Source organism: Stappia sp. TSB10P1A (assembly GCF_900185725.1).
In the GTDB taxonomy this organism is placed as follows: domain Bacteria; phylum Pseudomonadota; class Alphaproteobacteria; order Rhizobiales; family Stappiaceae; genus Stappia.
Window position 1 is genome coordinate 1 of the sequence record NZ_FYAU01000008.1, and the last position, 113,459, is coordinate 113,459.

Below are 113,459 nucleotides of genomic sequence, written 5' to 3' on the forward strand. Positions count from 1 at the left end.
ACTACACGGATCCGGGCGAGACCCAGGTGACCTTCACCAATGGCGCCAGCGCCGGTGATGCCGACAGCTTCTCGATCACCACCCAGGCCAATCCGGCGTCGAACTCGACCACCCGCCAGAAGCTGGTGTCGCAGTTCAACGGCATCCTCAGCGAGATCGACAAGCTCGCGCAGGACACCTCGTTCAACGGCATCAACCTGATCAACTCCTCGTCTTCGAAGCTCACCGTCGCCTTCAACGAGAAGCGCGATGCCGCCAGCAAGTCGGAGCTGATCATCCAGGGTGAGAACCTCACCTCCTCGGGCCTCAACATCACCAAGACCGTCAGCCTCAACGACACTGAGGCGAACCAGGCTCTCGACGAGCTCTCCAAGGCGCTGATCACCCTGCGCGAGGCCGGATCCAAGTTCGGCTCCAGCCTGTCCACGGTGCAGATCCGCAAGGACTTCACCAAGGCCTCGATCAACACCCTGCAGACGGGTGCCGACAACCTGGTGCTGGCCGACACCAACGAGGAAGGTGCCAACCTCCTCGCCCTGCAGACCCGCCAGCAGTTGTCTACCACGGCGCTGTCGCTGTCCTCGCAGGCCGACCAGGCCGTGCTACGTCTCTTCTAAGGTAAATACTAGGCAAACATTTCCTGGCGGCGGGATTCCCGCCGCCTTTTTTGCTTCAGGACACCTTAAAATCTTGCCTGAATCACTTCGTTGTGCGAGTATTCGAACATGGCACTGAAGATCGAACTGCGGCCAAGGGAAAGGTTTATCGTCGGGTCCACCGTGATCACGAACGGGGATCACCGGACGCATATCTTCATCGAGGGCAGCGAACCGATCCTTCGCGAGAAAGACATCTATACGGCGGAAACGGCAAACACCCCCGCCAAACGGATCTATCTTGCTGTGCAGCTCATGTATCTCAACCAGGATATCGAGCGACACAGGAAGGTCTATTTCGACCTGGTGAACGACTTCATTCAGGCGGCACCGAGCACCATCGGCCTGATCGACGCCGTCAACAATGAGATCTTAACCGGTTCTCTCTACGCTGCCTTGCGACGGGCGAAGGAACTGGTCGAGTACGAACGGGAACTGATCGCACATGCACAATCTGGCCACCGCAGCATATCAGCAGACGACGCAATCGACCGTGAGCCCGCGCGAACTGGAAGCCACACTGCTTCTCAAGGCGGCAGCCAGGCTTCAGGCGGTCAAGGATGACTGGGGCACCGAGGGCGGCCCCGTCTCTCTGGACGAGGCGCTGTCCTACAACCGCCGTCTCTGGACGATCCTGGCGACCTCGGTGACGAGCAACGACAACCCGATGCCGCTGGAGATCAAACAGAATCTCGGTTCGCTCGGCGCCTTCATCCTCAAGCACACGCTTGATGTGATGACAAATCCGAGCCCGGAGCGGCTGACGACGCTGATCCAGATCAACCGGAACATCGCCCAAGGCCTGCGCGGCACCTGACCGGCGCCGCCTTTGCAAGATCCCTTCGAGAACGCCGGCCTTGGGCCGGCGTTTTTCGTACTGGGCAGGCGGGTGGCCGTATGGCCCGCATCGGACCAAAGCGCCGAGATGCTGACCCGTCGCGCCTTGAAATTGCTCAGGCGCCGCACGGGCTTGGCTAGAGCCAAGCACACCGACAGTTGGTATCAGACGTCAGGCCACGAGCAGAAACCCCGGCGAACCGTGTTCGCCGGGGTTTCTGCAGGTAGGTTGAAGCGACGACCCAGAAAAGCGCCGCCGACCCGATCAGCCGGCGGTCCCGTTACAGGTACTTCGACAGCGACAGTTGCAGCATGATGCTGGTTGCCTGGTAGCTCACTTCCAGATTGGTCCGCAAGGTCAGGAGCTTGGCTGCCACCTCCTCCCGATTGACCCCTTCGATCCCGTCGACGATCAACTGGAGCGCGCCCTCTTCGACCCGGTGCCGCTCCTTGGCATCCGCCACCGTCCGCTGGACCGCCGCGAATTCCATATGGTTCTTGCGGATGCCCGACGCATCCGCGCCATTCGGCGTCAGCACCGCGTTGGAGCGATCAGCCATCGCCTGATAGAAGCGCTGGTTCTCGGGCTGGGACGGCGAGAAGTCGGAGGCGACAAAGGCCGCGAGAGCTTGCACCACCTGGCGATAGCCGTCTTCGTTGGCGCGGGCGCCGTACCCGACCGTCAGATTCTCGTCGATCGTCGCCTTCATGTCCGCCCGCGGACTGCCGGGGGAATTGTCGCCGACATACCAGGCGACCGTATCGGGCGTGCCGTCGCGCAGGGACGTTGCCGTCGCGAAGTCGCCCGCATTCGGAACCACCCGCGCCTGCGGCAGGTAGCCGGGCGGCACCGGAGACTTCGGCGCGGTGTCGAAGAACGCATCGGAGGCACGCATGGTCGAAGCCGCCTTGAGTTCCGTGCCGGCCAGCGTCTGCAACGCAGTGTCCAGCGCGGCCTTGAAGTTCTCCGCCGTGTCGGCGGGGGTCGCCCCGCGCTGGAAGGTGAACTCCGGGTCCTGGGATGCTCCCTGGACGCCGATCGTGATTTCCGTCTGTGTCCCATCGGGCAGATTGACGAAAACCCGGATACCCTCGCCGGGTTCCGGCTGTCCGGTGAAGTCGACCTCCAGCGACGCCGGCGGTCCCGCCGTCTGTGTGACGGAGGCATTGCTGAGGCCGGACGAGACGTTGTCGATCTTGAAACCGAACGGGTGGTCACCGTCCTCGGCAAAGGTCACCTGGCTGCCGACCACCGCAGTCGTGGTCCGCCCGTTGCCGAGCGCACCGAGATCCGCCTGATTGTACTCGCTGATCACCGTCTGCAAGCCGGCATAGTTGCCGTTGCCCGCGAGAATGAAGTCGAGACTCTGTACCGGCAGCGTGTCGGCCGTCTTGCCGGAGAACAGGTAGCGGCCGCCCACATCGGTGTTGAGATGCGCCATGAACTCGCGCAACGCGATCTCCGCCGACGTCTGGCTGGAGGTGCGGCCGTTGGAGAACAGCTCGAAATTGTTGCGATCTGTCGTGGCCTTGGCTTCGATGCGGATCGCCTCCAGGCGCCCGCTGGTCTTGTCGAGAGCATCCAGCCGCAAGCCGGCGATCTGGATGGTCTGCCGATAGACCCCGACGGACGAGAGCTGCTGGCGGATCGACAGGTTGAGCACCCGCTCGGATCCCAGCCCGCCATAGGTTTCCGCCTTGAGGCCGGTGCCGAGCTGGCGCTGCAGGTCATCCATCTGCGAGCGCAGGGCCGTCAGGTAACTGACCTGCCGAGGCAGCGTAAAGCTGTTGCTGTACGGATTGATCGCCATGGCTCTCGCTAGCTCCGCATCAGGATATCGAAGAGTTCTCTCACCACCTGCATCACCCGCGCATTGGCCGCATAGGCATTCTGCAGGGTGACGAGATGCGCCAGTTCCTGGTCGACATCGACCTTGGAACTGTCGTCAAGACGTGTCTTCAGGTTCTGGGTTACCACCTGCTGGCCGGCCAGAGCCGCTTTCGCCTGGGCGGAACGCCCGCTTTGATGCGAGACGCTGGCGGTGACGAAGTCGGCGATGGAGCCCTTGAAGACGGAGCTGCTGCCGCCGATCCGGGTGCCCGGCGAGAAGGCCGTCGACGTCCCCTTCAGCTTGTCGAGGATCGCCTGCGGCCGTGTCGCATCGCCGGTGGCGACCCCGGGCGCATACTCGACGAGCAGCGCCGGGTCGTTCAGGATCTCCTGCGACACACGGATGCGCGAGGCGAAGCCGGTGGTGTTGGGTCGCCCGTCCGCAATCCCCGTGAACGCGCTGCCATTGTCGTCGACGAAGAGCGAGAACGCATCGCCAAAGGCCGAGGAACTCCCGGCGGTTTCCAGGGCGCTGAGCCGCTCGATACGAACGCTTCCCGGTGCCGTGCTCTCCAGCCGAAGGGTCGAGCCGCCCGGAGCGGAGGCTGCGAAGGTGCCCGCACCGATCCGCGGATCGGCGTCGAGAGCCGCCTGGATATTGGCGGCGATGGTGGTGTAGTCGCCGCTGGAGAAATCGACAGCCAGGAAGATGTCGTTGGAATCGTTGGTTGCCGTCAGGGCCGGCGGGGTCGGACCATCGCTGCGATAGATGGTGACCGACTTGGTTCGCCCGGTGGCGAGATCCTTGTACTCGAAGCTGAGACTGTCGCCCGGCTGCAGGTTGGCAAGATCGACCTCGTAGCCGGTCTGAACGCCGGCATCGATATGAGGCGTTCCCTGCTGCTCGTGCGTGGAGAAGGCGCGGGCGACGGCTGCGGCGATCTCGTCGAGCTGGGTCTGGGCATGCACCAGCGCCTCGTCGCGCATGTTGATGAGGCCGGCAATCGACCCGCTGCGCAACGTCCGTGTCGAAAGCAGGTCGATCTGACTGCCCTCGGAATTCTCCAGGACCAGCGTTCCAACGCCCCGCAGGTCGCCATCCATCGAATAGAGCGCGTTGGAATTGACGCTGCCGCGGGCATCGAACTTCAGCTTCATCACGTCGACATCGTAGAGCAGCGTGCCGCCACCCATGTGGATGCGGACGCCGCCTTGCTCCGTCGGCTTGACCGTGATGTCGATATATCCCGCAAGTTCCTCCAGCATCGTGTCGCGCTTGTCCATCAAGCCGACGGGGGCAGACCCGTCCTGCGAGGAAGCGACGATCTGGCGGTCGAGCTGCTGAATGTCCGCTAGAAGCGCATTGACCCGGTCGACCTGGTCGGCGATCTGGTACTCGACCTCCTGCCGCATCGACTGGATGTCGTTGGACATCGAGTTCAGCTTGCCCGCCAGTTGCTCCGCCATGCGCAGGACTTCGAGCCGGTTGGAATAGTCCTCCGGCCCCGAGACAAGGTTCGACATCGATGCCAGGAAGGCATTGTAGGAGTTCGACAGCGAGCCGGCATCGCCGATCGTCCCGAACAGGGTGTCGATCCGCGCCAGATATTGCTGCGAGACCGAGGCGTAGTTGTATTCCGCCAGCGAGGTGCGGTACTGGCTCTGGACCGCCACATCCAGGTATCGGCGCATGCTGTCGACATTGAGGCCGGTGATCCGGCCGTTGCCGTCATAGGCCGCCGAGGCGCTGATCGACTTGCGCGTGTAGCCGACAGTGTCGGCATTGGCGATGTTGCTCGCTGTCACATCGAGCTGGCGCTGGTTGTAGCCAAGCCCGATCAAAGCGGTATTGAGAGCGCTGCTCAGTCCCATGGCCTCACCCGGCGTTGGCCTCTCGGCGTCGCAAGGACCGGCTGGCGCAAAGACGCCAGCCGGCCGAATTCAGGCCCGCGTCAGCGGATCATGTTGATCGCTTCCTTCAGCATCTGGTCGCTGGAGCTGACGATGCGGGTATTGGCCGAATAGGCCTGCTGCGTGATGATCAGCTTGGAGAACTCGTCGGCGATGTCGGTATTGGACGCCTCCAGCCGCTTGCCGATGATCTTGCCGTTCGCCCCGGCGATCGGCTCGCCCGATTCCGGCGTCACCTCGAAGGCGCCGCCGCTGACGCGCTCCAGCCAGGCCTCGCCCGAGAACGTGACCAGCGAGATCTCGTAGAGTTCGCGGGTCCGGCCGTTGGAGTAGGAGGCGACCAGGCGGCCGGCTTCGGAAACCGTGACGCCGGTCAGGTCGCCGGCGGGATAGCCGTTCTGGATCAGCTTGGAGATCTTCGCGCTGCCGTTGCTGTCGGCGAACTGGGTCAGCGCATTGGTGCCGAAGCTGAGCGTGACATTGCCGACCGGCTGCCCGTCGACATTGAGGCCGGTCATCGTCATCGTATCGTTGGCCGGCAGCGTCATGCGGCCGTTGGCGCCGAACTGGGCATCGGAGACCTTGACCCACTTGTCATCGGTGCCGGTCGCCTGGGAATCCGCGAGATAGTAGAGCGACCAGGTGTCCGGCTGGGTGCCATCGTCCTCGAACGTCTTGGCCCAGCGCATCTGCACGTTCACCGGCGTGCCGTTGGCGTTGTAGACGGTGATGGCCTCGCCGGCGATCGAACTGTTGAGGAACGTGACCTCGTCATCGGCGGAAATGGAGTTGGCGCCGACCACATGGGTGGCGGGCGCGCCGTCCGGCGCCACGCCGGTGGAGGCCTTGGTCAGGGAGCTGTCGAGCGTATCCGATCCGCCGGCCAGCTTGGTGCTGGTCTGCGGCGTGGTCGGCAGGTTGCCCTCGTAGTTGATGCGGTCGGTCACCACCGCCGGGATCACCGAGGTATCGATGGTGATGATCGAGGGAACCGAACCGGAGACGTTCTTGGTCACCGGATCGATCGGCTGCCCCATCAGGTAGTAGCCGGCGCCGTTGACCAGGCGCCCCTCCTTGTCGACCTCGAAGTCGCCGCGGCGGGTGTAAAGGTCGTTGCCGGTGAAAATGGAGCGGCCGTCGACTTCGCCGGCCCGGCTCTGCACGACGAAATAGCCGCTGCCGTTGATGCCCATATAGGTGTCGACCTGGCTCTGCTGCAGGTCGCCCTGAATGCCGTTGGTCGCCCGCGACGTCGCCGAGACCGTGCCGGCCAACTGGTTGGGCTGCGCGCCCTTGCCGCCGCCGACCAGATCGGAGAACGACGTATCGAGCCGCTTGTAGCCGACGGTCGCCGAGTTGGCGATGTTACCCGAGATGTTCTCCAGCGCACGAGCCTGCGCGGAAAGGCCGGACACGGCCGCGTTCAATGCACCAAAAACACCCATGTGAACCTCCAGAACGGATCGGATGGCGTGGCGAGGCCCGTCGAACGGACCACGCTCTTGCCTCCCGAGTTCGCAAGTGTCGTGCCAGTTCCGGAAAACTCCGCAACTCATTGAAAGAAAAGGAAACAGGCATTTGAAGAGGACAGGCGCCGGGGTCTGGCCGGCAGCTTTGTCCTCCCTGCCCGGCAAGTCCTGCCGGGCAGGGTCGGCAACCGGGCAGCTCTTGCGCAGCACCGTCCCGCCCCATACTGTGCCGCGCATTGGGATCGTTCTGACGGGAAGACACATGCGTTTTGAAGGCACGTCCGGCTATGTCGCCACCGAGGATCTGCGGATTGCCGTCAATGCGGCGATCGCACTGCAGAGGCCGCTGCTGGTGAAAGGCGAGCCGGGCACCGGAAAAACCGTGCTGGCACAGGAGATCGCCGCAGCGCTCGGGGCGAACCTCATCGAATGGCACATCAAGTCGACGACCAAGGCCCAGCAGGGTCTTTACGAGTACGATGCCGTCTCGCGCCTGCGCGACAGCCAGCTCGGCGATGACCGGGTCCACGACATCGCCAACTACATCCGCAAGGGACGGCTGTGGGAGGCCTTCACCGCCGACACCCGTCCGGTGCTGCTGATCGACGAGATCGACAAGGCGGATATCGAGTTCCCCAACGACCTTCTGCGCGAACTCGACCGCATGGAGTTCCACGTCTACGAGACCGGCGAGACCATCAGCGCCCGCCAGCGTCCGGTGGTCATCATCACCTCGAACAACGAGAAGGAACTGCCCGACGCGTTCCTGCGGCGCTGCTTCTTCCACTACATCACCTTCCCCGACGCCCAGACCATGTCGGACATCGTCGATGTGCACTTCCCCGGCCTGAAGCAGGAGCTGCTGCGCGAGGCGCTGAAAGTGTTCTATGACCTGCGCGAAACGCCGGGCCTGAAGAAGAAGCCCTCCACCTCGGAACTGCTCGACTGGATCAAGCTGCTGCTGAGCGAGGACATCGACGCGGCAACGCTGCGCGAGCGCGACGGGCGCAAGCTGATCCCGCCGCTGCACGGCGCCCTGCTGAAGAACGAACAGGACGTGCAACTGTTCGAGAAGCTCGCCTTTCTCAGCCGGCGCGACGGACGCTGACCCGATGGCGCGCCGGCAGGTCCCGCTTGCCGCTTCGCTCTTCGCCCTGCTGCTCCTGACGGCGGCCTGGTCGGCCCCGGCCATGGCCCAGGACAAGGGCACGGATGCGGGCTGGACCAACGTGATCAACGGCATGCGGCACTTCACCGGCCTCGTCTGTCCGGACAAGCTGGCATCGCTCAACCGCACCCGCGTGCTCTCCGGTTCGGCCGACCGGCATGCCGGCTGCGTCTATCAGAATGCCGAAGGCATCTCGGCGGTGCTGCGGACCCATCCCTCCGGCGCCGGCGAGCAGGCGGCGCGCGCATTCCGCGACCGCTTCCACGCCGCCGGTTTCAAAACGGCGGAGATGACCGGCGCGGCCGCCAGCGGCATCTCCTTCCTGACCGGCGCGCGCGGCGGCAAGGAGCGATGCGAGACGCTGTGGCGCTTGCGGAACGGCAGCGCCGATTTCACCCTGTGGATCGCCTACTCGCTCCCGGACGAAACCGGCGAAATCGGCGCGCTGGTGGCAGCCTTCGCCCGGCTGCTCGCCTCGCGCTAGAGCCCTTTCGGCCACGCTGAACGGCACAGAGACAGCGGCGACATGGATTTTCCGGACGCGCGGCGGCCGGCTTGCGGTTAGACTTGCCTGCATCGTTCACTGACGGGAGCCACTGCCGCCATGCTGCGCCTGCTGTTGCTGAGACATGCGAAATCGGACTGGGGCCAGCCGGGCCTGTCCGACTTCCAGCGCCCGCTCAACGAGCGGGGACGGCAGGCCGCCCCGGAGGTCGGGGCCCATATGGCCCGGCACGGGCTGCAGCCGGCGCGCATCCTGTGTTCCAGCGCGCAGCGCACCCGCGAGACGCTGGCCGCCCTGCTGCCCGCCTTCACCGGCGAGGCGGACATCCACGTCACCAGGGCTCTCTATGACCAGTCCGAGTTCGGCTATCTCGGGCTCATCCGCAGCCTCGGCGGCGCCGCCCGCAGCCTGCTCGTCGTCGGCCACAATCCGGCGACCCAGGACACCGCCCTGTCGCTGATCGGCGCCGGCAATCCGGCCCTGCGCGAGGCGATCGGCGCGAAATATCCAACGGCGGCGCTCGCCGTGATCGACTTCGACGCGTCCGCCTGGTCCGCCGTCGAACCCGGCTCCGGCCGGGTCGTCGCCTATTGCCTGCCGCGACACCTGTCCGGGACCAGCTCCCTGTCCGCGCTGCCGGAGGCAGCCAATGACGGTGTGCCGGCCACAGACCGCTGAACCGGCCTTGCGCTTGCAACGCAAGGGCCGCTTCCCCACATGGGCTGGCGGAGACACACCGTGACGCGACGCAGCTTCCTCACCCGCGTGACCGACGAGGTCCGCTATTCCATCGAGAACATCGCCGAGACCGCGTCGACGCTGGGAACGCCGACGCTGCGGCTCGGGGTGACCGGCCTGTCGCGCGCCGGCAAGACGGTGTTCATCACCGCGCTGGTGCACAACCTGATCCATGGCGGCCGGCTGCCGCTGTTCGAGGCCGCCGCCGGCGGGCGGATCGCCCGCGCCTATCTGGAGCCGCAGCCGGACGACAACGTGCCGCGCTTCGATGTCGAGGCGCATGTCGACACGCTGTTGAAGGAACGGATCTGGCCGCAATCGACGCGGCAGGTCTCGGAACTGCGGCTGACCATCGAATTCGACTCCGCGCATTTCCTGTCGCGGGCGCTCGGCCGCGGCAAGCTGCATCTCGACATCGTCGACTATCCGGGCGAATGGCTGCTCGACCTGCCGCTGCTGGAAAAGGACTTCCGCACGTTTTCCGCTGAGGCCCTGGCCCGTGCCAGGGAGCCGGGGCGCGAGGCGGTCGCAGCCCCCTATCTCGAAATCCTTGCCGAGACCGATCCGGCCGCGGAGGCCGACGAGCCGCAGGCCCGGCGCCTTGCCGCCGCCTATACCGACTATCTGCGCGCCTGCCGCGAGGACGAGCGGGCGCTCTCCATGCTGCCGCCCGGCCGCTTCCTGATGCCGGGCGACCTGGAGGGCTCGCCCGCCCTCACCTTCGCCCCGCTCGACCTTGCCGGCCATGACGGCCCGCTCAAGCCCGGCTCGCTGGGCGCGATGATGGAACGCCGCTATGAGGCCTACAAGAAGCATGTGGTGCGGCCGTTCTTCCGCGACCACTTCGCCCGCCTCGACCGCCAGATCGTGCTGGTCGACGCGCTCAACGCGCTGAATGCCGGGCCCGCCGCGCTGGCCGACCTGGAGGCCGCGCTGGCCGAGATCCTCTCGGCCTTCCGGCCCGGCAAGGTGGCGCGGATCTTCTCGATCTTCGCCCGGCGCATCGACCGGATCCTGTTCGCCGCGACCAAGGCCGACCATCTCAACCGCGCCGATCACGACCGGCTGGAAGCGATCCTGCGCCGCCTCGTCGGGCGGGCGATCGAGCGCGCCGAATATGGCGGGGCCGAAGTGGACGTGCTGGCGCTCGCCGCAATCCGCGCAACGCGCGAGGCGAGCCTCACCCATCACGGCGAGACGATGCCGGCGATCCTCGGCACGCCGCTCACCGGCGAGCGCGTCAACGGCGAGACCTATGACGGACGCACGGAAATCGCGCTGTTTCCCGGCGACCTGCCCGACGATCCGGACGTGCTGTTCGCCGCCGACGCGCCGGCCTCCTCGGTGCGCTTCGTGCGGTTCCGCCCGCCCGAGCTCCAGGTGACCGCCGAGGGCGTCAAGCTGTCGCTGCCGCATATCCGTCTCGACCGCGCCCTGCAGTTCCTCATCGGAGACCGGCTGGCATGACCTCGAGAGACGACGGCCTGCGGCGGGACCGCAAACCGGCCGCCTTCCGCCTGGACGACGCCCGCGTGCGCATGAGCGCGGAGGACGACGTGCAGCCGACCCTGTCCGGCGAGGCGCGGATCGTGCCGACCCGCGAGGGCGAGATCGCCGGGCTGCCGGCGCCCGAGCGCAAGGCCGGCATCCGCTGGGGCCGCTGGTTCGCCATCGGCCTCGGCGGCCTGGTGTCGCTGGCGGTGGGGCTGTCGGTCGACGCGCTGATCCGCGACCTGTTCTCGCGCACCGACTGGCTCGGCTGGCTCGGCATCGGCCTTGCCGCGCTGGCGGCGCTCGGCGCCCTCGGCCTGATCCTGCGCGAAATCGTCGGGCTCCTGCGCCTGCGCCGCATCGACGCCCTGCGCCGGACCTTCGCAGAGTCGGCGGAAACCGACGACCAGGACAAGGCCCGCGCGGGCCTGCGCGAGCTCGTCGCGCTCTATGGCGAGCGCCCGGAAACCGCCCGCGGGCGCAATGCCTTGAGCGGCCATATGCGCGAGATCATCGACGGCCGCGACCTCGTCGTCCTGGCCGAGCGGGACCTGCTGAAGGAGCTGGACGCGCGCGCCGTGCGCATCGTCAAGGACAGCGTCAAGCGGGTGTCCGTCGTCACCGCGATCTCGCCGCGCGCCGCCCTCGACCTTGCCATCGTGCTGATCGAGAACCTGCGGATCATGCGCCGCCTCGCCGCGCTCTATGGCGGCCGTCCCGGCCTTCTCGGCTTCCTGCGGCTCGCCCGCCATGTCGGTGCGCATCTGGCGATGACCGGCGGCATGGCGGCCGGGGACAGTCTCGTGTCGCAACTGCTCGGCCACGGCCTTGCCGCGCGGCTCTCCGCCCGCCTCGGCGAGGGCGTCGTCAACGGGCTGCTGACCGCCCGCGTCGGCATCGCCGCCATCGAGGTCTGCCGCCCCGTCCCCTTCATCGGCAAGCCGGGGCCGGGCGTCTCCGACGTGATGGGCGAGCTGTTCCGCGCCGACCCGGAAGCCAAGGCCTTGCTGGAAAAGGCGGACGCGCAGGCGAAGGACGCCCGCCCCTGATCCGGCCGCCAGCCAAACGCCGGCTCGACAAGCGCCCGCGTTCTCCCTAACCTTCGCCCATGTTCCTGACCTTCCTGACCAATCTGCGCGCCGCCGGCCTGCCCGTCTCCTTGCGGGAATATCTGACGCTGCTGGAAGCGCTGAAGGCCGACCTCGCCGACAAGAGCGTGGAGGATTTCTATTACCTCTCGCGCACCTGCCTGGTGAAGGACGAGGCCAATCTCGACCGCTTCGACCGGGTGTTCGGCCAGACCTTCAACGGCCTGGAGCTCGGCGGCGGCGGCGACGGCACGCAGGCGCGCGAGCTGCCGGAGGAGTGGCTGCGCAAGCTCGCCGAAAAGCACCTGACGGAGGAGGAAAAGGCGCAGATCGAGGCGCTCGGCGGCTTCGACAAGCTGATGGAGACGCTGCGCGAGCGCCTCAAGGAGCAGCAGGGGCGGCATCAGGGCGGCAGCAAGTGGATCGGCACGGCCGGCACCTCGCCCTTCGGCGCCTATGGCTACAACCCGGAAGGGGTGCGCATCGGCCAGGCGGAAAGCCGCCATCGGCGGGCGGGGAAAGTGTGGGACAAGCGCGCCTTCCGCGACCTCGACGGCACGGTGGAACTGGGCACCCGCAACATCAAGGTCGCCCTCAAGCGGCTGCGCCGCTTCGCCCGCCAGGGCGCCCATGACGAGCTCGATCTCGACGACACGATCCGCGCCACCGCCCATCGCGGCCTGCTCGACATCCGGATGCGGCCCGAGCGGCGCAACGCCGTGAAAGTGCTGCTGTTTTTCGACATCGGCGGGTCGATGGACGACCATATCCGGGTCTGCGAGGAACTGTTCTCGGCCGCGCGCTCCGAGTTCAAGGTGATGGAGTATTTCTACTTCCACAATTGCCCGTATGAATTCGTCTGGAAAAACAACGCGCGCCGCCATTCCGAGCGCATCCCGACCTTCGATGTGCTGCACAAGTACGGCCCCGACTACAAGCTGATCTTCGTCGGCGATGCCTCGATGAGCCCCTACGAGATCGCCTATGCCGGCGGCTCGGTGGAGCACTGGAACGAGGAGGCCGGCTCGGTCTGGGTCGAGAGGCTCGCCGGCCACTACGCGCGCAGCGTCTGGCTCAACCCGGTCGCCGAACGGCACTGGGGCTACACCCATTCGATCCAGATGATCCGGGAACTGATGGGCGGGCGCCACTATCCGCTGACGCTGAACGGGCTCGAAGCGGCGATGAAGGAACTGTCGCGCTAGCGAAGCGGGGATAGGCGCCGAACTCTCCCCGGCTGAGCCGCGCAAGGCGGCCGGCTTGTCCCCGTTTTCGCGTTGAAACCGCCCTGAACGGGTAATCCCCGGCCCGAAGCGCTCTCCCCGCACCGTCCCCGCCGGGATCCGTCAGGCGCCGCCGGTCTCCGCGATCCTCTCCCCCGCCTGTCCCCGCGCGAGAGAGAGCGCGAAATTGCGCGAGATTGCGAAAATCGTCGCAAATTTCGAGACTCGGACATCAAATCCGTCTCAATTCGCCGCAAACCGGCGCAAATTTCGAGAAATCGGCGATTTTCGCCAAGGCACGCCGGGGATAGGCTTCGCCGCCGCTGAAACCAGCACCGGCGGGACGCGGAAGCGGCTCGCCGGGCGCACTGTCAGTCGCCGAAGTAACGGCCGGGCGTGACGCCGAAGGACTTCTTGAACGAGGCGACGAAGGCGCTCGGCCCCTCATAGCCGAGCCGGTCGGCGACCTCGCCGACGGAGAGGCCCTGCGACAGCCACTCGACCGCCTTCATCAGCTTGGCCTGCCGCCGCCAGGCGCGGAAGGAGAGCCCCGTCTCAGCCGGAAAATGCCGCTCGAAGGAGCGCAGCGACAGGTTGGCCCGCGCCGCAAGGTCGCTGGCCGAAAGCTCGGCGGCCGGATCGTCGATCAGCGGGCGGATCGCCTCGCGCAGGCGCGGCTCCTCCGGGATCGGCAGATGCAGCGGCGCGACGCGCGAGGCGGCGATCTGGTCGACCAGCACGGCCGTCAGCCGCCCGGTCGGGCTGTCCGGGTCATAATCCGGCGGAGAAGACATGAAGGCGAGGATCAGCTCCTTGAGCAAGGGCGTCACCTGCACCACGAAGGGCGTTTCCGGCATCGCCGGCAGGCCGTCGGGCCGCATGTAGAGAAAGCGGACGTCGGTCTCGGTGTGATAGGTGGAATGGTGGACGATGCCGGGCGGGATGAAGATCGCCCGCTCCGGCGGCACGACGAAGCTGCCGCCCTGCGTCACCACGGTCACCGACCCGCGCAGGATATGGAAGAGCTGGGCCCGCTCGTGCATGTGCGGCCTGGTCACGGCGCCGGGCCGTTCGGTGCCGATGAAGGAGATGATCGGGTCCGGATGGTCCTCCGGAAACTTGTTGAGGCGCAGCGGATGGATCACGGGATCACCGATATCGGAAGGCCAGGCCCCAGCATACAGAGCGCGCACCGCCCGCGCCACGCCTGAGAGGGCGAACGGCACCGGCGTTTTCGGTCCCGGCCAGTGGAAATGCAAAAATAAAAACCCGAATGATCTGCAAAAATATTTCAGATAATAAAATAGAAACCCGGAAAAACGTGCTACACTACGATCATCGTCATGATTGGAACTCAATTCGGCATCATGATGAATTCCGCAATTCAAGAGTCGCCCGAATTCAAGAGATATCCGAATTCAAGTTGCCCGAATTCAAGTTGCCCGGCAGAAATCGATAGCCACCGGGCTCGCCGCAGCGGCACCACCAGACAACAGCACGACGACCGTTCCCGGATCGCCTGGCCCCGGATCGCCTGGCCCCGGATCGCCTGGCCCGACCCGGAAGATGCCGGGCCTCCATTCCAGGCCGTGAAGGTCGACACCATGACCACGCGCACCACGCCAACCGGCGTCCGTTTCCAGGGCTCCTTATCTGTTGTCCGGCGTCGTCGAGCCGCAGCCGCCGGGCGACGACCAGGTCGACCGGGAAGAGGCGTTGATCGGGGGCCTGTCCTGGATCGCCCGGAGACGGGTCGGCACCTTCATTCACCTGCCGGCAATCGGCGTGCGGGCAGCGATCCGGCAGTTGGTGCCGATCGACCCGGCCGAGACAGATGCCGTGACCGAAAAGGAAACTCGGAGATGACAGCAACACTCTTCACCCGGCGCAGAGCCGGTCCGCCCGCCGCCGAACAGGGGCCGCACCTGCTAAGGGTCGGACAGGACGTCCGCCTCAGGACCCTACGGGGCAGGCAGGCGAGCAAGGGCGATATCTACCGCATCACCGGCGTGATGCCCGTGGAGGCCGGCGCTCCCCAATACCGCATCCGCAACGCCGAAGAGAACCACGAGCGGGTGGCGATGCAGGATGAACTGGAGCCGCTCGACACGTCCGGCTCCGGCGCCCAGGCGAGCTTGATGGAAAGGACGTTTGGACATGGCCAAGGGACAAAAGCGTAGCACCCGGGAAATCCGCAAGCCCAAGCAGGCGAAGACGGAGGCGAAACCGGAGATCCCCTTCGCCAACCGGGTCAAGCTCTCCACCATGGAGGCCGCCCCGCGCCAGAAGGGCAAGGGCTGACGATCGGGCGGCCTGCCTGCGGAAAGCGGCACTTTCAAAGGCTACCGAAGAAGGCGCGGCGGAATGCCTCTCCTTGCGTCTTCCCGCGTCTTCCCGGACAAGCATCGCGAGATCCGGGAACCATTGGCACCCTCGGCAGGCATGAGGTGTGAAAGCCCCTCCCCGGCGTCGTGCCGGACGAGGCCGAAGGCCGATGATCCGGGAGCCATTGGCACCCTCAGCCGGCGTGGGACGGGAGGGGCGGCCGTCGTGCCGTCCTCTTCGCGCCTACCTCTGTCTTCGTCATTCCGGCCAAGCGAAGCGCGAGCCGGAACCGGGGAGCCACGGCGGTTGCGGGTTCGTTCGAGAGCGCACCCCATAGGCTCTCGGCTCTCCGATCCCGCATCTGCGCTTCGCTCCGTGCGGGATGACGAAAGGCGGGGGCGGAGCGCGGGAGGACGCGGGGCGGGAGCGCATCGCCACCTTCCCGGCTGTCACGCCTGCGCAGGCAGGCGTCCAGTATCCGCTGGTGGTCGTGGTGACACCTCGGTGGAGACTTGCGCAAGGCAGCGCCGAACCCCAAGCCGCCCGACCTGTGGTTACTGGTTCCCGGTCTCCGGCTGCGCCGGAACCGGGATGACAACCTGTGGGTGGGGTTCGCGCGGGCGCGTCGTCGCCACCGCTCTGGCAACGAATAGCCCCCGGCTCTCCGGCTGCGCCTGCGGCCGGGGTGACCTCGGAGGGTGGGTCGACGGCGGTCGGATGATCACCGAAGGGCGAAGGCACGGCCGTGCCCCTCTCTCAGGACGTCGTCCCGGGCAAGCGAAGCGCGACCCGGGAACCATTGGCACCCTCAGCCGGCGTGGGACGGGAGGGGCGGCCGTCGTGCCGTCCTCTTCGCGCCTACCTCTCTCTTCGTCATTCCGGCCAAGCGAAGCGCGAGCCGGAACCGGGGAGCCACGGCGGTTGCGGGTTCGTTCGAGAGCGCACCCCATAGGCTCTCGGCTCTCCGATCCCGGCTCTGCGGCCGGGATGACGCTGGGAGAGAGCGGTGCGGGATGACGCGAGGAGGGGGCGGAGCGAAGCTAGCCGCCACCGGCGTTTGTGGTGGGATTGGGGAGCGCCGTCGAGAGGGCCTCAGCGCGCCTTTCTGGCCTGGCCGGGCGGCGTTCCGACAACGCGCTTGTAGGCGCGGCTGAAGGCGGCCTGCGACTGATAGCCGAGACGATGGGCGACCTCCTCGACCGGCAGCCGGTCGCGGGTCAGCCACTGCGCGGCAAGACGCATCCGCAGGGCGGCGACATAGCGCAGCGGCGTGGTGCCGGTGGCGGCGGCGAACCGCTCGGCGAAGACCGAGCGCGAACTGCCCATCGTCGCGGCCATGTCCACAAGGGTCCAGTTGCGCCCCGGATCGCGGTGCAGCGCCGCCAGCACCCGGCCGAGGCGCGCATCGCGCAAGGCCGCGACCCAGCCGGTGGCATCGCCGCAGCCGCACTCGACCCAGGTGCGGATGACCGAGACGGCAACGACCTCGGCGAGCCGCGCCAGGATGCTGGCCGACCCCGCCCGGTCCCCCGTCATCTCGCGCTCCATCGCATCGAGCAGCGGCCGCACCTCCGGCTGCTGGCCCGTCGGCGCGCTGACGAGGAGAAATTCCGGCATCAGCTCGATCAGGGGATGCAGCGTGTCGAGCTCCAGTTGCATCCGGGCGGTGAAGATCAGCACGTCGCGGGAGCGGCATTGCTGCTCCTCCAGCGCGTCGACCCGGCAGATGCCCGGGCATAGCGGGACGGCCTCATAACTGTCGAACGGCCGGATATCGACCCCCGGTCCCGAGACGATGGCATGCGCGCCGCCGCGCGGCAGCAGCACCGCATCGCCGCAGGAAATCGGCATCCTCTCGCCGGACGGCGTCCTGAGCACCGCGGCGCCATGCGCGACGAAGTGGAACCAGGCTTCCCGCGCCTCGGCAAAGCCGATGCCAAAGGGCGCGGAAAACCGCAGCCTGCTGTAGCTGGCGCCGCGCAGCCGCATGCCCATCAGCAATTCGCTGACGGGATCGGGGAGCGGCGATTGTTGAATTCCGGACGATCGGTCAAGCATGGCGGAAATTCTGGCATGGATCGTCTGGGAAATCCAGCCATCTTAGGGACAACTCTCTGACCACGGGTGGATCCCACAGATGACTGACAGACATACCGCTGCCGGTGCGCCGGCCGCCTCCATGGCGCCCGCCTGGGCCGCCGTCTTTTCCATGAGCCTCGGCGTCTTCGGCCTGGTCGGCGCCGAATTCCTGCCCGCCAGCCTGCTGACCCCGATGGCTGCCGATCTCGGCATCACCGAGGGCCTTGCCGGCCAGGCGGTCACCGCCACGGCGGCAATGGGCGTGGTCGCCAGCCTGACCGTCGCCGCCCTCACCCACCGCATCGACCGGAAGCTGGTGCTGATCGGCTTCTCCCTGCTGCTGATCGTCTCCAACCTGATCGTTGCCTTTGCCGGCAGTGTCGAGGTGCTGCTGGCGGGCCGGCTGCTGCTCGGCGCCGCGCTCGGCGGCTTCTGGTCGCTCTCAACTGCCGTCGTCATGCGCCTGGTGCCGGAAGCGAGCGTGCCCAAGGCGCTGTCGATCATGGTCTCCGGCGTCTCGGCGGCGACGATCTTCGCCGCCCCGGTCGGCAGCTATCTCGGCGATCTGGTCGGCTGGCGCCTGGTCTTCGCCGGGGCCGCCGGACTGGCGGTCGTGGTGCTGGCGGTGCAACTGGCGACCCTCCCCGCCCTGCCGCCGCGCGGCCGCTCGCGGCTCTCGACCCTGGCCGTGCTGATGTCGCGCCGGCACATCGCCCTCGCCATGCTGGCCGTGCTGATGGTCTTCGCCGGGCATATGTCGCTGTTCACCTATATCCGCCCGTTCCTCGAGACCATCACCGGGATCGGCGTCACCGCCATCTCCGCGACGCTGCTGGCCTTCGGCATCGCCTGCTTCGCCGGCAACTATCTCGGCAGCCTGCTGGTCGCCCGCTCGCTGCGCCTGACGCTGGCGCTCGCGCCGCTCGCCATTGCCACCCTGGCCTTCCTGCTCACCAATCTCGGCGCCAGCTTCCCCTCGGCGCTCGCGATCATCACGCTGTGGGGCCTGGCCTTCGGCACGGTGCCGGTCGCCTGGTCGGCCTGGATCTCGCGGGCCGTCGCGGACGAGGCGGAAAGCGCCGGCGGGCTGCTGGTCGCGGCGATCAACCTCGCCATTGCCGCCGGCGCCGCCGTCGGCGGCCTGGTGCTGGACCTCAGCGGCGTCACCAGCGTGTTTCTGACCAGCGGCTCGGTGCTGGTGCTGGCGAGCCTGACCGTGCTGGCCGGGGTCCAGACCGGCCGGGCACCGGCGCGGGCCTAACGTCAGGATCTGAGCCCCCGCTTCCCCGCTCCGCTCCCGCCGCATACCCTTGCGGCGGGAGCCTTCTGGCGTCTCGGAAACATAAATTGACAAAATAGCGATAACACGCAACGCGCGGCTCGGGTTAGAGAAGACCAACGAGGCTGGGCGGTTCCAGCCCCTTCCTTCCGGAGCGGCCCGCTCCCTTGCGACGCGCCGCCCCGTCCCCCACCCCTGTTGCGGATCCAGGCAATGTCCGAACGTGTTTCCTCAAGACCGGCCGAGCCGGTTCCCGCCTTCGCCGCCGCCGAGGCCGGCGCTGCCCTGCCCGGCTCGCGCCCCGCCGGCGGTGCGCCGACCGGCACCGGCTGGCGCTCCCCCCTCGTGCTGCTGATGATCATGGCGGCGGCGATGCAACTGTCCTTCGCCGCCTGGTGGAACCTCATGAACAATTTCGCCGTTCATGAACTCGGCTTCACGGGGCGCGAGATCGGCATCCAGCAGTCGATCCGCGAGATTCCCGGCCTGCTCGCCTTCACCGCGATCTACCTGCTGCTGTTCATGCGCGAACAGACGCTGGCCTATCTGTCGCTGGCGCTGCTCGGCATCGGCGTCGCCGCCACCGGCTACTTCCCGACGATCTGGGGCTTCTACCTGACCACGCTCGTGATGTCGGTGGGCTTCCACTACTACGAGACGATGAACCAGTCGCTGTCGCTGCAATGGCTGCCCAAGGAGCGGGCCGCCGCCGGCATGGGCAAGATCCTGTCGATCGGCGCCGCCGCCCAGCTCGTCGCCTACGGCCTGATCTTCTTCGCCTGGCAGTCCCTCGAACTCAGCTTCACCACGGTGTTCCTCGTCGCCGGCCTGCTGACGCTGGTGGTCCTCGCCTTCCTCGTCATCGCCTTCCCGCAGTTTCGCGAAGGCGTGCCGCAGCGCAAGAAGATCGTCCTGCGCAAGCGCTACTGGCTGTATTACGCCCTGACCTTCATGGGCGGCGCGCGGCGGCAGATCTTCACCGTCTTCGCCGGCTTCCTGATGGTCGAGCGCTTCGGCTACGACGTCCACGAGGTCGCGGCGCTCTTCCTGGTCAACGGCGCGGTGAACATGCTGCTGGCGCCGAAGATCGGCGCCTGGATCGGCAAGGTCGGCGAGAAGACGGCGCTGACGGTGGAATATATCGGACTGATCGGCGTCTTCGCGACCTATGCCTTCGTCAACAACGCCTATCTGGCCGGCGCGCTCTATGTGATCGATCACGCCTTCTTCGCGATCGCCATCGCCATGAAGACCTATTTCCAGAAGATCGCCGATCCGGCCGACATCGCGCCGACCGCCGGCGTCGCCTTCACCATCAACCACATCGCGGCGGTGTTCATCCCGGCGCTGTTCGGCCTGGTCTGGCTGATCTCGCCGGCCGCCGTGTTCCTGACCGGCGCGGCCATGGCCTGCGTCAGCCTGACCCTGTCGCGGCTGGTGCCGGACGCCCCGCGCGAGGGCAACGAGGTGGTGTTCTTCTGGCGCAAGCCGGTGGCCGCTGCCGCGGAATAAGGCGGGGACCGCCGATCGACACTCTCGACGGCCGGGCCAGATGCCCGGCCGTTTCGTTTCGCAAGGGGTGTTTGCCCGGACGTTTTGTTGCAAAGGCGCCGCCGCCTGCGACAGGGTGATCTGGCGGCCGGCAAATGCGCAAGTTCTGTCAGGCGGCATCCTGTAGCACTCGTCCCTGCACCAACCGGGATCGGACAGACATGCAACGCCCCTCGACCGGCCTCGACTACGCCCAGCGCATCGCCCGCGTGGTCGACCACATCGCCCGTCATCTCGATGCGCCGCTGGATGTGGCGAGACTGGCGGAGATCGCCTGCTTCTCTCCCTTCCACTTCCACCGGATCTACCGGACCCAGACCGGCGAGACCATCGCCCAGACGGTCAGGCGCTATCGCCTGCACCGGGCAGCGGCGGACCTGGTGGGGGAAGCGTTGCCCGTGCCCCGCATCGCGCGGCGCGCCGGCTACGCAAGCACGGAGGCCTTCACACGGGCATTCGCCGCCCATTACGGCACTCCGCCGGCGGCCTTCCGCGCCCTGCCCCGCGACCCGGTGCTGTGCTACCAGACGCAACAGGGAGACGAGACAATCATGGAAAATCTTCAGGTCCGGATCGAGGACATGGACACGCTGCGCCTTGCCGGCATCCCCCATAAGGGACCCTATATCGAGATCGGCAGCACCTTCGAGAAGACCTTCGCCTTCGCCGGCGGGGCAGGCCTGCTCGGCCCCTCGATGCGGATGATCGGACTGTATTACGACGACCCGAATTCGGTGCCCGCGCGGGACATGAGGTCGTTTGCCGCCGTCACCCTGCCGGATGGTTTTGCGGGCGACCTGCCCGCGGGCCTGGAGCTGCGGGAGATGCCGGCCGGACGCTACGCCGTGACCCTTCACAAGGGCCCCTATGCGGACCTGCATGTGACCTGGGACAGGCTGTTCTCGGCCTGGCTGCCGCAGAGCGGCGAGGAACCGGACGACAGGCCGACGATGGAGGAATATCTCAACAATCCCCGCGAGACGGCGCAGGCGGACCTGCTCACGGCCGTCTGCCTGCCGCTGAAGGGCTGAACCGGGAAGATCGCAGGGCAGGACGGGCCGGGCGCGAAAGCCCCCGGCCCTTTCGTCAGGCCTGGCGCTCGGGAATGCGGACGACGAGGCCGTCCATCGCCTCGCTCACCTTGATCTGGCAGGACAGGCGCGAGGTCGGCTGGACGTCATAGGCGAAGTCCAGCATGTCCTCTTCCATCGGCTCGGGCGAGCCGGTGACCCCGGTCCAGCTCTCGTCGACATAGACATGACAGGTGGCGCAGGCGCAGGCGCCGCCGCATTCGGCCTCGATGCCGGAGACCATGTTCTTGATGGCGTTCTCCATCACGGTCGAACCGACAGGGGCATCCACGACGGTTTCGGCACCGTCGGCGGCGATATAGGTGATCTTCGGCATGGGCGGCAGGTCTCGGCGCTGGAACGGCACGGGAAGTCTCTCGCTCCCGACATAACCAATCGCGCCGAAACGTCAAGCATCCTGCCGCAGATGCGCGGGGCGCGGGCTCAGCCGCGCAGGATGTCCTCGATGAAGACGCCCGCCGCCGCAACCGCCGCGCCGACATCGGCAAGGTCGGCGGACAGGCCGGCATCCAGCGCTTCCTGCTGGCGCTCGACCGAGCGGGCGACCTGCCAGGCGCCGATCCCGCGCGCCGAGCCGAGCAGGGTGTGCAGCAGCCGTGCGAGCGCCGCCTCGTCGCCCGCCTCGCCGCCCGTCTCGCTCATGCGCTCCAGCAGCATGCGCGACTGCAGCACGAAGAGGCGCAGCACCTCGCGCTCGAGATCGCGATTGCCGAGCGTGTGGCGCGCGAGATGGACCAGATCGACCGGAGCGTCGAGAGCGGCGTCTGGGGAGACGTTGGGGGAGACGTCGGGGGAGGCGCCGGTTTCGGCGCTCCCGGCGGCGGTTACCCTCTTCGCGCCGCCTCCGGCGGTGTCAACGCGTCGTGCTGTTGCCTGCATGGCGGACCCTCTCGTTGGAGCCCCCCCTTTCGGAGCCCCGTTCCTCGGCCGCGAGACCGGACGCGGTCGCGCGGTGCCCGTCTGGCAGGATCGTTAAAACTGACGAAAACGAGGTTAAGCATGCCGGAGATTTCCACCGCCCCGGCCAACAAAGTGAATCTTTGGTTAACGCAGTGAAACGCTTTTTCCCCAGGCGGCGAAACTCATCGGCCGATGAGGCCCGCCGCGCCCCTGCCCGCCGACAGGCCGCCGCCGGCGGCGAACCGGCGCGCGAGGCGGGCGAGAGCTAGCCGGAGCGGCCCGCCAGCACGGCGGCGCGGCCGGCCTCCGTCAGCCGGCAAACCAGCCAGTCGGGCTTGATCGGGTTGGAAAACCAAGGCTCTGCCCATCCCGCCGCCAGGCAGGCGCGGATGGTCGCCTCCGGCACCCGGCGCCCGTCCTGATCGAACAGCGGCAGCTTGCCGCCGGCCTGACCCAGCCCGCGCGCGAGCCAGGCGGCCTGCACGGCGGAGGGCCCGCGCGCGGTCTTGCGCGCCCCCTGTTTGCCCCTCGCGCCGCCCTTGGAAGAGGCGCCGCCGTTCCCGTTCGATGCACCGCTCATGCCCCTCATCTCCTTGTCATGACTCTGCAAATTGTTGTTCGCCTCGGCAGATTGTGTCATTAGCTTTAGATGTGCGGCAAGTTTGGGAGAGCTGCGCCAGACGACCAGAGGCCGGTCGCAGGCGCAAATGCAATGCCTCCCTTCGACGCGATTCCGGCTGATCGCCGAATCCGTCATGCCGTACAAGGTCTTGCGGCGCCGCGTTTAGCGCCGCGGCACCCGATGTGTAACGAGTACGGACGCGAGGCAAACGAGATATGGCAAATCCCCCGAAGGCGAAGGATCCCGCCGAGGCTGCCCTGTCGGCTGTCGAGGAAGCGCTGAAGATCGATTTCGGCGACCTGGACGACGGCGGCAAGGCGAGCGGGTCCGAGACCGCGAGCGCGGGACCGGCAAGCAGCGAACGCATCAGCGAGCGTTCCGGCGACATCGCCGCGACATCGGCCGCCTCCGACAGTCAGCGCGCGTCGGGCCGGCGCGGGCGCGGCGGCGGACGGCCGACCTCGGCCGCCAATGACGACCGCCGCACCATCGGCAATCTCATCTATGCCCTGCAGCGCCGGCCGAGCTCGGCGCCCTTCTGGTTCGCCCTCGCCCTCAGCATCGTCTGGGTGGCGGTCGGCTGGTGGCTCGCCTCGGCCACCTTCAGCACCGAACTGTCCAGCCTCCAGAGCGCCGGCGACATCGCGTCCTCGCCCTCGCTCATCCTGCTGGCCGTCGCGGTCGCCGTGCCCGTGCTGTTCTTCTGGGCGATGGCGCTGATGATCTTCCGCGCGCAGGAAATGCGCATCGTCGCCCGCGGCATGACCGAGGTCGCCCTGCGCCTCGCCGAGCCGGAGGACGTCGCCAAGGAGTCCATTCTCAGCGTCGGCCAGGCGATCCGCCGCGAAGTCGCCGCGATGGGCGACGGCATCGAACGCGCGATCGCCCGCGCCAGCGAGCTGGAAGTCCTCGTCCACAACGAGGTTTCCTCGCTGGAGCGCTCCTACAACGACAACGAATTGAAGATCCGCGCGCTGATCGACGAACTGGTCATCCAGCGCGAGGCCGTCGTCTCCAACGCCGACCGGGTGCGCGACAGCATCACCGGCGCGCATGAGAGCCTGGCGGCGCAGTTGCAGGCGACCTCCGAGAGGATCGGCGAGATCACCGACACGGCGACCGACCGCCTCTCCGGCGCCATCGAGGCGCGCGTCAGCGAGTTCAACGCCACCGTCGACGGCCGCGTGCGCGAGATCACCGACACGTTCAGCACCGCCGGCGGCGAGCTGATCGACAACCTCGCCGCGCATGGCGAGAGCTATGTCGCCCGCCTCACCGGCACCGGCGAGACGCTGGTCGACAGCATGAGCCGCACGGGCCGCGAATTCGCCGAAACGCTGGAATCGCGCGGCACGGAGATCAACGACCGCTTCGCCACGACCGCGAACGAGTTCGTCGAGACGCTGTCGCTGCGCGGCGGCGAGATCAACGACCGTCTGGCCGAAACCTCGGCCAACCTGTTCGAGACGCTGGAGAGCCGCGGCACCGAGATCAACGACACGCTGGCGACCACCGGCGCCTCGATCGTCGACACCCTGTCGCTGCGCGGCCACGAGATCACCGAGGCCCTGACCAGCACCGGCCAGACCGTCGGCGAGACCATCACCCAGCGCGGCGAGGAGATCACCGCCAGCCTGTCGCTGACCAGCGGCAAGCTGATCGACACGATCACCACCCGCACCGAGGACCTGCTGTCGACCCTCGACAGCCGCGTCACCGGCCTCGACGCCTCGCTCGCCGAGACCGGCGACCGGGTGGTGGAGAGCATCTCCCTGCGCGGCCAGGAGGTCACCGACACGATCTCCGTCAAGGGCGCCGAGATCGTCGAGACCCTGTCCTCGCGCACCAACGAAGTGGCGGAGATCCTGCGCGGCACCGGCGAGTCCATCGTCGTCGACCTGTCCCTGCGCGGCGGCGAGATCGCCTCCAAGCTGGACGAGACGGCCGGCAGCCTGACCGAGACCATCACCGTGCGCGGCACCGAACTGGCCGACCGCCTCGGCTCCGTCGGCGACAAGATCCACGAGGCGATCGCCGTCAACGGCGAGGCCCTGGACCAGCGGCTGGAGACCCGCAGCCAGGAGATGGCCCGGCTCATCGACGGGCAGACCCGCGCCTTCCGCGCGGCGCTGGACGAGGCCTCCGGCACGCTCGGCACCTCGCTGTCGATGCATACCAGCGACTTCGCCCGGACCCTGTCGGAGACCGGCACGGAACTGGCCCATCTCATCGGCTCGCGCGGCGAGCGCGTCGCCGGCGAGCTGACCGCCATCGGCGACCGCCTCAGCCATATCCTGGACGAGCGCGGCACCAGCCTGCAGAGCGGCCTCGGCAGCCATCTCGACCAGATGGAGCACCTGATCGGCGAGCGCGGCAGCCAGTTGGTCGCCTCCTTCGACCAGCGCACCAGCGAGCTCGGCGAGACCCTCGACGGGCGTATCGAATCGCTCAATTCGACGCTCGACCTGCGCGCCGCCGCCATGGCGGACGCGCTCGACAGCCGCATCCAGGGCTTCGACGAGACCCTGTCGGGCGGCATCGAGCGCCTGTCGACGACGCTGGACGCCCGCACCGGCCAGTTCGAGACCACCCTCAACGAGCGCACCGTCGCCCTGTCGGACCTTCTGGAGGACCGCTCGCAGGCGATCACCCTGCAGCTCTCCGACAAGGTCGACCAGGTCGGCGCGACGCTGGGCGCCCGCGCCGAGGAGATCGGCACCAGCCTGTCGGAGCGCTCGCGCCTGATCGGCGAGGCGATCGAGCAGCACCTCGTCACCTTCGAGGGCTCGATCGGCTCCAAGGTCGAGCAGGCGGCGAACGCCATGTCCGACAAGGCCGAGCACCTGGCCAGCACCATGTCGCTGGGCACCGAGCGCATCGACCAGGCGCTGGATGCCCGTGCCCGCCAGATCAGCGAGACGCTGATCGCCCGCACCCGCGAGATCGCCGCCGCCTTTGTCGACGGCCAGACCGAGATGTCGAAGTCGCTGGACCAGCGCCTCACCGACGCCGGCGCGGTGCTGTCGCGCCAGAGCCAGGAACTCACCGACACGCTGTCCGACCGGATCGCCGAGATCAACGTCTCGCTCGGCTCCAAGGTGTTCGAGGTCGCCGAGACGCTCGACAGCCGCTCGGCCGAACTGGAGCGGATGCTGGCGGAGCGGCTTGCCGCGATCACCGGCACGCTGACCAGCGAGACCGAACGCGCCCGCGAGACCCTGTCCGAGGTCGTCATCGAGGCCGGCGGCACGGTCGACCGCCTGAGCGGCACGCTGTCGGGCGAAAGCAGCAAGCTCAAGGAGATCATCGAGACGACGCTCGATGAGGCGACCACCAAGCTGGAGGGCGAAGGCGCCCGCCTGCGCCAGATCGTCCTCGGCTCCATCGGCGAGGCGCGCGGCGCCCTGCAGAGCGAGAGCGAGAAGGCGGCCGGCGCCATCGTCGCCTCGATGACCGGCGCCACCGACACGCTGTCGGGCGAGGGCGACCGGCTGCGCGACCTGCTGCTCTCGGCGGTCGGCGAAGCCGCCCGTTCGCTGGCGGCGGAAAGCGAGAAGGCCCGCACCCTGTTCGTCGGCACGCTCGGTGAGATGAGCGGCGCGCTTGGCGGCGAAAGCGAGAAGGTCCGCGAGGACCTCACCCGCACGGTCGCCGATGTCGCGAGCACCCTGTCGGCGGAAAGCGAGCAGGCCCGCATGGTGCTGGCCCGCACCGTCGAGGAGATCCGCAACACCGTCTCCGGCGAGGCGGACGGCGTCCGCTCGCAGGTGGCGGGAGCCGTGCGCGCCGCCGCCGACCTCCTGGCCGAGCGCGGCAACGCGGTCGCCGAGGATCTGGTGGCCCGCGCCGATGCGCTCAACCAGGCGCTCGACGAGCGCGCCGGCACGCTGGCCGAGCTTCTCGGCACCGACGGCAACGCCGTCGTCGCCGCGATCGAGGACCGGGCCCAGGCCCTTGCCTCGCGCGTCTCGGAGATCCACGACGCGATCCTGGAGGCGATCACGGTCAAGGGCCGCGACGTCACCGACAACTTCGCCCGCACCGGCCTCGACGCCACCCGCAAGCTGGTGGAAGCCGGCGACGCGCTGGTCGCGACGCTGGACGAGCGCAGCACGTCGGCAGCCGAAGTGCTGACCCGCACCAAGGCGCAGCTCGAAGGCGACATCACCGGTCTGCTCGACCGGCTGACGGAGTCCAACGCCCTGCTCAGCGAGGTCATCGCCAATGCCGGCGACAATCTCGGCAAGGTGGAGACCTCGCTGTCGCGCAGCGCCGGCGCCTTCCGCACCGCGATCGACCGGGCGCTCAGCGAGACCTCGGCCTCGGCCGGCTCGCTGGAGAACCAGACCACGGTGCTCAAGCAGGTCTCGCAGGAGGTCCTCACGGACATTTCCTCGCTGGCCAGCCGCCTGGAAGACCATGGCCGCATGCTCAGCGAGGCAGCCCGCAACCTCGACGAGACCAACCGCGAGGTCGACGCCCGCGTCGGCGAGCGCAAGACCGCGATCGAGGAGGTGGCGGACACGCTGCTCGCCAAGACCGAGGCGGTGGACAGCCTGATGCGGACCTTCTCCAAGCAGCTCGAATCGGCCCTTGCCGGCGCCGACCAGAAGAGCCGCGAGGTGACCAGCATGCTGACGGCGGCCGCCGAGGCGGCAACCGCGGCGGTGACCGAGCAGTTCGAGTCGATGCGCCTGTCGGCGGGCCTGGAAGGCCAGAAGGCCCGCGAGGCCGTACGCGCCGCCCAGGACGACATCGTCGCCGAAATGTCGAAGACCCTGTCGGACGCCTCCGAGCGCTTCACCGAGGCGACCAGCCGCATGCGCGACGTCGCCCGCGAGGTGCACCGGGAGCTGGAGAAGACCCGCGCCGAACTCAAGCGCGGCATTCTCGACCTGCCGGAAGAGGCGGAGCAGTCGGCCTCGGCCCTGCGCAAGATCGTCAGCGAACAGGTGCGCGCGCTCACCGAACTGTCGGAGATCGTCGCCCGCCAGTCGAACGTGCTCGACACCTCGCGCGCCGGCGAACGCACGGCAACGGCGACGCTCGCCACTGTCGCGGCGGCCGCGGCCCCTGCCCGCCAGGCGCCGGCCCCCGAGCCGGCCCCGCGCCAGCCGCCGGCGGCTCCCGCCCGCAGCGGCGAGATCCGCGGCGAACTGCGCCGCAAGACCCTGAGCGACTTCGACGCGCCGAAGCCGGCCCAGCCCGAGGCTCCGCGCAGCGGCGGCCAGGGCAAGGGCTGGGTCTCCGACCTGCTGCGCCGGGCCTCGCAGGACGAGGCGCCGGCCGGCAACGAACCGCAGGGCCGCTCGCCGCTGCAGATGGTCGAGTCGCTGAACTCGCTGTCGATCGACATTGCCCGCGCGATCGACCACGAGACCTTCATCGACCTGTGGGACCGCTACAAGCAGGGCGAGAGGCACGTCTTCACGCGCCGCCTCTACACCCTGCAGGGCCAGCAGACCTTCGACGAGATCCGCCAGAAATACGCGCGCGATGCCGAGTTCCGCTCGGCGGTCGACCGCTACCTCGCCGATTTCGAGCAGTTGCTGTCCCAGGTCTCGCGCAACGACCGCGACAACATCATGAGCCAGACCTACCTGACCTCCGACACCGGCAAGGTCTACACCATGCTGGCGCATGCGAGCGGCCGGCTCGACTGAGCCGGCGGGCCAGCGGCCGGCTCGCCCGATGCGGCGGGGCGGCGGCCGGCTCGACTGAGCCGGGGAGGCGGTTCCCCCGCCCTCCCCGCACAGTGCAGATGACACGGCAGACGCGGTCCCTCGGGGCCGCGTTTGTCGTTCGGAAGTGCCTTCGTGAGGCCCTCGGCTCGCCGGTCCCGGCTCGGCGCTGCGCGCCGTCCGGGAGGACGCGGGGAGAGGATTGCGTCCCGGAGGACGCGGGGTTCGCGCGGGCGTGTCCTCGCCGCCGCTCAGGGTGCCAATAGGCCCCGGATCTCGCGATGCTCGTCCGGGGTGACCCCGGGGGACGAGGCGGCCCCTCTCACTCAGGATGTCGTCCCGGCCAAGCGAAGCGCGAGCCGGGAACCAGAGGCACCCTCAGCAGGCATGAGATGGAATGCCTCTCCTTTGCGTCTTCCCGGACGAGGCCGAAGGCCGAAGATCCGGGACCGGGGAGGCACGGCGGCTGCGGGTTCGTCCGCGAGTGCCTTCGTGAGGCCCTCAGCTCGCCGGTCCCGGCTCGGCGCTGCGCGCCGTCCGGGAGGACGCGGGGAGAGGATTGCGTCCCGGAGGACGTGGGGGGCGCGTGGGCGTGTCCCCGCCACCGCTCAGGGTGCCAATAGGCCCCGGATCTCGCGATGCGCGTCCGGGGTGACCCCGGGGGACGAGGCGGCCCCTCTCACTCAGGATGTCGTCCCGGCCAAGCGCAGCGCGAGCCGGGAACCAGAGGCACCCTCAGCAGGCATGAGGTGGAATGCCTCTCCTTTGCGTCTTCCCGGACGAGGCCGAAGGCCGATGATCCGGGACCGGGGAGGCACGGCGGGTGTGGCGTCGTTCGGAAGTGCCTTCGTGAGGCCCTCGGCTCGCCGGTCCCGGCTCGGCGCTGCGCGCCGTCCGGGAGGACGCGGGGAGAGGATTGCGTCCCGGAGGACGTGGGGGGCGCGTGGGCGTGTCCCCGCCGCCGCTCAGGGTGCCAATAGGCCCCGGATCTCGCGATGCTCGTCCGGGGTGACCTTCCGAGGGGGACGCCAGGACGCGCCGCGTCACACGTTGGACAGCACCCAGGCGGAGAGTTCGCCGAGGACATTGTCCGCCGCCGCGTTCATCGCCGCGACGGCATCGCGCACGCTGGTGCTCGCCGCCGGAACCTCGGCCCGGAAGATGCGGCTGGCCTTGGTGCGGCCGTTGCGGTCGTTGACCAGCCGCGCCATCACCTCGACCACCGCCCGGGTCTGGCCGTCGATCTGCAACTGGAAGGACCTCAGGTCCGTCTGCAACTGATAGTCGATCAGCAGCCCCTCGCCCGGCAGGCCGACGCCGCGCAGGCCGCGCGTGTTCTCCAGCGTCTGGACGATCTTGGCCTGGACCACCTTGGGCAGGGTGTCGGTCCAGGCGGCCTTCGGGAAATAGGTGTAGACCGGCCCCCGGTCGACGACGGCGATGGACGAGGTGTCGAGCGCCTGCAGGGCGCGCGGCGCCGCGACCAGCACCTGGATGCCGCCGCCGCGCGCCGACGGCGCGCGTTCGGACACCGCCGGCGCCGTCAGCCCGTAATAGGCATCCGGGGTGCTCGCCGTGCCGCAGCCGCCGAGCAGCAGCGCCATGCCGATCGCCCCGGCGGAAAGAAGGCCCTTGAGGCCGGCCCGTTCACCCACACCCACCCCCAATTTCCATGTCATCGCCGCTGCGCCCCCCCGAAGGTGGGCCTGTCCGGCCCGCCGAAGATCACGCGCTGCGGATCCCGGTTGAGATCGGAGACGGTGCGCTGGATCTCCACCAGCGTGCGGCTGAGCTGGGCCATGGCATTGGAGAAATCGCTCGATCCCCGCACGGTGAACCGCTCCAGCCCGCTGGCGATCGGCCCGACCCGCTCGGCGAGCACGTCGGCGACCTTGCGGATCGAGGCCGCCGCCTGCGTCGCCTCGGCGATCAGGCCTTCGCCGTCGCCCTCGACCATCGCATCGACCTTCTCGACGACGCTCTGGATGCGGGTTCCGGTCTCGTTGAGCTTCGACGCAAGCTCCTGCGCATCGCGCAGGATCTGGTCGATCTCCGGCCCGCGTCCCTTCAGGCTCTGGCTGAACTCGTTGACATTGGCGACCGCCTCGCCCGCCCTGTCGATCGCCGCCGTCACGGTCTCGGTCTTCTCCGCCAGCCCGCCGGAGAACCGCTCGACCGAGGCGACGACGCTGGCGATCTGCTGCGGATCGACGGCGGCCACCACCTTGTCGAGGCGATCGACGGTCTCGACGAGCTGCGTGCCGAGGACGCGCGTATCGGCGAGGACCTGGCGGATATCGTCCTTGCCCTCGGCGACCACCGTGCTGACCTCTTCGAGGTTCTCCATCGTCCGCGCCGAGGAGAGCACCAGCCGGTCGATGTCCGCCGACCGCTCCTGCAGCATCGTGGCGAAGGAGGACGCCCCCTCGACGATCCGCGACACGGCCTCGGGCCGCACCGTCGCGATCACCGCATCGACCTGGGCAAGGCTGTCGGTGAGGCCGGCGGCGAATTTCTGCAGGTCCTGCGCCGCGGTCTCCGCATTGGCGACGAGCCCGCCGAAGCCGTCCGCCGCCTGCGCCGCCTTTGCCGTGACCTCGGCCGCGTCGGTGACGATCTGGGTCACCCGGTCGGGCGGCACGGCATTGACCACCGCGGTGGCGCTGTCGACCAGCCCTTCAAGACGGCCGGACAGGCTCTGCAGGGCCTCGCCGGTGCTGGCGACGCTGGCCATGAACGTGTCGACGCCGTCGGCATTGTTCGCCAGCGCATCCGTGAAGACCCGCGCGTTGACGATGATCTTGTTCACTTCCTCGCGGTTGTCGTTCACCACCCGCTCGAGCGAGGCCAGCGTCGTCTCGGCGCGGCTGAGAATGTCCCTTGCGCCCTCGACGATATCCTCGAAGGCGGAGCGCTCGGCATAGATCACCGGCGGCTCGTCCGCATCGGGATCGAGCAGCAGCGGCGCGCTGGTCGACCCGCCCGACAGGTCGACATAGGCGATGCCCGACAGGGTCTGGAAACCGAGCGTCGCCTTGACGTCCCGGCGCAGCGGCGTCGACGGGCTGACGCGGATCGTCGCGATCACCACGCGCGGGTCCTTGGCGTCGAAGCCGAGCTCGCCGACATCGCCGACCTTGATGCCGTTGAAATTGACCGATCCGCCGACCGACAGGCCGGTCACCGCCCCTTGAAAAATCACCTTCACCGGCACCGCGCGCGGGCCTTCCGCCCGGCTGCCGAGCCAGTAGATGAAAACGAATCCGATGATCAGCGTCGCAAAGACGAAGGCGCCGATGGCAATATAATTCGCGCGGGTTTCCATGCTTTCGCTGTTCCTGCCTATACCCGCCGCAACGCCCGCTCGCCGTTGAAATAAGACTGAACCCAGGCGTTGTCGAATGCCATCAGTTCGGCAACCGTTCCCGCCTTGAGCACCCTCTTTTCTCCTAATACCGCGACGCGGTCGCAAATGGAATGCAGGCTGTCGAGATCGTGCGTGACCATATAGACGGTCAGGCCGAGCGTATCACGAAGCGCGCGCACCAGATCGTCGAAAGCGGCGGCGCCGATCGGGTCCAGCCCCGAGGTCGGCTCGTCGAGAAACACGAGGTCCGGATCGAGCGCCAGCGAGCGGGCAAGGCTCGCCCGCTTGATCATGCCGCCGGAGAGCTCCGAGGGGAACTTGTCCGCCGCGCTGCGCGGCAGGCCGACCATTTCCAGCTTGAGCAGCGCCAGTTCGTCCATCAGCCGCTGCGACATGCGCATGTGCTCGCGCATCGGCACCTGGATGTTCTGGCGCACGGTGAGCGAGGAGAACAGGGCGCCCTGCTGGAACAGCACGCCCCAGCGCCGCTCCACCGCCTGCCGCTCGTCCGGTGAGGCCTTGTCGAGATCGACGCCGAACACCTCGATCGAGCCGGCCCGCTTCGGCGTCAGGCCGAGGATCGCCCGCATCAAGACCGACTTGCCGGTGCCCGATCCGCCGACGAAGCCGAGAATCTCGCGGGTGCGGACATCGAGATCGAGATCCTTCAGCACCACCGTCGAGCCGAAACCGACGGTGACCCCGCGAACCCGCAGGATGATCTCCTGGTCCTGCGGGGACTGATCGTCTGCCTCACGGGGCGAAAGAGCGGTGTCGGAGGACATTCAGATCCCGATCGAGGAAAAGAAGATGGCGAAGAGACCGTCGACGACGATCACCATGAAGATCGCCTTCACCACGGACATCGTCGTGTGATGGCCGAGCGATTCGGCCGAGCCCGAGACCTTCATGCCTTCGACGCAGGCGACGAGGCCGATGATCATGGCCATGAACGGCGCCTTGACGATGCCCACCAGCAGCGTGTCGACGGTCACCGCCTGCTGCATCAGGTTGATGAACACCCGCGGCGCCATGTCGAGATAGAGCCAGGACACCAGCCCGGCGCCGAACAGGGCGGCGAGGTTCGACAGGAAGGTGAGGATCGGCAGGGCCAGGATCAGCGCGAACAGCCGCGGCAGGATCAGCACTTCCGTGACCCGCAGGCCGATGACATGCAGCGCGTCGATTTCCTCGCGCATCTTCATCGAGCCGATCTCGGCGGTGAAGGCCGAGCCGGACCGCCCCGCGACCATGATCGCCGTCAGAATCACGCCGATCTCGCGCAGCACCAGAACGCCGGACAGGTCGACGACATAGACCTCGGCGCCGAACTGGCGCAGATAGAAGCCGCCCTGCTGGGCAATGATCGCCCCGATCAGGAAGCTCATCAGCATGACGATCGGCACCGCGCCGATGCAGGCGCGATCGAACTGGGTGGCGATCGAGACGAGCCGCAGGCAGCGCGGCCGCACCAGCACGCCGGACAGCACGCTGACCAGCGAGCCGACGATGTGCAGAATGGCGAGCGCGTCCCGTCCGATGCCGACGACCTCGCGCCCCGTCGTCTCGAGAACACTGAAGACCGACAATTTGTGCCGCACCGGCGCCCAGGGCGGCGGATGGTGCTGCTCGATCTCGGAGATCAGCGCAGCGAAGGAGGGCCGCACGCCCTGCAGGCTGACGCGCGCGCCGTGGAACTCCAGATCGCCCCGCAGCCTGTGGATGAGCCAGGCTCCGGCCGTGTCGAGCCGGCGAAGCTGGGCAAGGTCGATATGGATCCGCCCCGCCGCGGACACGCCGACGCCGGCCAGCGCCTGTTCCATGGTCTCGCTGTGATGGATCGTCCACGGCCCGGCAAGCACCAGGAGAAGGACGCCGTCCTTCTCCTCGAGCGAGATGCGCGGTATCTCCTGCGCTGCCTCAAGCGTCATGCCAGCCGTCGTCCCGTTCCGTGTCGCCGCCAGCTTGCGCGCTGCGGCAAAGCTGCGCGGCGAACCGTTGATGCCGGGGGCGCGGCCCCGCGCCACTGCGCCCTCTTGCCGAGCCTCCCGACGTCCACGTATACCTTGGCGCCAACGCAAGCGTCCAGCCAACCGGCCCCGAAAGGCGGGAGGCCCCACCTTACCGGCCGCACTTGACCGGCCGCACCATGTCCGGACATCCGTCTATCAGGAGACCATGATGGAAATTGCCCATCCTTACCTGCTGTTCCTTGGCGACGTTCCCGACGCGCTGGCCGCGAAAACCGGGCTCGGCATCGTCGACTGGCGCCGCGACTGGTGCCTGGGCCAGCATCGGCTGGAGGGGTGCAAGGCGGACGCGAAACTGCCGGAGATGTCTCCGCAGGAGGCCGCTGCGGCCGGCGCCCGCACCATGGTCATCGGCGCGGTGAATGCCGGCGGTGTGCTGCCCGCCCATTGGGTGGCCTCGATCGTCGCCGCCCTCGATGCCGGGATGGACGTTGCCAGCGGCCTGCACATGCGCCTGCGCGCCGTCCCGGAGATCCGCGAGGCGGCCGAGCGCAACGGCCGCAAGCTGTTCGACGTGCGCCATTCCGACATCCGCTTCGACACCGGCAAGGGCACCAAGCGCAGCGGCAAGCGGCTGCTGACCGTCGGCACCGACTGCTCGGTCGGCAAGAAATACTGCGCGCTGGCGCTGGAACAGGCGATGCGCGACAAGGGCTTCGATGCCGACTTCCGCGCCACCGGCCAGACCGGCGTGTTCATTTCCGGGCGCGGCGTTTCGCTCGACGCGGTGGTCGCCGACTTCATCTCGGGCGCCGCCGAGTGGATCTCGCCGGCGGCCGACGAGAGCCATTGGGATCTGGTGGAGGGCCAGGGCTCGCTGTTCCATCCCTCCTTCGCCGGCGTCACCCTCGGCCTGCTGCACGGCTCGCAGCCGGACGCCTTCGTCGTCTGCCACGAGCCGACCCGCGGCACCATGCGCGGCGTCAAGACCAAGCTGCCGACGATCCAACAGGTCATCGACATGACCATCGCGCTCGGCAGGCTGACCAACCCGGAGATCCGCTGCGTCGGCATCAGCATCAACACGGTGGCGCTGGACGAGGCGGAGGCGCGCAAGCTGCTCGCCGACACCGAGGCCGAATACGGCCTGCCGGCGACCGACCCCGTCCGCTTCGGCTGCGACACCATCGTCGAGCGGATCGCCGCCGAGTTCGGCCAGCCATGACGGTCGAACTCGTCGTCGCGACGGATAGCTGGCCGATCGAGGGCGGCTTCACCATTTCACGGGGAAGCCGCACCCATGCGAATGTGGTCGTCGTCACGCTGACGCAAGGGGCGCATCGCGGGCGCGGCGAATGCGTTCCCTACGCCCGCTACGGCGAGACCGTCGAGGGGGTGATGGCCGAGATCGAGCGGATGGCGCCCGAGATCGCCCGCGGTCTCGACCGCGCCGGCCTGCAGCAGGCGATGCCGGCGGGCGCGGCGCGCAATGCCGTCGACTGCGCCTTCTGGGACCTTGCCGCCAAGCAGGCCGGCACCAGCGCGGCAGCCCTTGCCGGGCTCGGCCCGCTCGGCCCGGTAACGACGGCCTTCACCATCAGCCTCGGCACGCCGGAGAAGATGGCCGCCGACACGGCGAAGGCGAAGGACCGCCCCTTGCTGAAGATCAAGCTCGGCGGCGAGGGCGACGACGCGCGCATCGCCGCGGTGCGCGCCGCCGCGCCGGACGCGCGGCTGATCGTCGATGCCAACGAGGCCTGGAGCGAGGCGCTGTTCGCCCGCAACATGGAGGCCTGCCGCGCCGCCGGGGTGGAGTTGATCGAGCAGCCGCTGCCCGCCGACGCCGACGCCGCCCTCGCCCACCTGCCGCGCCCGATCCCGGTCTGCGCCGACGAGAGCCTGCACACATCCGCCGACCTCGACCGCCTCGCCCCGCTCTATGATGCGGTGAACATCAAGCTCGACAAGACCGGCGGGCTGACCGAGGCGCTGCGCCTTGCCCGCACGGCGCGGGAGATGAAGTTCAAGGTGATGATCGGCTGCATGCTCGGCACGTCGCTGGCGATGGCGCCGGGCGCGCTGATCGCGCAGGAGGCCGACTATGTCGATCTCGACGCGCCGCTGCTGCTGTCGAAGGACCGGGAGCCGGGCCTCGTCTTCACCGGCAGCCTGATGCACCCGCCCCGCCCCGAGCTGTGGGGCTGACCGTCAAAAGGACCTGACGACCAGCGGGAGTTGGCGATCAGCGGGACGTGACCGTCAAAAGGACCCCCCGATCAGCGGGTCCGGGCGTCCGCGCGCGCGACCACCAGCCCGGCCAGCAGGAAGACGCCGCCGGCCGCGGCAAGCCCCGCCATGGCGACGAAGGCCGGCATCGGCCCCAGCGCATAGAGATAGCCGGCCCCCGCCGAGGCCAGCGCCGTCACCGCGCCGATCACCATCGAGTTGATGCCCTGCGCCGCCCCCGCCCATTGCGGCGGCGCCATCCGCGCGACGAAGGCGACGGCGCCCAGATGCGTGGCGCCGAAGCTGAGCCCATGCAGCAATTGCAGCAGCAGGATCGACAGCGGCGCCTCCGCCAAGGGGAACAGCAGCCAGCGCAGCACCGCCCCGGCAATGCCGATGGCGAGCAGCCCGTTGATGCCGAGGACCGCGCGCACCCGCGCGGAGGCGGCGAACAGCGCGATCTCGGTGATCACCCCGACGCCCCAGAAGATGCCGACGGCGGTGCCCGACAGCCCGGCCTGCGACCAGTGCAGCGCGCTGAAGGCATAATAGGCGGCGTGGCTTCCCTGGGCGCAGCCGGCGGCGAGGATCACCAGCAGGAAGCCGGGCGTGACGAAGGCCCCTTCCCGCAACAGCTCGCCGAGACCGCGCCGGCGCGTGCCGGCGGCAATGGCAGGCGGTGCCTCGTCGTCGACCACCTCGGCAAGGGCAAGATCCGGCGAGGCGATCGACACCGATTCGTTTTCGCTCACCTCGACTCGCGGCAGCGACACGGTGAGCGCAGCAAGGCCTGCGGCGAAGAGGCCGGCGACGATGCCGCCGACGACGACGGTCACGGTCCATTCGCCGATCAGCACCCCGCCGATGACATTGGCGACGATGAAGGAGACCGAGCCCCACAGGCGCATGCGCCCGTAATCGCCCTTGCCCTCGCGCTCGACGCGGGCCGCCAGCGCATCCCCGAGCGGCATCAGCGGCGACCAGGCGATGGAGATGGCGACCAGCAGCAGGGCGCTGGCGAGGAAGCTCTTGGCGACGAAAAAGCCTGAAAACGCAATGGCCGCAATGATGCTGAGCAGGGCGATGGCGCGCCCCGGCGTGCCGAAGCGATCAACGATGGCGCCGATCACCGGGTTGGCGGCAAGCCGCACCACCATCGGCACGGCGAGCAGCGTTCCGATCTCGCCGGCGCTCAGGCCCGAGCTGGCAAGCACCAGCGGGAAGAAGGGAAGGAACAGGCCGAGGCCGAAGAAATAGGCTGCGAAAATGGCCGCAACCCTGGCGCTTAAAGGCATGGGAGGATGTCCGAGATCCGGTTGGACCCGCCTTCTATACCGATTTTAAGGATTTGGCGATTAAGCATGAACGTCGGTCTCCGGGCGAGCCGGCGCCGAGGCGGAACAAGAACACGGAACGACAGTCATGGCTGACACGGGCACGCCGAGCGCGATCCGCGAGAGCGATTACGAAACGCTTCTGACCGCCCTGACGGACACCGATCGCGGCCGCTGGTTCCTGGACGAATACATCCGCCGCAACCAGAAGCCGGAAACCCAGATGGTGCTGGACGCCATCGCCCGCCTGGAAAAGGTGATGGTGCGCGAGCGCACGGTGCCCAGCATCGACCGGATTCGCCTCGACATCGCCGACATGCAGGAAGCGATCGAGCGCACCAAGCGCGAGATCTCCAACATCAAGCATGAGCAGGAAGAGGGCAACCGCTTCATCGAGGCCTCCAACGAGCTCGACGCCATCGTCACCAAGACCGAGAGCGCGACCCAGGAAATCCTCGCCGCCGCCGAAGCGATCCAGGAGACCGCCTGGACGCTGCGCGAGAACGGCGCGGACGAGGCGAGCTGCGACGACATCGACGCCCGCGCGACCGAGATCTTCATGGCCTGCTCGTTCCAGGACCTGACCGGCCAGCGGACGCAGAAGATCGTCCAGGTGCTGCAGTATCTGGAGTCCCGCATCAATCTCATGGTCTCGATCTGGGGCATCGAAGGCAGCCAGGCGGAAGATCCGAAGTTCGTCGAGGACAAGCGCCCGGACGCGCATCTGCTGAACGGACCGCAGCTCGAGGGCAAGGGCGTGTCGCAGGACGCCGTCGACGAGATGTTCGGCGGCGAGGCGAACATGGACTTCGACGGTCTCGAGGCCGGCGCCGATGCGTCCGGCGAAGCGGAAGAGGCCGAGGCCTTCTCCGGCTCCATCGCCTCGGCCGACGAGATCGACGCCCTCTTCGCCTCGGACGCGGCGGAGACCGGCGCCGACGTGTTCGATGCCGCCGACGAGGACGCGGACGGGTCCGGCGACGATACGTCCGCGCCTTCGGCGGGGCTCGATTTCGACGACATCGATTTCGCCGATGCAGACGTTTTCGAGAAGCCCGGCCGGCCGCAGCCGGACATCGCCCCGGTGGACGACTTCGACGATGTCGTGATGGTCGACAGCGAGGAGGCCGCCGCCTGGGATGCCGAGTTCGAAACTCCGGACCCGCAGCCGGCCCGGCCGGCGCCGAAACGGGCGATCCTGGACAGCGGCGAAAGCGACGACCCGCTCGACCGCCTGTCCCCCGGCGAGAAGCAGTCGCTGTTCAGCTAACGGCAGCCCGCCCTTTGTCCTTTGTCCTTCGCCCTTGGACCTGCGGCCGATTGTCTGTATCTCTTCGCTCGGGGGCACATTGTGGCAATGGACGGGGCGCATGATCCGTGACCGGCTGGAGCAACTGGCAAGGACACGCGAGCCTTCGGCGCGCTCCGAACTCGTGCGCCTGCTCAGCGCCCAATATGCCGACAAGCTGGAGCGGGAGCCGACGGAAGCCGAGCGCCAGCTCTTTTCAGGCCTCGTGCTCGACGTCTTCGACCAGCTCGACCATTCCGTGCGCCTCGACATCGTCGTCCGCCTCGCCCGCACGGCCCGCATCACCCAGCCGCTTGCCGACCGCCTGACCGAGGAGCCCTTCGACGTCAGCGAGCCGGTGCTGGAACACTCGCCGGTGGTCAGCGCAGACAAGCTGCTCGAGGTGTCCCGCACGAGGTCGAACCGCCACCGGCTGGCGATCGCCCGCCGCCTCCATGTCCCCAAGGACATCGTCGACACGCTGATCGCCCGCGGCACATTCCCGGTGATCAACGCCCTGCTGCACAATCGCGGCGCCGAATTCGCCGTAAGAGCGCTGCTCGCGATCCTGATTCTCTCGGGCAGCGACCAGCGGCTGCTCTGGGCGCTGGCCCAACGCTGCGCCCTGGACGACGGCTTCCGCGACGACATGCGGATGATCTCGCAGACCGACTGCCCCTTGATGCCGGACGACCTGGAGCGGGCGCTCGATGATCCGCAGCAACTCGGCCGGCTGGCGGAGCGGGCCATTGCCGACGACCGGGATGCCGGACTGGAGGTCGCGGGCGAGCAATTGTCGCGTCACGAGATCCACATCCAGATCGCCTCGGGCGAGCTGAGCTTCGAGAGCATCTTCCTGACGCTGATCGAACGCAAGGACATGGCGGGGATCATCTGGCTGGTGTCCCGCCACCTGTCCTTGCGCGACTCGACGGTGCGCGACACCTTCGCCTCGCAGGCCGGCGGGGCCGTCGCGCTGCTGATGAAGGAGACCGGCATCGGCCCCAAGGCCTATGGCAGGTTCCTGCGGCTCAGATGCGACTGGCTCGGCATCAACAGCAAGACCGTGGCGCAGGACGTCTACAACTATCGGACGATGCGGCACCCCGGCGGCCGGCGCGCCTTCAACTGAAAGCGGGCGTGTCGGGCGCCGTCCCTTCCTTTCGTCCTCCCGGACGGCGCGCAGCGCCGAGCCGGGATCGGCGAGCCGAGGGCCTGCCGGCAGCCCGTCCGCGAGAATCCGCCACCGCCGTGCCTCCCCGGTTCCGGGTCTCGCGATGCTCGCCCGGAATGACGACCGAGGGGCTGGGGCGAGGACACGATTGAGTCCAGAACCTATCCGGCCAGCGCCTTCGCCATCATGTCGGCGTCGATATTGCCGCCGGACAGGGTGAGCGCGACGACGCGCCCGGCGACCGGCAGCCGACCCGACAGAACCGCCGCAAGGCACACCGCCCCGCCCGGCTCCACCACCAGCTTCAGCTCGCGGAAGGCGAAGGCGACGGCGGCAAGGGCTTCCGCATCGCTGACCACCAGGCCGCGCTTTGCCCGCCGCCGGGTGATGGAAAAGCCGATCTCTCCCGGCTGGCGGGCGAGCAGCGCATCGCAGATCGAGCCGGCCTCGCTGGGATTGGCGACCGGCATGCCGGCCGCCAGCGAGCGCCCGTGATCGTCAAAGCCTTCCGGCTCCACCGGCAGCAATTCGCAGTCCGGCAGCAGCGTCTCCAGCGCCAGGGCGATTCCCCCGGTCATGCCGCCGCCGCCGGCGCAGGTGAGCATCGCGTCCGGCACCAGCCCCATCGCCGCCGCCTGTTCGGCAACCTCGGCGCCGATGGTGCCCTGGCCGGCGATGACGCCGGCGTCATTGTAGGGATGGACCAGGGTCGCGCCGGTTTCCTCCGCGATTCCCAAGGCAATAGCATCCCGGTCGTCGACGCCGCGGCGATAGGTGACGATGCGGCCGCCCGAGCGGCGGGTGCGGTCGAGCTTGGCCTGCGGCGCGTCCTGCGGCATCACGATGGTCGCCGGCATGCCGAGCACGCGGGCGGCCTCGGCCACCCCTTGCGCATGATTGCCGGACGAGCAGGCGACCACGCCGCGCGCGCGCCGGTCCTGCGGGATCAGCGAAAGCCGGTTGAAGGCGCCGCGAAACTTGAAGGAGCCGGTGCGCTGCAGGGTCTCCGCCTTCAGCAGCACGGTGCCGCCGGTCATCTCGTCGAGAAACGGCGAGCGCAGCAGCGGCGTCACCACCGCTTCGCCGGCGATGCGCGCCCGCGCGTCGACAATGTCCTGAAATACCGGGTGCATGGGAATCGCGTCCATGGGGGCCTCCTGCGGGAGCATGATCCCTACACGATCACCGAGCATCCTTGAAGAGCGCGCACCACGCCCGCGCCTGCTCCGGCGCAGATCGCCGGCCGGTCACGCCGCGCCGCGAGACTGCGCGATCTCGGCAGCGTGCAGGCAGTTGCCGAGAAACTGGCGAGTGCTGGCCTGCCAACTGTAGGACAGCGCCACCTCGCGGCAGCGCTCGCGCGAGATCGCCAGTGCCGCCACCGCCGCGCGGCCGAGATCCTCGTCCAGCACGCCGGCCCCGGTGCCCTCGAGAATGTCGAGCGGCCCCATCACCGGATAGGCCGCGACGGGAACGCCGGCCGCCAGCGCTTCCAGCAGGACATTGCCGAACGTGTCGGTGCGGCTCGGGAAGACGACCACATCGGCGGAGGAATAGTGCCAGGCGAGATCCTCGCCGGTCTTCGAGCCGGTGAACAGGACCTGCGGATAGCGCGCGCGCAGATCCGCCAGTTGCGGCCCGTCGCCGACCACCACCTTCGTTCCGGGCAAGTCGAGATCGAGAAAGGCGGCGATGTTCTTCTCCACCGCCACGCGGCCGACATACATGAAGATCGGCCCGGCGATCCCCTCGCCCAGGGCGCTGCCCTCGCGCGGGCGGAACAGCTCGTGATCGACGCCGCGCGACCAGCGCATCAGCTTGGTGAAGCCGCGCGCCGTCAGGTCCCGCTCCAGGGTCGGCGTTGCCACCATGCAGCCGTGACCGGCATTGTGGAACCCGCGCAGCCAGGCATAGGACCAAGACATCGGCACCGGCATGCGGGCCGACAGATATTCGGGAAAGCGGGTGTGATAGCTGGTGGTGTAGACGATGCCGAGGCTGCGCGCGACGCGGGCGGCCATCAGCCCGAGCGGGCCTTCGGTGGCGATGTGCAGGTGATCGTAACCGCCGGCCAGCACCCGCCGCCGCAGCGCCGCCGGCGTCGTCAGCGACAGGCGGATCTCCGCATAGGTCGGGCAGGGAACGGTGAAGAAATCCGCCGGCGACAGCACCTCCACCGGCATGTCCATCCGCAGCAGTTCCTCGACGGTCCGCTCGATGGAGCGCACCACGCCGTTGATCTGGGGATGCCAGGCATCGGTGACGATCAGCAGCGACTTCATGCCGCCGCCTGCGCCCGTCCGGTGGCACGGCTCTCGGCAGCCTGCACGTGCCGCGCCGCCTCCGCCCAGCGGATGATCTCGAACGTGCCGTCGTGATGCTCGGCGACGGCGGTGCAGCTTTCCACCCAGTCGCCGGTGTTGATGTAATGGGTGCCGAACTCGTGATGGTCGGCGGCATGGTGGATATGGCCGCAGATCACCCCGTCGACGCCCTGCCGCTCCGCCTCCCCCGCCAGGGTCTCCTCGAACTTGCCGATGAAGTTGACCGCGTTCTTGACCTTGAGCTTGGCCCAGGCGGACAGCGACCAGTAGGTCAGCCCCAGCCGCCGGCGCAGCACGTTGAGACCGGTGTTGAGGTTGAGCGCGCTGACATAGGCCCAGTCGCCGAGGAAGGCGAGCCAGCGGGCATGACGCACCACCACGTCGAAGCGGTCGCCATGGATGACGAGATAGCGGCGACCGTCGGCCGTCTCGTGCACGGTTTCCTCGATCACCTCGATGCCGCCGAAATGCGTGCCGAGGAAATCGCGCAGGAACTCGTCGTGGTTGCCGGGCGTATAGACGATGCGGGCGCCCTTGCGCCCCTTGCGCATCAGCTTCTGCACCACGTCGTTATGGGCCTGCGGCCAATACCACATGCGCCGCAACCGCCAGCCGTCGACGATGTCGCCGACCAGATAGATGGTCTCGGCATCGTGATACTTCAGGAAATCGAGAAGCATGTCCGCCTGGCAACCACGCGTCCCCAGATGGATATCGGACAGAAAGATCGCCCGGAAATGTCTCGGGGCCGGCTCGGAGGACATGGCACGCTCCTGACAAGACTTTGAGCGTCTAAATGCGCGATTCCGGTCTCAGAAATATGACAGGCGGCGGAAAACGACTCGAAAGACGGCACCGAAACCTGTCCGCATTGCCGCCGGCGCAGGACAGGACCTGCGGCAGGGCCGCGCAACTGGACGGGACGGGGACGGGTCCGCTATCAATCGGCAACGATCACCGGAGGGGCCCCCGCCCCGTCCGGGCGACACTCGGGAGACACGACATGGATCTTGGACTTAGCGGCCGCAAGGCGATCGTCTGCGCCTCCAGCCGGGGCCTGGGGCGCGGCTGCGCCGAGGCGCTGGCCGAAGCCGGCTGCGACCTCGTCATCAACGGGCTCGACCGGCTCCGCCTCGACAAGACCGCCAGCGAGATCCGCTCCCGCTACGGCGTGACCGTGACCCCCGTCGTCGCCAATGTCTCGACGCAGGAAGGCCAGGAGGCGCTGCTCGCCGCCTGCCCGCAGCCGGATATCCTCATCAACAACAATGGCGGCCCGCCGCGCCGCGACTATCGCGAACTCGACCGCGAGGCGATGATCGACGGCGTCATCCAGAACATGGTCTCGCCGATCGAGATGATCCAGAAGGTCGCCGACGGAATGGCCGAGCGCGGCTTCGGCCGCATCGTCAACATCACCTCGATCACCGTCCGCATGCCGCTGGAGGGCCTGGACCTGTCGAGCGGCGCACGCGCCGGCCTCACCGCCTTTCTCGCCGGCGTCTGCCGGACCTATGCGGGCCGCAACGTCACCATCAACAACCTGCTGCCGGGCAAGATGGACACCGACCGGCTGCGCGGCGGCATCGAACGGGCGGCCGGCCTGAGCGGCCGCAGCGCCGACGACATCGGCCGGGCGCAGCAGGCGGAAATCCCGGCCGGCCGCTTCGGCACCGCCGAGGAGTTCGGCCAGATCTGCGCCTTCTATTGTTCGCAGCACGCGGCCTATGTCACCGGGCAGAACATCCTGATCGACGGCGGCCTCTACCCGGCCGCCTTCTGACGCCGCTCAGCCACAAACGCAGGACGCCGGCGGGAGATGCCCGCCGGCGTCTGTCGTCTTTCGGTTCAGGCTGCGGCTCAGTAGCCGCGCGCGCTGTCGTAGTCCGGCCGCGCCGCCGGCCCGCCCCAACGGTAGCGCAGCGACGCCGAGACGATGTTCACATGCGCATTGGCCTTGCCGACATAGCTGCCGACATTCGGGTTGTAGTCCTGATGGCCCGGAGCGATGTTGATGTTGGCCTTGCCCGCGTGGATATAGGTGTAGCCGAGGTCGAGGGACATATCGTCGGTGACCTTGTAGCTGGCGCCGGCCGACAGCCACAGCCGGTCGGTATCCGGCAGGCGGGTCGAGCGGATCTTGTCGGTGATCGGCGAGATCTCGTAGCCGATACCGGCACGCATCGTCAGGGCGTCGGTGACGTCGTACTCGCCGCCGATGGCGAAGAACCAGGCATCGCGATAGTTGAAGTGCAGCGTCTGCACGGTGGCGCCCGTCGCCTGCGAGGTGACGCGCGGCGACTTCAGCCGGCTCCAGTTGGTCCACTCGACCGTGCCGAAGACGCGGAAGGCGTCGGTGACGCGCTGCTTGGCCGAGAAGTTGATCATTTCCGGCGTGACCAGCCCCGCGTCGATCGCCGTCAAGCCGGCGGGCGTCTGGATGTTGCCGTCGAGCGACTGGCTGATTCCCGAGCGGAAGCCGAGGCCGAGCTCGGTGCCCTCGAACGGCTTGAAGGTGACGCCCGCCGTCACGCCGAAGCCGACATCGTCGCCGTCCAGGATCGCCGAGGGGTAGCCCGGAACATTGGGGAGCGCCGACTTCAGGGTGACCTTGAAATACTGGACCTGGACGCCGAAGGCGAAGGACAGCATGTCGTTCAGCTTGTAGCCGATGGTCGGCGTCACGTTGACCGACATCACCTTGGAGGTTCTGGAATAGAACTGCCCCGCCCAGTTCTGGTGCGGCTTGGTGGTCAGGCCGAAGGGCGCGTTGATCGACAGGCCCAGAAAGATCTGGTCGGTGAGCTTGTAGGCCGTGTAGGACGCCGGCACATAGCCCTCGCTGCCGATGTCGCCCGAGGGCGCCGAACTCGGCGTCAGGCCGAGCACGCCGGCACCGATGGCCGAAGGCGTGAAGTTGCCGGTGATCTCGGCATTGGGAGCAATCAGCGAGTGATGGCTCTCAAAGGTGAACCCCTCCCCGGCCCCGGTGATGGTCGCCGGGTTCCAGAACATCGACGAGATCGACGGACCGGTGGTGCCGCTGCCGGCGAACGACATACCCTGATAATAGGCGCTCTGCTCGCGCAAAGCGAAACCGCCGGCGAAGGCGGATGTTGAAGCAGACACCACCGCAATGGCAGCGGCGGACAATAGAAGGCTCTTCCTCGTAAGTGCCGTGCTCGTGAGTGCCATGTCTCGACCATTCCTCCCAGAATGTCAGGTACGAACAACCCCTCGCGTTCGTCCTGTTTGAGGAAGGATGAAAAACCCACGACATCTTCGCAATCGTCATGATTGGCGAGGGCTTGACGAGCAAGTTAACGCAAAAAAGCCGGCCCGGAGGTTCCGTAACGAGATATTTACGCAACGGAAGGTCGTCGGCCACGCGAAAATCGGAGCACCCGTGACAGTTTCGCGACATCGCCACACACTCGACGCGCAATTGCCTAGATTTTAGGCAAATTCGTAGAGATACTGCCTCTCGTGTCTTTTCTGCTATGTGTTGCTCAATCGCAACAATTCAGGAGCGGCGGAGCAACGGGGGACGTCACTCCGCCGCCTGCGGCAGAGCCGGCGCGGGGTCCGGTGCACGCTCTGCCGTGTCCTGTTTCGCAGGTCCGATATCGGACTTGCGGCCGGTTTCCCCGGCGGGGGTCTTGGGCGCGTTCACCTCCGCTTCCGTCCTGTCCAGCCGGCGGCGGAACCAGAGCGCATAGAGCGCGGGCATGAACACCAGCGTCAGCACCGTCGCCACGGTCAGGCCGCCGATCATCGAGATCGCCATCGGCCCCCAGAAGATGTTCATCGTCAGCGGGATGAAGGCGAGCACGGCCGCCAGCGCGGTCAGGATCACCGGCCTTGCCCGGCGCACGGTGGACTCGATGATCGCCTCGCGCATGGTCGCCCCGGCCTGCAGATCGTGGTCGATCTGGTCCGCCAGGATCAGCGTGTTGCGCATCACCATGCCGCCCAGCGCGATGACGCCGAGAATGGCGACGAAGCCGAAGGCGGCATCGGCGATCAGCAGCGCGGCGACCGCGCCGATCAGGCCGAGCGGGAACGTCATGAACACCAGGATGGTCTTCGAGAAGGACTGCATCTGCAGCATGATCAGGACGGCCATCGCCAGGAACATCAGCGGAAACACCTTGGCGAGCGCCGCATTGGCCTTGGCCGATTCCTCCGCCGCCCCGCCGGTATCGATGCGATAGCCCGGCGCCAGGGTCGCCTCGATCTCGCGCATCGTCGGCAGCAGGGCCGCGGTGACGTCCGGCGCCTGCACGCCGGCCGCCACATCCGCCCGCACCGCCAGCACCGTCTCGCGGTTCCGCCGCCACAAGATCGGATCCTCGGCGGTGTAGTCGATCCGCGCCACCTGGGACACCGGGATCGCCCGCCCGTCGCGCACCTGCAGCACCATGTCGGCGATATCGCCGAGCGCGGCGCGCTCCGCCTCGTCCGCCCGCACGACCACCCCGACAGAATGCCGTCCCTCGCGCAGCGCCGTCACCTCGTATCCGGACAGCAGCGTCTGCAGCGACTGGCCGATCTCCGTCGTCGACAGCCCGAGGGCGCGGGCCCGGTCCTGATCGACCTCCAGCCGCACACTCTTGACCTTTTCGCCCCATTGCAGCTCGACATTGCGCGTGTCCGGGTGGGCGCGCATCGCATCGCGCACCCGCGCGGCAATGGTCCGCACCTCTTCCAGATCCGGCCCGACGACGCGGAACTGCACCGGATAGCCCACCGGCGGCCCGAGTTCGAGCTTGTTGGCGCGCCCGTTCACCACCCCCTCGGCCTCCGCGAACCGGGCCTGCAACTCCTTGACGAGGGCCGTCGTATGCTCGCCGCCCTTGGTCTGGACCAGGATCAGCGCATAGCTCGGGTTGGGCAAGGCCGGGTTGTAGGCGAGGAAGAAGCGCGGCGCGCCCGCCCCCACATAGGTGGTGAAATAGTCGACATGCTCGCTGGTCGCGAGCCACGCCTCCAAGGCCTTCGCCTCCCGGTCGCTCGCCGCGAAGGAGGCGCCTTCCGGCCCCTTCAGCTCGACCAGCACTTCCGGGCGCGAGGAGCTGGGGAAGAACTGCTGCTTGACGAAGCCCATGCCGTAGCCGGCCGCGACCAGCAGCCCGATGGTGGCCAGCACCACCGGCAGACGGAAGCGCACCGCGCCGGTGACCAGCCGGCGCAGGCGGTTGTAGGCCGGCGTGCGGTAGATCGCGTCCTCGTCCTCGTGCCCGCGCTCGGCCGCGTGGCGCTCCAGCGAGCGCGGCAGCAGCTTCAGCCCGAGATAGGGGGTGAAGACGACGGCGACGATCCAGGAGACCAGCAGCGCGGTCGCGACGACCCAGAAGATGCCGCCGGCATATTCGCCGGCCGCCGACGCGGCGAAGCCGACCGGCAGGAAGCCGGCGACGGTGACCAGCGTGCCGGTCAGCATCGGGAAGGCGGTGGATTCCCAGGCGAAGGTCGCCGCGCGGGCCCGGTCCCAGCCCTGCTCGATCTTCACCACCATCATCTCGATGGCGATGATGGCATCGTCGACCAGGAGCCCCAGCGACAGGATCAACGCGCCCAGCGAGATGCGCTCCAGATCGATGCCCATCTGCATCATCGCCACGAAGGTGGCGGCGAGCGTCAGCGGCACCGACAGGGCAACGATGATGCCGGTGCGGAAGCCCAGCGACAGGAAGGACACGAGAAGCACGATCGAGATGGCGACGGCGAATTTCAGCAGGAACTCGCCGACGGCCTCCTCCACCACTTCCGGCTGGTTCGAGACCTGGTGCATCTCGGCCCCGAGGGGGAGCCGCGCCTCGATCTCGGCCGCCTTCTCATGCAGGCGCTCGCCGAGCTCCAGCACGTTGCCGCCCGCCGACATGGCGACGCCGATCATGATCGCGTCCTCGCCATTGTAGCGCGACACATAGCTTTGCGGATCGGCGAGGCCGCGGGTCACCGTCGCGATGTCGCCGAGCCGGAACACCCGGCCCTCCGCCTGCACGGGCACGGCCGCCACCGCCTCGATGCCCTGCAGGCTGCCGCTGACGCGCACCTGCACCGTCTCACTCGGCGTGTCGACGGAGCCCGACGGAACCACTGCGTTCTGCGCCGCCAGCGCATCGAAGATCGCGCTGACGGGAATGCCGAGGGTGGCGAGCTTGGCATAGGAGATATCGACATGGATCTTCTGGTCCTGCTCGCCGAAGAGCTGGACCTTCTCGACGCCCTCGACCGCCAGGAAGGACTGGCGCGCCATTTCGGCAAGATCCGACAGTTCGCTCCAGGTCGCGCCCGGAGCCGTCAGCGCATGCACCTGGACATAGACGTCGGCATATTCGTCGTTGAAGAAGGGGCCAAGCACGCCCTGCGGCAGGTCGCCGGAAATATCGCCCACCTTCTTGCGCACCTGATACCACAGGTCCGCGACCTTCGAGGGGGGCGTCGCGTCGTCGAGGACGATCTGCGTCGCCATGAAGCCCGGCCGGGTATAGGTCTCCAGCCGCGACAGCCAGGGCAGCGTCTGCAGCCGGGTTTCCACCCGGTCCGCCACCTGCTCCTGCATCTCCTCAGCGCTCGCGCCGGGCCAGACCGCCGTCACCACCATCACCTTGACGGTGAAGGACGGGTCTTCGTTGCGGCCGAGATTGCCATAGGCGTAAACGCCGGCGACCGCGGTGACGAGGATGAAGAAGAGAACGAGCGTCTGGTGCCGAATGGCCCAGGCCGACAGGTTGAAGCTGCTCATCGCAGGGCTCCGACCTGAACCGGACCCTGCGCCTGTCGCAGCACCGCGTTGATCTTCAGGCCCGGATCGAGCCGGTGAACGCCGAGGCTGACCACATGGTCGCCATTCGCAAGGCCGGAGAGGATCGCCCGCTCCGCCTCGATCCGGCGGACCACGACAGCGACCGCCTCGACCCGCTCCGCTCCGGGAGCCGCCCGCCAGACATGCGGCGTGGCGCCGGAATACCACACGGCGGTCAGCGGCACCGCGACCTCACCCTGCGGGGCCGCATGCTCGAGATGGACACTCGCGGTCATGCCGAGCCGCGCGTCGGCGCCCGGATCGTCGAGGGCGAAGCGCGCGGTGAAGGTGCGCGCCGCCGTGTCGGCGACCGGCGACAATTCGCGCAGCCGGGCCTGATAGCGACGGTCGGGGCTGGCCCAGAGCGTCACGCTGGCGCGCGCGTCGGCAAGCCCCGTCACCTGCGCCTCGGGAATCGCCACCTCGACCTCCCGCTCGGCATCGCCGGCGATGCGCACGATGCCCTGGCCGGCGGCGACAACCTCGCCCGGCTCGGCCATCACCGCCGTCACCACCCCGTCGCGATCCGCCTTCAGGCTCGCGTAGTCCAGTTGATTCGCCGCGAGGATGCGCTGCTCGACCGCCGCCTTCAGCGTGGCGGCGGCGGCGTCGTCCGCCGCGACCGCCTGATCGAGCGCCGCCTGCGAGACATGCCCCTTGTCCTTGAGGGCGCCGACGCGGATGCGATCCTCCGCCGTGCGCCGGGCCTGTGCCTCGGCGGCGCGCTCTTCCGCCTGCCGCGCCCGCAGCGCCGCGTTGAGGTCGTTCTCCTCGAGGCTGGCGATCGGCTGGCCCGCCGCGACCCGGTCGCCGACATCGACGAGCCGCGCCGAGATCTTGCCCCCCACCCGGAAGGCGAAAGGCGCATCGCTGCGCGCATGGACGGTTCCGGAGAATGTCACGCTGCGGCCATCCGCCGGGACGGCCGGCTCGACCCAGACCACGCGCGGCGTCGACGCAACGTCCGCCTCCTCCGACGCCTGGGGCTGGCAGCCGGCGATCACCCCCGCCAACACCAGCATGGGCCCGAGCCGCCCGCCGATGCGCCGCAGACGGAAAAGCGCGGCAGTGGGGACAGCAAGCGCGGGAAATGCGGGTAAGCGGCTCATCATACGGGCCTTTCGGAGTGCCGTCCCGCCCGTGGCAAGCCGGCATGGTCGATCGTGACCGGCGAGATATCGCCGTGCAGCCCTAATATGAGTTATCAATGACGATTGTCAATAATCGTCAGAGGACATATATATTCATGGTGTGTGACATACATTCACGCTACGACATGCCCGACCGACCACGCCTGCGGCAGCGGCGCGGCGGCCGACCGGCAAGGCCGGCTGGCACGCCGCCGGCGCCGGTCACGAGTTGACGCCTGCCGCAACGGCTCCCATTGTGGGCAAAAGGTTGCCGCGCAACCGGGCCGCAAGGGCAGCGGCCAGAAAACCGGATCAGTGCATCATGAGTGACTTGCTGGATAGGGAAGAGGCAGCCGCCAGGGACGGGACGAGCAGTCCGGCAACGCGCGAGACGCGGCGACGCATCGTCGAGAAGGCCAACGAGCTGTTCCACCTCTACGGCTATCAGAAGACGACGGTGGCCGACATCGCCCGCGAACTCGGCATGTCGCCGGCCAATGTCTATCGCTTCTTCGCCTCGAAGACGGAACTGACCAAGGCCGTCGCCGTGATGGTCACCAGCAGCATGCGCGCGGCCATGGAAAAGGGCGTCGACACGTCCGGCGGCGCCAGCGCCGACAAGCTGCGCCGGATGGTCCGCCAGCACTTCCACCACGTCCGCGAGCACTACACCGGCCATCGCAAGATCCACGACCTGCTGGAAGCCGCGATGGACGAGGCCTGGGACGAGGTCGAGAATCACAAGGCCGAAATGCGCGCGAGCTTCTCCCGACTGATCCGGGAAGGGATCGGGAGGGGCGAGTTTCCCGAGCAGGATGCCGACACCGCCGCGCTGCTGTTCCAGCACTCGCTGGTGATGTTCTTCCATCCCGCGCTGGTCGCCCAGACCTGCCGCTGCCTGCCGGAAGGCCACCAGGACCTGATGTTCGAGCCGATGGTGGATTTTGCCCTCGCCGCCCTGCGCGACGGCCGCTTCCGTGAGCTGCCGCCGGGCCTGATGCAGCCGGCCGCGTGCTGAGCCGCAAGGGTCGGTCCTGTCGCCCGCTCAGGGCGCGCGCCCCTCAAGCACCTGGCGGTCGCTGACCTCGCTCCACGGTGCCAGCCGCTCCAGCGCGCGCGTGTAGCTGAGGTGAATGTCCCGCGCGATGTCGCTCGTGCTGGCGAGCGCCGCGACCACATCCCGCGACGTGTCGCGCAGGGCCAGCATCACGTCGGGCGGGAAGCGCCGCAACTCGACGCCGTCCTCCTGGACCAGGAGGCGCAGCGCCTCCGCATTGCGCCAGGAGCTCTCGGCGATGGAATGCAGCGTCTCGGTGCGGCAAGCGGCGACGATCACCGCCTTGAGATCATCCGGCAGACCCTCATAGGCGACCTGATTGACCAGCGCTTCGCTCGCCCCGTTCGGCTCGTGAAAGCCGGGCGTGTAGCACAGCTTCGCCACTTTCTGCAGGCCGATCGCCCGGTCGCCCTCGGGCCCGAGGAACTCCGCCGCGTCGAGCAGCCCGCTTTGCAGCGCCGCGACGAGTTCTCCCGGCGGCAGGGACACGGGCGTCGCCCCGAGGCGGCGCATCACCTCGCCGCCAAGGCCGGGCATGCGGATCCGCAATCCGCGAAAGTCGTCGAGCGACAGCACCGGCCGCATGAACCAGCCGCCGAGCTGCGGCCCGCTGTTGCCGCCCATGAACGGCCGGATGCCGAAGGGCGCATAGAGCCTTTCCCACAACCCCATGCCGCCGCCCTGCTCCAGCCAGGAGACATGCTCGGAAGGAAGCAGGCCGAAAGGCACGGCCGAGAAGAAGACGGCGGCCGGCAGCCGGTCCTGCCAGAAGGCGGGCGATGAATGCCCCATCTGCGCCGTACCGGAGGACACCGCGTCGAAGACCTCGCCGCCGGCAACGAGGCCGCCGGCGGGAAACAGCCGCACCCGCATCCGCCCGCTGCTGAGGCGCGCGATCGCGTCGCAGAGCCGTGCGGCCGACACGCCCGGACCCGGCATGCCGGCGGGCCAGGTCGTCACCATCTTCCACTCGATCGTCGTCTGCGCCAGCGCCGGGGCGGCCAGCCCGCCGACGAGCCCAGTCCCGGCGAGCCCAGTCCCGACGAGACCGGCCCCGGCAAGGCCGAGCGCGCCGCGCCGGGTCACCGAGGCGGCTCCCGAGGAACTGGCGGATGTCTTGCGATGTGTCATTCGACGCCTGGAACCCTCTGTGCCGAGCATGCCGGGCCGCGGATCGCGCCGCTTGCACGCGGACACTGTTCGAACCGGTGTTTCATGGCAGACTCCGACATGGGGGGCAACTGCGCAAGCCTTGCGCGTTCAAAGTTTATCAACCGCGCGCAACATGCCGCGACCGACCGGGGCACAGCACGGTTGCCCTTGCCCCACCCGGCGGCATCCGCTTCACTGTCGCCATGAGTCGCGGCGCCCGCCGCCCTTGCAGCCGGAGACGTCCATGGTTCCGTTTTTCGTGATGATCAAATGCCATCTCGGCAAGGCCTACCAGGTCGCCAACGCCATCGCCGATGCGGAAATCGCGTCCGAGATCTACTCGACCGCCGGCGACTACGACCTGCTGGTCAAGTTCTACATCGACGACGACGCGGATATCGGCCACTTCGTCAACGAGAAGGTCCATCCCTTCGACGGCATCCTCGACACCAAGACGATCATCACGTTCAAGGCGTTCTGACGCGCCTTGAACGAGCCGTGCCGGCTCAGACCTTGGACGGGGGGACCGTGCTGCGCTCCCGCGACCGGTCGAGGCCGAGCTGGCGCTCGCGGAAGATGACGAAGACGCCGGCGCCGATGACGATGGCGGCGCCGCCGATGACCTCGAGCGTCGGAACTTCCGCGAAGACGATCCAGCCGACCAGCACGGTCCACAGCATCGTCGTGTATTCGAACGGCGCGATGGTCGAGGCGTCGGCATAGCGGTAACTCTGGGTCAGCAGGATCTGCCCGACGCCTCCCGAAAGCCCGATCGCCACCAGCATCACCGCGTCGGTGGCATCCGGCATCACCCAGCCGAATGGCGCCGACATCAGCGCGAAGACCGAGGTCACGCCGGCGAACCAGACGACTATGGTCGAGGTCCGCTCGGTGCTGGTCAGCCGGCGCACGGTGATCATCGCCAGCGCCATGAAGATCGCGCTGGCAAAAGCCAGCATCGCCCCGAGCGAGGCTTCGTCCGTCGGCGCGGCGCCGGACAGATGCGGCGACAGGATGATGAGGATGCCGAGGAAGCCGACGGCGACGGCGCTCCAGCGATAGGCCCGGACCTTCTCCCGCAGGATCACGGCGGCCAGCGCCACCGTCATCAGCGGCGCCGAGAAGCCGATCGCCGTCGCATCGGGCAGCGGCAGCAGCGCCAGAGCCGCGAACCACAGCGACATGGCGGTTCCCCCCACCAGCGCGCGGCTGATATGGCCCCAGGGCCGCCGCGTCACGAAGGCGTCGCTCACCCTGCCCTGCCAGGCGATCACCAGCAGCACCGGCAACATGCCGAAGAAGGAGCGGGCGAAGATCACCTCGCCGACCGGATAAGCGCCGTCGAGCAGCTTCACCATGGCGACCATGCCGGTGAAGACGAGCGCGGACGCCACCTTCAGCGCGATGCCGAGCCGGGGATTGTAGGCGTTGAGTTCGGCCGTTCCCGGCGACTGGCTGGCTGCGGGGGCAGCGCGCTCAAGGGACATTGCGGGTCAGGGTCCGCCCGTGAGACCGGCGGTGCGGACAGCCGGCAGGATGAAACATCCTCTATTTATAGGATGAATCGCGCAAGGCCGCCTGCAGGAAATGCAAGGCACCCTTGCGCGATACACATGACTTAGCTCAGCTATTCGCCGCCCGGATCGCCTCCCAGACCCGCTGCGGCGTCGCCGGCATGTCGATATGGGCAAGGACGCCGCCGCGCCGCAGGGCATCGACGACCGCGTTCATCACCGCCGGGCCCGCACCGATCGTGCCGGCCTCGCCCGCTCCCTTGATCCCCAGCGCATTGGTGGTGGAGGGAATGTTGTGGGTCTGGAAGCTGATGTCGGGAATGTCGGCCGCCCTCGGCATCTGGTAGTCGAGGAAGGAGGCCGTCAGCAACTGCCCGTCCTCGTCATAGACGGTGCTCTCCATCAGGGCCTGGCCGATGGCCTGGACGACACCGCCATGCACCTGGCCGGCCAGCAGCAAGGGGTTCACCGTGACGCCGAAGTCGTCGACGATCACATAGTTCAGCAAGGCGATATCGCCGGTCTCCGGATCGACCTCCAGCTCGCAGACATGGGTGCCGTTGGGATAGGTCGCCTCCGCCTGCTTGACCTCCTCGCGCGCCGAAAGCTGCTCGGGCGCGGACGCGGCGATCTCGGCCAGCGTCACCGACCTGTCGGTGCCGACGACGCGGACCTCGCCGCCGACCAGTTCCAGGTCCGCCGCGCCGGCCTCCAGCCTGTCGGCGGCAAGATCCTTGATCTTCTTGACGAGGCTGCGCGAGGCCTCCAGCACGGACGGAAGGCCGATCGGGATCGAGCGCGAGCCGCCCGTGCCGCCGCCCTTGCGCACCCGGTCGGTATCGCCCTGGATCATGGTGATGCGGTCGAGGTCGACGCCGAACTGCTCGGCGATGATCTGGCCATAGGCCGTGGCGTGGCCCTGGCCGTTGGTCTGGGTGCCGATCAGCAGCGTCAGCGAGCCGTCGCGGCCAAGCTCCACCGTCGCCTCCTCGGAGCCGGCGAAGGCGCAGGCCTCGATATAGGTCGCCATGCCGATGCCGCGATAGCGGCCGCGCGCGGCGGATTCCTCCGCCCGCGCCGCAAATCCCTGCCAGTCGGCCGCCGCCAGCGCCTGGTCCATATGGACGGCGAAGTCGCCGGTGTCGTACATGCGCCCGGTCAGGGTCGTGTAGGGCATCTGCTCGGGGCGGATGAAGTTGCGCCGGCGCAGCTCCGCCGGCGACATGTCCATCTCCGCCGCCGCCTTGTCGACCAGCCGCTCCAGCAGATAGGCCGCCTCGGGACGCCCGGCGCCGCGATAGGCATCGGTCGGCGTGGTGTTGGTGAAGACGCCCTTGACCACCCCATACATCACCGGCACGTGGTAGAGGCCGGTCGCCATCGACAGGCCGAAGCTCGGGATCATCGGGCCGTACTGGTGCAGATAGGCGCCCATCGCCGCGACGATCTCCACCCTGAGCGCCAGGATGCGCCCATCGGCATCGAGCGCCACTTCCGCCGTGGAGAGATTGTCGCGCCCATGCGCATCGGCGAGGAAATGCTCGCTGCGCTCGCAGATCCACTTGACCGGCCGCCCCAGACGCTCCGCCGCGACGAGGCAGGCCGGATATTCCGGATAGACGAAGTTCTTGGTGCCGAAGCCGCCGCCGACATCCGGGGTGATGACGCGCAACCGCTCCCTCGCAATGCCGAGGATGTCGCCGGCGATGATCGCCTGCATGCTGTGCCCGCCCTGGGTCCCGGCGGTCAGCGTGTAGCGGCCGGTCGCCGCGTCATATTCGCCGATGCAGCCGCGCGGCTCCATGTAGTTGCACACCAGCCGGTTGTTGACGATGTCGATCCGGGCCACATGATGCGCGGCCTCGAACGCCCGGTCGGTGGCCGCCGCATCGCCGGCATCGTAGACGAACGCGAGATTGCTGCCGCTCTGCGGCCAGACCAGCGGCGCGCCGGGCGTCAAGGCGTCGCCCGTCTCGATCACCGCATCGAGCGGCTCATAGTCGACATCGATCAGTTCGGCCGCCGACTTGGCGTTGGCGAGCGTGTCGGCGACGACCAGCGCGATCGGCTCGCCGACATGGCGCACCGTGTCGGTGGCCAGCACCGGGCGCGGCGGCACCGCATGGCGGGTGCCGTCCGACTGGGTCATCACCGTCTTGGTCGGCATCGGGCCGAGATCGGGAATGTCGGCCGCCGTCATCACCATGGCAACGCCGGGGGCGGTCCGTGCCGGCTCCAGATCGCCGAGGGCGATGCGGGCATGGGCGACGGACGAGCGCAGCACATAGGCCCGCAAGGCCCCCTCCGGCTGCACATCGTCGGTGTAGCGCCCCCGGCCCGTGACCAGCGCGTCGTCTTCCTTGCGGCGCACCGGTGCGCCGATGCCGAACTTGCCGTGCACCAATTCGTTCATTCGAGTGCCTCGTTGCTGACAGCGGGACAGGGTCCCGAGATCGCTGCGATGATTGCGGAAACTGTTGCATGCGACATGTCGCATGCTGCGGAAGGGTCAAGGCCGATCATGGCGGATACCGCGTCCCGACGGGAGCGCCAGTGTGTGCAGGCGCGAAGCTTAGCGGCAAAACCGCGTTCCCGCCAAGGGGGAGCGGAACACCGGCCGGGCCCTTTCGCGAATGCGGACAATGGGACTATGCTCAGCCTCTCACCTTCTTGCGGCGGCGCTCGTCGCCTGCCCGCCCACGGATAGCCCGATGCCCCCACCTTCCGAGCACACGCCCCCGGACCCTCCCGATTCCGCGGACAGGCGCAGCCTCGCCCAGCGCTACCGCGACACCGGCGACAGGCTCTCCCTGTTGCCCGACAACATCCGCGGCATCCTGTGGATGCTGCTGGCCGGCATCTTCTTCACCGCCATGGTGACGCTGATCAAGCTGCTGGGCGCGCGGCTGCATGTCGCCGAGATCATCCTGATCCGCCAGATCATCATGACGATCATCGTCGCCCCGGTGATCATCTCCGGCCTTCCCGGATCGCTGAAGACGCAGCGCCCCGGCCTGCATGTGATCCGCGTCGGCTGCGCCTCGGTGGCGATGCTGGCCGGCTTCACCGCGATCATTCACCTGCCGCTGGCCGACGCCACCGCCATCGCCTTTTCCAAGACCTTCTTCCTGACGATCTTCGCCATCCTGTTCCTCGGCGAGACGGTCGGGCGGCACCGCTGGGCGGCCACCATCATCGGCTTTGTCGGGGTGGTGGTGATCCTCCAGCCGGGCGGCGACACCGGCTTCAGCATCTATGCGGCGATGGCGGTGCTGGGCGCGGCCTCGGCCGCCGTCGTGATGATCATCATCCGCAAGCTGTCGCAGGTCGAGCGGCCGGTGACCATCCTCACCTATCAGGCCTTCTTCGTCGGCCTGATCATGCTGCCGATCGCCCTCTATAACTGGCGCACGCCGACGCTGGAGGAATGGGGGTTGCTGCTGCTGGTCGGCATCGCCTCCTGGGCCGGGCAGATGTGCAACATCCGCGCCTTCCGCGCCGGCGAAGCCTCGGCGCTTGCCGCGCTCGACTATGCCCGCCTGATCTACGCGACGATCATCGGCTTCCTGGTCTTCGGCGACCTGCCGGCGCCGGTCACCTATGCCGGTGCGTCGCTGATCGTCGCCGGCGCGCTCTATACGGTCTGGCGGGAAAACCGGCTCGGCCGCCAGGTCACCGCGCGTGTCGGCGTGCGGGCCGATCCGCCCTGACCTTGCAGCAAGGGCTCACGCGCCGTTGAAATGCGGCGTCCAGATCCCGTCGATCCGGTAGCCGCCGAGCGTTTCGGCCATCTGCGCGAAGGCCGGCGTCCGGCTGAAGGCGATCAGCGCCTGGAACGGCGGCTCGAACCAGTCCCGCCGCGACACCAGCAGGTCGAACCGCTCCTCGCAGACGGGCACGAAATCCAGCCGGAACTGCCGTGCCGAGGCGGCAAGGCCGAAGGCCGCATCCGCCCGCCCGTCGAGCACGGCAAGCGCCGCCTCGCGCTCGTCGCGGGCCATCGGCCCGCCCTGCGGCACCGCGATGCCGGCTTGCGCAAACAGCCGCTCCATCAGGTGCTGGCTGCCCGCCTGCGGCTGGCGCCGCACCACGCGCCTGCCGGCAAGATCGGCAATGGCGGCGATGCCGAGCGGATTGCCCGGCGCGACGATGATGCCGCGGTTCCGCCAGGCCCATTCGGCAAGGACCACCGGGCGGAAGCGGAAGCGCCGCGCGACAAGGTCGGTGTTCCAGCCCTCGTCCTGAACCATGTGAAGGCCGGCCGCGACCCCCTCCAGATGGTCGAACCGGTCGAGCCCGTCGAGGCTGCCGTCGAAAAAGGCGGCGAGCCCCGAGCCCGATTCGCGCAGCGCCCATTCCAGCAGGGGATCATGGCTGCCCAGCAGCACGGCCGGCCGGACGCCGTCGCCCGCCGGCGCCTCGCTGGCATTCTCGATCCAGGCAAGCACCACTTCGCGCGGGAACAGCAGCTTGCCGGTGGCGCGGCTGTGCGGAATTTCCCCCGCCGCCGCCAGATCGTAGATCTTGCGCTCCTTCACCCGGAGCAGGTCGGCCATTTCCCGTGTGGTCAGGTAGGTCGGCAGGTCGGCCGTCATCTTGCCAGGGCCCCGTAGCGATTGGCGGAAAGGATCGCGGCCGACAATGCCAACTCGGCCGGCGCGCATCAAGCGCCGGCCGTCACCGTCGCCATCTCCGGGCCGGGGCCGGGCCGGGGCCGCGTCTCAGCCGCCCTCCGCCTTGGCGCGCTTGGCCGCTTCCTCCTCCACCAGCTCCTTCTTGGACAGCTTGCCGACCATCGTCTTGGGCAGGGCGTCGCGGAATTCGATCTCATGCGGCAGTTCGATAGGCGACAGATGCTCCTTCAGGAAGCTGCGCAGATCCACCGCCGACAGCTCCTCGCCGGAGCGGAGCTTGACGAAAGCCTTCGGCGCCTGGCCGCGATAGGGGTCGGGAATCGCGATGACGATCGTCTCCTCCACGGCGGGATGCTGGTAGATCGCCTCCTCGATCATCCGCGGATAGACGTTGTAGCCCGAGCACAGGATGAGGTCCTTGATGCGGTCGACCAGATAGACGAAACCGTCCGGGTCGCGGTAGCCGACATCGCCCGTATGCAGGGCGCCGTTCTCGATCGTGCGGGCCGTCTCCTCCGGCCGGTTGTAATAGCCGGCCATCACCTGCGGCCCGCGCACCACCAGCTCGCCCTTCTCGCCTTCGGCAACGCGTTCCGACGGGTTTTCCAGGCTGCGGAACTCCAGCACCGTGCCCGGGATCGCCACCCCGATCGAGCCGGCGCGCCGGTTCTCGTTGAGCGGGTTGGCCGCAACCACGGGCGAGGCCTCGGTCAGACCGTAGCCTTCGACCAGGATGCAGCCGGTCAGTCCCTCGAACTGGGTCTTCACCTCCACCGGCAGCGGCGCACCGCCCGAGATGCACAGGCGGATCGAGGTCAGGTCGTAGTTCGGCGTCATCTGCGAATTGTTGATCGCGGTGTAGATCGTCGGCACGCCCGGAAACAGCGTGATCTTCTTCCGCCGGACGGTTTCGAGCAGCATCTTCAGCTCGAAGCGCGGCATCAACACCATCTCGGCCGCCAGCACCACGGACAGGTTCTGCGCCACCGTCATCGCGAAGACATGGAAGAACGGCAGGACGCAGAGCATCCTCTCCTCGCCGACCTTTGCGTTGCAGAAGAGCGACCGCATCTGCTCGATATTGGCGGCAAGGTTGGTATGCGTCAGCATCGCGCCCTTGGGAACGCCGGTGGTGCCGCCGGTATATTGCAGGACAGCGATGTCGGTGTCGGGCTTGATGTCGGCAACGCGTGGGCTGGCCCCGTGACCGATCACCTCCGCGAACCGCGGATGCGCGGCGTCCTGCGGAATGCGGGCGCGGTCCCGGCCCTTGAACAGCGTGAACAGCAGCTTCTTGGGCTGCGGCAGGATCTCGGCCATCGGGCAGACGATGATGCGGTCGAGCGAGCCCTCGCGCCGCACCGCCTCGACCTTGTCATAGATGACCTTGAGGTCCATCGTCACCATGATGCGCGTGCCGCTGTCCCGCGCCTGGAAGGACAGTTCGCGCTCCACATAGAGCGGATTGAAGTTGACGACGATGCCGCCGATCTTGAGCACGGCGAAATAGAAGATCGTGTAATAGGGCGTGTTGGGCAGGCACAGGCCCACCTTGTCGCCCTTGACGATGCCCATCGCCTGCAGCCCCGCCGCCGCCCGGTCGGACAGCGCGGAAATCTCGCCATAGGTCCAGCCCTTGCCGAGGAAATCCATGGCGGGCTTGCGGCCATGTTCCCTGGCCGCCGTATCGAGATAGGTGTGGATCGGCTGCGGACGAAAAGCGGCAAGCCAAACCTGCGGTTCGCTCACGATGGTTCCTCCCGGACCCGGCACGTTGTCCCGTGCCCCTGTTGTGTCATGGCCCTTTGTCTCAAGGCGCCAATGTGTGACGGCCCTTGGTGCCATGGCCGTGTCCTCTCGCGGCTCCGCCTCCCGCGCGGATCCGCGGCCGGCTTACCCGGCTAGCTCAACATGGCCAAAGCTTCCCTTTACGTCAACGTTAAATGTGCCCGCCGAGCGAGTGGGCAGTCTATCATGCCGCCGCTGCCCTCGATATGGCGGGCATGGCACCCCGCTCACGCCAGCAACGCGAAGCGGTCCACGTCGAACATGCCGCGGTCGGTGATCTTCAGGTGCGGAATGACCGGCAGCGGCAGGAAGGCCACCTGCAGGAACGGCTCCGGCAGGGTGCAGCCCAGCGAACGGGCGGCGATCCGCAGCGAGCCCAGCGCGTGACGCACCTCCTCGAAGGCGGCAAGGCTCATCAAGCCGGCGACCGGCAGGGCCAGTTCCGCCATCACCGTCTCGCCCTTCGCCACCACGAAGCCGCCCTGCAGCTCGGCGATCCGGTTGACCGCCGTTGCCATCGACAGATCGTCGCAGCCGACGACGCAGATATTGTGGCTGTCATGGCCGACGGAGGAGGCAATCGCCCCGTCCTGGAGGCCGAAGCCGGAGACGAAGCCACGGCCGATATTGCCGTTCCTGCCATGCCGCTCCACCACCGCGACCTTGGCGACATCGGACACCGGATCGGCCTGCAACCCGCCCTCCCCCGCCGGCAGGCTGCGCGCCAGATGCTCCGTGATGATCCGGCCCGGCACCACGCCGATGACGGCGGTCTCGTTCTCTCCGGACGCCGCGATCCTGAAATCCGCCACGGTTACCGGCCGCTGCAGGCGGACGCTGTCGAGCCCGACCGGCTGCAGCGGCGCGCGCGCGGCGAAGGCTTCCTCGTCGACCGGCCGCCCGCCGGCGATCACCGAGTGAACCCGGCAGTCTTCCAGATCGTCGAGCAGCACGAGATCGGCGCGCCAGCCCGGCGCCACCTGGCCCCGGTCGCGCAGGCCGAAGGCCACCGCCGCCGACCAGCTCGCCGCCCGATAGGCATCGCAGGGCCGGGCGCCGCGGGCGATCAGCCGCCGGATCATGCTGTCGAGATGGCCTTCCTCGGCAATGTCGAGCGGGTTGCGGTCGTCGGTGCACAGGCAGACGAAGGAGGAGGTGTCCGGCGTCAGGATCTCGGCCAGCGCCTCCAGATCCTTCGACACCGAGCCTTCCCGGATCAGGATGGTCATGCCCTTGGCGAGCTTCTCGCGCGCTTCGGCTGCCGTGGTCGCCTCATGGTCGGTGCGGATGCGCGCGGCGAGATAGCCGTTGAGATCGAGGCCCGACAAGAGCGGCGCGTGCCCGTCGATATGGCCGTCCTGGAACGCCGCCAGCTTGGCGATCGCGCCGGGATCGCGGGCGAGCACGCCGGGAAAATTCATGAATTCGGCAAGGCCGATGACCTTGGGATGGGCGCGGAACGGCTCGAGATCCTCGATCTCCAGCCGCGCGCCGGCGGTCTCGAAGGCGGTTGCCGGCACGCAGGATGAGAGATTGACCCTGAGGTCCATCAGCGTGCGCTCGGACGCATCGAGGAAATAGCGAAGGCCGGCAGCGCCGAGCACATTGGCGATCTCGTGCGGGTCGCAGATCGCCGTCGTCACCCCGTGCGGCAGCACGCAGCGGTCGAATTCCAGCGGCGTCACCAGCGACGATTCGACATGCAGATGGGTGTCGATGAAGCCCGGCACGACGATGCGGCCGCCCCCGTCGATTTCCCGTTCGCCGCGATAACGGCCGTGTGTTCCGACGATCCGCTCGCCGACAATCGCCACATCCGTCTCCGTCAGCGATCCGTCGAGGATGGAGAACAGCCAAACGTTGCGCACGACCAGATCGGCCGGGATTTCTCCCCGCCCGGCCGCGATCGCCCGCTCCAGAAAGGCGCGTGTTTCCATCGTGTTCGGCATGTTCTGCTCCCTGGCGTGCGATCCCTGCACCCTGCCTCGCATTCAAGCATGGCACAAGCGCGGCAGGGCGCGCCAGCACCACCCGACGTTGCGGATTCCGCGATGCAGCACGGAAAGCGGATTGACAAGGTCCCCGTTCCGATAATTAATAAATCAACTGAAAGAAATAAAACCGCATGACGATCCGCCCGGCAGAGGCGGAGGCGGATCAGGGGAGGACAGTCGAGGTGGCCAGGCGCCCGCTTGTCGGACAGGGATCGAATTCCGTTCAGTTGCGCCGCTACAACGAGCGCATCGTGCTGCAGGTGCTGCGCCGGGTCGGCGAGGCGTCCAAGGCCGATCTCGCGCGCCTTGCCCAGCTCACCAACGCCGCCATCGGCGGCATCATCCAGGACCTGACGACCAGCGGCCTGATCGAGACCCTGGGCAAGCGGCACGACGGCGGCCGCGGTCAGCCGGCGACGATGCTGCGCCTGGCGGCGACGGGGGCCTACGGCTTCGGCGTGCGCATCGACCGGACCTCGATCGAGACGGTGCTGGCGGACTTTTCCGGCCGCATCATCGGCCGCCAGTCGCATGACCGCTTCCTGCCCGAACCCGAGCGGGTGGTCGACATCGTCGCCCGCGACATCGCCAGCCTGCTGCGTCTCGTCTCGCCGGAAGAGCATGCGCGCATCGCCGGGGTCGGCGTCGCCATGCCGTTCAACCTCGGCTCCTGGCTGCATGAACTCGGCCTGCCGAGGGCGAACTTCCACCTGTGGGACGACATCGACTTCAAGCAACTCCTGCAGGATGCCATCGACTTCCCGGTCTTCTCCGAAAACGACGGCACCGCCGCCGCCATCGCCGAGCTGTTTTCCGGCGCCGGCCGACATGCCGACGATTTCCTCTACCTGTTCCTCGGCCCCGCCATCGGCGGCGGCGTCGTCTATGGCGGCGACTGCGTCAAGGGCGTGCGGGGCAATGCCGGCGACGTCGCGATGATCCCGGTGCCGCGCAGCCGCCTCGCCTCCGCCCCGGCGCCGCGCGGCGAGATGGACATCCTGCTGACCCGCGCCTCGCTCTCGGCGCTGAAGCGCCACCTTGCCCATCACGGTATCGTCGCCGAGACGCGGGACGATCTCGAGCGGGCCGTGGAAAGCAACCACCCGGCGGTCGAGGAATGGCTTGCCGACTGCGTCGCCGCGCTGACGCCGGCGATCTGGTCGGCGATCTCGCTGATCGACGTGCCGCTCGTCGTCATCGACTTCGACATCGACGGCGGCCTGCCGCAGCGGCTGATCGACGAGTTGACCCGCGCGCTGGCGCTGGCCGCGCCGCAGTCGCGCGTGCCGCCGCGCCTGCAGCGCGGCTCCTTCGGCCAAGACGCGGGCGCCGCCGGCGCCGCCAACCTGCCGATCTTCTTCAACTATTCGCCCCGCACCGCGATCCTGACCGCGAACGAGGGCAAACAGGGTGCCGCCGATGCCGCCGCGCGCAAGGCGCGAAAGGACATCGAGCCCGCACAGGATGGCCGTCCGGCATGAGGAGCCGGGCGGTCCGCGACGCGATCGCAAAACCAACTGGGAGGAACTGACCATGCTTAGGAAACTGATGCTCGCCGGCACCGTGCTCGGCATCGCCGCCGCCACTCCGGCGCTCGGCGCCGACATCACGGCCTGCCTCGTCACCAAGACGGACACCAATCCGTTCTTCGTCAAGATGAAGGAAGGCGCCACCGCCAAGGCGGCCGAACTCGGCATCCAGCTCAAGTCCTATGCCGGCAAGATCGACGGCGACCACGAGAGCCAGGTCGCCGCCATCGAGACCTGCATCGCCGACGGCGCCAAGGGCATCCTGATCACCGCCTCCGACACCAAGGCCATCGTCGACAGCGTCAGGCAGGCGCGCAATGCCGGCATTCTCGTCATCGCCCTCGACACGCCGCTGGAGCCCACCGACGCGGCCGATGCGACCTTCGCCACCGACAATTTCAAGGCCGGCGAACTGATCGGCCAGTGGGCCCTTGCCACCCTCGGCGATGCGGCGGCGGATGCCAAGATCGCCATGCTCGACCTCGCCGTCAGCCAGCCCTCCGTCGACGTGCTGCGCAACCAGGGCTTCCTGACCGGCTTCGGCATCGACGTGAAGGACCCGAACCGCTGGGGCGACGAGGACGATCCGCGTATCGTCGGCAACGACGTGACCGCCGGCAACGAGGAAGGCGGCCGCCGCGCCATGGAGAACCTTCTGACCAAGGATCCGATGATCAACGTCGTCTACACGATCAACGAGCCGGCCGCCGCCGGCGCCTATGAGGCGCTGAAGGCGATGGGCCGCGAGAAGGACGTGCTGATCGTCTCCGTCGACGGCGGCTGCCCGGGCGTCAAGAATGTCGTCGACGGCGTCATCGGCGCCACCTCGCAGCAATATCCGCTGCTGATGGCCTCGCTCGGCATCGAGGCGATCAAGACCTTCGCCGACACCGGCGCCAAGCCGGAGCCGACGCCGGGCAAGACCTTCTTCGACACCGGCGTGGCACTCGTCACCGACCGGCCGGCGGAGGGCGTACCCTCCATCGACACCAAGGAAGGTCTGGACAAGTGCTGGGGCTGATGCCCGGCACCAGATACTGAGGAAAGCTCCGCGCGGGACGGCACCCGCCCCGCGCGGACGATCCGCCGGCACCCATCGCCGGCACGGCCGTCCAGGCAAGATTGTGGGGCCGGGCAAGGTTGCGGGGCCGGGTAAGGTTGCGGGGGAGGAGACCCAATGAGCGACGCACAGACATCCGCGAAAGACGACTTCGAGAAAGGCCTTGCCGGGAGTTCGACGCAGGTCGCCGCCTTCGCGCGCGCCGACCGGCCGCTGATCGACCGCATCCAGCACCGCCTGCACGCCCGGCCGGAATTCGTGCCGCTGATCGTGCTGCTGCTGTCGCTGGTGGTCTTCGGCATCCTGCTCGGCTCGAAATTCTTCTCGCCCTTCACCCTGACCCTGATCCTGCAGCAGGTCGCCATTGTCGGCATCGTCGGCTGCGCCCAGTCGCTGGTGATCCTCACCGCCGGCATCGATCTTTCGGTCGGCGCGATCATGGTCCTGTCGTCGGTGGTGATGGGCCAGTTCACCTTCCGCTACGGGCTTCCGGCCGAGATCGCGGTGCTGTGCGGCCTCGCCTGCGGCGCCTTGTGCGGCTTCATCAACGGCGCCCTTGTCGCCTGGATGCGCCTGCCGCCCTTCATCGTCACGCTCGGCATGTGGCAGATCGTGCTGGCAACGAACTTCCTGTATTCGGCCAACGAGACGATCCGCAGCCAGGACATCGAGGCAAATGCGCCGATCCTCCAGTTCTTCGGCGAGAAGTTCACCATCGGCGGCGCCGTCTTCACCTATGGCGTGATCGCCATGCTGGTGCTGGTTCTGGTGCTGAACTACGTGCTCAACCACACCGCCTGGGGACGGCATGTCTATGCGATAGGCGACGACCCGGACGCCGCCGAACTCGCCGGCGTGCGCGTCTCCCGCATCCGCATCTCGGTCTATACGCTCGCCGGTCTGATCTGCGCGATTGCCGGCTGGGCGATGATCGGCCGGCTCGGCTCGGTCTCGCCGACCAGCGGCCAGTTCACCAACATCGAATCCATCACCGCCGTGGTGATCGGCGGCATCTCGCTGTTCGGCGGACGCGGCTCGATCCTCGGCATGCTGTTCGGCGCGCTCATCGTCGGCGTTTTCTCGCTCGGCCTGCGCCTGATCGGCACCGACCCGCAATGGACCTATCTGCTGATCGGCGTGCTGATCATCGCCGCCGTCGCCATCGACCAGTGGATCAGAAAGGTTGCAGCATGACCCGCGAACCGATCCTCACCGCCCGCGGCCTCGTCAAGCGCTATGGCCGCGTCGTCGCCCTCGACCGGGCGGACTTCGACCTCTATCCCGGCGAGATCCTCGCCGTGATCGGCGACAACGGCGCCGGCAAGTCGACCCTGATCAAGGCGATCTCGGGCGCGGTCGTGCCGGACGAAGGCGAGATCCGGCTCGACGGTCGGCCGGTCCAGTTCACCTCGCCGATGCAGGCGCGCGAGGCCGGCATCGAGACGGTCTACCAGAACCTCGCCCTGTCGCCGGCCCTGTCGATTGCCGACAATCTGTTCATGGGCCGCGAGTTGCGCCACCCCGGCTGGATGGGCAAATACCTGCGCAAGCTCGACCGCAAGGCGATGGAGAAGATCGCCCGCGAGAAGCTGTCCGAGCTCGGGCTGATGACCATCCAGAACATCAACCAGGCGGTGGAGACCCTGTCCGGCGGCCAGCGCCAGGGCGTCGCCGTGGCCCGCGCCGCCGCCTTCGGCTCCAAGGTGGTGATCATGGACGAGCCGACCGCCGCCCTCGGCGTCAAGGAAAGCCGCAAGGTCCTCGACCTGATCCGCGACGTGAAGGCGCGCGGCCTGCCTATCGTGCTGATCTCGCACAACATGCCGCATGTCTTCGAGGTCGCCGACCGCATCCATATCCATCGCCTCGGGCGTCGTGCCTGTGTCATAAGACCGAACGACTTCTCCATGTCGGACGCCGTCGCCATCATGACCGGCGCGATGGAACCGCCGCAGGCCGTGGCGGCCTGAGACCCCGGAGGCCCACCTGGATGCGCCTGTTGCTGACTGCCGCCGTGCTGGCCGCCTCGCTCGCAGCGGCCTCGGCCGCCGAGATCGAGGCGCCCGGCCCGCAGGGACCGCTGCGCGGCCTCCTCGCGGGCCCGGCCGGGGCTGACGCTCCGGTGGTGCTGATGATCCCCGGCTCGGGCACCAGCGACCGCGACGGCAACCAGCTCCCCGGCATCCGCGCCGCGACGCTGCGGCTGCTGGCGGAAGGGCTCGCCGCCCGCGGCATCGCCTCCGCCCGCGTCGACAAGCGCGGGCTGCATGGCAGCAGCGAGGCCGTGCCCGATCCGGAAGACGTGACGCTGGCCGCCTATGCCGACGACGCCCATGCCTGGATCAAGGTCCTGCGCGCGAGAACCGGCGCGCCCTGCGTCTGGATCCTCGGCCATAGCGAGGGCGGCCTCGTGGCGCTGAAGACGGCAAGCACCCGCCCCGAGGGCATCTGCGGCCTGGTGCTGGCCGCGACCCCGGGCCGTCCGCTTGGCGCCCTGCTGCGCGAACAGTTCCGCGCGAACCTGCCCGAAAGCCCGCTGCGCCAGCCGACGCTGGACGCGCTCGAGACGCTGCTGTCGGCGCTGGAAGCCGGCCAACCGGCCGATCTTTCCAACGTCAACCCGCAGCTTGCCGGGATCTTTCGCCCCTCGGTGCAGCCCTATGTGATCGACCTGCTCGCCCACGATCCGGCGAAGATGATCGCCGCGACGGACCTGCCCGTCCTGATCCTGCAGGGCACGACCGACCTGCAGGTGACGATGGCCGACGCCGAGGCGCTCGCCGCCGCCCGCCCCGATGCGCGCCTCGTGCGCCTTGACGGCGTCAACCACATGTTCAAGTCGGCACCGGCCGAGCGGACAGCCAATCTCGAGGCTTACGCGAACCCCGACCTCCCCCTCGCCGACGGCGTCCTTGAGGCCATCGCCGGGATGGTTCTCGACGACCCCGGCACGACATCCCGAAGGAGCCCCGTTCAATGATCCTCGTCTGCGGCGAAGCGCTGTTCGACCTGTTCGCCGAGGACGGCGACGGCGGGACGCTGACCCTCGATGCCCGCATCGGCGGCTCGCCCTTCAACGTCGCCATCGGCCTTGCGCGGCTCGAAGTGCCGGTCGCCTATTTCGGCGGCCTGTCGCGCGACTTCTTCGGCCGCCGTCTCAAGGCGGCGCTGGAGCGGGAGGGCGTCGATACCTCCCTCGTCATCGACAGCGACGCGCTGACCACCCTCAGCGTCGTCGGTCTCGATGCCTCGGGCAGCCCGGCCTATTCCTTCTATGGCGAGGGCGCCGCCGACCGTCTCGTCACGCCGGGTGACCTGCCGGCGCTTGCGGAGGGCATCGACACGATCCATCTCGGCTCGTTCTCGGCGCTCGTGCCGCCGGTCGGCGACGCCCTGCTGCACCTGGTGCGGCGCGAACATGGCCGGCGCCTCGTCGCCTATGATCCGAACATCCGGCCCACGGTCGTTGCCGACCTTGCCGCCTGGCGCGGCCGGCTCGACGCGCTCTTGCCGAATGTCGACCTGTTGAAGATCAGCGCCGAGGACGCGCAGACGCTCTATCCGGGCACCGACCCGGCCGAGCTGGCGCGCGACTGGCTCGCCAGAGGCCCCGCCCTGGTCGTGGTGACGCGGGGACGCGAGGGCGCGAGCGCCTTCACCGCGACATCGACGGCAAGCGTTGCCGGCCGTCCCGTCACGGTCGCCGACACGGTCGGAGCCGGCGACACGTTCCAGGCGGCGCTGCTCGCGCGCCTTGGAGACACCGCCGCGCGCAGCCGCGCCGGGCTTTCCGGCCTTGGGGACGACGCGCTCGCCGATCTTCTGGAGTATGCAGGCAGAGCCTCTGCCATTACCTGTACCCGGCGCGGAGCGGACCTCCCCCGCCGTGCCGAACTCGCCGCCTGAGGGCGAAACCGCACAAGTGAAAGGACCGCCATGGCCGCGCGCGTCATCGAAGTCGCCCCGTTTGACCTGATCGTTTTCGGAGCCACCGGCGATCTGGCCCACCGGAAACTGCTGCCCGCCCTCTATCACCGCGATCTCGACGGCCAGCTCCCGGACGACGCCCGCATCCTCGCCTGTTCGCGGCGCGAGATGTCGATCAGCGACTACCGCGAGTTCGCGCGGCAGGCGATCGACGAGCACGTTTCCGACGTCGAGCCCCACTCGCTGGCCCGCTTCCTCGACCGCCTGTTCTATATCGCGGCGGACGCCGCCGGGGACCGCGGCTGGCCGGACCTCGCCGCCGCCCTGTCCGGCCGCGAGGAGGTGGTGCGGGCCTTCTACCTCGCCGTCTCGCCGGACTTCTTCGAGCCGATCTGCGAGCGCATCGGCACCCACGGCCTTGCCACGGAACTTGCCCGCGTCGTCATCGAAAAGCCGATCGGCAAGGACGGCGCCTCCGCCCGCGAGGTCAATGCCTCGATCGGCGCGGTGTTCCGCGAGGACCAGATCTTCCGCATCGACCACTATCTCGGCAAGGAGACGGTGCAGAACCTGATGGCCCTGCGCTTCGCCAATGCGCTGTTCGAGCCGCTGTGGAACGCCGCGCATATCGACCATGTGCAGATCACCGTCGCCGAGGCGCTCGGCGTCGAGGGCCGCGCCGGCTATTACGACACCGCCGGCGCCATGCGCGACATGGTGCAGAACCACATTCTCCAGCTCCTCTGCCTGGTCGCCATGGAGCCGCCCGAGTCGATGGATGCGGATTCGGTGCGCGACGAGAAGCTGAAGGTGCTCAAGGCGCTGAAGCCGATGGATGCCGATCTCGCCGCCCGCGCCACGGTGCGCGGCCAGTACCGCGCCGGCGCCTCGTCCGGCGGCGCCGTGCCCGGCTATCTGGAGGAGTTGAACGACCCCGCCTCGCAGACCGAGACCTTCGTCGCGGTGAAGGCGGAGATCGCCAACTGGCGCTGGGCCAACGTTCCCTTCTACCTGCGCACCGGCAAGCGCCTCGCCGCCCGCGTCTCGGAAATCGTCGTGCAGTTTCACCCGATCCCGCATTCGATCTTCGGCGAGGAGGCCGGCGCGATCTCTCCGAACCGGCTGGTCATCCGCCTGCAGCCGGACGAGGGCGTGCGCATGCAGGTGATGATCAAGGACCCCGGCCCCGGCGGCATGCGCCTGCGCCAGGTGCCGCTCGACATGTCCTTCGCCAAGGCCTTCGCCGTGCGCAATCCGGACGCCTATGAGCGGCTGATCATGGACGTCATCCGCGGCAACCAGACCCTGTTCATGCGCCGCGACGAGGTCGAGGCGGCCTGGGCTTGGGTCGATCCGATCCTGCAGGCCTGGTCGACCTTGAAGGAACCGCCGAAGGGCTACACGTCAGGGACATGGGGACCATCGGCCGCCATCGCCCTGATCGAGCGCGACGGCCGCACCTGGTTCGAGGACCTGATCTGAACGAACGAACTTGCCGGGATGCGGTGAACGCATCCCGGTTGAACGGGAAATTAAATCGATTTAAACGTCGTGCCGGAACAGGCATTCGCCTGCCGGTCCAACAGGATCGCCGGTCATCCGAAGTGAGCCATCCGGCCCACTCCCGCCGGACAGACCGCAACCGAAAGGACGGAACCCGCCATGAGCCTTCATTCCACCATCGCCGCCGTCACCGAGCGCATCATTGAGCGCAGCCGCAACAGCCGCGCCCAGTATCTGGAGCGCATCCGCGCGGCCGCCGAAAACGGCCCGCGCCGCTCGACCCTGTCCTGCGGCAACCTTGCCCATGGCTTTGCCGCCTGCGGGGTCACCGACAAGGCGCGGCTGGCCGGCGACGTGGTGCCGAACCTCGGCATCATCACCGCCTACAACGACATGCTGTCGGCGCATCAGCCCTATGAGCGCTTCCCCGAGCTGATCCGCGAGGCGGCCCGCGAGGTCGGCGCCGTCGCCCAGGTCGCCGCCGGCGTTCCGGCGATGTGCGACGGCGTCACCCAGGGCCAGGCCGGCATGGAACTGTCGCTGTTCTCCCGCGACGTGATCGCCATGTCGACGGCCATCGGCCTGTCGCACCAGATGTTCGACGCCGCCGTCTTCCTCGGCATCTGCGACAAGATCGTTCCCGGCCTGATGATCGGGGCGCTGTCCTTCGGCCATCTGCCGGCGGTCTTCGTTCCGGCCGGTCCGATGCCCACCGGCATGTCCAACGACGAGAAGGCCAAGACCCGCCAGCTCTATGCGGAAGGCAAGATCGGCCGCGCCGAACTGCTGGAGGCGGAGAGCCAGTCCTACCATTCGCCGGGCACCTGTACCTTCTACGGCACCGCCAATTCCAACCAGATGCTGATGGAGATCATGGGCCTGCACCTGCCGGGCGCCAGCTTCGTGCATCCAAACACGCCGCTGCGCGACGCGCTGACCCGCGAGGCGGCAAAGCGCGCGCTGGCGCTGACCGCGCTCGGCAATGCCTATACGCCGGTCGGCGAGATGATCGACGAGCGCGCCATCGTCAACGGCGTCGTCGGCCTGCATGCCACCGGCGGCTCCACCAACCACACCCTGCATCTGGTCGCCATCGCCGCCACCGCCGGCATCCGCCTGACCTGGGACGATATTTCCGACCTCTCCGACGCGGTGCCGCTGATCGCCCGCATCTATCCGAACGGGATGGCGGACGTGAACCACTTCCAGGCGGCCGGCGGCATGGGCTACCTGATCGGCGAATTGCTGGAGGCCGGCCTGCTGCACCGCGACGTGCGCACGGTCAACGGCACCGGCCTCGACGCCTATACCAGCGAAGCGCGGCTGACCGAGGAAGGCGGGGTTGCCTGGGTGCCGGCGACCCGCGAAAGCGGCGATCCGAAGGTCCTGTCCACGGCAGCCGAACCGTTCCAGAAGAATGGCGGCCTCACCGTTCTGGACGGCAATCTCGGCCGCGCGGTGATCAAGGTCTCCGCCGTCGCCCCGGAGCGCCGGGTGGTCGAGGCCCCGGCCCGCGTCTTCGCCTCGCAGGAGGCCCTGCAGGCCGCCTTCAAGGCGGGAGAGCTGACCTCCGACTTCATCGCCGTGCTGCCCTTCCAGGGCCCGCGCGCCTGCGGCATGCCGGAACTGCACAAGCTGACGCCGGCGCTCGGCGTGTTGCAGGACCGCGGCATCAAGGTCGCGCTCGTCACCGACGGGCGCATGTCGGGCGCCTCCGGCAAGGTGCCGGCGGCGATCCATGTCACGCCGGAGGCCGTCGACGGCGGGCCCATCGCCCGCATCCGCGACGGCGACCTCCTGCGCGTCGATGCGCCCGCCGGGCGGCTCGAAGTACTGGTCGATGCGGCGGAGTTCGCCGCCCGCACGCCGGCGACCGCCGACCTTTCGGTCCACCAGCACGGCGTCGGCCGCGACCTCTTCGCCGCCTTCCGCGCCTTCGCCGGCCCCGCCGACCAGGGCGCCCATGTCTTCGGCACTCACGGCTTCGCCGCCTGACGCCGACCCTTCACGGAGACTGACCTTATGGCCACCAGCCAGAACACCGAACGCCTCGACCGGATCATGCAGGCCGCGCCGGTCATCCCGGTACTGATCGTCGACGACCCCGCCAAGGCCGTGCCGATGGCCCGCGCGCTGGTGCGCGGCGGGTTGCCGGCGATCGAGATCACGCTGCGCACGCCGAAGGCGCTGGAGGCGATCCGCGCTGTCGCGAGCGAAGTGGAAGGCGCCTTCGTCGGCGCCGGCACCGTGCTCGATGCCGCGCAGTACCAGGCTGCCGTCGCGGCGGGGGCCACCTTTGTCGTCTCGCCCGGTGCCACCGACCGGCTGCTGGCAGCGGCCGCCAACCACGACGTGCCGCTGCTGCCGGGCAGTGCCACCGCCTCGGAAGTGATGAAGCTGCTGGAGGCCGGCTACTCGCGGCTGAAGCTGTTCCCGGCCGAGGCCGTCGGCGGCGCGGCGCTGCTGAAGTCGCTTGCCTCGCCGCTGCCGGCCGCCCGCTTCTGCCCGACCGGCGGGATCACCGAGACGACCGCCCCGACCTATCTCGCCCTGCCCAACGTCGTGTGCGTCGGCGGCTCGTGGATCGCCGGGCCCGACGCCATCGCCGCCGAGGACTGGGACGGCATCGAGGCCCGTGCCCGCCAGGCGTCGAAGCTTCCGGCCTGAGACGGCGCCCGACCGGGGGAGGGAGCGGACCGTGGCAGAAAATATTCCCGCCGCCGGTTTCCCGGCGATCTTGCAGGACCCCGTGCCCGCTCCCATCTGCTTCGGGTCGCGGATCGCCAGATCCGCATTTCGCGAGGCTGTCTCCCATGTCGAGCTCATCGAACACCACCGCTCCGGCGGTGGCCACCCGTCGGACCGGCGTCCGACCGGGGGTTACCTTCTATGTCGTCGTGATTTCCGCCGTGCTGCTGTTTTCCGCCGAGATCTGGACGCTGACCCTCGGCACCCTCTGGGCCTTCATCGGCATCCTGTCGCTCGGCTCGGCAGGCACCATCGCCCTTGCCGTTCTGCTTGTCCCCGGTGCCGCCTGGGCCACCTGGCGCCTGGCCACCCTCGCGATCCGCGGCGAACTCGCCCTCGCCGCCAGCGAGCGCGAGAGGCTTGCCGAGGACACGGCACAGCCTGCGGGCTGATCGCAGTCCCCATCGATGCGCCTGCCGGTCCGGCCTGTCAGGCGGCGCACTCCTGCGGATATGGGTCGCAGGTCGCGGCAGCCGGATCGCCTCTTTGGGTTCCTCGCGCAGCCTGCCGCCGCGGCGCCCCGGATCGGCTCCCCCATGCTCATCGATATGGCTCTCGTCGGCCTCGGTCTCGCCCTGCTGTTCCTCGGCGGCGACTTTCTGGTGCGGGGCGCGGTGGTGCTCGCCGCACGCCTGCGCATCTCCCCGCTGCTTATCGGCCTGACCGTCGTCGGCTTCGGCACCTCCATGCCGGAACTGCTGGTCTCGCTCAATGCTGCCCTGGCGGGCCTGCCCGATATCGCCATCGGCAATGTCGTCGGCTCCAACACCGCCAACATCCTGCTGATCCTCGGCCTCGCCCTCGTCGTCGCGCCGCTGTCCTCGCGCCTGCCCGGCCTTCGGCGCGACCTTCTCGCCATGCTGGCGAGCGCCGCGCTGCTCGCGCTCATCGCCCCCGGCGGGGTCCTTCGCCCCTGGCACGGCCTGCTCTTCCTGGCCCTGCTGGCGGCCTATCTCACCTACAGCGCGATCCGCGGCCGCTCGCAAGGGGCGACGCTTCCCGACACCGGAACCGCCCTGACGCTCTGGCAGATGCTCGGCTTCATCGCCGCGGGCCTTGCGGCGCTGGTCTTCGGGGCGGACTTCCTCGTCCAGGGTGCGACGAGCCTCGCCGTCAGGATCGGCGTCCCCGATGCGGTCATCGGCCTCACCATCGTCGCCGTCGGCACCAGCCTGCCGGAGCTTGCGACCTCCGTCGTCGCGGCGATGAAGCGTCAGCCGGAAATCGCCGTCGGCAACGTGGTCGGCTCGAACATTTTCAACATTCTCGGCATTCTGGGCGTGACCGCCGTCCTCGCGCCGATCCCCGTCGCGCCGCAGATGGCGCGCTTCGACATCCCGGTGATGCTCGCGGTCACCCTTGTCATCGCCGCGCTGCTGGCGGTCGCCCCGCGCGTGCCGAGGCTGGTGGGGCTGGCCCTGCTTGCCGCCTATGGCTGGTATTGTACGGTGCTGTTCGTCTGACGCGCGAACCGGCCCGACCGACACCCCCGACGACACACCGGACGACATACCGGACCCAACAAGGAGGAGGATGATCATGACCGGGCCCGCACTCCCGCAAGACCTCAAGCAGCGGGCGGAGAGCTTGCGCGCCACCGGCTTGCGCCGTCTCTTCGCCGAAGACCCCGGCCGGTTCGACGCCCTCTCCTTCGGCTTCGAGGACATGCTGCTCGACCTGTCGAAGCTGCACTGGGACCGCGACGCGATCGCAGGCCTCGCCGCCTTCGCCCGTGCGCGCGGCATGGAACACCGCCGCGCGGCGATGTTCGCCGGCGAGCCGATCAACGCGACGGAGGCGCGCGCGGTCCTGCATGTCGCCCTGCGCAACCGGGGCGAGGCGCCCGTTCTCGTCGACGGCCGCGACGTGATGCCGAGCGTCCGCACGACGCTGGCGCAGATGGAGGCCTTCGCCCGCGGCATCCGCGACGGCTCGATTCTCTCCGCCGCCGGCCGGCCCTTCACCGATGTCGTCAACATCGGCATCGGCGGGTCGGATCTCGGCCCGGCGATGGTGACGGCGGCGCTCGCCCCCTTCGCCGACGGTCCGCGCCTGCATTACGTCTCGAATGTCGACGGCGCCCATATCGCCGACACGCTGAAGGGGCTCGATCCCCGCACCACCCTGATCATCGTCGCTTCCAAGACCTTCACCACCATCGAGACCATGACCAATGCCCGCACCGCGCGGCAGTGGATCGTCAAGGCGCTGGGGGAAGACGCCGTCGGCGCGCATTTCGCGGCCGTCTCGACGGCTCTCGACAAGGTCGGCGCCTTCGGCATCGACGCGGCGCGGGTCTTCGGCTTCTGGGACTGGGTCGGCGGGCGCTATTCCGTGTGGTCGGCCATCGGCCTGCCGGTGATGATCGCCATCGGCGCGGAGAATTTCGCGCAGTTCCTGGAGGGCGCCCATGCGCTCGACCGCCATTTCCGCGAGGCGGAGGCGCTGGAGAACCTGCCGGTGCTGCTCGCCCTTGCCGGCATCTGGCACCGCAATGTCTGCGGCTTTCCCGCCCGCGCCATCCTTCCCTACGACCAGCGCCTCGCCCGCCTGCCCGCCTATCTGCAGCAGCTCGACATGGAGTCCAACGGCAAGCGCGTGACGCTGGCCGGCGAGCCGGTCGACTGCGCCACCGGGCCGCTGGTCTGGGGCGAGCCGGGCACCAACGGTCAGCACGCCTTCTACCAGCTCCTGCATCAGGGCACGGATGTGATTCCCTGCGAGTTCATCGTCGCCGCAAACGGGCACGAACCGGACCTTGCCCATCACCACGCCCTGCTGGTGGCAAACTGCCTCGCCCAGTCGGAAGCTTTGATGAACGGGCGCACGCGCGAAGAGGCCGAGGCGCTGCTGGTCGCCGAGGGCAAGTCGGTGGCGGAAGTCGCCCGCCTTGCCCCGCACAAGGAGTTTCCCGGCAACCGCCCGTCGCTGACCATCGTCCACGACCGGCTGACGCCGCGCGCCCTCGGCCGGCTCATTGCCCTTTACGAGCACCGGGTCTTCGTCGAAGGCGCCGTCTGGAACATCAACTCCTTCGACCAGTGGGGCGTCGAACTCGGCAAGGTGCTGGCCAACGAGTTGCTGCCGATGCTGGACGGACGGGAGCCGGCGACGGGGCGCGACAGCTCGACCCTCGGCCTCCTCGCCCGGCTGCGAAGGCAATGATGCCGCTCCGTTAACCGCAGGTGGAAAAGAACCGCCGTCCAATGATCTACGTCACAGCTTCGCCTCAGCCTGGCGCTAGACTGATCCCGGTTTTGATGCTCAGATAGGCAGCAACGCAAGGGAGACTCCGACCCTCCCTGCTGAAGGGCCTGTCGGGAGGCGACAGTCGCCGGAACCTTTGGACATGTGAGGAGTTGGAAAATGGTCAGGATTGTTCTCGTGGGTGCAACGGCCCTTCTGCTGGCGGCGTGCCAGTCCGACAGCCAGCGTGACCGCGCGCTGGTCGGTGGCGGCCTCGGTGCCGCGACCGGCGCGGTGATCGGCGCGGCGGCGACCGGCGATGTCGGCGGCGCACTGGTCGGCGGTGTCATCGGCGGTGTCGGCGGTGCCATGGTCGGCTCGGCCACCACGCCGAAGAACTGCATCGCGACCGACCGCTACGGCCGTCGCTACCGGGTTGCCTGCCCGTAAGAGGCGACCTCGCCCGCCCGAGAGGGACATGCCTGACCGCCGCAACGCAAGCTTCGGCCGACCGTTGCGGTGGTGCATGCGTTTCTCGCGAAACGCAGTCCGGCCAACCAATCGGAGGCGAATTTGATGAATAAGATCGTGATCGTTACGGCGGCGACCCTGCTGATTGCCGCCTGTCAGGCCGACAGCCAGCGTGACCGCGCGCTGGTCGGCGGTGGCCTCGGCGCCGCCACCGGCGCTGCCATCGGAGCCGCCGCAACGGGCGATGTCGGCGGTGCACTCGTGGGCGGTGCCATTGGCGGCGCCAGCGGCGCGGTGATCGGCTCGGCCACCACACCCCGCAACTGCGTCACCACCGACCGCTACGGCCGTCGCCACTATGTGGCCTGCCCCTAGTCACCCGAATCTGAAGTTCGTCACATGTCTCGGCATGCTCTGAACGAACTTCAGATTCAAAAGGGTGACTAGCAAGTCTATGTTTCTAGTGTGGTTTTCGAATTTGAAATACGCTCGCGGCACGCTGCAAAAATGAGGCGTATTTCAAATTCACCACACTAGGTCACGGTTTCAAGCGTTCGCACACCAAACAAGGTTTGCACACAAGCGAGGCCGGCCAGGGATCCTGGCCGGCCTCGCTGCGTTCAGCCCTGCGGCCGCGATCAGGCGGCGGCGGAGATGCCGCTGGCCAGCGCCTTGGCCGGCGCGACATAGTCGTAGCCAAGCGCCGTCGCCACCGCCTCGCAGGTCACATGACCGGCATGGACGTTCAGCCCGTTCATCAGATGCGGGTTGTCCGCCAGCGCCTTGGCGTAGCCGTTGTTGGCCAGTGCCAGGGTGAAGGGCAGCGTCGCGTTGTTGAGCGCATAGGTCGAGGTGCGCGGCACCGCGCCCGGCATGTTGGCGACGCAATAATGCACCACCCCGTCGACCACATAGGTCGGCTCGGCATGGGTGGTGGCATGCGAGGTCTCGAAGCAGCCGCCCTGGTCGATGGCAACGTCGACCAGCACCGAACCGGCCTTCATCCGCCGCACATGGTCGGCGGTGACGAGCTTCGGCGCCGCCGCTCCCGGCACCAGCACCGCGCCGATCACCAGATCCGCCTCCAGCACATATTGCTCGACGGCGGAGCGGGTCGAATAGACCGTGCGCAGCGCCGCGCCGAAGCGCGCCGAGAGGTTGCCCAGCACGTCGATGGACCGGTCGAGGACGGTCACGTCGGCGCCAAGGCCCAGCGCCATGGTGATCGCATGGGCGCCGACGACGCCGCCGCCGATCACCACCACCTTGGCCGGCGCCACGCCCGGCACGCCGCCGAGCAGCACGCCGGCGCCGCCATGGGCCCGCTCCAGCGCTGTCGCGCCCGCCTGCACCGACAGCCGGCCGGCGACCTGCGACATCGGCGCCAGCAGCGGCAGCCCGCCGCGCCCGTCGGTCACCGTCTCATAAGCGATGCAGGTGGCCCCCGACTTGACGAGATCGGCGGTCTGCGGCGCATCCGGCGCCAGATGCAGATAAGTGAAGAGCAGGTGGTCCGGCCGCAGCATCGCCCGCTCCGACGCCTGCGGCTCCTTCACCTTGACGATCATCGTCGAGGCGTCGAAGACCTCGGCCGCAGTCGCGGCGATCGACGCGCCGGCGGACTGATAGTCGGCGTCATCCGCGCCGATGCCCTGCCCCGCCCCGGTCTCCACCAGCACCTCATGGCCATTGGCCACCAGTTCGCGGACGCTGTCGGGGGTCAGGCCGACGCGATATTCGTGGTTCTTGATTTCCTTCGGCACACCGACGCGCATTCTTGTACCTCCTCCGTGCTCGACCGCCCGGCGGTCGGGATAATCGGGAATGTTACGCGAAAACGCCTCGAATTTGCTTGCGTTGTCGGCCTCGTCTTCGCAATCTGCGCAAGATTGAAGCGCAGAATGGCTGATTGATGAAACATTCTTCGAAGGAAGTCGCAAAGCTGGATCGGATCGACCGGCATATCCTTGCCCTGCTGCAGGTCGACGGGCGCATCGCCAATGCCGATCTTGCGGACGCCGTCGGCCTGTCCGCCTCCGCCTGCCTGCGCCGGGTGCGGATGCTGGAGGACAGCGGCGTCATCGACCGCTATGTCGCCCTGCTCGACCAGACCCGCATCGGCCGGCGGATGAACATTTTCGTGGAGATCTCGCTCACCTCCCAGTCGAACGAGGTGCTGACCCGCTTCGAGCAGGCCGTCGCCCGCTCGCCGGAGATCATGGAATGCCATCTGATGGCGGGCGACGCCGACTATCTGCTGCGCATCACCGCCGCCGATCCGATCGACTTCGAGCGCATCCACCGCGACCATCTCGCCCGCCTGCCGGGCGTCTCGCGCATGCGCTCCTCCTTCGCGATCCGCACGATTTCCCGCAGCACCGCCTATCCGCTGCCGGAAGACGACGACAGATAGCGCCGCCGCCCCGACCGCCGACCCGGCCAGAAGGTCGCAGGCCGACCTTATGGCACCCTGTCTAATTTACTGATAGACTGATTAAGCGCTCGGGATTTTTCGCGAGGCTCAGCCTTGGCGGTCCAGGTATGAAGGCAGCAGGTATATCCAGGGGCCTATCCGGCTTGACGCTCCTGATCGTCGACGACGATCCGGACGACCTGTGGATGTTCGGCCATCTGCTGCAGCGCGCCTGTCCCGAACCCGAAACGCTCTCGCTCGTCACCGCCGCCGACGGCGCTACCGCCCTTGCCGAGATCGACCGGACGATCTCGGCCGGCCTTCCCCTGCCCGACGCCATCCTGCTCGACATGAACATGCCGGGCCTGACCGGGCTCGACGTGCTCGCCGCCCTGCGCGCCCGGCGCTGCCTCGATGCCACGCCGATCATCATCCTGTCGACGACCGAAAGTGCCCGCACCGCCGAACTGGCCCTGCGCGCCGGTGCCGACGCGGTGGTCACCAAGCCCGACAGCATGGCCAGCATCCAGCGGCTCGCGGCCGATCTTCTCCGCGACACCCTGGCCGCCCGCCATCCGCCGCGCGCCTGCGCCAGGGCGCGCGCCTGAGGCCGCGCTTTTCCACGGCCCCAATCCTTTTGCCGCAAGACGCTTGATCGCACGCCCGCCTCGTCCGACAACGGGGGACCGTTTTCAGGACGATCCCCGAGGAGGACCGATGGCCCACGCGATTTCCCGTCTCAGCGACACCCGCTGCGAGCTTGCCGAAGGCCCGACCTGGGACGAGCGCACCGGGCGCCTCTACTGGTGCGACATCCTCGGCAAGCGCATCCACGCGCGCGACTGGCAGAGCCGAACCGAGCGCCACTGGGACCTGCCGGATGTGGTCGGCTCGCTCGGCCTGACTGAGGACGACGACCGCCTCATTGTCGCCCTGCGCGACCGCGTCGTCCTGTTCACCCTGTCAACCGGCGCCATCGAGACCCTGGCGGAGATCGAGGCCGGCGATCCGCGCACCCGCCTCAACGACGGCAAGGTCGGCCCGGACGGCGCCTTCTATGTCGGCACCATGGACGACCGGCCGGACCGCCAGCCGATCGGCGCGCTCTACCGGGTCACCCGCGACGGCACCACCACGCGGCTCGTCGAGGGCGTGACCGTCTCCAACGGTCTTGCCTGGTCGCCCGACGGGACAGTGCTCTATCATGCCGACAGCCGGCCGGGGCATATCGAGGCCTGGGATTTCGACGCGGCGCGTGGCGCGATCTCCGGGCGGCGCCTCTTCGCCCAGCTCACCAACGAGACCGGGCGCCCGGACGGCGGCACGGTGGACGCCAAGGGGCGCTACTGGTCGGCGGGCGTCTCCGCCGGCCTGCTCAACTGCTTCGCCCCCGACGGCACACTCCTCGAGGCGATCCCGATGCCGGTGCCGCGCCCGACCATGCCCTGCTTCTGCGGCCCGTCGCTGGAGGAGATGGTGGTGACCAGCCTGCGCCCGCCCAACGCCCCGGACCTCTTGGCGCAATATCCGGACTCCGGCTGCCTGTTCCTGCTGAAGCCCGGCGCGACCGGCCTGCCGGCCTGCCGCTTCAGCCTTTAGCCGCCTCCGCGATGTCGCGCGGCAGCACGGGCAGCGCCTCGTCCGGGGCGTTGCGGCCCCAGGTCGGGCGCAGATCGTGGTCGACGGCGATCCGCTCGTCGAAGACGAAACAGTCGCCGCGCCACAGGCTCTCCGCCTGCGGCACCTTTTCCAGGTAGTTCAGGATGCCGCCTTCGAGGTGATAGACCTCCTCGAAACCTTCCGAGAGCAGCAGCGCGCTCGCCTTCTCGCAGCGGATGCCGCCGGTGCAGAACATCGCCACCTTGCGCGGGGCGGAAGTCCCCCCTGCCTGCCGCAGCCATTCGGGGAAGGCGCGAAACGAGCGGGTGTCCGGCGAACAGGCGCCCTCGAACGTGCCGAAGGCCACCTCGTAGTCGTTGCGCGTGTCGATGACCAGCACGTCCGGATCGCTGATGAGAGCGTTCCAGTCCTGCGGCGGCACATAGGTACCGACCTCGCGGGTCGGGTCGATGCCGGCAACGCCGAGGCTGACGATCTCCCGCTTCAGCCGCACCTTCAGCCGGGCGAAAGGAAGGCGCTCGGCCCAGGAGGCCTTTTCCTGGAGGCCGGAAAGACGGCAATCGCTCCGCAGCCAGGCCAGCACCTGCGCAACGCCCTCCTCGCTTCCGGCGATCGTGCCGTTGACGCCCTCGCTCGCCAGCAGGATCGACCCGCGTATGCCGGCCGCCAAGGCCGTGTCCAGCAGTGGTTGCCGCAACGCCTCGAAGTCCGGCAGGGACGCGAAGTGATAGAAGGCGGAAATCCGGATGTCGGTCATGTCTGCGTTGGGGCTCGTCGGCTAAGGTGTCGGCCTGCCGAGCCTTCTACACGTCCCCTTTCCCCGCTGGCAACAGGTCGCCCCGCGCTACCAGGGCAGCCTTTCGCCGTCATGGGAGAGAAACGCGCCGCTGTCCTCGCGCCCCGCACCGTCGATCACCGACAGCAGCCGGCGTGCCGCCTCGTCCGGCGTGCGCACCGTCAGCCCGGCGCGGGCGAAGGGGCGAGACAGTCCCGTATCCACAGTGCCCGGATGCAGCGCCAGCAGCACCAGCTCCGGCTGGCGCCGGGCAAGCTCGATCGACGCGGTGCGCAGGATCTGGTTCAGCGCCGCCTTGGAGGCCCGGTAGCTGATCCAGCCGCCGAGGCGGTTGTCGCCGATGCTGCCGACCTTGGCCGACAGGGTGGCGAACACGCTTCTGCCCTCGCGCGGAAACAGCGGCGCGAAATGCTTGATGAGCAGTGCCGGCCCGATGGCGTTGATGCGGAACGAGCGCTCCATGGCCACCGGGTCGATCTGGCGCAGCGCCTTTTCCGGTTGCATCTGCGCATCGCTCAAGAGGCCGGTCGCATCGACGAACAAGCGCAGCGGCCCCATCGCGCCGATCCGCCGGGCCGCGGCGGCGATGCTGTCCTCGTCCTCCAGGTCGAAGCCCGGCGCAAGGCTGCGCGCGAGCCGCTCCACGGCATCGAAGCGCCCGCTTGCCTCGATCCGGCGGGCCAAGGCGGAGCCGATGCCGCCTGTTGCGCCGGCAACCACGGCAATGCCGCCCCGGGTGAAACTGGTGAGATCCTCGGTCATGGGAGAGCATACGCTGCGGCAGGGTCGGCGGTTTTGTCGAAACCCGAGCAGTTAACGAAGCGTTAGCCTGGCAACGAGCCCCGCCCCACTGGCCGGTTGGCAAGCGGCGCCCGACCATGCCACAGTCTCGCCCGTCGTCGGCTCCGTCGGCGCAACCCGAAGTCCGGCAAGGCGAAACGCCGTCGCCGCCCAGCAGGGAACCTCACGATGCCCCGACGCTTCTTTGTCCTCGACGTGTTCACCAATCAGGCGCTTGCGGGCAATCCCCTGGCTGTCGTGCTGGACGCGGAAGGGCTGTCGGATGCCCGCATGCAGGCCATCGCCCGCGAATTCAACCTCTCGGAGACGGTCTTCGTGCTGCCGCCGGACAATCCGGCCCATTCAGCCAGGCTGCGCATCTTCACCCCGGCGCGCGAACTGCCCTTTGCCGGGCACCCGACCGTCGGCACCGCGATCCTGCTTGCCAAGGAGCGCTTCGGCGACATCGAGTCCGATGCCGATCACAATGCCATGGTGGTGCTGGAGGAAGGTGTCGGCAACGTGCGCTGCGGCGTCGTGCTGAAGAACGGGGCGGCGGGCTTTGCGGAATTCGATGTGCCGCGCCTGTCCCGGCCCTGCGATCCCCTGGGCGACCGGGAGATCATTGCCGCCGCCGTCGGCCTGGAGCCGAGCGAGATCGGCTTCGAGAACCATCGTCCCTGCGCCTTCGAGGCGGGCGTCCCCTTCGCTTTCGTTCCGGTGGCGAACCTTGCCGCCCTGTCGCGGGTCACCCCGGTGCATCGCTATTGGGTGGACGCCTTCGGCCATGGCGGCGAGATCGGCGCCTATCTCTATTGCCGCCAGACCAATTCCCAGGACAGCACCTTCTCCGCCCGCATGTTCGCCCCCCATATGGGCATCGGCGAGGATCCGGCGACCGGCGCCGCCGCGGCCGCCTTCGCCGGCGTCGTGCGCCATTTCGACAGGTTGACGGACGGAACCCACTACCTGCGCATCGAGCAGGGCTGCGACATGGGCCGCCCCTCCCTGATCGATCTGGAAGTGGACATATCGGCCGGGGCGCTCAACGCCGTGCGCATCGGCGGCCAGGCCGTCATCGTCTCAAGCGGCGAACTCTTCCTCTGACGCCAGGCCGGGAAGGCCCGCAAGGCGCGGCTGCGGTCAGTGCAGCCGTTCCCGTTCCCGCTCGCGGTCGAGAATGCGCGGACTGTCGAGCGAGGAGATCGGTGTCGAAAGATCGCGCGGAATGTCGCCGCTCAGTTGCAGCGCCAGATAGCGCCCGCAGCAGACCCGCAGGAACGAGGCGAAATTGCCGAGATCATGGCCCGCCTCGATGGATTCGTGATGGAGCCTTGTGATCAGTTGCACCAGGGTCATGCCGTCGCGGGTGGCGATCTCCTCCAGCACCGTCCAGAAGAAGGCTTCCAGCCGCACGCTGGTCGCCATCCTGTCGATCCTCAGCGACTTCGTGGCGCTTTCCCACAAGGCCGGATCGGCCTCGATGAACAATTTGCACATGCGCATCCTCCCTGCGGCAGTCGTTCGAGAGCTTGCGGCCGTCCGTCGGCGGCCGCAAGCCTTGTCCGAGCAAGCGAGGGAGCGGCTCAGGCCGCGAGCACGGTCATGAACTGCGACAGCCAGGCCGGATGCGCCGGCCAGGCGGGTGCGGTGACCAGATTGCCGTCGGTGACGGCGCCGTCGATGGCGATCTCCGCATAGGTGCCGCCGGCCAGTTCCACCTCCGGGCGGCAGGCCGGATAGGCCGAGACGGTGCGCCCCTCGATCACCCGCGCCGCCGCCAGCAGTTGCGCCCCGTGGCAGATCGCGGCGACCGGCTTCCCGGCCTCGAAGAAATGCTTCACGGCGGCGATCACATCCGCGTCGAGCCGCAGATATTCGGGCGCCCGTCCGCCGGGGATCACCAGCGCGTCGTAATCGGCGGGATCGACCTCGGCGAAGGTGGCGTTGAGCGCGAAATTGTGGCCGCGCTTTTCGCTATAGGTCTGGTCGCCCTCGAAATCATGGATGGACGTGGCCACCGTCTGCCCCGCCTTCTTGCCCGGACACACCGCATGCACCTGGTGCCCGACCGCAAGCAGGGTCTGGAACGGAACCATCGTCTCGTAGTCCTCGGTGAAGTCACCGGTGATCATCAGGATCTTCTTCGCGGCCATGCTGCTGTCCTCCCTGGCAGTGTGACGACCGGTCCGCGGCACCCGTGAAGGCACTGCCCGCCGGTCTTTCGACCGCAACAACCCTAGCAAGCCGGCCGGGCGCGCGGGTATTAGCGCGCTACTACAGACCCCCGATCAGCAAGCCCCGATCGCCAAGCCCCCGCACGACGAACGGGCCACGCCCCGGCGCGGCCCGTCCCGCCCTCACCGATCACTGGACCGATCGCCAAACCATCGATCACTGTGCCGTGCTCGGAGGATTGGCCGGATCGACCGTCATCGGCCGGTCTGCCCCCATCTCCCGCTGGGCGCGGATGGCTTCCTCTTCCTGCCGCTTCTGCACCAGCGTCTTGAAGTCCGGCGCCGCCTCGATCTCCTCGGCGGTGGTCGCCAGGATCAACTGGTGGTCCCCCGGCTCGCTGGTGATGTGCTCGACCGCCTCGAACGGCACGGCGATCTGCCTTGCGCCAAGGCCGAGGAAGCCGCCCACGGTCATCACCAGCGAGGTCACCTGACCCTCGGGGCCGATTTCCAGAGCCACGACCTGGCCGATGGAGTCGCCGTCCGGAGTGAGCACGTTCCGGCCGATCAGGTTGCTGGTCAGCCAGTGGCCTTCCTGCTGCTCGGCGAGGAAACTCGCGGCGCCCGCCTGCGGCAGGCCGGCCTGCGGAACAACGGTCTCCGGCACCTGGTCGGCAGGCATGGCCGCGCCCGGCGTCGTTTCCTCGATGAGAGGTTCATCGACCTGCGGCTCCGTCGCCGACTGGGCCCAGGCCGCCCCCATCGAAAGGACTGCGAGCGTTGCGGTCGTGGCAAGTAGCGTCTTCATCGTCGTCTCCCTGGTCGCGTCCTCTGACCGCGCCGCCGGAATGGCGCCGGGCGGGACAGTCAGACATAGACTAAGGAACGATCGTGATCTTTTTCCGGCCCCTCACCGAGGCGGCAAGACCTTTGAAAACAGGCGTTTAATATTTTTGAAAAACGCGCTCATACACCACAATCCTGGCAAGAGGATGGCCCGTATCAGCGCGCGGGAGGACCATAAAGCCATTGCACGCCGGAAATGTCCGCCGCCTGAAGACCTTGGAAAATTTCACTATACTTGAAATGCATGATCGACGGCCCCTGCAAGTGATGGTCGAGGCCGATGGCATGGCCGATCTCATGCGCGAACGTGTAGCGCAGGTCATAGGCCGCAAGGTTGCCGTCGAATCCGATCTTCCAGTCGTGCCGGGGGTTCAGGCAGATGGCCGAACGGGTGATCGAAGCCACCCAGGCGGCGACCGGCGCGGTCTTGCCCTCGCCCGTCTCACTCGCGACCGGCAGGCTCAGCCCGCGCCCGTCCGAGCCACCGGCCTCGATCAGGCCGGACCCATCCTGCCGGGCGAAATCGACATTGGTGAAGGCGTATCCCCTCGGCATCGCCTGGGCGCCGAGCAGGATGTTCGCCGTCTCCTCGCTCGCCGCTTCCTCGAAGACGAGGCCGCTCGCCTCGCCCCACATGCGGAAGGCGGCAACGGCTTCGGCGCGCACGGCCGCGGGCGCCTCGCCGGAGGCATCCGCCAGAGTGTCGAAGTCCTGCATCTGCCGGCAGTTGCGCGCCTCCGGCCGGTTCACCGGACCGCTGGCGAAGGCATAGGTCACCCGCGCCGGCGTGCCCACCTGCGGCGCGCCCCATTTGAGGATCGCTCCCTCCAGCCGCAACGGCGTGAACAGCCGCGCCAACGGCAGGCGGGCCCTGTCCGGCGAGGCCGGCTGCAATGCCCTGGCGCCGACGGCAGGCGCCTGCGGGGCCGCCGCCACGGCAACGCTCCCCGGCAGGGCCAGGGCCGATGCGAGCGTCAGGACACGGAGCGAAGAGGAGAAAGCGACGTAGGTCAACGCAAGGCGTATCCGCTAACCGGAGTTTTACCGAAGATCATGCGGGTCCTCGCTCTCGCTGGCCGGCCTCATGCCGGTCGCCATCCAGTGCCGGATGTCGGGACCCCCCATCTGCGGTTGGGGACCCTAGCGCAAAACCGCTGCGCCTCGAAGCCCGCTTTCGCGAGGACTCCCAAAACACCCATGTCAGGACTACCAGCCTGCGCCCGATTCCCCTGCGTCGGCAAGGACAAGTCACCACCCCTGCGGCAGATCGTCCGGCCCGCGTGTTTTCCGTGCAACGCCGGACGGCAGCCAACCTCGGCGACGGCGCGTCTTGGGCCGCCGCACCCATCCCCTCCCGCCGCCGCCGACCGCCACCGCGCGATGACAGCCGTTTTCCCCTTGACGCGTCCACGCATCCGCGCGAGTGTGCCCGCCGAACCGTACCGTACGGTACCAAGCTTTTCTCACACCGGATCCGCCAGGCGTCCACCTGAACGGTCCACTCCCGAAGCCTGATCCCGAAGCCCGGTCACGAAGCCCACTTCCGAACCCCGGTCCCGACGCCTCGCTCTCCGCAACCGACGATCGCACAGCCGCCATGCCCCCCGTCCCCGACAGCGATTTCACGCCGCGCCAGAACGAGGTCCTCGCCTCGGCGCTGCGTCTTGTCGTCGACGGCGGCGAGAAGGCGCTGACCACGGCGGCGGTGGCGCGTGCGGCGAACTGCTCCAAGGAGAGCCTCTATCGCTGGTTCGGCGACCGCGACGGCTTGCTCGCCGCCATCGTCGCGCATCAGGCCGCCAAGGTCCGGGTGCCGAGCGAAAGCGCCGGCGCCCTCGACCTTGCCGAGTTCCGCGGCCGGCTTGCGACCTTCGCCGAGGATCTGCTCACCGTGCTGGCCGGCGACACCTCGCTGGCGCTCAACCGCATCGCCATCGCCCATGCCAGCCGCCACGGCGCCCCGCTCGGCCGCCTGCTGCTGGAGCGCGGCCGCGAGCGCATCGCCACCCGCGCCCGCACCCTGCTGGAGGCCGGCCGCGACCAGGGCCATGTCGATTTCGACGATGCGACGGAGGCCTATCGCACGCTGTATGGCCTCATCGTCCGCGATGCCCATGGCCGCTGGCTGCTCGGCCAGCCGCCGCTTGGCGAGGACGCCGATTTCGCCGGTCAGGCGCGCCGCGCCGTCGACCAGTTCATCACCCTTCATCCGCCCCTGTCGCACAAGAGCGCGGCCGCGGGACGGAGCTGACCCCGGCCGGGAACGGTTCCCGGCCCAATCCAAACGCCAAACGGGAGACACCAGATGCGCGTTTATTATGATCGCGATGCCGACCTCAACCTGATCAAGTCCAAGAAGGTCGCCGTCATCGGCTATGGCAGCCAGGGCCGCGCCCATGCGCTGAACCTCAAGGATTCCGGCGTCAAGGAGATCGTCGTCGCCCTGCGTCCCGGCTCCACCACCGCCAAGAAGGTCGAGGCCGACGGCCTCACGGTCATGAGCGTCGCCGAGGCGGCCGGCTGGGCCGACCTGATGATGATGGCCACCCCGGACGAGCTGCAGGCCGACATCTATCGCGACCACATCGCCGGCAACATCCGCGACGGCGCGGCCATCGCCTTCGCCCACGGCCTCAATGTGCATTTCGGCCTGATCGAGGCCAAGCCCACCGTCGACGTCCTCATGGTCGCGCCGAAGGGCCCGGGCCACACCGTGCGCGGCGAATACGAGAAGGGCGGCGGCGTGCCGTGCCTCGTCGCCGTCCACCAGGACGCCTCGGGCAACGCCCTCGACCTCGGCCTGGCCTATGCCTGCGGCGTCGGCGGCGGCCGTTCGGGCATCATCGAGACCACCTTCAAGGAAGAGTGCGAGACCGACCTGTTCGGCGAGCAGGCGGTGCTCTGCGGCGGCCTGGTCGAGCTGATCCGCGCCGGCTTCGAGACGCTGGTCGAGGCCGGCTACGCCCCGGAAATGGCCTATTTCGAGTGCCTGCACGAGGTGAAGCTGATCGTCGACCTGATCTACGAGGGCGGCATCGCCAACATGAACTACTCGATCTCCAACACCGCCGAGTGGGGCGAGTACATGTCCGGCCCGCGCGTCATCACGCCGGAGACCAAGGCCGAGATGAAGCGCATCCTGACCGACATCCAGACCGGCAAGTTCACCTCGCAGTGGATGCAGGAATGCAAGGCCGGCCAGGCCCGCTTCAAGGCGACCCGCCGCCTCAACGACGCTCACCAGATCGAGGCGGTCGGCGAGAAGCTGCGCGGCATGATGCCGTGGATCAAGAAGGGCGCCCTGGTCGACAAGGAGCGCAACTGATCCGCACGCGCTTTCCCGCGCGTTCCGAGCAAAACGGAGACGGCCCGCACCCGCGGGCCGTTTTCATTTGAGGGCGAGGGCGCTACTACAGGCGCCGACGACCACCCGCCAGGAGCCGGACATGACCGCATCCGCAAGACCCGAGATCGTGCTCGTCGCCGCCGTCGGCGAGAACGACGTGATCGGCGCGGACGGCGACATGCCCTGGAAGCTCTCCACCGACCTGAAGCATTTCAAGCGCCTCACCCTCGGCCATCCCATGGTGATGGGCCGCAAGACCTTCGAGTCCATCGGCCGGCCGCTGCCCGGCCGCCGCACCATCGTCGTCACCCGCGATGCCGGCTGGGCGCATGAGGGCACCACCCGCGCCGGCTCGCTCGACGAGGCCTTCGCGCTTGCCGCAGATGCCGCCGCCGAGGCCGGCGTCTCGGCCATCATGGTGGTCGGCGGCGGCACGATCTACGCCGCCGCCCTTCCCCTCGCCGACCGGCTGGAGATCACCCGCGTGCATGCGGCGCCCGAGGGCGACACCCTGTTCCCGAAGATCGATCCGCAGGAGTGGCGGGAAGTCACGCGCGAAACGCCGCCGCGCGGGGAAAAGGATACCGCGGACGTCACCTTCCTGACCTATCGCCGCTGTACACAGGCGGCGTGCTGAAACAACTGTTTGTCGCCTCGGGCCTTTCGTCCGCCGGCCCAATTTCCTAGGATCGCTGTCCAAAGCGGGGCGGAACCGGATTCCCCCTCTCCAATCGTCCCATAGCCGGAGGTTTTCCATGGACGTACGTGCCGCAGTCGCCTTCAAGGCCGGCCAGCCCCTGTCGATCGAAACGGTGCAGATCGAGGGCCCGCGCGCCTTCGAGGTGCTGGTCGAGATCAAGGCGACCGGCGTGTGCCACACCGATGCCTTCACCCTGTCGGGCGACGATCCGGAAGGGCTGTTCCCGGCCATTCTCGGTCATGAGGGCGCCGGCGTCGTCGTCGAGGTCGGCAAGGGTGTCACCTCGCTAAAGCCGGGCGACCATGTCATTCCGCTCTACACGCCCGAGTGTCGCGAGTGCGAATACTGCCTCAATCCCAAGACCAATCTCTGCCAGAAGATCCGCTCGACGCAGGGAGCCGGCGTGATGCCGGACGGGACCTCGCGCTTCTCCATCGGCGGCGAGAAGATCTTCCACTATATGGGCACCTCGACCTTCGCCAACTACACGGTGCTGCCGGAGATCGCTCTCGCCAAGGTCCGCCCCGACGCGCCCTTCGACAAGATCTGCTACATCGGCTGCGGCGTCACCACCGGCATCGGCGCGGTCGTCAACACCGCCAAGGTCGAGCCGGGCTCCAATGTCGTGGTCTTCGGCCTCGGCGGCATCGGCCTCAACGTCATCCAGGGTGCCCGCCTCGCCGGCGCCAACATGATCGTCGGCGTCGACATCAATCCCGACAAGAAGGCCATGGCCGAGCGCTACGGCATGACCCATTTCGTCAACCCGCTGGAGGTCGAGGGCGATCTCGTGCCCTATCTCGTCGACCTCACCAAGGGCGGCGCCGACTATTCCTTCGAATGCATCGGCCGCACCGACACCATGCGCCAGGCGCTGGAATGCGCCCACAAGGGCTGGGGCGAATCGATCATCATCGGCGTTGCCGGCGCCGGGCAGGAGATCTCCACCCGGCCGTTCCAGCTCGTCACCGGCCGCTCCTGGCGCGGCTCGGCCTTCGGCGGCGCGCGCGGGCGCACCGACGTGCCGAAGATCGTCGACTGGTACATGGACGGCAAGATCGAGATCGACAGCATGATCACCCACACCATGCCGCTCGAGGAGATCAACACGGCCTTCGACCTGATGCACGAGGGCAAGTCGATCCGCTCGGTCGTCACGTTCTGATCAAAGCGGGCCGGGAGCGGACGACGCCTTCCGGCCCGCACCACGCCCCGCCTGCGGGGCCGGCCGCACCTGCGGTCGACACAACACAACCGGGGGGAACGATGAGCGAAACCGGAACCATGTGGGCCGAGCCCCGTGACGGCGACAGCATCGGCGGGCGCATCCGCCGTGCACGCGAGGCGGCGAACTTCTCCTCCGCCCAGCTTGCCCGGCGCATCGGCGTCAAGACCGCGACCGTCACCGCCTGGGAAACCGGACGCTCCGAACCCCGCGCCAACCGGCTGACCATGCTGGCCGGCTTTCTCGGCGTCAGCCCCACCTGGCTGCTCTACGGCCTCGGCGACGCGCCCGCCGAGACGCCGCTCGCCAGCGAGATGGCGCTGATCGCCTCGAGCCTCAAGCTGCTGCGCGAGACGCATGAGCGCACCGGCGAGGCGCTCGCCCGGCTGGAGGCGCAGGTCGAGCAGATCGGCCGGCTGATCGGCAAGGACACGCAAGGTCCCGGCGCGTGAGCGCAGCCATGACCGCCCGCCCCGTCGACGATCCCGCCCTTCCGGCGATTGCCGGCAGGCCGCCCCTTACCGCCTTCTGGGCGGAGATGGACGCGCTCACGCCGCGCCAGCTCCATGACCTGCTGCGCCTGCGCGTCGATGTCTTCGTGGTCGAGCAGGCCTGCCCCTATCCGGAGATCGACGGCCGCGATCCGCAGGCCCGTCATCTTCTGGTCACCGCTCCCGGCGAGGGCGGCGCTGGCGACACGGAGCTTGCCGCCTGCCTGCGCCTGCTGCGACCCGATGCGCCGGGAGCCCCGCTGCGCATCGGCCGCATCGTCGTTGCCCCGGCCTGGCGCGGCACCGGCCTTGGCGACTATCTGATGCGCGCCGCCCTTGCCGAAGCCCGGCGCATTGCCCCAGACCATCCGCAGGCGCTGTCGGCGCAGGCGCATCTGACCGCCTTCTATGCCGCGCACGGTTTCGTGCCGGTATCCGAGACCTATCTGGAAGACGGGATCCCGCATGTCGACATGCTGCGCGATCCCGCTTGCCACGACACCTGATCCCCTCACGCGAGAGCCGATATCCATGACCCTCGACCTCATCTCCTCAGCCCGCGCCTTCGGCGGCGAGCAGCGCGTCTATCGCCATGCCTCCGCCGCCACCGGCACCGACATGGAATTCGCCGCCTTCCTGCCGGCCGAGGCGCTGCGCGGCGAGGCCTGCCCGACGCTCTTCTATCTCTCCGGCCTCACCTGCACCTGGGAGAACGCCACCACCAAGGCCGGCTACCAGCGCCTGGCCGCCGAATACGGATTGATCCTCGTCGCCCCGGACACCAGCCCGCGCGGCGAGGGCGTCGCCAATGACGCCACCTACGACCTCGGCCAGGGCGCCGGCTTCTATATCGACGCGACTGAGGCGCCCTGGGCGCCGCATTTCGCGATGGAAAGCTATGTTGCGCGCGAGCTCTTCGACCTCGTCGCGGCCGAACTGCCGGTGTGGGAGGGCGCCGTCGGCGTCACCGGCCATTCGATGGGCGGCCACGGCGCCTTGACCCTGGCGATGAAGCATCCCGACCGCTTCCGCTCGGTCTCCGCCTTCGCTCCCATCGTCAACCCGCTCGACTGCCCCTGGGGCGAAAAGGCCTTCACCGCCTATCTCGGCAAGGACCGCGCGGTCTGGGCCGCGCACGACGCCTGCCACCTCGTCGAGCATACCGGCTGGTCCGGCGACATCCTGATCGACCAGGGCAGCGCCGACGGCTTCCTCGAAGAGCAGCTCAAGCCCTGGGCGTTCGAGCGGGCCTGCCGCAAGGCCGGCGTCGACCTCACCCTGCGCATGCAGGGCGGCTACGACCACTCCTATTATTTCATCTCCACCTTCCTTGCCGATCACGTCGCCTGGCATGCCGCGCGCCTGACCGGCTGAGGCGGGAGGGGTCCTTGTTCCAGGCGGCGGCCTTCGCCGCCCGGAGGCGTCGGACGGCTGCGCCAATTCGTCACCGCCTCGTGCGAACGGCGTTTTCCCGCCGGTCGCACATTGACATCGCGCCCTGCCATCGCCAATTCCACGAGGTGATGTATCCGCCGGCTTTCGTTGAAAGCCGGGGCCAATCTCCCTATAACCCGACTAGGCCCGTGTGGCGTGTCGACGAACAACCGGAAACGGTACGGTGCCGTTTCCCCAGTGTAAGGATGTCTTGATGCCTTGGAGCAACCAGAACGGTGGCGGCGGCTGGAAGGGCGGCGGGGGCGGTGGCCCCTGGGGCGGTTCCGGCGGTGGCGGTCCCTGGGGGGGCGGTCCGCAGCGCGGCGGTGGCGGCGGTGGCAACCCGCCGGATCTGGAAGAGCTGCTCAAACGCAGCCAGAACACCCTGAAGACGGTGCTGCCCGGCGGCGGCAATCTCGGCTTCAAGGGCATCCTTCTCGCGGTGATCATCGCCGCCGGCGTCTGGCTCGCCACCGGCTTCTACCGGGTCGAGCAGGGCCAGGTCGGTGTCGAGCTGGTCTTCGGCGAGGTCACCAACCAGACCGCTCCCGGCCTGAACTACAACTGGCCCTATCCGGTCGGCGCCGTCTACACGCCGGAAGTCCTGCGCATCCGCGAACTGACCGTCGGCATGCGCGAGACCGTCAGCGGCAACCGCGTCACCACGCAGGATGTCGCCGAGGAAAGCCTGATGCTGACCGGCGACGAGAACATCGTCGATGTCGACTTCAAGGTGCAGTGGCGCATCCGGAACACGCCGGAGGGCGTCTCCAACTTCCTGTTCAACATCCAGGACCCGGATGGAACGGTGAAGGCGGTCGCCGAAAGCGCCATGCGCGAAGTGGTCGGCGAGAGCAACATCGACGCCATTCTCGGCGAGAACCGCACGCCCATCCAGGTCGCGGTGCAGAGCCTGATGCAGACCGCGCTCGACACTTACGGTGCCGGCGTCGAGGTCACCCAGGTCCAGATGCAGAAGGTCGACCCGCCGCAGCAGGTCATCGAGGCCTTCCGCGACGTGCAGGCCGCGCGCGCCGACCAGGAGCGCATCCAGAACGAGGCCCAGGCCTATGCCAACCGCGTCGTGCCGGAGGCCCGAGGCGAGGCGGCCCGGCTGCTTGAAGCAGCCAACGCCTATCGCGACCAGACGGTCGCCGAGGCCAACGGTCAGGCGCAGCGCTTCGTCAAGATCCTGGACGAGTACCAGAAGGCTCCGTCCGTGACCCGCGAGCGTCTCTATCTGGAGACGATCGAGCAGGTTCTCGGCCGCAACGCCAAGATCATCATCGACGAGGGCACCAGCGGCTCGGGCGTCGTGCCCTATCTGCCGCTCGACCAGCTCAACCGAAACCAGGGCGCCGCCCGCAGCGGAGGCAACCAGTGATGAAGAACGGTATTTTCGGGATCGGCGGCATTATCGTCGCCGTCGCAGCGCTCGCCTTCTACCTGTCCGTGTTCATCGTCAACCCGGCCCAGCAGGCCCTGGTGCTGCAGTTCGGCGAGATCAAGCGGGCCGAGCAGGAGCCGGGCCTGAAGTTCAAGATCCCCTTCGTCCAGAACGTGGTCTATTTCGACAAGCGCGTGCTCGACCTGAACATGCCGCTGATCGAGCCGATCCTGTTCGACAAGAAGCGGCTGGTGGTGGACGCCTTCGCGCGCTATCGCATTACCGATCCGGTCCTGTTCTTCCAGACGGTGAACAACACCAGCGAGGCCAATCAGCGCCTGTCCACCTTCCTGCAGTCGAGCCTGCGTTCGGTGCTCGCCCGCGCCACCTTCGTGCAGATGGTGCGTGACGACCGCGCCGGGCTGATGGACCAGATCCGTCAGGACGTCGCCGCCCGCGCCGCGCCGATCGGCATCGAGGTGGTGGATGTGAAGATCCGCCGCGCCGACCTGCCGCAGACCAACTCCGACGCGGTGTTCCGCCGCATGCAGACGGAGCGTCAGCGAGAGGCGACGGAGATCCGCGCGCAGGGCGCCGAGCAGGCGCAGCGTATCCGCTCGCGCGCCGACCGCGACTCCACCGTCATCGTCGCCGAAGCCAATCGCGACGCCGAGGTGATCCGCGGTGACGGCGATGCGGAGCGGAACCGCATCTTCGCCGAGGCCTTCAACCGCGATCCGGAGTTCTTCAGCTTCTATCGCTCGATGCAGGCCTATTCGGAAGGCCTCAAGACCGGCGACACCTCGATGGTGCTGTCGCCGACCTCGGAGTTCTTCCGCTACTTCCGCGATCCCAGCGGACGCAACCAGCCGCAGCCGCCCGCCGCCACCGGCGAGGCGCCGGTGGCCCGGGGTCCGCTCGCCCAGTGAGCGACCTGTGGGTTGCGCTTGGCCTCGTCCTGGCTCTCGAGGGGGCGCTTTATGCGCTCGCCCCGGGAGCCATGAAACAGGCGATCCGGCAGATGCTGGAACTGCCGGACGGGGTCTTGCGGACGGGCGGACTGATTGCCGCCATAATCGGCGTCTTCATCGTCTGGCTCGTCCGCGGATAGCCTTGCGCGGAAATCGGACGTAGGTTTGCCGGGGTCGGCCGGGGCGCAACGCGCTCCGTCCGGCCGCAAGACATCGCGGGGCACCGGACCCCGAACCCAGATGGAGGACAACGGCCTATGGCCCTGTTGAACACCGACCCGCGTCAGGCCGGCCCGTCCGGCAAGGCCGGCACCCGCCGCATCGCGCAGCGTCTCGCCGCGGCCGCCCTTGCCCTTGCCCTCGCCGTTCCCGCCGCCGTGGTCGACCACCGCGCCGCACGCGCCCAGGCGCCCGAATCGATCCCGGACCTCGCCGAGTCCCTGCTCGATGCGGTGGTCAACATCTCGACCGCCCAGAACGTCACCGCGCAGCGCTCCGTGCCGCTGCCGCAGGTGCCGGAAGGCTCGCCCTTCCAGGAGTTCTTCGACGAGTTCTTCAACCGCCAGAACCGCGACAATGCCCGCCCGCGCCGGGTGCAGTCGCTCGGCTCGGGCTTCGTCATCGACGGCGAACAGGGCATCATCGTCACCAACAATCACGTGATCGAGGGGGCCGACGAGATCACTGCCAACTTCAACGACGGCAGCAAGCTTGTCGCCGAGGTGATCGGCCGCGACAGCAAGACCGACATCGCCGTGCTGAAGGTGACCTCGCCGACACCGCTGAAAGCCGTGTCCTTCGGCGATTCGCGCGCCCTGCGCGTCGGCGAATGGGTGATGGCGATCGGCAACCCCTTCGGCCTCGGCGGCACGGTCACCACCGGCATCGTCTCCGCCCGCAACCGCAACATCAATTCCGGCCCTTACGACAACTACATCCAGACCGACGCCTCCATCAACCGGGGCAATTCCGGCGGCCCGCTGTTCAACCGCAACGGCGAGGTGATCGGCATCAACACCGCGATCATCTCGCCCTCCGGCGGCTCCATCGGCATCGGCTTCTCGATTCCCTCCGAGATCGCCACCAGGGTCATCGCCCAGTTGCGCGAGTTCGGCGAGACCCGCCGCGGCTGGCTCGGCGTGCGCATCCAGGAAGTCACCGACGAGATCGCCGAGAGCCTCGGCATGGACAAGGCCGAAGGCGCGCTGATCGCCGGCATCACCGAGGGCGGACCGGCCGAGGAGGCCGGTTTCGAGGCCGGCGACGTGGTGATCGAGTTCAACGGCGCCCGCGTTCCGGCCATGCATGACCTGCCGCGCATGGTCGCCGACACGCCGGTCGGCGAGGAAGTCTCGGTCGTCGTCCTGCGCAAGGGCGAGGAGGTCACGCTCCAGGTCAAGCTCGGCCGTCTCGAGGAGGCCGACGCCTCCGCTGCCGCCGACAGCACGGCTCCCTCCGACCAGGCCCCGGCCACCGACACCCCGACGGTGCTCGGGATGACGCTGTCCACCCTCACCGACGAGTTGCGCAGCCAGTATTCGATCGCCGCCGACGTCAAGGGCGTCGTCGTCACCGCCGTCGAAGATGGCTCGGGCGCTGCCGAAAAGCGCATCGCTGCCGGCGACGTGATCGTCGAGGTGGCGCAGGAGACCGTTACCGACCCGGCCGATATCATCGCCCGCATCGAGGCCCTGAAGGGCGAGAGCCGCCGCCTGGCGCTGTTCCTCATCGCCAATGCGCAGGGCGAGGTCCGCTTCATCCCGCTCTCCATCGAGCAGTAGGACCGCGACCCCGCCCCGAAGACACGAAGGCCGCGGGTTCGCCCGCGGCCTTTTTTCCAGTCCCTCGAAAAGCGCGATTCAGCCGGCGGCGAACTCGCCGGCCCGGTAACCCTGGAAGTAGAGCAGCGCGGTCAGGTCGCCATGGTCGACCCTCGCGTCGGCCGCCGCCGCCACTGCCGGCTTGGCCCGATAGGCAACGCCCAGCCCGGCGCGCTCGATCATCGCCAGGTCGTTGGCCCCGTCGCCGACGGCCACCGACGCCTCCGCCTCGATCCCCTTCTCCACGAGCAGTTCCTCCAGCCGCTGCCGCTTGGCCTCGCGCCCGAGGATCGGCTCGCCCACCTTGCCGGTCAGCCGTCCCTCGGCAATGCCCAGCGTGTTGGCCCGGTTCTCGTGGAAGCCGAGCTGCGCCGCGATCTGCGAGGTGAAGGCCGTGAAGCCGCCGGAGACCAGCGCGCAATAGGCGCCATGCGCCCGCATCGTGCCGACCAGTTCGCGCGCGCCGGGCGTCAGGGTGATCTGCGACTTCAGCACCTCGCCGATCACCTCTTCCCCGAGGCCGGCCAGCATCGCCGCGCGCTCGCGCAGGGCCGGCTCGAACTCCAGCTCGCCCCGCATCGCCCGTTCGGTGATCGCCGCGATCACGTCCTTCTTGCCGACGGCGGCGGCCAGTTCGTCGATGCATTCCTGGCCGATCATGGTGGAATCCATGTCGGCGATCAGCAGGCGCTTGCGTCGGCCCTCGCGCTTCTGCACAAGGACGTCGACGGGCGCGTCCGCCAGCACCTGGCGCAAGGCCGCGTCGAACGCGCCGGCATGCGCCGGATCGCCGTCGACGGCAAGGTCGCAGGCGATGCCGGCGGCGAGCCAGTCGGCGGCAGCGGCGCCCACGGGCAGCACATGCAGCGCCCGCGCGACGAGCGTCTCGTCGAGGACCGGGCGCGAGGGATTGGCGACAAGGGTTGCGACGAGCGACATCGTGAGGCGCCTTGAAAGGGAATGAGGAAGACGTGGCGAAACCGGTGACGTTGATAGCCGGACCCACGGCAAGCGGCAAGTCGGCGCTGGCCCTGGACCTGGCGGAGCGCGATGGCGGCTGGATCGTCAACGCCGACAGCATGCAGGTCTATGCCGATCTCGACGTGCTCACCGCCCGCCCCTCGCCGGCGGATCTCGCCCGGGCACCGCACCGCCTCTACGGCCATGTCGATGCCGCCGAGCCCTGGTCCGTCGCCCGCTGGCTGGAGGACATCGCCAAGGTGCTGGACGAGGCGCGCACCGCCGGGCGGCCGCTGATCATCGTCGGCGGCACCGGCCTCTATTTCCGCGCCCTTGCCGGCGGCCTGTCCGCCGTGCCGCCGATCCCGGAGGAGATCCGCACCCGCCTGCGCACTGAAGCAGCGGATGCACCCGCCGGCGCGCTGCACCAAAGGCTGGCCGAGGTGGATCCGCCGATGGCCGCGCGGCTCGAGCCCGGCGACACCCAGCGCATCTTGCGGGCCCTGGAGGTGATCGAGGCGACCGGCCGTTCGCTCGCCTATTGGCAGCGGCAGCAGGGGCCGGTTCTGGTCGGACCGGAGGCTGCCCGTGTCGTTCTCGCCCCGCCGCGTCCCTGGCTGCACGCGTGCATCGCCGACCGCTTCCGCGCCATGGTCGATCAGGGCGCCATGGAGGAAGCCCGCCGCCTGCTGGCCCGCGAGCTCGACCCGGACCTGCCGGCGATGAAGGCCATCGGCCTGCGCGAGCTTGGCCGCCTTGCGCCCGACCTTGCCGGGCTGGACCCGGCCATCGACAAGGCGACCACCGAGACCCGCCGCTATGCCAAGCGACAGGAGACCTTCTTCAGAGGCCAGCTCGGCGACTGGCCCCGCCTTGATCCGGCGGACGCCGCCGCCTGGCACCGCTTTCTGCGTGGAGAATAGCGGGCGCCACAGCCTTTGATTGCAATGTCATCATTTGCCCATAAACTCCATCTATGGAGTTTCCCGCTCGCCACGCCCCGGTGCATTCCGGCCACGGTTCGGCGGGCTCTGTCCGGCGCATCCCATCATGCGCCACCCCGCCCGACGCGGCGCAGATCGCGCGGGTTGTCTTCCGGAGGAAGGGCCGACAGGTCCCGATCCCGCCAGACCGTCTTTTACGGACACCGCGCCCTCCACGGGCGACGGACCGCAAGGAGAGAGACATGGCGGACACTGCGATACTCGAGACACCACGCCTGCGGCTTGCCGCCTTCACGCCAGCCGACGTGGGCGATCTCCATACCCTGCACAGCGATGAGAACGTCAATCGTTTCCTCGCCTCCCACGAGGCGATCCGCTCGCGCGAGGACGCCGAGCAGCACCTGCGCGACTATATCGAGGGTCAAGACCACCGCGGCTTCAGCCAGTGGAAGACGACCCTGCGCGATGGCGGCTTTGCCGGCCGGGCAGGCTTCTCCGTCTTCCCCGAAACCTCGGAAGTGGCGCTGAGCATCTGCCTGAAGCCGCAGTTCTGGGGCAAGGGCTATGCCTCGGAACTGGCCGGCGCCCTGGTGACCTGGTTCTTCGAACGCACCTATTTCACCCACCTCATCGCCTTCGTCGCCGCCGGCAACGATCCGGCCCGCCGCATGGTGGAAAGCATCGGCTTTTCGATACGCCAGCGCATGGTGATCGACGGCAACGTCTTCGACTGCCTGCAGGTGCTCTCGCCCGCCCTTGCCCGCTACGCCCGCGCCAGCGCCTGAGGCGCGGCGGGCCAAGCTGCCTTCACATCGCTTTCTCTTGCGAACGCAATCGGCGATCCTCAGCGTCCTTTGCGATTACGGGAATCCGACAACTCCGCGGCCCCATTAACGTTCTTTGCGCTCGATAGCGGTTTTCGATCGCTGCGGCTGGAAAATCGGAGATGTAGCGCTTATTTCATTTATTGCGGTTATTTCGATTGTCGACGACAGTGTTGAAAACACCGGGGACGAACCGGCTCAAGAGGAGCCGGCTCTTCGACGAGCTACAGGAGGGATAGGATGCTTGCGCTCATGGACCAGACGCATCAGCCGTTTGTCGCCGATGAGGCGGAAGCGGTCATTGCCCGAAAGGCTGCGGATCGCTTGCGGGCGGTCGCCGAAACCAACGAGAGCATCAGAATTACCGTTGATGGGAAGGGGGACGACAAGATCATCGTTCCCCTGCCCGCGCGCGCCGTTGCTCTCATTTACGAGGTGCTGGAAGCAATGGCCAACCGCACCCCGATGTCGCTGATCCCGCATGAGGCGGAACTGACGACGCAGCAGGCCGCCGATTATCTGAATGTTTCCCGGCCCCATTTGATCCGGCAACTGGAAGCTGGAAAGATCCAGTACCGGAAGGTCGGCAGTCACCGCCGAGTGCGCTTCGCGGACCTGATCCGATATGAGAACGCTTGCCGCGAGGAACAGAAAAAGGCCCTCGTCGATCTCGGTGATGAGGCAAGGCGACTTGGGCTCGAATGATCTCGACCTTCACCGCGTTCTTCGATGCCAATGTCTTCTATGGCGCGAGGCTTCGCAGCCTCGCGCTCTTCGTTGCACAGACAAAGCTCTTCCGCGCCAGGTGGTCGGAGCGAATTCACGATGAGTGGGTGCGAAACCTGATCAAGAACCGACCCGATCTCGCTCCGGAAGATTTGGCGAAGACCCGCGCGGCGATGAACGCGGCAGTCCCGGACTGCCTCGTGGAAGGATATGAACCACTCATACAGAGTATTGAACTGCCGGACCCGGATGATCGGCATGTGGTCGCCGCCGCGATTCTCACCCGCGCCAGCGTCATCGTTACCTTCAACGAGAACGACTTTCCGCCCGCCGCCCTGGCGGGATTTCGCCTGCATACGAAACACCCCGACGATTTTCTCAGGGACGTTTTCGACCTCGCACCTGAGCTGTTCATCGAGGCGGTTCGCAGTGATTTCCTCCACTACGTCAACCCGTCCCTGGATTATGCGGACTATCTCGCGAGCTTGGCGAGGTCCGGCGTTCCGCGTTTGGCGAAGGACCTCGCGGCGTTTGAAGTTCTGATGCCCTCGGACGGCAACGGCGTGTAAACCCCGCAGGTTCCTGACGCCCCCTTGGGCCTTCCGATAAATCCCCGCTCTCCGCGCCGCCGGCCAGCCCGCAAGGGATGACGCTCCGCACTTTACAAAAAGCCCCCGGCGGATCGCTCCGCCGGGGGCTTTGTCCTGGGGCAAGTCCGGTCAGGCCGGCGGCTCAGACGGCGCGCAGTTCCTGATGGTCCGGCTTGCTCTGGCGGGCGATCAGCCGGTTGAGCGCCGAGATATAGGCGCGGGCCGAGGCCACCAGCGTGTCGGTGTCCGCGCCCTTGCCGGTCGCCATGCGGCCGTTCGACTCGAGCCGGACGGACACCTCCGCCTGCGCGTCGGTCCCTTCCGTCACCGCATGCACCTGATAGAGCGACAGGCGCGCGTCGTGCGGCACGATGGCCTTGATCGCGTTGAAGGTGGCGTCGATCGGGCCGTCGCCGGTGCATTCGCGGGTCTCGTGGCGGCCGTTGACGTCGAGCGTCAGGATCGCCTTGCCGGCGGCGCCGGTGCCGGCGATCACGGTCAGCGCGATCACCTTGATCTGCTCGCCCTGGGTCGCGATCTCGTTCTCGACCAGGGCCTCGATGTCCTCGTCATAGACGTGCTTCTTGCGGTCGGCGAGATCCTTGAACCGGCGGAAGGCGTCCTCGAAGGCGTTGTCGCCGATCTCGTAGCCCAGTTCCTCCAGCTTCTGGCGGAAGGCGTGGCGGCCGGAATGCTTGCCCATCACCAGCGAGGTGGCCTTCACGCCGACATCCTCGGGGCGCATGATCTCGTAGGTCTCGGCATTCTTCAGCATGCCGTCCTGGTGGATGCCGCTTTCATGCGCGAAGGCGTTCTTGCCGACGATCGCCTTGTTGAACTGGACCGGGAAGCCGGACACCGCCGAGACCAGCTTGGAGGCGCGGGTGAGGTAGCGCGGCTCGACCGCGCAGCCATAGGGCAGCACGTCGGAGCGGGTGCGGATCGCCATGACGATCTCTTCCAGCGCCGCATTGCCGGCACGCTCGCCGAGGCCGTTGATCGTGCATTCGATCTGCCGCGCGCCGCCGGCGACGCCGGCCAGCGAGTTGGCGACGGCGAGGCCCAGGTCATTGTGGCAGTGCACGGAGAAGATCGCCTTGTCCGCGTCCGGCACCCGGGCGCGGATCTGCTCGAACATCGCCTTGTACTCGTCCGGCGTCGCATAGCCGACCGTGTCCGGCAGGTTGATCGTCGTCGCGCCGGCGCGGATCGCCGCCTCGACGCAGCGGCACAGATATTCGATCGGCGTGCGGGTGGCGTCCATCGCCGACCATTCCACGTCGTCGATCAGGTTGCGCGCCCGGCCGACCGTGTCGGTGATGATGTCGAGCACCTGCGCCTCGGTCTTCTTCATCTGGTGCTCCAGATGGATCGGCGAGGTGGAGACGAAGGTGTGGATACGGCCGCGCTCGGCATGGCGTACCGCCTCGCCGGCCCGGTCGATATCGGCATGGATGGCACGGGCGAGGCCCGCGATCACCGAACGCTTGGTGCGCTTGGCGATCTCGGAGACCGCCTCGAAGTCGCCGTTGGAGGCGATCGGAAAGCCCGCCTCGATGATGTCGACGCCCATGTCGTCGAGAATTTCGGCCACCTGCAGCTTCTCCTCCAGCGTCATGGAGGCGCCGGGCGACTGCTCGCCGTCGCGCAAGGTGGTGTCGAAAATGAAGATCTGATCCTGGGCAGACATTATCCGTTTCCCTTCGGGTCGGGCCCTGCGCCGCTCGCGTGTCCATGGGGCGCGGGCCGAAAATGCATCGGTCGGTGAAGGTTTCGTCCCCTGAGCGCCCGCCTCCGTTCCGCTGGGAGGCAGCCGGTGCTCAGGGGCAGATAAGGAGAAGGAGGCCGCCGCGACGCAGGGCTCCGCCGCGCGCCGTGCGCGCGTCGATCGCAAAAGCGGCAGATGTGCCAGCGGCGATCATGCGGGTCGTCCAGTCCTTGCGTCTCGCCCGTCCGTTGCGGGCCGGTGGCACGGGAGACTGCGCCAAGCTTGCGCAAGATGTCCCGAAAGAAGCGTTAGTGCATCAAGGTGGTATCCGATCGCCCGCGCGCTTGCAAGATCCTTGCGCGGACTTTCATGGATCTCGCGCGGCAGGCTTGCGCACGAAGCGAAACGGGCGGGATCGCTCCCGCCCTCTCCGCACTGTCAGATGCCTTCCGGGCCGCGCTGCAGCGCTGCAACGCCGGAGCGCGAGACTTCCACCAGGCCGAGCGGCTTCAGGATGGCGATGAACTGCTCCACCTTGTTGGTCCGCCCGGTGATCTCGAAGACGAAATGCTCCGCGGTCGCGTCGATCACCGTGGCGCGGAACGCATCCGCCAGCCGCAGCGCCTCCAGCCGCTTCTCGCCGATGCCGGCCACCTTGATCAGGGCCAGCTCCCGCTCCAGCGGCTTCTCGAAATTGCGGCGCCGCGCCTCCACCGTCAGATTGGTCACCCGGTGCACCGGCACCAGCCGCTCGAGCTGATGGTGGATCTGCTCGATGACCATCGGCGTGCCGGTGGTGACGATGGTGATCCGCGACAGGTGCTTCTCGTGCTCGGTCTCCGAGACGGTCAGGCTGTCGATGTTGTAGCCCCGGCCCGAGAACAGGCCGATGACGCGGGCAAGCACGCCCGGCTCGTTGTCGACCAGCACCGAAAGCGTGTGGCTCTCGACCGGCTCGACCACCTCGGCCATGAAATAGGCGGAGGGCGCATTGAGGTTCTGTGCGTTCATCTCGTTCGTCTCCGCGATCTCAGACCAGCGCCTTGCCGGCCGCGCCGATGGCTTTCGCCACCGCCTCGTCATTGGCCTCGTCGGGCAGCAGCATCTCGTTATGCGCCTTGCCCGAGGGGATCATCGGGAAGCAGTTGGCAAGGTTGGCCACCCGGCAGTCGAAGATCACCGGCTTCGGCGTCTCGATCATCTCCTGGATGGCGCCGTCGAGATCGCCCGGCTTGTCGACGATGATGCCGTGGCCGCCGAAGGCCTCCGCCAGCTTCACGAAGTCCGGCAGGCTGTCCATGTAGGAATGCGACAGCCGGTTGCCATGCAGCAACTGCTGCCACTGGCGCACCATGCCCATGTACTGGTTGTTGAGGATGAAGACCTTCACCGGCAGGCCGAACTGCACCGCCGTCGACATCTCCTGGATGTTCATCAGGATCGAGGCGTCGCCCGCGATGTCGATGCACAGCGCGTCCGGATGCGCCACCTGCGCGCCGATCGCCGCCGGCAGGCCGTAGCCCATCGTGCCGAGCCCGCCCGAGGTCAGCCAGCGGTTCGGCGCCTCGAAGCCGAAGAACTGGGCCGCCCACATCTGGTGCTGGCCGACCTCCGTGGACACGAAGGTCTTTCGCCCCTTGGTCGCCTCGTAGAGCCGCTGGATGGCGTATTGCGGCATGATGATGTCGTCCGACGGCCGGTAGGCGAGCGAGTTGCGCACGCGCCAGCGGTCGATCTGCTCCCACCACCCCTTCAGCCCGGCGGCGTCGAGCTTGTGCCCGCCGGTCCGCCACAGCCGCACCATGTCCTCCAGCACATGGGCGACGTCGCCGATGATCGGAATGTCGACCTTGACCGTCTTGTTGATCGAGGACGGGTCGATGTCGATATGCACCTTGAAGGACTTCGGCGAGAAGGCGTCGAGCCGGCCGGTGATGCGGTCGTCGAAGCGCGCGCCGATGCAGATCATGACGTCGCAGTCGTGCATCGCCATATTGGCTTCATAGGTGCCGTGCATGCCGAGCATGCCCAGCCACTGCTTGCCGGAGGCCGGATAGGCGCCGAGCCCCATCAGCGTCGAGGTGATCGGCGCGCCGGTCAGTTGCACCAGCTCGCGCAGGAGCTGCGTCGCCGCCGGGCCGGAATTGACGACGCCGCCGCCGGTATAGAGGATCGGCTTCTTCGCCCGCGCCAGCAGCTCGACCGCATGGCGGATCGCCTCGATGTCGCCCTTGACCTTCGGCCGGTACGACTTGTGGGCGATGTTGGTCGGCGGCTCGTAGATGCCGGTGGCGAACTGGATGTCCTTCGGCACGTCGATGACGACCGGTCCCGGACGGCCGGTGGTCGCGACATAGAAGGCCTCGTGCAGGATGCGCGGCAGGTCCTCGATCCGCTTCACCAGCCAGTTGTGCTTGGTGCAGGGGCGGGTGATGCCGACCGTGTCGCATTCCTGGAAGGCGTCGCTGCCGATCAGATGCGTCGGCACCTGGCCGGTGATGCAGACGAGCGGGATGGAATCGAGCAGCGCGTCGGTGAGCGCGGTGACCATGTTGGTCGCGCCCGGGCCGGAGGTGACCAGCACGACGCCCGGCTTGCCGGTCGAGCGGGCGTAGCCCTCGGCAGCGTGGCCGGCGCCCTGCTCGTGGCGCACGAGAACGTGCTCGATGTCGTCCTGCTGGATGATCTCGTCATAGATCGGAAGCACGGCACCGCCGGGATACCCGAACACATGCTTGACCCCCTGGTCCTTGAGTGCCTGCAGCACCATTTCGGCGCCGGTCATCTCGCGCTTCATCGTTCCTGTCCTCGATCGTCGCGGCGTCCTCGCCCCGACCGCTTCGTTTCCGTCATCCGCCACGTCGTCCCGCGCAAGTCAGGTCCGGGCGCCCTCCGGCATGCGGCCAATAAAAAAGGCCTCCGGTGGAGGCCTTGCGCGCGCTGAGCTGTCTGGGAACCCGAGTGTTACCTCGTCCCGGCCGCGCGCGCCCCGCATACAAGAATGAGCCCGATGCTCTTCGTCACGTCAAATCCGTCCTGTCCGGCGGTGTTGCCAAAACCCGTCCTGAACCCGGCCCGTGGCCTGTCCGTCTGGGCAATCGGTCGGCGGACGCTGATGACAGGGTCATCTGGCGACTTACCCGATCCGACGCCGCGCAACCTAGACGCAGCGTCTGGCCCGGTCAAGCGCATTATCCGGAAATTTCGCAAAGCATCCTGCGGACTTGCCGAATCTTGCCAGCGCCCCCGCGCACCGGCCGAACGCCCCGGGCGAGGCCGGCGCGCCCTCCCCGTTCCGCCGGCCTGCGCCCAGGTTCGCCCCCCGCCCTGCCTGGTCAAAAGATATCCCCAGGGGCAAAGCCGCGGTTTTGCGCGCCAAAGGCCGCGTCCGCACCCCGTTTCAACGGCCAGTTCCATGATCGCCGAAAAGAAACTTGCATCTCCCGGCAAGCCTCTGTATACACCCGTCTCACAGCGGTCGGCGACACACGCTTTCCGCTGCGGGATGCTGTTGCAGCAAAGCCTGATCATCAGGATCGCATGCAGGGCAGTCCCGAACGGCCGCAAGGCTTGTGGGTGTATAGCTCAGTTGGTAGAGCAGCTGACTCTTAATCAGCCGGTCCTGGGTTCGAATCCCCGTGCACCCACCACTTCCTTCTCTCTGAAATCGCCGGAAAATTCGCCGGAAGGCACGCGGGCTTTTCCCGTCAGCCGATCCGCGCGCGCGCCCTGGCGCATCGGGATGCGCGGCCCCGCGGGCCTCCCCGCCCCAATCTTTTTCCCCGCACGGGTTGGTTGAACCACCCGATCGTTCCTATATGGGTCGCAACCCCGGTTCGAGACGGCCTCCCCAACGCCGGTCGAGCCCGCATTGCCCCGCGCGTTCCCTTTCCCTCTCTCATCCGGCCCTGTTCATGGCACCCATCCTTTCCATTTCCGATCTGTCGAAAACCTATGACACCGGCTTTCAGGCGCTGAAAACCGTGTCGCTCGAGATCGAGAAGGGCGAGATCTTTGCCCTTCTCGGCCCCAACGGCGCCGGCAAGACGACGCTCATCAGCATCGTCTGCGGCATCGTCAATGCCTCGTCGGGCACCGTCACGGTGGATGGCAACGACATCGTCCGCGACTACCGCGCCGCCCGCTCCCTGATCGGCCTCGTGCCGCAGGAGCTCACCACCGACGCCTTCGAGTCGGTCTGGGCGACCGTCTCCTTCAGCCGCGGCCTGTTCGGCAAGCCCAAGGCCCCGGAGATCGTGGAAAAGGTGCTGCGCGACCTCTCCTTGTGGGACAAGAAGGACAGCAAGCTCGTCACCCTGTCGGGCGGCATGAAGCGCCGCGTGCTGATCGCCAAGGCGCTCGCCCACGAGCCGCGCGTGCTGTTCCTCGACGAGCCGACCGCCGGCGTCGATGTGGAGCTGCGCCGCGACATGTGGCGGGTGATCCGCGAATTGCGCGACACCGGCGTCACCATCATCCTCACCACCCATTACATCGAGGAGGCGGAGGAGATGGCCGACCGGGTCGGCGTCATCAACAAGGGCGAGATCGTCCTTGTCGAGGAAAAGGCCGAACTGATGCGCAAGCTCGGCCGCAAGCAACTGGCCCTGCACCTCGCCGTCCCTCTCGCCGCCGTGCCGGACGGGCTTTCGGCGCACAATCTCGAACTCTCCGACGATGGAGAGGAGCTGATCTACACCTACGACACGACGGGCGAGCGCACCGGCATCACCACCCTGCTGCAGGACCTCAACGCCACCGGCATCCGCTTCCGCGACCTGCAGACCCGGCAGAGTTCGCTGGAGGAGATCTTCGTCAACCTGGTGAGGACGCCGTCATGAATATCCATGCCATCAAGGCGATCTACAGGTTCGAGATGGCCCGCACCGGCCGCACCCTGTTCCAGAGCATCGTCTCCCCGGTCATCTCCACCTCGCTCTATTTCGTGGTCTTCGGCGCGGCCATCGGCTCGCGCATCGCCGAGGTCGACGGCGTCAGCTACGGCGCCTTCATCGTGCCCGGCCTGATCATGCTGTCGCTGCTGACCCAGAGCGTGTCGAACGCCTCGTTCGGCATCTATTTCCCGCGCTTCACCGGCACGATCTACGAGGTGCTCTCCGCCCCGGTCTCCTATCTGGAGATCGTCATCGCCTATGTCGGGGCGGCGGCGACGAAGGCGATCATCGTCGGGCTGATCATCCTGGCGACGGCCGCGCTCTTCGTGCCGCTGGAGATCCAGCATCCGGGCTGGATGCTGCTGTTCCTGCTGCTGACGGCGGTCACCTTTTCCCTGCTCGGCTTCATCATCGGCATCTGGGCCGACAATTTCGAGAAGCTGCAATTCGTGCCGATGCTGATTATCACGCCGCTCGCCTTTCTCGGCGGCAGCTTCTACTCGATCTCGATGCTGCCGCCCTTCTGGCAGAAGGTGACGCTGTTCAACCCGGTGGTCTACCTGATCAGCGGCTTCCGCTGGAGCTTCTACGGACAGGCCGATGTCGGCGTCGGCGTCAGCCTCGCCATGACGCTACTGTTCCTCGGGCTCTGCCTTGCGGTGATCTGGTGGATCTTCCGCACCGGTTACCGGCTGAAGTCCTGACCTTCGAAAGTGGTGCGGGCCGCAAGGCGGCCCGCCCGTCAGCGCTTGGCGCTCAGACGGCGACCGCCGCCTTGATATGCGGGTGCGGGTCGTAGCCGGTGAGCTCGAAGTCCTCGTAGCGGAAGGCGAAGAGGTCGGTCACCGCCTCGTTGATCTTCATCTGCGGCAGCGGCCTTGGCGCGCGCGACAGTTGCTCCTTCGCCTGCTCCAGATGGTTCAGGTACAGATGCGCATCGCCGAACGTGTGGATGAACTCGCCCGGCGCGTAGCCCGTCACCTTGGCCACCATCATCGTCAGCAGCGCATAGGAGGCGATGTTGAACGGCACGCCGAGGAAGACATCGGCCGAGCGCTGGTAGAGCTGGCAGGACAGCCGCCCCTCGGCGACATAGAACTGGAAGAAGGCGTGGCAGGGCGGCAGCGCCATCTCGTCGACCAGTGCCGGGTTCCAGGCCGAGACGATCAGCCGGCGGCTGTCCGGCGTCTTGCGGATCTGCTCCAGCAGCTTGGCGATCTGGTCGATGGACGAGCCGTCCGGCGCCGGCCAGGAGCGCCACTGATAGCCATAGACCGGGCCGAGATCGCCGGTCTCGTCGGCCCATTCGTCCCAGATCCGCACGCCGTGGTCGTTGAGGTAGCGGATATTGGTGTCGCCGGCCAGGAACCACAGCAATTCGTGGATGATCGACTTCAGGTGCAGCTTCTTGGTCGTCACCATCGGAAAGCCGTCGGCAAGGTCGAAGCGCATCTGGTGGCCGAACACGGAGAGGGTTCCCGTGCCGGTCCGGTCGGTCTTCTTCACGCCCTCGTCGAGGATGCGCTGCATCAGCTCGTGATAGTGCCGCACGCTGCCGTCCGCCTGCCGATTCTGTTCCGCGCCATCGTCGCCCGGCCGCAAGCCGAGGGCAAGCACGCCGGCGCCCCCGTCCCTGCAATCCACCGGCCGGCGCGGCACCAAGACTGCCCCGGCCGCCACGCGCCCCCCAGCCGCTGCGCGAGGCAAAGTCGCCAGTCGCGATTTCACCGACAAGCGCCCCTTTTCAGCCGCCCTCCCTGCCCCTATATTCGGTGTGCCGGCGCAAGCCGGCTATGGCGATAAACGGACTTCGGAATAAGCCTATCGGACCCGGGGGCGGTACCCGGCGCCTCCACCCAAGCCCGCCGCACGATCTGTTGGTCGGCGGGTTTCGGCGGGGGCGAAATAGGATCGACGAGGGTGTAAAGGTCGTTCTTTTGCTCGGCATGGTTCCGCCGTTATCGGGCCGTCTCAATAGTTGCAAATGACAACTATGCTATGGACAACGCTGTCGCCGCGTAATGCGGTGCCGGTAGTCCTTTAAGCCCTGGCGGTTAGCCCCGTCAGGCGGGGTCCGGAGGCACCTGGCAACAGAAGCCTCCACTCGATTTCCGCCTGGCCTCGGCCCGCCTGACCCGCGCCCCGCCTGGCTCGCGCATGGGCAAGCGGCGGCGCCTTGAGGCCGGCGATGGCGGCGTCCAGCGGCTCGCCCTCGCGAAAAAAAGCGGGGCAAGGGGCAAAAGGCCGGTGCAAGCACCGATCGGCGCTTTTCATTCTCCCCTGCGCAAGCCATGTTGGGCGCGACCTGATTCACACTTTCAGATTCTCACGCTCAGTTAAGTGCGATGGCCGAAGACCTGATCCGCTACGATATCGTCATTCAGGACGCCCTGCGCGGTGCCGTCCGCAAGATCCTCTCCGAGGTCGGCCGTGTCGGCCTGCCGGGCGAGCATCATTTCTATATCGCCTTCGACACCACCGCTCCGGGCGTGCGCATCTCCTCGCGGCTGCATGAGCGCTATCCGAAGGAGATGACCATCGTCCTGCAGCATCAGTTCTGGGACCTTGCCATCGGCGAGCACGCCTTCGAGGTCGGCCTCTCCTTCGGCGGCATCCCCGAAAAGCTGTTCGTCCCCTTCTCCGCCATCAAGGGCTTCTTCGACCCGTCCGTCCAGTTCGCGCTCGAGTTCGAGCCTGGCAAGACGGCCGAGGAACTGCCCGAGGAACTGGTCGAGGCGGCCCGCGAACAGGAGCGGGCGGAGGCCACGCTCGCCAGCGTCGAGAAAACGACGGTTGACGCGAAATTGGACAAGGTTTCGCAAGTTCACAGCAAAAATTTGCAAAATTCTGATCAACCCGAAAAGCCGGTGTCCAAGGAGGACAAGTCCGGCGAGCCGGGCGGCGCCGATGTGGTCTCGCTCGACGCCTTTCGCAAGAAGACCTGAGGATCGGCCGGACCGCGCAAGCAGCTCCGACCGCGAAGGACGGATGATGAGCGGGGATATCGTCAATCTGAGGCAGGCGCGAAAAGCGCGCGCGCGGCGCGACAAGGACGAGAAGGCAGCGGCCAACCGCAGCCTGTTCGGCCGCACCAAAGCCGAGAAAACCCGCGATCGCACGCTTGCCGAGGCCGCCACGCGCCACGTCGAGGGCCATCGCCGCGAGCTCTCTCCGGCGGACACGTCCGGCGGGGACAATCACGGCAACGGCGAGGGCGGCTAGCCATGCTCGCCAAGCGCTCCCTGACCCTGCACGGCCACCGCACCAGTCTGGCGCTCGAGCCGGAGTTCTGGGAGGTGCTGGAGGAAATGGCCGAGGCCGGGAATATCAGCCTTCCTGCCCTGGTCGCCCGCATCGATGATGCGCGCGAAATTGAGACAGTGGGCGGCGGCGACCTGCCATCGTCCTTGTCCTCGGCCCTGCGGGTTGCCGCCCTTGCCCATTGCCGGGCCAAGGCCTGACTCACTGGTCCGGCGTTCTACCAATGAAAACAGGGGGTTCGAGCGGCGGCAGCAGCGGCATCGGCTGACCCCTGCCCGGTTCCGCACCCGCCGTTCCCGTGCTTCCCGGATCGTCCAATGCCCGCCGGATGCGCTCGCCGAAGCTCGCCGCCGGCGTTGGCTCTGCTGCCGGCTGCTCGCCCTGTTGTCCCCGCCGCCGCTCGGCCGCTGCCCGTTCCGCCGCCTTGCGCGCCTCCTCGGCTTTCCGGGCCGCCTCGGCTTTCCTCGCCTCCTCGGCTTTCCTCGCCTCCTCGGCCTTGCGGGCGTCGTTCGCCCTGCGCGCCTCCTCGGCCTTTCGAGCCTCTTCGGCCTTGCGCGCCTCTTCGGCTTTCCGCGTCTCCTCGGCCCTGCGGGCTTCGTCCGCCTTGCGCGCCTCCTCGTCCAGCAACTGCCGCTCCTGCCGGCGCTTTTCCTCGCGCTGCCGCCGCATTTCCCGCATCAATCGGTCGCGCTCGGTGATCTCGGCCTGCAGTTCCTCCACCCGGCGCACCTCCTGTTCGAAAGCGCGCAGGGTCAGGAAGGCGGTGAAGGGGGCGATGTCGATGGTGCGCTGCGGCTCGGCCAGCGGCCCGGCGAAGACGAGGCCCACCTGCGCCTCCGCTCCGGTCACCGCCTCCTCGCCCGGATCGACCCGCAGCGAGAAATCGCTCTGCAGGCTCAAGGCCTTGAGGTCGATCTGGGCATTGCCGAACACCCGTGCCTCGCGGTTGTCGACCCGCGCATTGCTGATCCGCGCGACCCCGCCGGCGATCGAGGCGCTCGCCTCCAGTTCTGCGAAGGGCAGCACGCCGGCGTCGAGATGGCTGGCGAAGGCGGTGCGGATCGCTGCGTCGTTGAGATCGAGCCCGGCGTCCACCGCGCGGATCACCAGCGCGAAGGCGTCCGGGTTGAGGCCGCGGATTTCCCCGTTCTCGACGCTGAGCGTCCCCCCGCCGGAAAGGCTTGAGACGATGCCGGCGAGCGAGCGGCCGCTGCCCTCGACATCGAGATTGATGTTCGCCGCGCCCGTCGCCACCGGACGCCCAGCGCGCCGCCAGACCAGTTCCTCCAGCCGCGCCCCGTCGAGATGCAGCGAGGCGGTCATCCCCGCCTGGCCGCCCGACCGCTTCAGCGTGTAGGCGCCCGTCAATCCTCCGCCGGCAAAGCCGGCCTTGCTGACATCGAGCGACAACGCATCGTCCTTCAGCGACAGCCGCGCGGCGACATCGCTGGCCGGCGGCAGCGGTGCCAGACCCATCCGCCGCGCCGTGACGTCGAGCGACAAATCCACGCCCGAGACGACCGGCGGTCCGAAGGCCGCTTCCGACCACGTGCCCCCGGTGGAGGCGGCGAGTTGGTCGGAGCCGAGCAGCAGGTCGCTGAGCTCGGAAATATCGAGTTCCGACAAGGAGATCGTGCCTCTGACCTGCGGGTCGAGGCTGGCCATGGCGCGGCGCAGGTCGACGCGCAGATCCGCATCGAGCCGCAGGCCCGCGACATCGCCGGAAAGGCCCGACAGGGTGAACCTGTCCCCCTCGCCCTCCAGCGTCGCCGCCAGGTCGACGGCCGCGGTCGAGGCATCGAGCGAGGGCAGCCGCCCGGTCAACAGCGCCACGGGCACCAGGTCCGGCGCGCGCACGGCAAGGTCGGCCGTATACTGGCTATCCCCGCTCGCCGGCAGGGCGAGCCGGCCGACCCCGCTCAGCACCGCTTCGCCAAGATAGAGCCGGGCATGCCCCTCCAGTCCGTCCTCGGCAATCCCCGCCGCGCCGATCTCCACCCGCGCCTCGCCGAGACTGCCGACCGGCAGCAACGTCGCACCGACTTGCTCCAGCAGGTCGCCCGCCTCCGGCGCCGCAAAGCTTGCCTCGAAATCCACCGTCGCGGCGCGCCAGTCGTCGAGCCGGCCATCGAGGCCAAGGTTCACATCGATTGCGGTACCGCCGACCGAGCCGCGCGCCACAAGGCTCGCCAGCGTACCGGCCGCCGCGCCGCCGCGGTTCGCCTCGCCCTCGAAGCTCAGCTTCAGATCCGCCGGCGCAAAGGCTCCCGGCCGGGCGGCGAAGCTCCGCACCGCGCGATTGTCCGGCGCCAGAGCCAGCAGCAGCGCCGCGACGCCGTCGAGCCGCTCGGCGTCGACATCCAGTTCCAGCGCGCCCGACGGCGCCGTCGACAGCCGCTCGATCCGCCCCTTGGCGCCGAGGCGCGCGCCGGACAGGTCGGCGACCTGGGCCTCGTCGATCACCAGCGTGTCGTCGCGATAGGACGCCCGCAGCCGCGTTGCAGCGGCCGACAGCGTGCCGAAATCGACCCGTTCGGCGAACAGGCGCAGGACCAGTTCGGTGCCGGTGCCGGCGATGCCGGCCGCCAGTCCCTGCTCCCGGCCGAGGAACAGACGGGCAAGCTGGGCCACCTGATTGCCGTCGATGCGCTTGGCATCGAGATCCGCCTCGAAGACCGGCGTGCCGCCCTCCGGCGCCGACCAGGCGAGCGCGCCCTGGCCGCTGTCCTCGCCGATCTCGAACAGCAGGTCGGTCAGTGCGACATGGCCCGGCGCGGCGTCGAGCCGGCTTTCCAGGGCAAAGGGCATCGCTGCGATCCCGCTTGCCCCGTTCTTGCGCCACCAGTCGGCAAAGGCGACCGGCTGCGCCACCGAGGCCGCGAAGCTGCCCCGGAACGCCGGCTCCGGCTGCAG

General features: G+C 68.1%; 100 protein-coding genes, 1 tRNA gene and 1 other RNA gene (1 of these 102 running past the window's edge). 64 read left to right on the plus strand and 38 right to left on the minus strand.

The features are described 5' to 3' along the window. The 3 genes from TSB10P1A_RS01485 to flaF all read left to right on the plus strand — a co-directional run. The coding region (locus tag TSB10P1A_RS01485) for a flagellin (RefSeq protein WP_256376638.1) at positions 1-617 on the plus strand (617 nt) is incomplete at its 5' end. A 108-nt stretch (positions 618-725) separates the two neighbouring features. Further along, positions 726-1,220: a flagellar biosynthesis repressor FlbT gene (flbT, locus tag TSB10P1A_RS01490; RefSeq protein ID WP_186386137.1), complete on the plus strand. Its 495-nt coding sequence runs from the start codon at positions 726-728 to the stop codon at positions 1,218-1,220. Beyond that, the gene (flaF, locus tag TSB10P1A_RS01495) at positions 1,150-1,473 is read left to right on the plus strand and encodes a flagellar biosynthesis regulator FlaF (protein WP_244292915.1); all 324 of its coding nucleotides are present in this window, start codon (positions 1,150-1,152) and stop codon (positions 1,471-1,473) included. Before flbT ends, flaF begins: the two co-directional genes overlap by 71 nt. Positions 1,474-1,774: 301 nt before the next feature. On the opposite strand, the gene TSB10P1A_RS01500 is transcribed toward flaF, so the two are convergent. From TSB10P1A_RS01500 to TSB10P1A_RS01510, 3 genes are all read right to left on the minus strand, one after another. Continuing rightward, positions 1,775-3,304, minus strand: coding sequence for a flagellar protein (locus tag TSB10P1A_RS01500; RefSeq protein ID WP_186386139.1), 1,530 nt, complete (start codon positions 3,302-3,304; stop codon positions 1,775-1,777). Between the two features lie 8 nt (positions 3,305-3,312). Then, positions 3,313-5,196: a flagellar hook-associated protein FlgK gene (gene flgK, locus TSB10P1A_RS01505; protein ID WP_186386140.1), complete on the minus strand. Its 1,884-nt coding sequence runs from the start codon at positions 5,194-5,196 to the stop codon at positions 3,313-3,315. Positions 5,197-5,276: 80 nt separating this feature from the next. Then, positions 5,277-6,680, minus strand: a complete 1,404-nt coding sequence (locus TSB10P1A_RS01510) for a flagellar hook protein FlgE (RefSeq protein ID WP_186386141.1) — start codon at positions 6,678-6,680, stop codon at positions 5,277-5,279. A 286-nt stretch (positions 6,681-6,966) separates the two neighbouring features. On the opposite strand from TSB10P1A_RS01510, the gene TSB10P1A_RS01515 reads away from it, so the two are divergent. The 6 genes from TSB10P1A_RS01515 (at position 6,967) to TSB10P1A_RS01540 (ending at position 12,899) form a co-directional block, all read left to right on the plus strand. Then, on the plus strand, positions 6,967-7,812 hold the full coding sequence (locus tag TSB10P1A_RS01515) for a MoxR family ATPase (protein ID WP_186386142.1): 846 nt from the start codon (positions 6,967-6,969) through the stop codon (positions 7,810-7,812). A 4-nt stretch (positions 7,813-7,816) separates the two neighbouring features. Further along, the gene (locus TSB10P1A_RS01520) at positions 7,817-8,356 is read left to right on the plus strand and encodes a hypothetical protein (RefSeq protein ID WP_186386143.1); all 540 of its coding nucleotides are present in this window, start codon (positions 7,817-7,819) and stop codon (positions 8,354-8,356) included. A gap of 120 nt (positions 8,357-8,476) precedes the next feature. Next, positions 8,477-9,055, plus strand: coding sequence for a histidine phosphatase family protein (locus TSB10P1A_RS01525; RefSeq protein ID WP_186386144.1), 579 nt, complete (start codon positions 8,477-8,479; stop codon positions 9,053-9,055). Positions 9,056-9,115: 60 nt separating this feature from the next. Continuing rightward, positions 9,116-10,582 carry a YcjX family protein gene (locus tag TSB10P1A_RS01530; RefSeq protein WP_244292917.1) on the plus strand — a complete coding sequence of 489 codons (1,467 nt, stop codon included), beginning with the start codon at positions 9,116-9,118 and terminating at the stop codon, positions 10,580-10,582. Beyond that, a complete protein-coding gene (locus TSB10P1A_RS01535) occupies positions 10,579-11,655 on the plus strand; it encodes a YcjF family protein (protein ID WP_186386146.1) in 1,077 nt (358 codons plus the stop codon). Before TSB10P1A_RS01530 ends, TSB10P1A_RS01535 begins: the two co-directional genes overlap by 4 nt. Before the next feature lie 59 nt (positions 11,656-11,714). Next, the gene (locus TSB10P1A_RS01540; RefSeq protein ID WP_186386147.1) at positions 11,715-12,899 is read left to right on the plus strand and encodes a VWA domain-containing protein; all 1,185 of its coding nucleotides are present in this window, start codon (positions 11,715-11,717) and stop codon (positions 12,897-12,899) included. A gap of 389 nt (positions 12,900-13,288) precedes the next feature. Here the strand turns inward: TSB10P1A_RS01540 and TSB10P1A_RS01545 are convergent, their stop codons facing one another. After that, entirely contained in the window at positions 13,289-14,062 is a 774-nt protein-coding gene (locus TSB10P1A_RS01545) for a helix-turn-helix domain-containing protein (protein ID WP_186386148.1), read from the minus strand. A 511-nt stretch (positions 14,063-14,573) separates the two neighbouring features. On the opposite strand from TSB10P1A_RS01545, the gene TSB10P1A_RS01550 reads away from it, so the two are divergent. The 3 genes from TSB10P1A_RS01550 to TSB10P1A_RS01560 are packed head-to-tail and all read left to right on the plus strand — an operon-like array spanning position 14,574 to position 15,218. Continuing rightward, positions 14,574-14,783, plus strand: a complete 210-nt coding sequence (locus TSB10P1A_RS01550) for a hypothetical protein (RefSeq protein ID WP_244292919.1) — start codon at positions 14,574-14,576, stop codon at positions 14,781-14,783. Beyond that, entirely contained in the window at positions 14,780-15,097 is a 318-nt protein-coding gene (locus tag TSB10P1A_RS01555; RefSeq protein WP_186386149.1) for a hypothetical protein, read from the plus strand. The genes TSB10P1A_RS01550 and TSB10P1A_RS01555 overlap by 4 nt, the downstream gene beginning before the upstream one ends. Beyond that, positions 15,075-15,218, plus strand: a complete 144-nt coding sequence (locus tag TSB10P1A_RS01560; RefSeq protein WP_186386150.1) for a hypothetical protein — start codon at positions 15,075-15,077, stop codon at positions 15,216-15,218. The genes TSB10P1A_RS01555 and TSB10P1A_RS01560 overlap by 23 nt, the downstream gene beginning before the upstream one ends. Positions 15,219-16,334: 1,116 nt before the next feature. Here TSB10P1A_RS01560 and TSB10P1A_RS01565 read toward each other — a convergent pair. Further along, complete coding sequence (locus tag TSB10P1A_RS01565) at positions 16,335-17,300, minus strand: AraC family transcriptional regulator (RefSeq protein WP_186386151.1); 966 nt, start codon at positions 17,298-17,300, stop codon at positions 16,335-16,337. Between the two features lie 79 nt (positions 17,301-17,379). Here TSB10P1A_RS01565 and TSB10P1A_RS01570 point away from each other — a divergent pair, with 79 nt between their 5' ends. The 3 genes from TSB10P1A_RS01570 (at position 17,380) to TSB10P1A_RS01580 (ending at position 21,182) form a co-directional block, all read left to right on the plus strand. Beyond that, entirely contained in the window at positions 17,380-18,582 is a 1,203-nt protein-coding gene (locus TSB10P1A_RS01570; RefSeq protein WP_186386152.1) for an MFS transporter, read from the plus strand. Between the two features lie 231 nt (positions 18,583-18,813). After that, entirely contained in the window at positions 18,814-20,112 is a 1,299-nt protein-coding gene (locus tag TSB10P1A_RS01575; RefSeq protein WP_208986991.1) for an MFS transporter, read from the plus strand. A gap of 200 nt (positions 20,113-20,312) precedes the next feature. Next, complete coding sequence (locus TSB10P1A_RS01580) at positions 20,313-21,182, plus strand: GyrI-like domain-containing protein (RefSeq protein ID WP_186386153.1); 870 nt, start codon at positions 20,313-20,315, stop codon at positions 21,180-21,182. A gap of 55 nt (positions 21,183-21,237) precedes the next feature. On the opposite strand, the gene TSB10P1A_RS01585 is transcribed toward TSB10P1A_RS01580, so the two are convergent. The 3 genes from TSB10P1A_RS01585 to TSB10P1A_RS01595 all read right to left on the minus strand — a co-directional run bounded on the left by TSB10P1A_RS01585 (position 21,238) and on the right by TSB10P1A_RS01595 (position 22,722). Further along, positions 21,238-21,558: a 2Fe-2S iron-sulfur cluster-binding protein gene (locus TSB10P1A_RS01585; protein WP_186386154.1), complete on the minus strand. Its 321-nt coding sequence runs from the start codon at positions 21,556-21,558 to the stop codon at positions 21,238-21,240. A 107-nt stretch (positions 21,559-21,665) separates the two neighbouring features. Next, positions 21,666-22,121, minus strand: coding sequence for an Hpt domain-containing protein (locus tag TSB10P1A_RS01590; protein WP_186386155.1), 456 nt, complete (start codon positions 22,119-22,121; stop codon positions 21,666-21,668). Positions 22,122-22,407: 286 nt separating this feature from the next. Next, entirely contained in the window at positions 22,408-22,722 is a 315-nt protein-coding gene (locus TSB10P1A_RS01595) for a hypothetical protein (RefSeq protein WP_208985339.1), read from the minus strand. A gap of 257 nt (positions 22,723-22,979) precedes the next feature. Here TSB10P1A_RS01595 and TSB10P1A_RS01600 point away from each other — a divergent pair, with 257 nt between their 5' ends. Next, positions 22,980-28,427 carry an apolipoprotein A1/A4/E family protein gene (locus TSB10P1A_RS01600; RefSeq protein ID WP_186386156.1) on the plus strand — a complete coding sequence of 1,816 codons (5,448 nt, stop codon included), beginning with the start codon at positions 22,980-22,982 and terminating at the stop codon, positions 28,425-28,427. 1,061 nt (positions 28,428-29,488) lie between these two features. Here the strand turns inward: TSB10P1A_RS01600 and TSB10P1A_RS01605 are convergent. Genes TSB10P1A_RS01605 through TSB10P1A_RS01620 form a run of 4 tightly spaced genes read right to left on the minus strand, consistent with a single transcriptional unit; the run spans position 29,489 to position 33,743 of the window. Further along, a complete protein-coding gene (locus TSB10P1A_RS01605; protein ID WP_208985146.1) occupies positions 29,489-30,106 on the minus strand; it encodes an ABC-type transport auxiliary lipoprotein family protein in 618 nt (205 codons plus the stop codon). Positions 30,107-30,120: 14 nt separating this feature from the next. Continuing rightward, positions 30,121-31,770 (minus strand): MlaD family protein, encoded by a 1,650-nt coding sequence (locus tag TSB10P1A_RS01610; RefSeq protein ID WP_186386158.1) that lies wholly within the window; start codon positions 31,768-31,770, stop codon positions 30,121-30,123. A gap of 17 nt (positions 31,771-31,787) precedes the next feature. After that, positions 31,788-32,597 carry an ABC transporter ATP-binding protein gene (locus TSB10P1A_RS01615; RefSeq protein WP_186386159.1) on the minus strand — a complete coding sequence of 270 codons (810 nt, stop codon included), beginning with the start codon at positions 32,595-32,597 and terminating at the stop codon, positions 31,788-31,790. Then, positions 32,598-33,743 carry an ABC transporter permease gene (locus tag TSB10P1A_RS01620; protein ID WP_186386160.1) on the minus strand — a complete coding sequence of 382 codons (1,146 nt, stop codon included), beginning with the start codon at positions 33,741-33,743 and terminating at the stop codon, positions 32,598-32,600. 250 nt (positions 33,744-33,993) lie between these two features. Between TSB10P1A_RS01620 and dgcN the strand changes: the two genes are divergently transcribed. Together dgcN and dgcA are read left to right on the plus strand one after the other, a co-directional pair. After that, entirely contained in the window at positions 33,994-35,007 is a 1,014-nt protein-coding gene (gene dgcN / locus TSB10P1A_RS01625) for an N-acetyltransferase DgcN (RefSeq protein WP_186386161.1), read from the plus strand. Further along, positions 35,004-35,987 (plus strand): N-acetyl-D-Glu racemase DgcA, encoded by a 984-nt coding sequence (gene dgcA / locus TSB10P1A_RS01630; RefSeq protein ID WP_186386162.1) that lies wholly within the window; start codon positions 35,004-35,006, stop codon positions 35,985-35,987. Before dgcN ends, dgcA begins: the two co-directional genes overlap by 4 nt. A gap of 71 nt (positions 35,988-36,058) precedes the next feature. Here the strand turns inward: dgcA and TSB10P1A_RS01635 are convergent, their stop codons facing one another. Next, positions 36,059-37,303 carry an MFS transporter gene (locus TSB10P1A_RS01635; RefSeq protein ID WP_186386163.1) on the minus strand — a complete coding sequence of 415 codons (1,245 nt, stop codon included), beginning with the start codon at positions 37,301-37,303 and terminating at the stop codon, positions 36,059-36,061. Positions 37,304-37,430: 127 nt separating this feature from the next. Between TSB10P1A_RS01635 and TSB10P1A_RS01640 the strand changes: the two genes are divergently transcribed. Both TSB10P1A_RS01640 and TSB10P1A_RS01645 read left to right on the plus strand, forming a co-directional pair. Further along, on the plus strand, positions 37,431-38,612 hold the full coding sequence (locus TSB10P1A_RS01640) for a protein phosphatase CheZ (protein WP_186386164.1): 1,182 nt from the start codon (positions 37,431-37,433) through the stop codon (positions 38,610-38,612). 100 nt (positions 38,613-38,712) lie between these two features. After that, a complete protein-coding gene (locus TSB10P1A_RS01645; protein WP_186386165.1) occupies positions 38,713-39,762 on the plus strand; it encodes a DUF2336 domain-containing protein in 1,050 nt (349 codons plus the stop codon). Between the two features lie 203 nt (positions 39,763-39,965). Here the strand turns inward: TSB10P1A_RS01645 and TSB10P1A_RS01650 are convergent, their stop codons facing one another. The 3 genes from TSB10P1A_RS01650 to TSB10P1A_RS01660 form a co-directional block, all read right to left on the minus strand. Then, a complete protein-coding gene (locus TSB10P1A_RS01650; protein WP_244292921.1) occupies positions 39,966-40,952 on the minus strand; it encodes a threonine/serine dehydratase in 987 nt (328 codons plus the stop codon). 99 nt (positions 40,953-41,051) lie between these two features. After that, positions 41,052-42,086 (minus strand): glycosyltransferase family 1 protein, encoded by a 1,035-nt coding sequence (locus TSB10P1A_RS01655; protein WP_186386166.1) that lies wholly within the window; start codon positions 42,084-42,086, stop codon positions 41,052-41,054. Then, positions 42,083-42,892 carry a UDP-2,3-diacylglucosamine diphosphatase gene (locus TSB10P1A_RS01660; protein WP_186386167.1) on the minus strand — a complete coding sequence of 270 codons (810 nt, stop codon included), beginning with the start codon at positions 42,890-42,892 and terminating at the stop codon, positions 42,083-42,085. Before TSB10P1A_RS01660 ends, TSB10P1A_RS01655 begins: the two co-directional genes overlap by 4 nt. A gap of 239 nt (positions 42,893-43,131) precedes the next feature. Here TSB10P1A_RS01660 and TSB10P1A_RS01665 point away from each other — a divergent pair, with 239 nt between their 5' ends. Beyond that, a complete protein-coding gene (locus TSB10P1A_RS01665) occupies positions 43,132-43,911 on the plus strand; it encodes an SDR family oxidoreductase (protein ID WP_186386168.1) in 780 nt (259 codons plus the stop codon). Positions 43,912-43,988: 77 nt separating this feature from the next. On the opposite strand, the gene TSB10P1A_RS01670 is transcribed toward TSB10P1A_RS01665, so the two are convergent. From TSB10P1A_RS01670 to TSB10P1A_RS01680, 3 genes are all read right to left on the minus strand, one after another. Continuing rightward, on the minus strand, positions 43,989-45,257 hold the full coding sequence (locus tag TSB10P1A_RS01670; RefSeq protein ID WP_244292923.1) for an OmpP1/FadL family transporter: 1,269 nt from the start codon (positions 45,255-45,257) through the stop codon (positions 43,989-43,991). A 421-nt stretch (positions 45,258-45,678) separates the two neighbouring features. Then, entirely contained in the window at positions 45,679-48,879 is a 3,201-nt protein-coding gene (locus tag TSB10P1A_RS01675; protein WP_186386170.1) for an efflux RND transporter permease subunit, read from the minus strand. Further along, the gene (locus tag TSB10P1A_RS01680; RefSeq protein ID WP_186386171.1) at positions 48,876-49,961 is read right to left on the minus strand and encodes an efflux RND transporter periplasmic adaptor subunit; all 1,086 of its coding nucleotides are present in this window, start codon (positions 49,959-49,961) and stop codon (positions 48,876-48,878) included. The genes TSB10P1A_RS01675 and TSB10P1A_RS01680 overlap by 4 nt, the downstream gene beginning before the upstream one ends. Positions 49,962-50,391: 430 nt before the next feature. Between TSB10P1A_RS01680 and TSB10P1A_RS01685 the strand changes: the two genes are divergently transcribed. Beyond that, on the plus strand, positions 50,392-51,087 hold the full coding sequence (locus tag TSB10P1A_RS01685; protein ID WP_186386172.1) for a TetR/AcrR family transcriptional regulator: 696 nt from the start codon (positions 50,392-50,394) through the stop codon (positions 51,085-51,087). Positions 51,088-51,114: 27 nt separating this feature from the next. Here the strand turns inward: TSB10P1A_RS01685 and TSB10P1A_RS01690 are convergent, their stop codons facing one another. Continuing rightward, on the minus strand, positions 51,115-52,257 hold the full coding sequence (locus TSB10P1A_RS01690) for a TRAP transporter substrate-binding protein (protein WP_186386173.1): 1,143 nt from the start codon (positions 52,255-52,257) through the stop codon (positions 51,115-51,117). Positions 52,258-52,522: 265 nt separating this feature from the next. Here TSB10P1A_RS01690 and TSB10P1A_RS01695 point away from each other — a divergent pair, with 265 nt between their 5' ends. After that, on the plus strand, positions 52,523-52,759 hold the full coding sequence (locus TSB10P1A_RS01695; RefSeq protein ID WP_186386174.1) for an Lrp/AsnC ligand binding domain-containing protein: 237 nt from the start codon (positions 52,523-52,525) through the stop codon (positions 52,757-52,759). A 25-nt stretch (positions 52,760-52,784) separates the two neighbouring features. Here the strand turns inward: TSB10P1A_RS01695 and TSB10P1A_RS01700 are convergent, their stop codons facing one another. Together TSB10P1A_RS01700 and TSB10P1A_RS01705 are read right to left on the minus strand one after the other, a co-directional pair. Continuing rightward, on the minus strand, positions 52,785-53,765 hold the full coding sequence (locus TSB10P1A_RS01700; protein WP_186386175.1) for a DMT family transporter: 981 nt from the start codon (positions 53,763-53,765) through the stop codon (positions 52,785-52,787). 136 nt (positions 53,766-53,901) lie between these two features. Beyond that, positions 53,902-56,205 carry a xanthine dehydrogenase family protein molybdopterin-binding subunit gene (locus tag TSB10P1A_RS01705; protein ID WP_186386176.1) on the minus strand — a complete coding sequence of 768 codons (2,304 nt, stop codon included), beginning with the start codon at positions 56,203-56,205 and terminating at the stop codon, positions 53,902-53,904. Between the two features lie 298 nt (positions 56,206-56,503). On the opposite strand from TSB10P1A_RS01705, the gene TSB10P1A_RS01710 reads away from it, so the two are divergent. Continuing rightward, entirely contained in the window at positions 56,504-57,502 is a 999-nt protein-coding gene (locus TSB10P1A_RS01710; protein WP_186386177.1) for a DMT family transporter, read from the plus strand. Between the two features lie 15 nt (positions 57,503-57,517). Here TSB10P1A_RS01710 and TSB10P1A_RS01715 read toward each other — a convergent pair whose 3' ends face one another. The 3 genes from TSB10P1A_RS01715 to ade all read right to left on the minus strand — a co-directional run bounded on the left by TSB10P1A_RS01715 (position 57,518) and on the right by ade (position 62,163). After that, a complete protein-coding gene (locus TSB10P1A_RS01715) occupies positions 57,518-58,387 on the minus strand; it encodes a helix-turn-helix transcriptional regulator (RefSeq protein ID WP_186386178.1) in 870 nt (289 codons plus the stop codon). Positions 58,388-58,513: 126 nt separating this feature from the next. Next, positions 58,514-60,079 (minus strand): long-chain fatty acid--CoA ligase, encoded by a 1,566-nt coding sequence (locus TSB10P1A_RS01720; RefSeq protein WP_244292925.1) that lies wholly within the window; start codon positions 60,077-60,079, stop codon positions 58,514-58,516. Positions 60,080-60,441: 362 nt separating this feature from the next. Continuing rightward, complete coding sequence (gene ade / locus TSB10P1A_RS01725; protein WP_186386180.1) at positions 60,442-62,163, minus strand: adenine deaminase; 1,722 nt, start codon at positions 62,161-62,163, stop codon at positions 60,442-60,444. Positions 62,164-62,390: 227 nt separating this feature from the next. On the opposite strand from ade, the gene TSB10P1A_RS01730 reads away from it, so the two are divergent. From TSB10P1A_RS01730 to TSB10P1A_RS01795, 14 genes are all read left to right on the plus strand, one after another. Then, entirely contained in the window at positions 62,391-63,689 is a 1,299-nt protein-coding gene (locus TSB10P1A_RS01730) for an ROK family transcriptional regulator (protein ID WP_244292924.1), read from the plus strand. A 67-nt stretch (positions 63,690-63,756) separates the two neighbouring features. Beyond that, complete coding sequence (locus TSB10P1A_RS01735; protein ID WP_371515066.1) at positions 63,757-64,758, plus strand: sugar ABC transporter substrate-binding protein; 1,002 nt, start codon at positions 63,757-63,759, stop codon at positions 64,756-64,758. Between the two features lie 156 nt (positions 64,759-64,914). Beyond that, the gene (locus TSB10P1A_RS01740) at positions 64,915-65,991 is read left to right on the plus strand and encodes an ABC transporter permease (RefSeq protein WP_186386183.1); all 1,077 of its coding nucleotides are present in this window, start codon (positions 64,915-64,917) and stop codon (positions 65,989-65,991) included. Continuing rightward, positions 65,988-66,767, plus strand: a complete 780-nt coding sequence (locus tag TSB10P1A_RS01745) for an ATP-binding cassette domain-containing protein (RefSeq protein WP_186386184.1) — start codon at positions 65,988-65,990, stop codon at positions 66,765-66,767. Before TSB10P1A_RS01740 ends, TSB10P1A_RS01745 begins: the two co-directional genes overlap by 4 nt. 20 nt (positions 66,768-66,787) lie before the next feature. Further along, entirely contained in the window at positions 66,788-67,777 is a 990-nt protein-coding gene (locus tag TSB10P1A_RS01750; protein WP_186386185.1) for an alpha/beta hydrolase, read from the plus strand. After that, positions 67,774-68,703: a carbohydrate kinase gene (locus TSB10P1A_RS01755; protein WP_186386186.1), complete on the plus strand. Its 930-nt coding sequence runs from the start codon at positions 67,774-67,776 to the stop codon at positions 68,701-68,703. Before TSB10P1A_RS01750 ends, TSB10P1A_RS01755 begins: the two co-directional genes overlap by 4 nt. Before the next feature lie 30 nt (positions 68,704-68,733). After that, positions 68,734-70,206, plus strand: coding sequence for a glucose-6-phosphate dehydrogenase (gene zwf / locus TSB10P1A_RS01760; protein WP_186386187.1), 1,473 nt, complete (start codon positions 68,734-68,736; stop codon positions 70,204-70,206). A 180-nt stretch (positions 70,207-70,386) separates the two neighbouring features. Then, positions 70,387-72,222, plus strand: a complete 1,836-nt coding sequence (gene edd, locus TSB10P1A_RS01765) for a phosphogluconate dehydratase (RefSeq protein ID WP_186386188.1) — start codon at positions 70,387-70,389, stop codon at positions 72,220-72,222. A gap of 27 nt (positions 72,223-72,249) precedes the next feature. Continuing rightward, positions 72,250-72,894, plus strand: coding sequence for a bifunctional 4-hydroxy-2-oxoglutarate aldolase/2-dehydro-3-deoxy-phosphogluconate aldolase (gene eda, locus TSB10P1A_RS01770; RefSeq protein WP_186386189.1), 645 nt, complete (start codon positions 72,250-72,252; stop codon positions 72,892-72,894). A gap of 146 nt (positions 72,895-73,040) precedes the next feature. Next, positions 73,041-73,367, plus strand: a complete 327-nt coding sequence (locus TSB10P1A_RS01775; RefSeq protein WP_186386190.1) for a hypothetical protein — start codon at positions 73,041-73,043, stop codon at positions 73,365-73,367. Positions 73,368-73,511: 144 nt separating this feature from the next. Beyond that, on the plus strand, positions 73,512-74,438 hold the full coding sequence (locus tag TSB10P1A_RS01780; protein WP_186386191.1) for a calcium/sodium antiporter: 927 nt from the start codon (positions 73,512-73,514) through the stop codon (positions 74,436-74,438). Between the two features lie 76 nt (positions 74,439-74,514). Then, positions 74,515-76,140, plus strand: a complete 1,626-nt coding sequence (gene pgi / locus TSB10P1A_RS01785; protein WP_186386192.1) for a glucose-6-phosphate isomerase — start codon at positions 74,515-74,517, stop codon at positions 76,138-76,140. A gap of 201 nt (positions 76,141-76,341) precedes the next feature. Further along, positions 76,342-76,611, plus strand: coding sequence for a glycine zipper domain-containing protein (locus tag TSB10P1A_RS01790; protein WP_186386193.1), 270 nt, complete (start codon positions 76,342-76,344; stop codon positions 76,609-76,611). Positions 76,612-76,737: 126 nt separating this feature from the next. Then, complete coding sequence (locus tag TSB10P1A_RS01795; RefSeq protein WP_186386194.1) at positions 76,738-77,007, plus strand: glycine zipper domain-containing protein; 270 nt, start codon at positions 76,738-76,740, stop codon at positions 77,005-77,007. Between the two features lie 263 nt (positions 77,008-77,270). Here the strand turns inward: TSB10P1A_RS01795 and ald are convergent, their stop codons facing one another. Further along, complete coding sequence (gene ald, locus TSB10P1A_RS01800) at positions 77,271-78,407, minus strand: alanine dehydrogenase (RefSeq protein ID WP_186386195.1); 1,137 nt, start codon at positions 78,405-78,407, stop codon at positions 77,271-77,273. A gap of 137 nt (positions 78,408-78,544) precedes the next feature. Between ald and TSB10P1A_RS01805 the strand changes: the two genes are divergently transcribed. From TSB10P1A_RS01805 to TSB10P1A_RS01815, 3 genes are all read left to right on the plus strand, one after another. Then, positions 78,545-79,045, plus strand: a complete 501-nt coding sequence (locus TSB10P1A_RS01805; protein ID WP_186386196.1) for an Lrp/AsnC family transcriptional regulator — start codon at positions 78,545-78,547, stop codon at positions 79,043-79,045. 164 nt (positions 79,046-79,209) lie between these two features. Continuing rightward, positions 79,210-79,653, plus strand: a complete 444-nt coding sequence (locus tag TSB10P1A_RS01810) for a response regulator (protein ID WP_186386197.1) — start codon at positions 79,210-79,212, stop codon at positions 79,651-79,653. Between the two features lie 109 nt (positions 79,654-79,762). After that, the gene (locus TSB10P1A_RS01815; protein ID WP_186386198.1) at positions 79,763-80,644 is read left to right on the plus strand and encodes an SMP-30/gluconolactonase/LRE family protein; all 882 of its coding nucleotides are present in this window, start codon (positions 79,763-79,765) and stop codon (positions 80,642-80,644) included. Here the strand turns inward: TSB10P1A_RS01815 and TSB10P1A_RS01820 are convergent. After that, on the minus strand, positions 80,634-81,422 hold the full coding sequence (locus TSB10P1A_RS01820; RefSeq protein WP_186386199.1) for a rhodanese-related sulfurtransferase: 789 nt from the start codon (positions 81,420-81,422) through the stop codon (positions 80,634-80,636). The two genes, TSB10P1A_RS01815 and TSB10P1A_RS01820, sit on opposite strands and share 11 nt — an antisense overlap. Positions 81,423-81,509: 87 nt before the next feature. Continuing rightward, positions 81,510-82,223 carry an SDR family NAD(P)-dependent oxidoreductase gene (locus TSB10P1A_RS01825; RefSeq protein WP_186386200.1) on the minus strand — a complete coding sequence of 238 codons (714 nt, stop codon included), beginning with the start codon at positions 82,221-82,223 and terminating at the stop codon, positions 81,510-81,512. 207 nt (positions 82,224-82,430) lie between these two features. Here TSB10P1A_RS01825 and TSB10P1A_RS01830 point away from each other — a divergent pair, with 207 nt between their 5' ends. After that, on the plus strand, positions 82,431-83,348 hold the full coding sequence (locus TSB10P1A_RS01830; protein ID WP_186386201.1) for a PhzF family phenazine biosynthesis protein: 918 nt from the start codon (positions 82,431-82,433) through the stop codon (positions 83,346-83,348). Positions 83,349-83,384: 36 nt separating this feature from the next. On the opposite strand, the gene TSB10P1A_RS01835 is transcribed toward TSB10P1A_RS01830, so the two are convergent. The 4 genes from TSB10P1A_RS01835 to TSB10P1A_RS01850 all read right to left on the minus strand — a co-directional run bounded on the left by TSB10P1A_RS01835 (position 83,385) and on the right by TSB10P1A_RS01850 (position 86,278). Next, positions 83,385-83,741: a ribbon-helix-helix domain-containing protein gene (locus tag TSB10P1A_RS01835; RefSeq protein WP_186386202.1), complete on the minus strand. Its 357-nt coding sequence runs from the start codon at positions 83,739-83,741 to the stop codon at positions 83,385-83,387. An 86-nt stretch (positions 83,742-83,827) separates the two neighbouring features. Beyond that, positions 83,828-84,397: a DJ-1/PfpI family protein gene (locus TSB10P1A_RS01840; RefSeq protein ID WP_186386203.1), complete on the minus strand. Its 570-nt coding sequence runs from the start codon at positions 84,395-84,397 to the stop codon at positions 83,828-83,830. A 238-nt stretch (positions 84,398-84,635) separates the two neighbouring features. Continuing rightward, a complete protein-coding gene (locus tag TSB10P1A_RS01845) occupies positions 84,636-85,226 on the minus strand; it encodes a PRC-barrel domain-containing protein (RefSeq protein WP_186386204.1) in 591 nt (196 codons plus the stop codon). A 194-nt stretch (positions 85,227-85,420) separates the two neighbouring features. After that, on the minus strand, positions 85,421-86,278 hold the full coding sequence (locus TSB10P1A_RS01850) for a matrixin family metalloprotease (protein ID WP_186386205.1): 858 nt from the start codon (positions 86,276-86,278) through the stop codon (positions 85,421-85,423). Between the two features lie 583 nt (positions 86,279-86,861). On the opposite strand from TSB10P1A_RS01850, the gene TSB10P1A_RS01855 reads away from it, so the two are divergent. From TSB10P1A_RS01855 to TSB10P1A_RS01905, 11 genes are all read left to right on the plus strand, one after another. After that, positions 86,862-87,515 (plus strand): TetR/AcrR family transcriptional regulator, encoded by a 654-nt coding sequence (locus TSB10P1A_RS01855; RefSeq protein WP_186386206.1) that lies wholly within the window; start codon positions 86,862-86,864, stop codon positions 87,513-87,515. A 54-nt stretch (positions 87,516-87,569) separates the two neighbouring features. After that, positions 87,570-88,589: a ketol-acid reductoisomerase gene (gene ilvC / locus TSB10P1A_RS01860; RefSeq protein WP_186386207.1), complete on the plus strand. Its 1,020-nt coding sequence runs from the start codon at positions 87,570-87,572 to the stop codon at positions 88,587-88,589. A gap of 121 nt (positions 88,590-88,710) precedes the next feature. Beyond that, on the plus strand, positions 88,711-89,247 hold the full coding sequence (locus TSB10P1A_RS01865; protein WP_186386208.1) for a dihydrofolate reductase: 537 nt from the start codon (positions 88,711-88,713) through the stop codon (positions 89,245-89,247). 118 nt (positions 89,248-89,365) lie between these two features. Beyond that, on the plus strand, positions 89,366-90,475 hold the full coding sequence (locus tag TSB10P1A_RS01870; RefSeq protein ID WP_186386209.1) for an S-(hydroxymethyl)glutathione dehydrogenase/class III alcohol dehydrogenase: 1,110 nt from the start codon (positions 89,366-89,368) through the stop codon (positions 90,473-90,475). A 101-nt stretch (positions 90,476-90,576) separates the two neighbouring features. Beyond that, a complete protein-coding gene (locus TSB10P1A_RS01875; protein WP_186386210.1) occupies positions 90,577-90,987 on the plus strand; it encodes a helix-turn-helix domain-containing protein in 411 nt (136 codons plus the stop codon). Positions 90,988-90,995: 8 nt separating this feature from the next. After that, the gene (locus TSB10P1A_RS01880) at positions 90,996-91,532 is read left to right on the plus strand and encodes a GNAT family N-acetyltransferase (RefSeq protein ID WP_186386211.1); all 537 of its coding nucleotides are present in this window, start codon (positions 90,996-90,998) and stop codon (positions 91,530-91,532) included. 25 nt (positions 91,533-91,557) lie between these two features. After that, entirely contained in the window at positions 91,558-92,400 is an 843-nt protein-coding gene (fghA, locus tag TSB10P1A_RS01885; protein ID WP_186386212.1) for an S-formylglutathione hydrolase, read from the plus strand. A 274-nt stretch (positions 92,401-92,674) separates the two neighbouring features. Continuing rightward, positions 92,675-93,844, plus strand: a complete 1,170-nt coding sequence (hflK, locus tag TSB10P1A_RS01890; protein WP_186386213.1) for an FtsH protease activity modulator HflK — start codon at positions 92,675-92,677, stop codon at positions 93,842-93,844. Continuing rightward, entirely contained in the window at positions 93,844-94,776 is a 933-nt protein-coding gene (gene hflC / locus TSB10P1A_RS01895) for a protease modulator HflC (protein ID WP_186386214.1), read from the plus strand. Before hflK ends, hflC begins: the two co-directional genes overlap by 1 nt. Next, entirely contained in the window at positions 94,773-94,958 is a 186-nt protein-coding gene (locus tag TSB10P1A_RS01900; RefSeq protein WP_186386215.1) for a DUF2065 domain-containing protein, read from the plus strand. Before hflC ends, TSB10P1A_RS01900 begins: the two co-directional genes overlap by 4 nt. A gap of 117 nt (positions 94,959-95,075) precedes the next feature. Continuing rightward, positions 95,076-96,599, plus strand: coding sequence for a DegQ family serine endoprotease (locus TSB10P1A_RS01905; RefSeq protein ID WP_186386216.1), 1,524 nt, complete (start codon positions 95,076-95,078; stop codon positions 96,597-96,599). A 78-nt stretch (positions 96,600-96,677) separates the two neighbouring features. Here the strand turns inward: TSB10P1A_RS01905 and serB are convergent, their stop codons facing one another. Next, positions 96,678-97,577 carry a phosphoserine phosphatase SerB gene (serB, locus tag TSB10P1A_RS01910; protein WP_186386217.1) on the minus strand — a complete coding sequence of 300 codons (900 nt, stop codon included), beginning with the start codon at positions 97,575-97,577 and terminating at the stop codon, positions 96,678-96,680. Positions 97,578-97,609: 32 nt separating this feature from the next. On the opposite strand from serB, the gene miaA reads away from it, so the two are divergent. From miaA to TSB10P1A_RS01930, 4 genes are all read left to right on the plus strand, one after another. Beyond that, positions 97,610-98,521 (plus strand): tRNA (adenosine(37)-N6)-dimethylallyltransferase MiaA, encoded by a 912-nt coding sequence (gene miaA, locus TSB10P1A_RS01915; RefSeq protein ID WP_186386218.1) that lies wholly within the window; start codon positions 97,610-97,612, stop codon positions 98,519-98,521. Positions 98,522-98,784: 263 nt separating this feature from the next. Beyond that, positions 98,785-99,327, plus strand: coding sequence for a GNAT family N-acetyltransferase (locus tag TSB10P1A_RS01920; RefSeq protein WP_186386219.1), 543 nt, complete (start codon positions 98,785-98,787; stop codon positions 99,325-99,327). Between the two features lie 279 nt (positions 99,328-99,606). Further along, entirely contained in the window at positions 99,607-100,071 is a 465-nt protein-coding gene (locus TSB10P1A_RS01925; RefSeq protein ID WP_186386220.1) for a helix-turn-helix domain-containing protein, read from the plus strand. After that, positions 100,068-100,661: a PIN domain-containing protein gene (locus tag TSB10P1A_RS01930; RefSeq protein WP_186386221.1), complete on the plus strand. Its 594-nt coding sequence runs from the start codon at positions 100,068-100,070 to the stop codon at positions 100,659-100,661. The genes TSB10P1A_RS01925 and TSB10P1A_RS01930 overlap by 4 nt, the downstream gene beginning before the upstream one ends. Positions 100,662-100,824: 163 nt before the next feature. Here TSB10P1A_RS01930 and TSB10P1A_RS01935 read toward each other — a convergent pair whose 3' ends face one another. From TSB10P1A_RS01935 to TSB10P1A_RS01945, 3 genes are all read right to left on the minus strand, one after another. After that, positions 100,825-102,372, minus strand: coding sequence for a 2-isopropylmalate synthase (locus tag TSB10P1A_RS01935; protein WP_186386222.1), 1,548 nt, complete (start codon positions 102,370-102,372; stop codon positions 100,825-100,827). Positions 102,373-102,828: 456 nt separating this feature from the next. Beyond that, the gene (ilvN, locus tag TSB10P1A_RS01940; protein WP_186386223.1) at positions 102,829-103,401 is read right to left on the minus strand and encodes an acetolactate synthase small subunit; all 573 of its coding nucleotides are present in this window, start codon (positions 103,399-103,401) and stop codon (positions 102,829-102,831) included. Positions 103,402-103,420: 19 nt separating this feature from the next. Beyond that, a complete protein-coding gene (locus TSB10P1A_RS01945; RefSeq protein ID WP_186386224.1) occupies positions 103,421-105,187 on the minus strand; it encodes an acetolactate synthase 3 large subunit in 1,767 nt (588 codons plus the stop codon). 777 nt (positions 105,188-105,964) lie between these two features. On the opposite strand from TSB10P1A_RS01945, the gene TSB10P1A_RS01950 reads away from it, so the two are divergent. The 3 genes from TSB10P1A_RS01950 (at position 105,965) to TSB10P1A_RS01960 (ending at position 107,989) form a co-directional block, all read left to right on the plus strand. Then, positions 105,965-106,040, plus strand: a tRNA-Lys gene (locus TSB10P1A_RS01950). A 264-nt stretch (positions 106,041-106,304) separates the two neighbouring features. Next, on the plus strand, positions 106,305-107,231 hold the full coding sequence (locus TSB10P1A_RS01955; protein WP_186386225.1) for an ABC transporter ATP-binding protein: 927 nt from the start codon (positions 106,305-106,307) through the stop codon (positions 107,229-107,231). After that, positions 107,228-107,989 carry an ABC transporter permease gene (locus tag TSB10P1A_RS01960; RefSeq protein WP_186386226.1) on the plus strand — a complete coding sequence of 254 codons (762 nt, stop codon included), beginning with the start codon at positions 107,228-107,230 and terminating at the stop codon, positions 107,987-107,989. The genes TSB10P1A_RS01955 and TSB10P1A_RS01960 overlap by 4 nt, the downstream gene beginning before the upstream one ends. Positions 107,990-108,041: 52 nt before the next feature. Here TSB10P1A_RS01960 and TSB10P1A_RS01965 read toward each other — a convergent pair whose 3' ends face one another. After that, complete coding sequence (locus TSB10P1A_RS01965; RefSeq protein WP_186386245.1) at positions 108,042-108,836, minus strand: thymidylate synthase; 795 nt, start codon at positions 108,834-108,836, stop codon at positions 108,042-108,044. 186 nt (positions 108,837-109,022) lie between these two features. On the opposite strand from TSB10P1A_RS01965, the gene ssrA reads away from it, so the two are divergent. From ssrA to TSB10P1A_RS01985, 4 genes are all read left to right on the plus strand, one after another. Further along, positions 109,023-109,390, plus strand: a transfer-messenger RNA (tmRNA) gene (ssrA, locus tag TSB10P1A_RS01970). Between the two features lie 240 nt (positions 109,391-109,630). Then, positions 109,631-110,230, plus strand: a complete 600-nt coding sequence (locus TSB10P1A_RS01975; protein ID WP_186386227.1) for an SspB family protein — start codon at positions 109,631-109,633, stop codon at positions 110,228-110,230. Between the two features lie 46 nt (positions 110,231-110,276). Then, complete coding sequence (locus TSB10P1A_RS01980; protein ID WP_371515065.1) at positions 110,277-110,507, plus strand: DUF4169 family protein; 231 nt, start codon at positions 110,277-110,279, stop codon at positions 110,505-110,507. Positions 110,508-110,509: 2 nt separating this feature from the next. Beyond that, on the plus strand, positions 110,510-110,746 hold the full coding sequence (locus TSB10P1A_RS01985; RefSeq protein WP_186386229.1) for a ribbon-helix-helix domain-containing protein: 237 nt from the start codon (positions 110,510-110,512) through the stop codon (positions 110,744-110,746). 1 nt (position 110,747) lies between these two features. Here TSB10P1A_RS01985 and TSB10P1A_RS01990 read toward each other — a convergent pair whose 3' ends face one another. Next, positions 110,748-113,459, minus strand: partial view of an AsmA family protein gene (locus TSB10P1A_RS01990; protein ID WP_186386230.1) — the 3' portion only. The gene runs 1,173 nt beyond the window's last position; the window shows 2,712 of its 3,885 coding nt (coding positions 1,174-3,885); the start codon falls outside the window, past its right edge — the gene reads right to left on this strand; its stop codon occupies positions 110,748-110,750.

Bases quoted from the DNA above. Each gene is read 5' to 3' on its own strand.
- flbT (WP_186386137.1), top strand. From the start codon at position 726: ATGGCACTGAAGATCGAACTGCGGCCAAGGGAAAGGTTTATCGTCGGG.
- TSB10P1A_RS01500 (WP_186386139.1), bottom strand. From the start codon at position 3,304: ATGGCGATCAATCCGTACAGCAACAGCTTTACGCTGCCTCGGCAGGTC.
- flgK (WP_186386140.1), bottom strand. From the start codon at position 5,196: ATGGGACTGAGCAGCGCTCTCAATACCGCTTTGATCGGGCTTGGCTAC.
- TSB10P1A_RS01510 (WP_186386141.1), bottom strand. From the start codon at position 6,680: ATGGGTGTTTTTGGTGCATTGAACGCGGCCGTGTCCGGCCTTTCCGCG.
- TSB10P1A_RS01515 (WP_186386142.1), top strand. From the start codon at position 6,967: ATGCGTTTTGAAGGCACGTCCGGCTATGTCGCCACCGAGGATCTGCGG.
- TSB10P1A_RS01520 (WP_186386143.1), top strand. From the start codon at position 7,817: ATGGCGCGCCGGCAGGTCCCGCTTGCCGCTTCGCTCTTCGCCCTGCTG.
- TSB10P1A_RS01525 (WP_186386144.1), top strand. From the start codon at position 8,477: ATGCTGCGCCTGCTGTTGCTGAGACATGCGAAATCGGACTGGGGCCAG.
- TSB10P1A_RS01535 (WP_186386146.1), top strand. From the start codon at position 10,579: ATGACCTCGAGAGACGACGGCCTGCGGCGGGACCGCAAACCGGCCGCC.
- TSB10P1A_RS01540 (WP_186386147.1), top strand. From the start codon at position 11,715: ATGTTCCTGACCTTCCTGACCAATCTGCGCGCCGCCGGCCTGCCCGTC.
- TSB10P1A_RS01555 (WP_186386149.1), top strand. From the start codon at position 14,780: ATGACAGCAACACTCTTCACCCGGCGCAGAGCCGGTCCGCCCGCCGCC.
- TSB10P1A_RS01560 (WP_186386150.1), top strand. From the start codon at position 15,075: ATGGCCAAGGGACAAAAGCGTAGCACCCGGGAAATCCGCAAGCCCAAG.
- TSB10P1A_RS01565 (WP_186386151.1), bottom strand. From the start codon at position 17,300: ATGCTTGACCGATCGTCCGGAATTCAACAATCGCCGCTCCCCGATCCC.
- TSB10P1A_RS01570 (WP_186386152.1), top strand. From the start codon at position 17,380: ATGACTGACAGACATACCGCTGCCGGTGCGCCGGCCGCCTCCATGGCG.
- TSB10P1A_RS01575 (WP_208986991.1), top strand. From the start codon at position 18,814: ATGTCCGAACGTGTTTCCTCAAGACCGGCCGAGCCGGTTCCCGCCTTC.
- TSB10P1A_RS01580 (WP_186386153.1), top strand. From the start codon at position 20,313: ATGCAACGCCCCTCGACCGGCCTCGACTACGCCCAGCGCATCGCCCGC.
- TSB10P1A_RS01585 (WP_186386154.1), bottom strand. From the start codon at position 21,558: ATGCCGAAGATCACCTATATCGCCGCCGACGGTGCCGAAACCGTCGTG.
- TSB10P1A_RS01590 (WP_186386155.1), bottom strand. From the start codon at position 22,121: ATGCAGGCAACAGCACGACGCGTTGACACCGCCGGAGGCGGCGCGAAG.
- TSB10P1A_RS01595 (WP_208985339.1), bottom strand. From the start codon at position 22,722: ATGAGCGGTGCATCGAACGGGAACGGCGGCGCCTCTTCCAAGGGCGGC.
- TSB10P1A_RS01600 (WP_186386156.1), top strand. From the start codon at position 22,980: ATGGCAAATCCCCCGAAGGCGAAGGATCCCGCCGAGGCTGCCCTGTCG.
- TSB10P1A_RS01610 (WP_186386158.1), bottom strand. From the start codon at position 31,770: ATGGAAACCCGCGCGAATTATATTGCCATCGGCGCCTTCGTCTTTGCG.
- TSB10P1A_RS01615 (WP_186386159.1), bottom strand. From the start codon at position 32,597: ATGTCCTCCGACACCGCTCTTTCGCCCCGTGAGGCAGACGATCAGTCC.
- TSB10P1A_RS01620 (WP_186386160.1), bottom strand. From the start codon at position 33,743: ATGACGCTTGAGGCAGCGCAGGAGATACCGCGCATCTCGCTCGAGGAG.
- dgcN (WP_186386161.1), top strand. From the start codon at position 33,994: ATGGAAATTGCCCATCCTTACCTGCTGTTCCTTGGCGACGTTCCCGAC.
- dgcA (WP_186386162.1), top strand. From the start codon at position 35,004: ATGACGGTCGAACTCGTCGTCGCGACGGATAGCTGGCCGATCGAGGGC.
- TSB10P1A_RS01635 (WP_186386163.1), bottom strand. From the start codon at position 37,303: ATGCCTTTAAGCGCCAGGGTTGCGGCCATTTTCGCAGCCTATTTCTTC.
- TSB10P1A_RS01640 (WP_186386164.1), top strand. From the start codon at position 37,431: ATGGCTGACACGGGCACGCCGAGCGCGATCCGCGAGAGCGATTACGAA.
- TSB10P1A_RS01645 (WP_186386165.1), top strand. From the start codon at position 38,713: ATGATCCGTGACCGGCTGGAGCAACTGGCAAGGACACGCGAGCCTTCG.
- TSB10P1A_RS01650 (WP_244292921.1), bottom strand. From the start codon at position 40,952: ATGGACGCGATTCCCATGCACCCGGTATTTCAGGACATTGTCGACGCG.
- TSB10P1A_RS01655 (WP_186386166.1), bottom strand. From the start codon at position 42,086: ATGAAGTCGCTGCTGATCGTCACCGATGCCTGGCATCCCCAGATCAAC.
- TSB10P1A_RS01660 (WP_186386167.1), bottom strand. From the start codon at position 42,892: ATGTCCTCCGAGCCGGCCCCGAGACATTTCCGGGCGATCTTTCTGTCC.
- TSB10P1A_RS01665 (WP_186386168.1), top strand. From the start codon at position 43,132: ATGGATCTTGGACTTAGCGGCCGCAAGGCGATCGTCTGCGCCTCCAGC.
- TSB10P1A_RS01675 (WP_186386170.1), bottom strand. From the start codon at position 48,879: ATGAGCAGCTTCAACCTGTCGGCCTGGGCCATTCGGCACCAGACGCTC.
- TSB10P1A_RS01680 (WP_186386171.1), bottom strand. From the start codon at position 49,961: ATGCTGGTGTTGGCGGGGGTGATCGCCGGCTGCCAGCCCCAGGCGTCG.
- TSB10P1A_RS01685 (WP_186386172.1), top strand. From the start codon at position 50,392: ATGAGTGACTTGCTGGATAGGGAAGAGGCAGCCGCCAGGGACGGGACG.
- TSB10P1A_RS01690 (WP_186386173.1), bottom strand. From the start codon at position 52,257: ATGACACATCGCAAGACATCCGCCAGTTCCTCGGGAGCCGCCTCGGTG.
- TSB10P1A_RS01695 (WP_186386174.1), top strand. From the start codon at position 52,523: ATGGTTCCGTTTTTCGTGATGATCAAATGCCATCTCGGCAAGGCCTAC.
- TSB10P1A_RS01700 (WP_186386175.1), bottom strand. From the start codon at position 53,765: ATGTCCCTTGAGCGCGCTGCCCCCGCAGCCAGCCAGTCGCCGGGAACG.
- TSB10P1A_RS01705 (WP_186386176.1), bottom strand. From the start codon at position 56,205: ATGAACGAATTGGTGCACGGCAAGTTCGGCATCGGCGCACCGGTGCGC.
- TSB10P1A_RS01710 (WP_186386177.1), top strand. From the start codon at position 56,504: ATGCCCCCACCTTCCGAGCACACGCCCCCGGACCCTCCCGATTCCGCG.
- TSB10P1A_RS01715 (WP_186386178.1), bottom strand. From the start codon at position 58,387: ATGACGGCCGACCTGCCGACCTACCTGACCACACGGGAAATGGCCGAC.
- TSB10P1A_RS01720 (WP_244292925.1), bottom strand. From the start codon at position 60,079: ATGGATTTCCTCGGCAAGGGCTGGACCTATGGCGAGATTTCCGCGCTG.
- ade (WP_186386180.1), bottom strand. From the start codon at position 62,163: ATGCCGAACACGATGGAAACACGCGCCTTTCTGGAGCGGGCGATCGCG.
- TSB10P1A_RS01735 (WP_371515066.1), top strand. From the start codon at position 63,757: ATGCTCGCCGGCACCGTGCTCGGCATCGCCGCCGCCACTCCGGCGCTC.
- TSB10P1A_RS01740 (WP_186386183.1), top strand. From the start codon at position 64,915: ATGAGCGACGCACAGACATCCGCGAAAGACGACTTCGAGAAAGGCCTT.
- TSB10P1A_RS01745 (WP_186386184.1), top strand. From the start codon at position 65,988: ATGACCCGCGAACCGATCCTCACCGCCCGCGGCCTCGTCAAGCGCTAT.
- TSB10P1A_RS01750 (WP_186386185.1), top strand. From the start codon at position 66,788: ATGCGCCTGTTGCTGACTGCCGCCGTGCTGGCCGCCTCGCTCGCAGCG.
- TSB10P1A_RS01755 (WP_186386186.1), top strand. From the start codon at position 67,774: ATGATCCTCGTCTGCGGCGAAGCGCTGTTCGACCTGTTCGCCGAGGAC.
- zwf (WP_186386187.1), top strand. From the start codon at position 68,734: ATGGCCGCGCGCGTCATCGAAGTCGCCCCGTTTGACCTGATCGTTTTC.
- edd (WP_186386188.1), top strand. From the start codon at position 70,387: ATGAGCCTTCATTCCACCATCGCCGCCGTCACCGAGCGCATCATTGAG.
- eda (WP_186386189.1), top strand. From the start codon at position 72,250: ATGGCCACCAGCCAGAACACCGAACGCCTCGACCGGATCATGCAGGCC.
- TSB10P1A_RS01775 (WP_186386190.1), top strand. From the start codon at position 73,041: ATGTCGAGCTCATCGAACACCACCGCTCCGGCGGTGGCCACCCGTCGG.
- TSB10P1A_RS01780 (WP_186386191.1), top strand. From the start codon at position 73,512: ATGCTCATCGATATGGCTCTCGTCGGCCTCGGTCTCGCCCTGCTGTTC.
- pgi (WP_186386192.1), top strand. From the start codon at position 74,515: ATGACCGGGCCCGCACTCCCGCAAGACCTCAAGCAGCGGGCGGAGAGC.
- TSB10P1A_RS01790 (WP_186386193.1), top strand. From the start codon at position 76,342: ATGGTCAGGATTGTTCTCGTGGGTGCAACGGCCCTTCTGCTGGCGGCG.
- TSB10P1A_RS01795 (WP_186386194.1), top strand. From the start codon at position 76,738: ATGAATAAGATCGTGATCGTTACGGCGGCGACCCTGCTGATTGCCGCC.
- ald (WP_186386195.1), bottom strand. From the start codon at position 78,407: ATGCGCGTCGGTGTGCCGAAGGAAATCAAGAACCACGAATATCGCGTC.
- TSB10P1A_RS01805 (WP_186386196.1), top strand. From the start codon at position 78,545: ATGAAACATTCTTCGAAGGAAGTCGCAAAGCTGGATCGGATCGACCGG.
- TSB10P1A_RS01815 (WP_186386198.1), top strand. From the start codon at position 79,763: ATGGCCCACGCGATTTCCCGTCTCAGCGACACCCGCTGCGAGCTTGCC.
- TSB10P1A_RS01820 (WP_186386199.1), bottom strand. From the start codon at position 81,422: ATGACCGACATCCGGATTTCCGCCTTCTATCACTTCGCGTCCCTGCCG.
- TSB10P1A_RS01825 (WP_186386200.1), bottom strand. From the start codon at position 82,223: ATGACCGAGGATCTCACCAGTTTCACCCGGGGCGGCATTGCCGTGGTT.
- TSB10P1A_RS01830 (WP_186386201.1), top strand. From the start codon at position 82,431: ATGCCCCGACGCTTCTTTGTCCTCGACGTGTTCACCAATCAGGCGCTT.
- TSB10P1A_RS01835 (WP_186386202.1), bottom strand. From the start codon at position 83,741: ATGTGCAAATTGTTCATCGAGGCCGATCCGGCCTTGTGGGAAAGCGCC.
- TSB10P1A_RS01840 (WP_186386203.1), bottom strand. From the start codon at position 84,397: ATGGCCGCGAAGAAGATCCTGATGATCACCGGTGACTTCACCGAGGAC.
- TSB10P1A_RS01845 (WP_186386204.1), bottom strand. From the start codon at position 85,226: ATGAAGACGCTACTTGCCACGACCGCAACGCTCGCAGTCCTTTCGATG.
- TSB10P1A_RS01855 (WP_186386206.1), top strand. From the start codon at position 86,862: ATGCCCCCCGTCCCCGACAGCGATTTCACGCCGCGCCAGAACGAGGTC.
- ilvC (WP_186386207.1), top strand. From the start codon at position 87,570: ATGCGCGTTTATTATGATCGCGATGCCGACCTCAACCTGATCAAGTCC.
- TSB10P1A_RS01865 (WP_186386208.1), top strand. From the start codon at position 88,711: ATGACCGCATCCGCAAGACCCGAGATCGTGCTCGTCGCCGCCGTCGGC.
- TSB10P1A_RS01870 (WP_186386209.1), top strand. From the start codon at position 89,366: ATGGACGTACGTGCCGCAGTCGCCTTCAAGGCCGGCCAGCCCCTGTCG.
- TSB10P1A_RS01875 (WP_186386210.1), top strand. From the start codon at position 90,577: ATGAGCGAAACCGGAACCATGTGGGCCGAGCCCCGTGACGGCGACAGC.
- TSB10P1A_RS01880 (WP_186386211.1), top strand. From the start codon at position 90,996: ATGACCGCCCGCCCCGTCGACGATCCCGCCCTTCCGGCGATTGCCGGC.
- fghA (WP_186386212.1), top strand. From the start codon at position 91,558: ATGACCCTCGACCTCATCTCCTCAGCCCGCGCCTTCGGCGGCGAGCAG.
- hflK (WP_186386213.1), top strand. From the start codon at position 92,675: ATGCCTTGGAGCAACCAGAACGGTGGCGGCGGCTGGAAGGGCGGCGGG.
- hflC (WP_186386214.1), top strand. From the start codon at position 93,844: ATGAAGAACGGTATTTTCGGGATCGGCGGCATTATCGTCGCCGTCGCA.
- TSB10P1A_RS01905 (WP_186386216.1), top strand. From the start codon at position 95,076: ATGGCCCTGTTGAACACCGACCCGCGTCAGGCCGGCCCGTCCGGCAAG.
- serB (WP_186386217.1), bottom strand. From the start codon at position 97,577: ATGTCGCTCGTCGCAACCCTTGTCGCCAATCCCTCGCGCCCGGTCCTC.
- TSB10P1A_RS01920 (WP_186386219.1), top strand. From the start codon at position 98,785: ATGGCGGACACTGCGATACTCGAGACACCACGCCTGCGGCTTGCCGCC.
- TSB10P1A_RS01925 (WP_186386220.1), top strand. From the start codon at position 99,607: ATGCTTGCGCTCATGGACCAGACGCATCAGCCGTTTGTCGCCGATGAG.
- TSB10P1A_RS01930 (WP_186386221.1), top strand. From the start codon at position 100,068: ATGATCTCGACCTTCACCGCGTTCTTCGATGCCAATGTCTTCTATGGC.
- TSB10P1A_RS01935 (WP_186386222.1), bottom strand. From the start codon at position 102,372: ATGTCTGCCCAGGATCAGATCTTCATTTTCGACACCACCTTGCGCGAC.
- ilvN (WP_186386223.1), bottom strand. From the start codon at position 103,401: ATGAACGCACAGAACCTCAATGCGCCCTCCGCCTATTTCATGGCCGAG.
- TSB10P1A_RS01945 (WP_186386224.1), bottom strand. From the start codon at position 105,187: ATGAAGCGCGAGATGACCGGCGCCGAAATGGTGCTGCAGGCACTCAAG.
- TSB10P1A_RS01955 (WP_186386225.1), top strand. From the start codon at position 106,305: ATGGCACCCATCCTTTCCATTTCCGATCTGTCGAAAACCTATGACACC.
- TSB10P1A_RS01960 (WP_186386226.1), top strand. From the start codon at position 107,228: ATGAATATCCATGCCATCAAGGCGATCTACAGGTTCGAGATGGCCCGC.
- TSB10P1A_RS01975 (WP_186386227.1), top strand. From the start codon at position 109,631: ATGGCCGAAGACCTGATCCGCTACGATATCGTCATTCAGGACGCCCTG.
- TSB10P1A_RS01980 (WP_371515065.1), top strand. From the start codon at position 110,277: ATGAGCGGGGATATCGTCAATCTGAGGCAGGCGCGAAAAGCGCGCGCG.
- TSB10P1A_RS01985 (WP_186386229.1), top strand. From the start codon at position 110,510: ATGCTCGCCAAGCGCTCCCTGACCCTGCACGGCCACCGCACCAGTCTG.